The organism is Pedobacter folensis (genome assembly GCF_056490665.1).
On record NZ_JBWJIF010000004.1, the window covers coordinates 288,358 to 403,700 of the forward strand.

The 115,343-nt window shown below is 38.7% G+C and carries 81 protein-coding genes and 2 tRNA genes (1 of these 83 running past the window's edge); 22 read left to right on the forward strand and 61 right to left on the reverse strand.

The window, feature by feature from the left end:
* Window positions 1-675 carry the 3' portion of an SDR family oxidoreductase gene (locus AC04QZ_RS20950; protein ID WP_478359332.1) on the forward strand. It extends 108 nt beyond the left edge of the window, so only the last 675 of its 783 coding nucleotides appear in the window; its start codon lies beyond the left edge, outside the window; its stop codon occupies window positions 673-675.
* Between the two features lie 21 nt (window positions 676-696).
* Complete coding sequence (locus AC04QZ_RS20955; protein WP_478359333.1) at window positions 697-1,020, forward strand: nuclear transport factor 2 family protein; 324 nt, start codon at window positions 697-699, stop codon at window positions 1,018-1,020.
* A gap of 84 nt (window positions 1,021-1,104) precedes the next feature.
* Here the strand turns inward: AC04QZ_RS20955 and AC04QZ_RS20960 are convergent.
* From AC04QZ_RS20960 to recO, 3 genes are all read right to left on the reverse strand, one after another.
* Window positions 1,105-1,179, reverse strand: a tRNA-Val gene (locus AC04QZ_RS20960).
* A gap of 53 nt (window positions 1,180-1,232) precedes the next feature.
* Window positions 1,233-1,310 (reverse strand) — tRNA-Val (locus AC04QZ_RS20965).
* 93 nt (window positions 1,311-1,403) lie between these two features.
* Complete coding sequence (gene recO / locus AC04QZ_RS20970) at window positions 1,404-2,129, reverse strand: DNA repair protein RecO (protein WP_478359334.1); 726 nt, start codon at window positions 2,127-2,129, stop codon at window positions 1,404-1,406.
* A 122-nt stretch (window positions 2,130-2,251) separates the two neighbouring features.
* Here recO and AC04QZ_RS20975 point away from each other — a divergent pair, with 122 nt between their 5' ends.
* Entirely contained in the window at window positions 2,252-4,603 is a 2,352-nt protein-coding gene (locus AC04QZ_RS20975; RefSeq protein ID WP_478359335.1) for an efflux RND transporter permease subunit, read from the forward strand.
* 80 nt (window positions 4,604-4,683) lie between these two features.
* Here the strand turns inward: AC04QZ_RS20975 and AC04QZ_RS20980 are convergent, their stop codons facing one another.
* From AC04QZ_RS20980 to AC04QZ_RS21015, 8 genes are all read right to left on the reverse strand, one after another.
* On the reverse strand, window positions 4,684-6,540 hold the full coding sequence (locus AC04QZ_RS20980) for an STN and carboxypeptidase regulatory-like domain-containing protein (protein ID WP_478359336.1): 1,857 nt from the start codon (window positions 6,538-6,540) through the stop codon (window positions 4,684-4,686).
* A gap of 6 nt (window positions 6,541-6,546) precedes the next feature.
* Complete coding sequence (locus tag AC04QZ_RS20985) at window positions 6,547-7,497, reverse strand: FecR domain-containing protein (RefSeq protein WP_478359337.1); 951 nt, start codon at window positions 7,495-7,497, stop codon at window positions 6,547-6,549.
* A 4-nt stretch (window positions 7,498-7,501) separates the two neighbouring features.
* Window positions 7,502-8,068, reverse strand: coding sequence for an RNA polymerase sigma-70 factor (locus AC04QZ_RS20990; RefSeq protein WP_478359338.1), 567 nt, complete (start codon window positions 8,066-8,068; stop codon window positions 7,502-7,504).
* Window positions 8,069-8,116: 48 nt separating this feature from the next.
* A complete protein-coding gene (locus AC04QZ_RS20995; RefSeq protein WP_478359339.1) occupies window positions 8,117-8,908 on the reverse strand; it encodes an SDR family NAD(P)-dependent oxidoreductase in 792 nt (263 codons plus the stop codon).
* Window positions 8,909-9,068: 160 nt separating this feature from the next.
* The gene (locus AC04QZ_RS21000; protein WP_478359340.1) at window positions 9,069-10,073 is read right to left on the reverse strand and encodes an NAD-dependent epimerase/dehydratase family protein; all 1,005 of its coding nucleotides are present in this window, start codon (window positions 10,071-10,073) and stop codon (window positions 9,069-9,071) included.
* Window position 10,074: 1 nt separating this feature from the next.
* On the reverse strand, window positions 10,075-10,740 hold the full coding sequence (locus AC04QZ_RS21005; protein WP_478359341.1) for a DUF6134 family protein: 666 nt from the start codon (window positions 10,738-10,740) through the stop codon (window positions 10,075-10,077).
* A gap of 113 nt (window positions 10,741-10,853) precedes the next feature.
* Window positions 10,854-11,126 carry an isoleucyl-tRNA synthetase gene (locus tag AC04QZ_RS21010; protein ID WP_478359342.1) on the reverse strand — a complete coding sequence of 91 codons (273 nt, stop codon included), beginning with the start codon at window positions 11,124-11,126 and terminating at the stop codon, window positions 10,854-10,856.
* Complete coding sequence (locus AC04QZ_RS21015) at window positions 11,123-11,311, reverse strand: hypothetical protein (RefSeq protein WP_131031924.1); 189 nt, start codon at window positions 11,309-11,311, stop codon at window positions 11,123-11,125. The genes AC04QZ_RS21010 and AC04QZ_RS21015 overlap by 4 nt, the downstream gene beginning before the upstream one ends.
* An 83-nt stretch (window positions 11,312-11,394) precedes the next feature.
* On the opposite strand from AC04QZ_RS21015, the gene ileS reads away from it, so the two are divergent.
* The 5 genes from ileS (at window position 11,395) to AC04QZ_RS21040 (ending at window position 17,720) form a co-directional block, all read left to right on the forward strand.
* The gene (ileS, locus tag AC04QZ_RS21020) at window positions 11,395-14,796 is read left to right on the forward strand and encodes an isoleucine--tRNA ligase (RefSeq protein ID WP_478359343.1); all 3,402 of its coding nucleotides are present in this window, start codon (window positions 11,395-11,397) and stop codon (window positions 14,794-14,796) included.
* Window positions 14,797-14,826: 30 nt separating this feature from the next.
* Window positions 14,827-15,210, forward strand: coding sequence for a TraR/DksA family transcriptional regulator (locus tag AC04QZ_RS21025; protein ID WP_025144123.1), 384 nt, complete (start codon window positions 14,827-14,829; stop codon window positions 15,208-15,210).
* Window positions 15,210-15,884 (forward strand): lipoprotein signal peptidase, encoded by a 675-nt coding sequence (locus AC04QZ_RS21030; RefSeq protein ID WP_086547836.1) that lies wholly within the window; start codon window positions 15,210-15,212, stop codon window positions 15,882-15,884. The genes AC04QZ_RS21025 and AC04QZ_RS21030 overlap by 1 nt, the downstream gene beginning before the upstream one ends.
* Before the next feature lie 341 nt (window positions 15,885-16,225).
* A complete protein-coding gene (locus AC04QZ_RS21035) occupies window positions 16,226-16,744 on the forward strand; it encodes a DUF4269 domain-containing protein (protein WP_478359344.1) in 519 nt (172 codons plus the stop codon).
* A gap of 295 nt (window positions 16,745-17,039) precedes the next feature.
* Window positions 17,040-17,720: a 3-keto-disaccharide hydrolase gene (locus AC04QZ_RS21040; RefSeq protein WP_478359345.1), complete on the forward strand. Its 681-nt coding sequence runs from the start codon at window positions 17,040-17,042 to the stop codon at window positions 17,718-17,720.
* A 150-nt stretch (window positions 17,721-17,870) separates the two neighbouring features.
* Here the strand turns inward: AC04QZ_RS21040 and AC04QZ_RS21045 are convergent, their stop codons facing one another.
* From AC04QZ_RS21045 to AC04QZ_RS21060, 4 genes are all read right to left on the reverse strand, one after another.
* On the reverse strand, window positions 17,871-18,230 hold the full coding sequence (locus AC04QZ_RS21045) for a ribosomal maturation YjgA family protein (protein ID WP_478359346.1): 360 nt from the start codon (window positions 18,228-18,230) through the stop codon (window positions 17,871-17,873).
* Window positions 18,231-18,342: 112 nt separating this feature from the next.
* Window positions 18,343-19,584, reverse strand: a complete 1,242-nt coding sequence (gene odhB, locus AC04QZ_RS21050) for a 2-oxoglutarate dehydrogenase complex dihydrolipoyllysine-residue succinyltransferase (RefSeq protein ID WP_478359347.1) — start codon at window positions 19,582-19,584, stop codon at window positions 18,343-18,345.
* Window positions 19,585-19,673: 89 nt separating this feature from the next.
* A complete protein-coding gene (locus tag AC04QZ_RS21055) occupies window positions 19,674-22,469 on the reverse strand; it encodes a 2-oxoglutarate dehydrogenase E1 component (protein WP_478359348.1) in 2,796 nt (931 codons plus the stop codon).
* Between the two features lie 234 nt (window positions 22,470-22,703).
* Entirely contained in the window at window positions 22,704-23,978 is a 1,275-nt protein-coding gene (locus AC04QZ_RS21060; RefSeq protein ID WP_086547842.1) for a DASH family cryptochrome, read from the reverse strand.
* A gap of 170 nt (window positions 23,979-24,148) precedes the next feature.
* Between AC04QZ_RS21060 and AC04QZ_RS21065 the strand changes: the two genes are divergently transcribed.
* Both AC04QZ_RS21065 and AC04QZ_RS21070 read left to right on the forward strand, forming a co-directional pair.
* Window positions 24,149-25,051: a TIGR01777 family oxidoreductase gene (locus tag AC04QZ_RS21065; RefSeq protein WP_086547843.1), complete on the forward strand. Its 903-nt coding sequence runs from the start codon at window positions 24,149-24,151 to the stop codon at window positions 25,049-25,051.
* A 145-nt stretch (window positions 25,052-25,196) separates the two neighbouring features.
* Window positions 25,197-26,498: a cryptochrome/photolyase family protein gene (locus AC04QZ_RS21070; protein WP_478359349.1), complete on the forward strand. Its 1,302-nt coding sequence runs from the start codon at window positions 25,197-25,199 to the stop codon at window positions 26,496-26,498.
* Here the strand turns inward: AC04QZ_RS21070 and AC04QZ_RS21075 are convergent.
* The 8 genes from AC04QZ_RS21075 to AC04QZ_RS21110 form a co-directional block, all read right to left on the reverse strand.
* Window positions 26,488-27,357: an FKBP-type peptidyl-prolyl cis-trans isomerase gene (locus AC04QZ_RS21075; RefSeq protein ID WP_478359350.1), complete on the reverse strand. Its 870-nt coding sequence runs from the start codon at window positions 27,355-27,357 to the stop codon at window positions 26,488-26,490. The genes AC04QZ_RS21070 and AC04QZ_RS21075 overlap by 11 nt on opposite strands.
* Before the next feature lie 3 nt (window positions 27,358-27,360).
* Window positions 27,361-27,819, reverse strand: a complete 459-nt coding sequence (locus tag AC04QZ_RS21080) for an FKBP-type peptidyl-prolyl cis-trans isomerase (protein ID WP_478359351.1) — start codon at window positions 27,817-27,819, stop codon at window positions 27,361-27,363.
* Between the two features lie 164 nt (window positions 27,820-27,983).
* A complete protein-coding gene (locus tag AC04QZ_RS21085) occupies window positions 27,984-28,430 on the reverse strand; it encodes an FKBP-type peptidyl-prolyl cis-trans isomerase (protein WP_478359352.1) in 447 nt (148 codons plus the stop codon).
* A 298-nt stretch (window positions 28,431-28,728) separates the two neighbouring features.
* On the reverse strand, window positions 28,729-30,522 hold the full coding sequence (locus tag AC04QZ_RS21090; protein WP_478359353.1) for an acyl-CoA dehydrogenase family protein: 1,794 nt from the start codon (window positions 30,520-30,522) through the stop codon (window positions 28,729-28,731).
* A 177-nt stretch (window positions 30,523-30,699) separates the two neighbouring features.
* Window positions 30,700-31,056 carry a four helix bundle protein gene (locus tag AC04QZ_RS21095; protein ID WP_086547851.1) on the reverse strand — a complete coding sequence of 119 codons (357 nt, stop codon included), beginning with the start codon at window positions 31,054-31,056 and terminating at the stop codon, window positions 30,700-30,702.
* Between the two features lie 106 nt (window positions 31,057-31,162).
* Window positions 31,163-32,338: an acetyl-CoA C-acyltransferase gene (locus AC04QZ_RS21100; RefSeq protein ID WP_086547852.1), complete on the reverse strand. Its 1,176-nt coding sequence runs from the start codon at window positions 32,336-32,338 to the stop codon at window positions 31,163-31,165.
* Window positions 32,339-32,517: 179 nt separating this feature from the next.
* Window positions 32,518-34,923: a 3-hydroxyacyl-CoA dehydrogenase NAD-binding domain-containing protein gene (locus AC04QZ_RS21105; protein ID WP_478359354.1), complete on the reverse strand. Its 2,406-nt coding sequence runs from the start codon at window positions 34,921-34,923 to the stop codon at window positions 32,518-32,520.
* A 77-nt stretch (window positions 34,924-35,000) separates the two neighbouring features.
* Window positions 35,001-35,435: a MarR family winged helix-turn-helix transcriptional regulator gene (locus tag AC04QZ_RS21110; RefSeq protein ID WP_086547854.1), complete on the reverse strand. Its 435-nt coding sequence runs from the start codon at window positions 35,433-35,435 to the stop codon at window positions 35,001-35,003.
* A 122-nt stretch (window positions 35,436-35,557) separates the two neighbouring features.
* On the opposite strand from AC04QZ_RS21110, the gene AC04QZ_RS21115 reads away from it, so the two are divergent.
* The gene (locus AC04QZ_RS21115) at window positions 35,558-36,523 is read left to right on the forward strand and encodes a hypothetical protein (protein WP_478359355.1); all 966 of its coding nucleotides are present in this window, start codon (window positions 35,558-35,560) and stop codon (window positions 36,521-36,523) included.
* 63 nt (window positions 36,524-36,586) lie between these two features.
* Here AC04QZ_RS21115 and AC04QZ_RS21120 read toward each other — a convergent pair whose 3' ends face one another.
* The 6 genes from AC04QZ_RS21120 to AC04QZ_RS21145 form a co-directional block, all read right to left on the reverse strand.
* Window positions 36,587-37,909, reverse strand: coding sequence for a DUF6089 family protein (locus AC04QZ_RS21120; RefSeq protein ID WP_478359356.1), 1,323 nt, complete (start codon window positions 37,907-37,909; stop codon window positions 36,587-36,589).
* A 284-nt stretch (window positions 37,910-38,193) separates the two neighbouring features.
* Window positions 38,194-39,903: a DUF885 family protein gene (locus tag AC04QZ_RS21125; protein ID WP_478359357.1), complete on the reverse strand. Its 1,710-nt coding sequence runs from the start codon at window positions 39,901-39,903 to the stop codon at window positions 38,194-38,196.
* A gap of 418 nt (window positions 39,904-40,321) precedes the next feature.
* The gene (locus tag AC04QZ_RS21130; RefSeq protein WP_478359358.1) at window positions 40,322-42,658 is read right to left on the reverse strand and encodes a GAF domain-containing protein; all 2,337 of its coding nucleotides are present in this window, start codon (window positions 42,656-42,658) and stop codon (window positions 40,322-40,324) included.
* Window positions 42,659-42,739: 81 nt separating this feature from the next.
* On the reverse strand, window positions 42,740-44,461 hold the full coding sequence (gene ggt / locus AC04QZ_RS21135) for a gamma-glutamyltransferase (RefSeq protein WP_478359359.1): 1,722 nt from the start codon (window positions 44,459-44,461) through the stop codon (window positions 42,740-42,742).
* Between the two features lie 97 nt (window positions 44,462-44,558).
* Window positions 44,559-45,980, reverse strand: a complete 1,422-nt coding sequence (locus tag AC04QZ_RS21140; protein ID WP_478359360.1) for a TlpA family protein disulfide reductase — start codon at window positions 45,978-45,980, stop codon at window positions 44,559-44,561.
* A gap of 174 nt (window positions 45,981-46,154) precedes the next feature.
* Window positions 46,155-47,924 carry an AMP-dependent synthetase/ligase gene (locus tag AC04QZ_RS21145; protein WP_478359361.1) on the reverse strand — a complete coding sequence of 590 codons (1,770 nt, stop codon included), beginning with the start codon at window positions 47,922-47,924 and terminating at the stop codon, window positions 46,155-46,157.
* 253 nt (window positions 47,925-48,177) lie between these two features.
* Between AC04QZ_RS21145 and AC04QZ_RS21150 the strand changes: the two genes are divergently transcribed.
* Window positions 48,178-48,642, forward strand: a complete 465-nt coding sequence (locus tag AC04QZ_RS21150; protein WP_057933119.1) for a hypothetical protein — start codon at window positions 48,178-48,180, stop codon at window positions 48,640-48,642.
* A gap of 131 nt (window positions 48,643-48,773) precedes the next feature.
* Here the strand turns inward: AC04QZ_RS21150 and AC04QZ_RS21155 are convergent, their stop codons facing one another.
* Window positions 48,774-50,552, reverse strand: a complete 1,779-nt coding sequence (locus AC04QZ_RS21155; RefSeq protein WP_478359362.1) for a M61 family metallopeptidase — start codon at window positions 50,550-50,552, stop codon at window positions 48,774-48,776.
* Window positions 50,553-50,978: 426 nt separating this feature from the next.
* Here AC04QZ_RS21155 and AC04QZ_RS21160 point away from each other — a divergent pair, with 426 nt between their 5' ends.
* The 7 genes from AC04QZ_RS21160 to htpG all read left to right on the forward strand — a co-directional run bounded on the left by AC04QZ_RS21160 (window position 50,979) and on the right by htpG (window position 60,829).
* On the forward strand, window positions 50,979-52,076 hold the full coding sequence (locus AC04QZ_RS21160) for an efflux RND transporter periplasmic adaptor subunit (RefSeq protein WP_086547861.1): 1,098 nt from the start codon (window positions 50,979-50,981) through the stop codon (window positions 52,074-52,076).
* A gap of 2 nt (window positions 52,077-52,078) precedes the next feature.
* Window positions 52,079-55,189 (forward strand): efflux RND transporter permease subunit, encoded by a 3,111-nt coding sequence (locus AC04QZ_RS21165; RefSeq protein WP_086547862.1) that lies wholly within the window; start codon window positions 52,079-52,081, stop codon window positions 55,187-55,189.
* Between the two features lies 1 nt (window position 55,190).
* Complete coding sequence (locus AC04QZ_RS21170) at window positions 55,191-56,501, forward strand: TolC family protein (RefSeq protein WP_478359363.1); 1,311 nt, start codon at window positions 55,191-55,193, stop codon at window positions 56,499-56,501.
* 39 nt (window positions 56,502-56,540) lie between these two features.
* Complete coding sequence (locus tag AC04QZ_RS21175) at window positions 56,541-57,404, forward strand: N-acetylglucosamine kinase (RefSeq protein WP_478359364.1); 864 nt, start codon at window positions 56,541-56,543, stop codon at window positions 57,402-57,404.
* A 115-nt stretch (window positions 57,405-57,519) separates the two neighbouring features.
* The gene (locus tag AC04QZ_RS21180; protein WP_230144492.1) at window positions 57,520-57,912 is read left to right on the forward strand and encodes a response regulator; all 393 of its coding nucleotides are present in this window, start codon (window positions 57,520-57,522) and stop codon (window positions 57,910-57,912) included.
* 98 nt (window positions 57,913-58,010) lie between these two features.
* Entirely contained in the window at window positions 58,011-58,748 is a 738-nt protein-coding gene (locus tag AC04QZ_RS21185; protein WP_478359365.1) for a DUF4241 domain-containing protein, read from the forward strand.
* A gap of 194 nt (window positions 58,749-58,942) precedes the next feature.
* Window positions 58,943-60,829, forward strand: coding sequence for a molecular chaperone HtpG (htpG, locus tag AC04QZ_RS21190; RefSeq protein WP_478359366.1), 1,887 nt, complete (start codon window positions 58,943-58,945; stop codon window positions 60,827-60,829).
* 145 nt (window positions 60,830-60,974) lie between these two features.
* On the opposite strand, the gene AC04QZ_RS21195 is transcribed toward htpG, so the two are convergent.
* Both AC04QZ_RS21195 and AC04QZ_RS21200 read right to left on the reverse strand, forming a co-directional pair.
* Entirely contained in the window at window positions 60,975-61,466 is a 492-nt protein-coding gene (locus AC04QZ_RS21195; protein ID WP_086547866.1) for a type I restriction enzyme HsdR N-terminal domain-containing protein, read from the reverse strand.
* A 21-nt stretch (window positions 61,467-61,487) separates the two neighbouring features.
* A complete protein-coding gene (locus AC04QZ_RS21200; protein WP_086547867.1) occupies window positions 61,488-61,862 on the reverse strand; it encodes a hypothetical protein in 375 nt (124 codons plus the stop codon).
* A 381-nt stretch (window positions 61,863-62,243) separates the two neighbouring features.
* Between AC04QZ_RS21200 and AC04QZ_RS21205 the strand changes: the two genes are divergently transcribed.
* Together AC04QZ_RS21205 and AC04QZ_RS21210 are read left to right on the forward strand one after the other, a co-directional pair.
* Window positions 62,244-62,987 (forward strand): LytR/AlgR family response regulator transcription factor, encoded by a 744-nt coding sequence (locus tag AC04QZ_RS21205; protein ID WP_057933128.1) that lies wholly within the window; start codon window positions 62,244-62,246, stop codon window positions 62,985-62,987.
* A gap of 658 nt (window positions 62,988-63,645) precedes the next feature.
* A complete protein-coding gene (locus AC04QZ_RS21210) occupies window positions 63,646-64,395 on the forward strand; it encodes a sensor histidine kinase (protein ID WP_478359367.1) in 750 nt (249 codons plus the stop codon).
* Here AC04QZ_RS21210 and AC04QZ_RS21215 read toward each other — a convergent pair.
* The 4 genes from AC04QZ_RS21215 to AC04QZ_RS21230 all read right to left on the reverse strand — a co-directional run bounded on the left by AC04QZ_RS21215 (window position 64,392) and on the right by AC04QZ_RS21230 (window position 83,203).
* Window positions 64,392-67,190 carry a lantibiotic dehydratase gene (locus AC04QZ_RS21215; RefSeq protein WP_478359368.1) on the reverse strand — a complete coding sequence of 933 codons (2,799 nt, stop codon included), beginning with the start codon at window positions 67,188-67,190 and terminating at the stop codon, window positions 64,392-64,394. The two genes, AC04QZ_RS21210 and AC04QZ_RS21215, sit on opposite strands and share 4 nt — an antisense overlap.
* Window positions 67,191-67,498: 308 nt before the next feature.
* A complete protein-coding gene (locus AC04QZ_RS21220; protein ID WP_478359369.1) occupies window positions 67,499-69,499 on the reverse strand; it encodes an OmpA family protein in 2,001 nt (666 codons plus the stop codon).
* Window positions 69,500-69,510: 11 nt separating this feature from the next.
* Window positions 69,511-70,512 (reverse strand): PorP/SprF family type IX secretion system membrane protein, encoded by a 1,002-nt coding sequence (locus tag AC04QZ_RS21225; protein ID WP_086547871.1) that lies wholly within the window; start codon window positions 70,510-70,512, stop codon window positions 69,511-69,513.
* A 37-nt stretch (window positions 70,513-70,549) separates the two neighbouring features.
* Window positions 70,550-83,203 carry an Ig-like domain-containing protein gene (locus tag AC04QZ_RS21230; RefSeq protein WP_478359370.1) on the reverse strand — a complete coding sequence of 4,218 codons (12,654 nt, stop codon included), beginning with the start codon at window positions 83,201-83,203 and terminating at the stop codon, window positions 70,550-70,552.
* A 297-nt stretch (window positions 83,204-83,500) separates the two neighbouring features.
* On the opposite strand from AC04QZ_RS21230, the gene AC04QZ_RS21235 reads away from it, so the two are divergent.
* Window positions 83,501-86,035, forward strand: a complete 2,535-nt coding sequence (locus AC04QZ_RS21235; protein ID WP_478359371.1) for a hypothetical protein — start codon at window positions 83,501-83,503, stop codon at window positions 86,033-86,035.
* Between the two features lie 269 nt (window positions 86,036-86,304).
* On the opposite strand, the gene AC04QZ_RS21240 is transcribed toward AC04QZ_RS21235, so the two are convergent.
* The 25 genes from AC04QZ_RS21240 to AC04QZ_RS21360 all read right to left on the reverse strand — a co-directional run bounded on the left by AC04QZ_RS21240 (window position 86,305) and on the right by AC04QZ_RS21360 (window position 115,331).
* The gene (locus AC04QZ_RS21240; protein ID WP_478359372.1) at window positions 86,305-87,144 is read right to left on the reverse strand and encodes an OmpA/MotB family protein; all 840 of its coding nucleotides are present in this window, start codon (window positions 87,142-87,144) and stop codon (window positions 86,305-86,307) included.
* A 79-nt stretch (window positions 87,145-87,223) separates the two neighbouring features.
* Complete coding sequence (locus AC04QZ_RS21245; protein WP_478359373.1) at window positions 87,224-87,883, reverse strand: DUF2461 domain-containing protein; 660 nt, start codon at window positions 87,881-87,883, stop codon at window positions 87,224-87,226.
* A gap of 92 nt (window positions 87,884-87,975) precedes the next feature.
* A complete protein-coding gene (locus AC04QZ_RS21250) occupies window positions 87,976-88,374 on the reverse strand; it encodes a DUF983 domain-containing protein (RefSeq protein ID WP_478359374.1) in 399 nt (132 codons plus the stop codon).
* Between the two features lie 4 nt (window positions 88,375-88,378).
* Window positions 88,379-88,651 (reverse strand): hypothetical protein, encoded by a 273-nt coding sequence (locus tag AC04QZ_RS21255; protein WP_086547878.1) that lies wholly within the window; start codon window positions 88,649-88,651, stop codon window positions 88,379-88,381.
* Between the two features lie 117 nt (window positions 88,652-88,768).
* Entirely contained in the window at window positions 88,769-90,079 is a 1,311-nt protein-coding gene (locus tag AC04QZ_RS21260; RefSeq protein ID WP_478359375.1) for a DUF4302 domain-containing protein, read from the reverse strand.
* Between the two features lie 11 nt (window positions 90,080-90,090).
* On the reverse strand, window positions 90,091-91,419 hold the full coding sequence (locus AC04QZ_RS21265) for a zinc-binding metallopeptidase (protein ID WP_478359376.1): 1,329 nt from the start codon (window positions 91,417-91,419) through the stop codon (window positions 90,091-90,093).
* Between the two features lie 16 nt (window positions 91,420-91,435).
* On the reverse strand, window positions 91,436-92,890 hold the full coding sequence (locus AC04QZ_RS21270; protein WP_478359377.1) for a RagB/SusD family nutrient uptake outer membrane protein: 1,455 nt from the start codon (window positions 92,888-92,890) through the stop codon (window positions 91,436-91,438).
* Between the two features lie 11 nt (window positions 92,891-92,901).
* Complete coding sequence (locus tag AC04QZ_RS21275) at window positions 92,902-96,489, reverse strand: SusC/RagA family TonB-linked outer membrane protein (RefSeq protein WP_478359378.1); 3,588 nt, start codon at window positions 96,487-96,489, stop codon at window positions 92,902-92,904.
* A gap of 340 nt (window positions 96,490-96,829) precedes the next feature.
* Entirely contained in the window at window positions 96,830-97,990 is a 1,161-nt protein-coding gene (locus AC04QZ_RS21280; RefSeq protein ID WP_478359379.1) for a FecR family protein, read from the reverse strand.
* A 62-nt stretch (window positions 97,991-98,052) separates the two neighbouring features.
* Window positions 98,053-98,652 (reverse strand): RNA polymerase sigma-70 factor, encoded by a 600-nt coding sequence (locus AC04QZ_RS21285; RefSeq protein ID WP_478359380.1) that lies wholly within the window; start codon window positions 98,650-98,652, stop codon window positions 98,053-98,055.
* Window positions 98,653-98,834: 182 nt separating this feature from the next.
* Window positions 98,835-99,377: a DUF420 domain-containing protein gene (locus AC04QZ_RS21290; protein WP_478359381.1), complete on the reverse strand. Its 543-nt coding sequence runs from the start codon at window positions 99,375-99,377 to the stop codon at window positions 98,835-98,837.
* Between the two features lie 52 nt (window positions 99,378-99,429).
* Window positions 99,430-100,125 carry an SCO family protein gene (locus AC04QZ_RS21295; RefSeq protein WP_478359382.1) on the reverse strand — a complete coding sequence of 232 codons (696 nt, stop codon included), beginning with the start codon at window positions 100,123-100,125 and terminating at the stop codon, window positions 99,430-99,432.
* Complete coding sequence (locus tag AC04QZ_RS21300) at window positions 100,125-100,478, reverse strand: cytochrome C oxidase subunit IV family protein (RefSeq protein ID WP_478359383.1); 354 nt, start codon at window positions 100,476-100,478, stop codon at window positions 100,125-100,127. The genes AC04QZ_RS21295 and AC04QZ_RS21300 overlap by 1 nt, the downstream gene beginning before the upstream one ends.
* Before the next feature lie 25 nt (window positions 100,479-100,503).
* Window positions 100,504-101,217: a cytochrome c oxidase subunit 3 gene (locus tag AC04QZ_RS21305; protein ID WP_086547888.1), complete on the reverse strand. Its 714-nt coding sequence runs from the start codon at window positions 101,215-101,217 to the stop codon at window positions 100,504-100,506.
* Between the two features lie 31 nt (window positions 101,218-101,248).
* Window positions 101,249-101,815: a cytochrome c oxidase subunit 3 gene (locus AC04QZ_RS21310; protein ID WP_086547889.1), complete on the reverse strand. Its 567-nt coding sequence runs from the start codon at window positions 101,813-101,815 to the stop codon at window positions 101,249-101,251.
* 15 nt (window positions 101,816-101,830) lie between these two features.
* Window positions 101,831-102,739: a heme o synthase gene (gene cyoE, locus AC04QZ_RS21315; protein ID WP_478359384.1), complete on the reverse strand. Its 909-nt coding sequence runs from the start codon at window positions 102,737-102,739 to the stop codon at window positions 101,831-101,833.
* 12 nt (window positions 102,740-102,751) lie between these two features.
* Window positions 102,752-103,810: a COX15/CtaA family protein gene (locus AC04QZ_RS21320; protein WP_478359385.1), complete on the reverse strand. Its 1,059-nt coding sequence runs from the start codon at window positions 103,808-103,810 to the stop codon at window positions 102,752-102,754.
* Between the two features lie 82 nt (window positions 103,811-103,892).
* The gene (locus AC04QZ_RS21325) at window positions 103,893-105,773 is read right to left on the reverse strand and encodes a cytochrome c oxidase subunit I (protein ID WP_478359386.1); all 1,881 of its coding nucleotides are present in this window, start codon (window positions 105,771-105,773) and stop codon (window positions 103,893-103,895) included.
* Between the two features lie 23 nt (window positions 105,774-105,796).
* Window positions 105,797-107,029: a cytochrome c oxidase subunit II gene (locus tag AC04QZ_RS21330; RefSeq protein WP_478359387.1), complete on the reverse strand. Its 1,233-nt coding sequence runs from the start codon at window positions 107,027-107,029 to the stop codon at window positions 105,797-105,799.
* A 69-nt stretch (window positions 107,030-107,098) separates the two neighbouring features.
* Window positions 107,099-108,322 carry a quinol:cytochrome C oxidoreductase gene (locus AC04QZ_RS21335; RefSeq protein WP_478359388.1) on the reverse strand — a complete coding sequence of 408 codons (1,224 nt, stop codon included), beginning with the start codon at window positions 108,320-108,322 and terminating at the stop codon, window positions 107,099-107,101.
* 14 nt (window positions 108,323-108,336) lie between these two features.
* A complete protein-coding gene (locus AC04QZ_RS21340) occupies window positions 108,337-108,942 on the reverse strand; it encodes a c-type cytochrome (RefSeq protein ID WP_478359389.1) in 606 nt (201 codons plus the stop codon).
* Window positions 108,914-109,450: a DUF3341 domain-containing protein gene (locus AC04QZ_RS21345; RefSeq protein WP_029275887.1), complete on the reverse strand. Its 537-nt coding sequence runs from the start codon at window positions 109,448-109,450 to the stop codon at window positions 108,914-108,916. The genes AC04QZ_RS21340 and AC04QZ_RS21345 overlap by 29 nt, the downstream gene beginning before the upstream one ends.
* 2 nt (window positions 109,451-109,452) lie before the next feature.
* Window positions 109,453-110,925 carry an NrfD/PsrC family molybdoenzyme membrane anchor subunit gene (gene nrfD / locus AC04QZ_RS21350; RefSeq protein WP_478359390.1) on the reverse strand — a complete coding sequence of 491 codons (1,473 nt, stop codon included), beginning with the start codon at window positions 110,923-110,925 and terminating at the stop codon, window positions 109,453-109,455.
* Window positions 110,926-110,951: 26 nt separating this feature from the next.
* Window positions 110,952-113,984 (reverse strand): TAT-variant-translocated molybdopterin oxidoreductase, encoded by a 3,033-nt coding sequence (locus AC04QZ_RS21355; protein WP_478359391.1) that lies wholly within the window; start codon window positions 113,982-113,984, stop codon window positions 110,952-110,954.
* A 48-nt stretch (window positions 113,985-114,032) separates the two neighbouring features.
* A complete protein-coding gene (locus AC04QZ_RS21360; RefSeq protein WP_478359392.1) occupies window positions 114,033-115,331 on the reverse strand; it encodes a c-type cytochrome in 1,299 nt (432 codons plus the stop codon).
* Between the last annotated feature and the right edge of the window lie 12 nt (window positions 115,332-115,343).

Consider the following 115,343-nt stretch of genomic DNA (forward strand, 5'->3'; position numbering starts at 1 on the left):
ATTATTACTGCCAGAAACGCGGCAGAAAAAGAAAACAACAAACTGCATTTTATTCCTTCTGATTTAAGTACGGAAAAAGGAGCACAAAAAGTAGTCAGTGAAGTATTGTCTACTTACGGGAGACTAGACATTCTTGTGAACAACCTCGGTTCTTCAACAACACCAGCTGGTGGCTTCAGCGCGTTAACTGATGAAGACTGGGTATCAACCCTGCAGGCTAATCTGCTTGCTCCTGTTCGCTTAGACAGGGGATTCTTACCACAAATGATAGATCAAAAAAGCGGTATCATTATCCACATCGCTTCAATTCAAGGCAGATTGCCTTTGTATGATTCTACTTTGCCATATGCCGCTGCAAAAGCAGGATTAATAAATTATAGTAAAAGTTTATCAAATGAAGTCATACCTAAAGGTATTCGCGTACTAACTGTTTCGCCGGGATGGATAAATACAACAGCATCGAAAGCCTGGTTGGGCGAGATTGCAAGAAATGCAAATAGTACTGTAGAAGAAGCTCAACAAAGTGTTATGGATGCATTGGGTGGAATACCTTATGGCAGGCCTGCCGAACCGGAAGAAGTAGCTGAATTAGTTGGTTTCCTTGTTTCACCAAGAGCCAGTTATTTAACAGGAACAGAATTTGTAATCGATGGTGGCACAGTACCCACAATTTAATAATCTCTAAAAATAATAACAATGAACTTACCAAAAGTAATAATTGACCTGATAAAAGCACAGAACGAATTTGACAGTGTTGCCTATGCCAATTGTTTTTCAGAAACCGGAGTAATGCTTGATGAAGGTAAGCCCCATAAAGGAAGGGTTGAAATCCAGCATATGATAGAAGAGGCAAACAAAAAATACCAATCAGTGATGAAACCTCTTGAATATACTGAAAATGGTACGACGAGTATCTTATCTGCAGCGTGTTCGGGTACATTTCCCGGAAGCCCGATTACATTAAAATTTCATTTTGATATTATTGATGGACAAATTCAACATTTAAAAGTAACAGATTAAACCATAAAAGAGAGAGTGACTGTTTACTATAAATATTTTAAACGACAAAAGCCATTGGAATCCAATGGCTTTATTTGTCTTTTGTGGGAAATGAGGGGTTCGAACCCCCGACCCCCTCGGTGTAAACGAGGTGCTCTGAACCAGCTGAGCTAATTTCCCTTTTGGGTATTTCAAATTTTTATAAAAAAGCCTTCCAGTTGTACTGAAAGGCTTGGTGGGAAATGAGGGGTTCGAACCCCCGACCCCCTCGGTGTAAACGAGGTGCTCTGAACCAGCTGAGCTAATTTCCCTTTTTATATTTTCAAACTTAATGCCCCATCCTCCGTTTGGGAATGCAAATATAGCGCTATAAAACTGTTCTGCAAATCTTTTTTTCTTTTTTTTCAACTTAACAAAGTTTCGAGGATTTTATGCGATTGTACCACCCCGAACGACGCTGTATGTAAGGTATAGAAAACCAATATCTTATCTAACAAAAAACGCCGTTGTGTATTGCTCATTTTTATTTCAGAAATTTTTTCGAGCGGTGTATGAAAAAGCGAAATAAACCCAAGGGCATCTTCCAACTGGAGGTAATTGGAGTGAATAGGTAACCTGGAAGTAAATTCACCTTCTTGTAAATCGAAATAAATCTGGTCGTTTCTTCTTTTCTCGTTGGGCGAAAAACCTAAAAAACGGGTGAGTTTTAACAAAAATGACAAGTGGAAATTGGGATTAATCTCTTCAATTTCATCAAACCAGACAATCGAATTAAAAATATAATCGAACAAACTCTCATCGGCCGATTGTTGCCTGATGCTTTTATACAATACCTCATTTAAAAAAATAACGATACTGGTTTTAATCATATCATAAGGAATGCTTTTAAAAACCGGCGTTTGCCGAACTTCCGATACCCTTTGAATATTGGTATTTGTTTTATGATAAACCACCATATCCAGCAAATGGAGCGATTGCAGCATGTTCATTTTAATCTTTGCCTTTGGTTTTTTAACACCATTAATGAGGTAAGACTGCATGCCAAATTTATCGGTAAGCACCTGCACCACCACACTACTTTCACTGTAGTTTGTCGTCTTTAAAACAATGCCTCTAACTTTGTGCAACATGCGATTAAAACAATTTTTTCAAAAGTATGTTATTTGTGCAAATTTAATTGTGCAAAAAGTAATCACGTTTTACAAATAAGATTAGTTTTGCCGTTATATTATTATTAAAAACTAAGCTGCACATGTGGGTTAAGCTATCGAGATTTATTCTTCAGAACCGTATCGCAATCATCGTATTTTTCGTATTAGGAACAATTTTTATGGCTTATCAGGCCAAAAATGTAAAACTCTCCTACACCGGGAGCAAAATCCTGCCCGTTACCGATAGCGCATTTGTAAAATATAATGCTTTTAAAAAGACCTTCGGTGAAGATGGGAGTGTGATGGTGGTAGGTATACAATCGCCTGATATTTTTAAAAAAGAAGTGTACAACCAATGGGTTCAGCTTTCTAACGATATCCAGAAGTTAAAAGGCATTAAGCAGGTTTTATCATCAGGAAGGATTTTTCAACTGGAAAAAGATACGGTGAACCAAAAATTTGTTTTAAAGCCCTTACCTGGTGGTTTGGTTAAAACCGATGCCGAGATGGATTCAATCAAGAATACCATTTATAGCAATCCTTTTTTCGAAGGACTGGTTTACAACCGTCAGAATGCAACTTTAATGGCCATTACTTTCGACACGAAAATATTAAACACTGCCGAACGTAATCCTATCTTAAAAGAAATTGAGGCTAAGGCAAAAGCTTTTCAAACGGCAACAAAAATTCAGGTGCATATTTCAGGCCTGCCTTATATCCGCACCGCAGTAAGTAAACTGGTCAGTAACGAATTTGTACTGTTTTTAGGTTTATCGATCCTGGTTTCTGCACTAATTTTATTGTTTTTCTTCAAGAAATTTTACGCAGTGTTCTTCCCCATTTTAGTAGTGGTAATGGGTGTAATCTGGAGTATCGGCACACTGGTGTTATTTGGTTTTGAACTGACCATTTTAACAGGATTGATTCCACCGCTTATTGTAATTATTGGTATCCCTAACAGTATTTTATTGTTGAATAAATACCAGAATGAACTTAGAAAAGACGGCGATAAACAGCGTGCCTTAAGCGTAACCATAGAAAGAATTGCCATTACCACGCTAATTGCGAATATTACTGCAGCTATCGGATTTGGCGTGTTGTACTTTACCGGAAGTGAACTTTTGATGCAATTTGGCAGCGTGGCCTCCATTAATGTAATGGTTACCTGGTTAATGTGTTTATGTTTAATCCCGATTATCTTTAGCTACTTACCAGCACCAAAACTTAAAGCACAAACACATGTTGAGGAAGGATTTTTACACAAGTTACTGGTTAAAACCGATACACTTGTTCAACACAAAAGTGGCTTGATTTATATCGGAACAATTATTATCTCCATCATTGCCTTTATTGGGGTAATGAAAATTAATGTGAATGGCTACGTGGTTGATGACCTGCCTAAAAATTCAGAGATTTTAACAGATTTAAAATTCTTTGAGAAAAATTTTGAAGGCATTTTACCGCTGGAAGTTAGTGTTGATACCAAGAAAAAGAATGGTGTTTTCAATTTAACCAACCTGAAAAGAATGGAGAAACTGGAAAAAATGATTTCTTCCTATCCTGAATTTTCGCGTTCTATTTCGGTAAATATGGGTCTGAAATATGCTACACAGGCCTTCTACAATAATGACTCTACCTTTTTCCGTTTACCGGATAATTTAGAAAAGAATTTTATTCTGGCCTACATTGCCAACGGCGGCAAGGGAAATGCAAATCTGTTAACCAACTTCATCAGCAAAGGAAACCAGAGTACAAGGATCAGTTTTCAAATGGCTGATGTTGGCTCCAAACGTTTGGATGCAATTATGCTCGAGTTAAAACCGCGTATTGACAGCATTTTACCTCCATCTAAGTTTGATGTAGAACTGACCGGATCGAGCATTATTTTTTCTAAAGGAACCGATTATATGTTAAGGCATTTGGTGGAAAGTATTGCACTTGCCATCGTATTGATTTCTCTTTTAAGGCTTGCCCAATTTAAGAGTTTGGGTATTATGTTCATTTCGCTGTTGCCCAACATTGTTCCTTTAATTATTACCGCGGGGATTATGGGTTATTTTGGAATTTCCCTAAAACCTTCAACCATATTAATTTTCACCATTGCCTTTGGTTTAGCTTCCGATCAAACTATTTATTTCTTAACGCGTTATCAGCAGGAATTAAACCTGACCAATTTCAGCGTACCGAAAGTGATTACCGATACCATTACCGAAACAGGTGTGAGCATGACGCACATTGCTTTAATTTTATTCTTTGGCTTCGGAATTTTTACGGCTTCTACTTTCGGAGGAACGGTAGTACTAGGCTTACTCCTATCCATCACCTTATTGGTCGCCTTAATTTTCAATTTAACTTTATTGCCAGCACTGGTATTGTGGTTAGATAAAAAGAAGGTAAGGAAACTGGTATCTGATGAAGAATCAGCCAGGAATGCAGGTGAGTTTGACCATTAAACAGTTAGGAGTACTGACTGCCTAATCTAAAACAAAATAAATATCATTTAATAGCCTTGGGTTTAAACCCAAGGCTATTTTTATAAAATGACCAACCCAACATTCCACCCCAACCAACCGGTATATCTCGAATTGTTAAAAGAGAAATCTTGATGTTTTTCCTGCAATAAACCAAATCCACCGATCCTGGTGTTTTGTTTAGTGTAATAAATATTAACCGATGGACCGCCCTGTATGGCCAGCCATTTATTTAACCGGATGTTTATCGGCAGCTCAAATTTATTCAGCAAATTGAGGTAATCCCAACTGCCTTGATATACATATTGAGAACTTATTTCAGGATTTAGGGAAACACTTCCAAACAATCTGATTTCCTTGCCAAAACCCAAGCCGCCGGTATATGCTTTTTCAGCAGATTTTTTGTTAGTGCCAAACATCAGCATATTGTATAAACGATTACTTCCACCTTTATATGCCACATTATAAGTTGTGCTTTCATTGGTACTGAAACTAAATTTATGATAACCTTTTAATGCAACATTGATGAGTCCGATTGAATAGCCGTCATTTTCATTCGAAACATTTAGTATCCCAAGTTGAATGCCTTTTAAGTTTTTGGCATAATTAATCGCTCCAACCTGAAATCCGCTCGCAGTTTGTGAAGTAAAATTGGCGAGTACAGCAAGATTTAATCCACTGGTTTCATGGTTGATATTAGCAATACCGCCAATCTGTATTCCACTGGTTCTACCGTTTACAATGTTTCCTCCAACTCCTATTTGCACACCTTTTGTCTCTTTGTCAACCAGGTTAAAAGCGCCGACCTGAATACCTTTTAAAGTATCGCCTATGATATTAATCCCAGCAGAAAACTGTGCGCCATTAAAACTATTTTTAATCGAATTCCCAATGCCACCAACTTGAACCCCTCTAAAGTTTTTGCCGATACGGTTAAACCCAGTTGCAACTTGTAGCGCTTCGGCACCGCCCTTTACATCGTTAAATAAACCTGCAATCTGAACACCCTTAACGTTTCCACCAACTAAATTAAATGCTCCTCCAAACTGAAAATACCGTACATTACTTTTATTAATATTAAAAATAAAACCAATTTCACCTCCATCTACTCCTGCGCTATAAGCCCCTATAACATTAAGCGAAAATTTGTTCACCACCTGCCCACTCAACGAACCATGAGAGTTTAAACCTGGAATAAGTGAAAATTGAAAGGGAGCCTTTGAAATAAAACCACCGATATTGATTGACTGGATTTTTTGTTGAGCCGTAACCAGTGTATTACCCAACCATGTTTTTTCTACATCATCTAAATTTCCGCTGATAAATCTTTCTGCTGGATTTTCCTTTCTATTCGTAATATTCACCTCTGCCAGAAAATGGGTAACCGTAGATTTATAGTTCTCCTTGCTTACGGTTAATGATATGGGTTGCGTGATATTTTTTAACCGCATGGAAAAATAACCGTTTCCATCCGATATTTCAGAAACCAACAGGTTTCGTTCATAAATACTGGCGTCTTGAATAGGTTTATTGGTCCGTTTGTCTACTACCTGGCCTGTAATGGTATAAAGCTCGGGGCTACCCACTGATTCATTCACCAATAAAAGCAATTCGAGCGGTGCATACCTGATAATTACAAAATTACCCGATTGACGATATTCGAACCTATGGTTTAATATTTTGTCCAGTGTTTCGGCAATAGTCAGGTTATTTTCATGAATACTAATCAAACTGTCAACCGGCAATATATTGCTGTTATAAGAAAACCTGAAGCCGCCTTTCTTTTCTATCATTGCCAATACGGAACTTAATTTTTGTTGCTCGATATTGAGGCTGATGTTTCTGGATAAATTCGACTGGGCCCGTACTAATGAACAGAAAATAAAGAGAAAAAGAACAGTAATTTTGAGCGTACGCATTGGTTCTTATTTAAGTTTGATCACATCCTGCCCATACTCTACCCTTATTTTAAAAGTCTCGGCAATTACATTCAGGATTTCTTTAAGCGATTCGCTTTTAAAGGTTGTGCTGATTGGGAGTGCCTTTAATGCAGGATTTACGATAACAATATTGGATTTAAATTTTTCATTGAGCACTTCAACTAGATCGCGAAGCGGTGTTCCATCGCAAACCAGTTCGTTTGTATAATAGTAATTGTACAACTTGCCCTGATTTTCACCCTTTGATAGATGGGCTTGATTTTGACTCACTTCTACTTTTTCGCCGGCAGTTAAACGCACACTATCATTTCGGTTGTTTACCTTAACGATTCCACTTTCTACAATTACCACAACGGCTGTTCCATCACTTTTCACATTAAAGGCCGTGCCTACAACAGTGACCCGCACATCATTAACACTAATAATAAATGGTTTCGACTTATTGGCGCTGACTTTAAAAAAGGCTTCTCCCTTTAGTTTAACATTACGGGTTTTATTAAAAAATCCCCCTACAAAAGAAAGTTCAGATTGTTTATTCAGGATTGCTGTAGAACCGTCAGGAAATGTTTGTGTTAAAGTGCTTTCGCCGCTATTTACATTTATTTTATGGCCAATTAAATTATTGTAAAAGAATAAACCCGCACTCAAAACAATTGCGACAATGGCTACCCAACGTAAAACGAATTTATAGCTGAACGTTTTTTTCTCGTGCTGTAAACGAATATTCAACCTTTCTAAAGCCTGGTGTTCATCAATTTCGGGATCAATCTGCAGTTTACTTTTCTCCAGTATTGTCCTGAAATCTTCTAACTGTTTATAGTGATCAGGGTTTGATGCTGCCCATGCTTCAACCTGCTCACCTTCGGCCACAGTGGCCTCTCCAAGCAAGTATTTTGCCAGCAAATCATCGTTAATATGTGTATAGTTTTTATCCATAAGCTTATTTCAATAAAATAAAAATGAGGATCAGGAAATCGACCACCCTAAGGCGTAAAATTTTTAGCGCCTTTCCCATCTGGTTTTCTACCGTTTTGATCGAAATATTTAGTGCATCGGCAATTTCCTGATATTTCATCTGGTCGAACCTGCTCAACTGAAACACATTCCTGCATTTTTCGGGCAGCTCGTTTATTGCCGAATGGATATTCTTTTCCAGTTCTGTTGCCATGATCTCTGTATTTAAATTCCCTGTATCGTTTTTCACTGCATCGGCATAATGAATGTTAAAATTCGATCTCACTTTTTGATGTTTCAAGTAATTTAGGCTTTCGTTGTGTACTGAACGATAGAGAAATGATTTCAAAAACCCATCTGTTTTAAGTTGCTCTCTTTTTGTCCAGATGCGCACAAACACATTCTGAACAATTTCTTCTGCATCATCTTTTTCTTTAATTATGGTAAAAGCATAGGCATGCAAACTCTTGAAATGTTTTAAAAACACTTCGTCGAAAGCCTGCTTATTGCCGCTTTTAATTAATCCGATCAGATGGGTATCCTTACTTTCCATAAAGCTAAATCTGCAAAGTTTTAAAACCTCACAGATTCGGTTTAAAATCTAAGTTGTTAAAATCGATTTCAATTTACGCCTAATTATAATTTCTTTTAAAAAGCCTGGCATAATTTTATCCAACACCATTAAAAAGCGGTTGGCAAAACCTGGTATAATTTCTTTCTTCCCTTTCAGCATACCATCTATTGCTGTTTTGGCCACATAATCGGCCTCTAAAATAGTGGCTTTGGCAAAACCTTTCAACTCATTGTTCATCACCAATAATTCTGGCTTGGTGTTTATGCCTCCCGGACTAAGTAAACTGATATGCACATTTGTACCGCTTAATTCGAGCTGCAAACAACGGGTAAAATAACCGATAAAAGATTTGGTTGCGCCGTACACCTGCTTTTTCGGAACAATAAAATGCCCTCCTAAACTGCCCACATTTAAAATATAGCTGGCCATACTTTTATCAATATGATTTAAAAATAACCGTGTAAGCAACACCGTATTGGTAATGTTAAGGTCGATCTGTGTTCTATAAAAATCGACATTTTTATCTTCAAACCAACTCCAGTTCCCTAAACCCGCATTATTGATCAAAACATTAACCTCAATTTTATGCGCTTTTAGCTTCTCGAATATTTCGCTGGCGGAAGTACTTTTGGTTAAATCCATTTCAATACAGCATACCTTGCTGTTAAAGTTTACTCGAAGGTAATTCGCTAAATGTTCCAATCCACTATTCGGCAGCGAAACCAACACCAAACCTAGCCCGCGTTTGGCCGATTCGATGGCAAAAGATTTACCCAAACCTTCACTTGCACCCGTAATCAATACTGTTAATTGTTTCATTTTATATCCATTTATAGCGGTTATTTTTTTATTTTATATATCGTCCTCGTTTGTAACGAGGACGTACGTGAATGTCGATTGCATCGACTTTCGAGCCTTACCACCACATTACAAATGTGAACCTCTATCATCCTCGTTGCAAACGAGGACGATGGTTTAATTAATTACTTTGAAAATGGTTCACAGTCTTCCATAGTCCGATAGCAAAAGGCGTTATCCGGTAATTTAATTCGGCAATGGCTTTATTGCTTGAATATTGCTGGTTGCATTTCAACCTATCGGCAAACTCAGGCAGGAAAAATGGGCTAAGATTAAAAATCCTCGATTTTAAAGATTCCAGTACACTGTAAGCTTTAATGATGTTCACCGGAATTTTATACAGACTTCTTTTTTTGCCCGTGATTTGTCTTAAGGTACTGAAGAACCCGTTAAATGACACATCAACCCCACCCAAAATATACCGTTCGCCATTCCTGCCATGCTGCATGGCTGCAATATGCCCATCTACGACATCATCAACAAAAGCATAGTTGGCAATTGCTTTTCCATCACCCGGAATAAAATGCCAGGTACCCTTTAGATAACCCGTGACCATTTTACTCACTGTATTGCTATCGGTAATTGGTCCATCTCCATATACCCTTGATGGGTTTACAATCACCACTTCCAGCCCTTTTTTTACAAATTCCTTAACTTCTAATTCGGCCAGGTATTTTGTGCGTTCGTAACTGATCGGAAAGCCAACAGCCCTTGGGTCGTTCTCCGAAACCGGCAAATTTAATGTCGGCCCCCACACCCCACAGGTTGAAGTATGCACAACCTTTTCTACGCCCAGTTTTAATGCGCAATTGAGTACATTTCTAGTCCCGGTTACATTAATATCATAAAAATCCTGCTCGTTTCTGCACCACATTTTGGCCATCGCAGCAGTATGGTAAACCTGGTAACATTCTTTCATGGCATTTTCTAAACTTTCAGGATCTAAAACATCACCTCTAACAAACTGGATATTGCGGTGCCGGATAAGAAAAGGATGATTCACATCCCTACAGAGGGCCACTACATCGTAACCCATTTCTGCCAATGCAAAACTTAATTTCCGGCCGATAAAGCCTGATGCCCCTGTAACCAAAACCCTCAGGTATTTATTTGCTACTGTTTCCATATTAAACCCTTTCCATCCTAATGGTGTACAATGAATGATTTACCACAACCAGTTTGCATATTCCATTTTCGAAGTGGTAATCGTTATAATTTCCATCGGGAAGATTAATCCTGTACTGATGTGCGCCACTTTTTTGAATGGGGATAAAACATTGAAAATTATCAGAATATATTTCGGGAATATTTACAGGCTCTTTGATGTACAAAAGCATCATGTTATAACTGATTGGCTGGTTTATCGTGCTGATTTTATCACCTGTTCTGAGCTGATAAACATTATTGATCCAGCTTGTTTTCCTGGCCTCTTTGGCATTACCATTTACTACTCTGTTTACATTTGAAGTGAGTAACTTTCCATTTTTAAAATGCGCTACATCTTCCGTTTCTACATCGATTTTAAAAACGAAACGGGTCTGCACCTTTGAGGTGATTTTTAAATAAACATTATCACCCTCATCTTTTTGATGAAAATAAAGCTGACCAATTACTTCGCCATTGCGCTTGATATTAAATTTACGCTGCTGTGCAAACGCCGATGAAAACGAACAGATGAGAAAAAGCACCAAAGCAATGCTTTTTGGATTGATTGGACTTTTGGATGAGAAGGTTTTGTAGGTTTTTGGAGCAAGATATTTCTTGCAGAGCCAAATAATTAATGCAGGAATCATAGTATCTCTATTTGTTAATTTAGAGCTAATACAACTCATAAGAGATTTACCCCTACGTGGATTTTTATTTTTTATTGCCTTGGGTTTAAATCCAAGGCAATGAGGATGAGGTTTTATTCAGTTGCAGGTTTTTTCTCCTCCTCATCTACCGGAACCTCAACGGTTGGATCGGTAATGATTTCGGCATTGCCATCGTTATCTTTCTTGGCAAATAAAATCGGATATAACAGCCACAACGCACCAATAATGATGAGTACGCCCGCCAACATTTGAAAATAGATACTTCCTTTTACTTCGTAAGCATCTAAAATTTTATAGGCGACAAAAGAAAGTACGCCAGCGATGAGTACGAAAACGGCCTTCTGCAATTTTAAGAGCTTGATCATGGGTTCTTTCTTTTTAGTGTTACAATATGGATTAAAACAAAAATAAGCCCAATTAGTTCGAGCAAGCCACAGAAATAAAAAGCATAAAGTACAAAATCCCGGTCTGACGGATTTATTACCGCAACAATTGGCAAGGCAATTACGGCAACAATCATCAGTGTAAGCCCGATATTAAATAATTTCACGTTAAAAGTATTTACATCAAAACTACCAAAATTCAGTCAATTCTGTTAACTTTGCAACCTTAATTTTTTGAGGTACTTGATTGATGTATAGCGAATTTAAACAATTGGAACTTGCCAAAATAGGGCAAGAAATACTGGATTTTTGGAAAAAGGAAAATATCTTTGAAAAAAGTATTTCTTCCCGCCCTAAATCTAATCCGTTTACTTTTTACGAAGGACCACCGTCTGCCAATGGCATGCCGGGAATCCACCACGTAATGGCGCGTGCAATTAAGGATATTTTTTGCCGCTATAAAACTTTAAAGGGCTACCAGGTTAAACGTAAAGGTGGTTGGGATACACATGGTCTTCCGATTGAGCTTGCTGTTGAGAAAAAACTGGGTATTACCAAAGAAGATATCGGTAAAAAAATCAGTGTTGATGAATACAATGCAGCCTGCCGTACTGAAGTGATGCGTTATACGGATGTTTGGAACGACCTTACCGAGAAAATGGGTTATTGGGTTGATCTGGAAAATCCTTACATCACTTACGAAAACGAATACATCGAAACGCTGTGGTGGATCTTAAAACAACTTTACGACAAAGGATTTTTATATAAAGGTTATACGGTTCAACCCTATTCGCCTGCTGCAGGAACAGGTTTAAGCTCGCACGAGTTAAACCAGCCGGGCACCTATAAAGATGTAAGTGATACCACTATCGTTGCCCAGTTTAAAGCCATTAATGAAACTTTACCTGATGCCCTAAAAACATTTGGTACAGTTCACTTTTTAGCCTGGACGACTACCCCATGGACTTTGCCAAGTAATACGGCATTAACCGTAGGACCGAAAATCGATTACGTATTGGTTAAAACTTTTAATCAATATACTTTTGAGCCGATCCAGGTTATTTTAGCCAAAGCACTTGTAGGCAAACAGTTTGCAGGCAAATACTTTTTAGCGGAAAGTGATGAAGATTTAAACAATTTTAAAGCGGAAGACAAGAAAATCCCTTATACCATTTTAGGGGAGTTTGTTGGTGCAGACCTGGTTGGCATTAAGTATGAACAACTATTACCTTATGCACTTCCTTATCAAAACCCGGAGAATGCCTTTAGGGTAATATCGGGAGACTTTGTAACTACCGAGGATGGTACAGGGATCGTACACACTGCGCCAACTTTTGGTGCCGATGATGCAAGAGTGGCCAAATTGGCTACACCTGAAGTACCACCAATGCTGGTTTTGGATGATAAAGGAAATGCAGTTCCTTTGGTTGATTTACAGGGGAAATTTATCGCTTCTTTAGGTGGTAATTATGGTGGCAAATACGTTAAAAACGAATATTATAAAGATGGCGAAGCACCAGATAAATCTGTTGATGTTGAATTGGCCATCCAGTTAAAAGAAGAGAACAAGGCCTTTAAGGTTGAAAAATACGTACACACCTATCCACATTGCTGGAGAACAGACAAACCGGTTTTATATTATCCGTTAGACAGCTGGTTTATCAAAACTACTGCGGTTAAAGATAAAATGGTGGAATTGAATAAAACCATCAACTGGAAACCTGAATCGACAGGAATAGGCCGTTTTGGCAACTGGTTAGAGAACCTGGTGGATTGGAATTTATCGCGTTCACGCTACTGGGGAACTCCATTACCGATCTGGCGTACTGCCGATGGAACGGAAGAAAAATGTATCGGCTCTATCGCTGACCTGAATGCAGAGATTGCAAAATCGATCGAAGCAGGTTTTATGCCTGCAGGTTTCGAACTGAAAGACATGCACCGCCCTTATGTTGATGATGTGATTTTAACTTCATCAAAAGGTGAAAAAATGACCCGCGAAACCGATCTGATTGATGTTTGGTTTGATAGCGGTGCCATGCCTTATGCACAATGGCACTTCCCTTTTGAGAATAAAGAGGAGTTTGAAAATGCTTATGCTGCCGATTTTATTGCAGAAGGTGTTGATCAGACCCGTGGCTGGTTCTTTACCCTGCACGCTATCGCTGTGATGCTTAGTGAGGCCAGTGATGAAATTAAAGCGGTAAATGCTAAAGTGGGCAACCCTGGTGTAGCTTTTAAAAACGTAGTTTCGAACGGATTGGTATTGGATAAAAACGGCAACAAAATGTCTAAACGTTTAGGCAATGCAGTTGATCCTTTCAGCACCATCGAAACTTACAGTGCCGACGCTACCCGTTGGTACATGATCAGCAATGCATCGCCATGGGATAACCTTAAATTTAGTTTAGAGGGCTTAGATGAGGTGCGCCGTAAATTCTTCGGAACACTTTACAACACCTATGCTTTCTTTGCCCTGTATGCCAATATCGATAAATTCGAAATCGATAAAAATAATTTAAGCAAAGTTGAAGACAGAACGGAATTAGACCGCTGGATTTTATCGTTGTTGCAGAATTTAATCAGCGAAGTTGATGAAAGCTACAACACTTACGAGCCAACTAAAGCTACACGTGCCATCCAAACCTTTGTTGATGAGCATTTGAGTAACTGGTACATCAGGTTAAGTCGTCGCCGTTTCTGGAAAGGCGAAATGACTGATGATAAACGTGCCGCTTACGAAACACTTTATACCTGTTTAGAAAACTTGGCGCAATTGATGAGTCCGGTTGCACCTTTCTTTGCCGATTGGTTGTACAGAAACTTAACCGTAACGGATGCTTACGCAGAAGAATCGGTTCACTTAACCTTGTGGAAAGAAGCTGATCAAAGTTTAATCGACAATGCACTAAACGAAAGAATGGTTTATGCCCAGGATATCTCTTCAATGGTTTTATCGTTGCGTAAAAAATCGAGCATTAATGTACGTCAGCCTTTAGAAAAAATCTTAATCCCTTCTTTAAATCGCGATTTCGAACAAAAAATCTCAAAGGTTGCCGATTATATCCTTTCTGAAACGAATGTAAAACATATCGAATTCATTACCGATACACATGGCATCGTAAAGAAAAAACTGAAGCCGAACTTTAAATCGTTGGGTAAAAAAGTGGGCAAGGATATGAGCATCGTGAAAGAGGCTTTAGAGAACATGAATCAGGATGATATCCAGCGTTTAGAACTTGATGGTTACATTAATGTTTTCGGCAGCAACAACATTCAGCATGCGATCGATTTAAATGATGATGTAGAAGTTTTTGCTGAAGATATTCCGGGATGGCAGGTAACCAACCTGGGCAACTTAACCGTGGCTTTGGATGTTACCATATCTGAAGAGTTAAAGCAAGAAGGAATTTCGCGCGAACTGGTTAACCGCATCCAAAATTTACGAAAAGAATTAAACTTTGAGGTAACCGATAGGATTAAAGTTTCGTTACAAAATGATAACTTGGTGGCCAGCGCAGTTGCTAAAAACAAGGATTACATTTGCGCGGAAATATTAGCCGACGAATTTGAATTAACAGATACTGTAAATAATGCAAACAAAATCGTTATCGACGATGTTGAGTTAAGCATTTCAGTAACTAAAATATAAATCCATATATTAGAAAATTAGAAAACGAACATGGAAAACAGCAACAAAACACGCTACTCAGACAGTGAATTACAAGAATTTAAAGAATTAATTCAAGATAAATTACGCATGGCTAAAGAGGAACTTAACTCTTTAACCACTTCTTTGAGTAATCCAAACGCAAACGGAACAGAAGATACTTCAGGTGCTTACAAAACATTAGAAGACGGTTCTGCAACAATGGAAAAAGAGCAGATCAATCAATTGGCTGCACGTCAGAAAAAATTTATTGATAACCTGGAGAATGCATTGGTGCGTATCGAGAACAAAACTTATGGTATTTGCCGCGAAACCGGAAAATTAATCCAAAAAGAACGTTTACGTGCGGTACCGCATGCAACATTAAGCATGGAAGCTAAATTAAAGCAGAGTTAATGAAAGGCTATACCAAACCTCTAATTGTTATCTTTTTAGTTTTACTGGCCGACCAGGCACTTAAAATCTGGGTCAAAACCCATATGCAAATTGGCGATGAGATTCTGTTTTTTGGAAAATCAGGCCTGCATTTCACAGAAAACCCTGGAATGGCATTTGGAATGGAATTTGGCGGTGAGTTTGGTAAGCTGGCATTATCCTTATTTAGAATTATCGCCGTTGGTGGAATTGGTTATGGCTTACATTATCTGATCAAGAAAAAATACCACAGGGGATTAATACTAAACGTATCGCTAATTTTTGTTGGCGCATTGGGAAATATTATCGATTGTGTATTTTATGGTGCAATCTTCGATAAAGGGATGACTTATAATGCCTCTTTTAATGATTATACCCGATATGATGGTCTTGCCAAATTCTCTTCAAAAGGTTATGCTTCTTTTCTTCATGGAAATGTAGTAGATATGTTCTATTTTCCATTGGCACAAGGACATTTCCCTAGCTGGATTCCGATTTGGGGAGGCGAGGAATTTATTTTCTTCAGACCTGTTTTTAACCTCGCAGATGCAGCCATTTCAATTGGAGTGATCCTGATCCTCATCTTTCAGAAAAACTACTTTAAAGAAGATGTAAAGGACGAAGTGAGCATTAACAGTGAGATTGTAGAAGATTAATAAATAACTCGTCCTGCTGAAACTTGATTCAGCATCTTAAAACATTGAAATAAATACTAAAAGCCCATTTCTTAACTGAGATGGGCTTTTTTATCAATAAATCCTATTGGTTGGTGTCGCACCGACCAATAAGACAATACGTTAGATCATTTTGGAAAGCAAGTACAGAAATAGCTATTTAAATTCAGTCCCGCTATCCTTTCTGCCAATGCAGCCTGTGCTTTAACTCCCTTTCAGCAGATAATTAAGGCCGTACTAAAATGCATTGGCATTCATACTATCGGGTTTAGTAACTTTGGATACTGCACAAAACAAAGGTTAATAATTACAACCAAAAACAAATGATCAACTTCCTTGATATATCTTATTTGCAATCAGGTAACAAAAGGCAACAGAAGGCCTATCAGGTTTTAACTGATAAGCAGGTTTTAGAAAAACTTTCGCCCTATCATCCTATAGTGGTTGGTACCATTCCAATCAATATCGATATCGAAAACAGCGATCTGGATATTATTTGCCAGGTTTCCAATAAAGATGAATTTATTGTTCATGTAAATACGCTGTTTGGCAATGAAAAAGATTTTTCCATTTCCGAAAGCACTAATTTTGAAGCCCTTAAAGCAAATTTTATCATCGATGGATTAGAGATAGAGTTATTCGGGCAAAACACGCCTACAAAGCAGCAAAATGCCTACTGCCACATGCTTATCGAACACAAATTACTCTTAGAAAAAGGCGAAGAATTTAGGCAGGAAATTATTGCTTTAAAAAAACAAGGTTATAAAACCGAACCAGCTTTTGCAAAATTACTGGAGATTGAGGGAGATGCTTATGAGGCATTGCTGAAACTGGAGTATTAGCGAGATGCTAAGTCTAACCGTGAGAGAATTGGTCGTCATTGCTAGAAGGAACGATAGCCTGTCCCGACCTTTCGGGGAAGCAATCTTTCCTGCTAGCCACCCTTGCTACAAAGATTGCTTCGTCGGCTGAAAAAGCCTTCTCGCAATGACGATACTTTGAGGCAATTTATCTCCATTATTATTTCCTGTCATTTATATTGATTTTTATAAAATAAATTACTCCTCAGGAAGACAACCATCACTACGGTTTTCCAATTTTTTAAAATATATTTGGAATACAAAAACCAAATATATCATGAAACTCTACTCCGCCTTTTTACTGCTCCTGATCATGAGCAGTTCCGCATTTGCACAAAAAAGTCTTTTTAACGGAAAAAACCTAAATGGCTGGCATGTAGATGTACCTGCAATGGACAAAAAGCCAGATACCATTAATCCATTTATTGTACGCAATGGGATGCTGGTAAGTTTAGGTACACCAGGCGGACATTTAATAACCGATAAAATTTATAAAAATTATCAATTAACCGTACAATACCGTTTTGCCGGAAAACCAGGTAATTGTGGCGTTTTAGTCCATGCTTCAACGCCAAGGGCGCTATATGGTATGTTTCCAAAATCGCTTGAAGTACAGATGCAACATAATGATGCCGGCGATTTCTGGTGTATCGAAGAAGATATTACCGTACCAAATATGGTTACGAGGCGCGGACCTCAGGAAAACTGGGGCGTAAACGGCGATAAACTCCGCCGGATTAAAAATTTAACCGATGGCAGCGAAAAACCGCTTGGCGAATGGAATACCATGGTGATTCAATGTTTAAATAACGAAGTTAAAGTATGGGTAAACGACACTTTGGTAAACTATGGAACAAACTGCACGGTTAATAGCGGCCAGATTGCATTACAGGCAGAAGGTAGCGAAGTAGAATTTAAACAATTGGATTTAAAACCAATTAAAGCGCTGTCTAAATAAAAAGAAACTGTTAGTCGGGATTTGCAATCCCGACTTTCGGGCTAAGGATTTTTAATCCTTGGGAAATGGATTTCTTAACATAACAGTAAAACAGATTGTAAATCTAAAGAACGGTTGATCCGGGTTACAAACCCTGAACCACACATTAACTCAATCTTTAAACAACAAACAGATCAAATAACCGACAAAATAGGCCAGTAAATCATAATAACTAAAAGAAGTTCCTAAAACAATACGCATCAACTTATTATGCTCCAGCCCCAGCCAGGTAACATAATTTGCCTTTTGCAGGAACTCAATTGCGAAAGAAAAAATTAAGACGCCTAATGCCAACAACTTGTTGTTGGTTTTCAGAAAAACCCTAAAGAAGGTATAAATCAAAACCACAACCAATACGTCGCCGCCAAAAGGGCGTATAATGGCATCATCAAGGTATTTGCCAATTAAGATTTCCACGATGAAAATTGCCAGGAAAATCAGGAGAAACTTTAAGCTGAACGTTAATTTCATTTTTGAGTATAAAAAAAAGAAGTCAAGTTTTATAGCACACCGGCCATTAAAACTTGACTTCTTTATCTTGACTTTCTATAAAGATTTAAGTCCCCTTTGGGGGATTTAGGGGTTAGATGCCTAATAACAATCTAGCCGGATCTTCTAATAATTGTTTCACACGTACCAGGAAACCAACTGACTCACGTCCATCGATAATTCTGTGATCATAGGATAAAGCAACGTACATCATCGGACGGATTACCACCTCACCTTTTTCAGCTACCGGGCGCTCAACAATATTGTGCATACCTAAAATAGCCGATTGTGGAGCATTGATAATCGGGGTCGACATCATTGAACCAAATACACCACCATTAGTGATGGTAAATGTTCCACCAGTCATTTCTTCGATGGTTAATTTGCTATCACGTGCTTTTAAAGCCAATTCTAACACCGATTTTTCAATCTGCGCTAAAGTCATGCTTTCTGCATTACGGATTACCGGAACCACCAAACCTTTTGGAGCTGAAACCGCGATCGAAATATCAGCGAAATCGTTGTAAACCAACTCTTCACCTTCAATACGGCCATTAACCGCAGGGAAGTCTTTTAAAGCTTCGGTAACTGCTTTAGTGAAAAAGCTCATGAAACCTAAACCAACACCAAATTTTTCTTTAAACTGATCTTTATATTTTCCGCGTAAATCCATAATTGGTTTCATATTAACCTCGTTAAAAGTGGTTAACATTGCGGTTTCATTTTTCACAGCAACTAAACGTTTTGCAACGGTCCTACGCAGTGGAGACATTTTCTCACGACGCTCGCCGCGGCTACCTGCAGGGGCAGCAGCTACAACAGGAGCACTTGCTTTAGGCGCTTCAGGTTTTTTACCAGCTTCTGCTTTAACTGCATCATCTTTGGTAATACGGCCATCTACACCGGTACCTTTTACAGCGCTGGCTTCGATTCCTTTTTCTGCCAGAATTTTACCCGCCGCAGGAGAAGGAGTTCCTGTAGCGTAAGAGTCTTTAGTCGCAAGTCCTGAGTCTTGAGCCTTAGGTGCTTCAGCTACCGCAGCCGGAGCTTGTGCATCAGACTTCGGACTTTCGGCTTCGGGCTTCGGACTAGCAGCTGAACCACCATCTTCAATTTTACAAACTACTGCACCAATGGCTAGGGTATCGCCTTCGGCTGCTATGGTTTTTAAAGTTCCAGCTTGTTCTGCAGTTAATTCGAATGTAGCTTTATCCGATTCTAATTCGGCAATAACTTCATCCATTTCAACAACATCGCCATCGTTTTTTATCCATCTTGATAAAACAACTTCGGTTATCGATTCACCAACAGGTGGAACTTTTATCTCTAAACTCATAATGTAATATATATCTTATTATCTTCTAATGATCAAATTTCAATAATCAATTATCAAACGCTATGCTTCAAACGCTTAGCGCAATCCACCTAATCGATCTGCACTAATTTTTTGGTTGCTTTTTTGGCGATATCCTTTACATCTTCCGTTACCGAAATCTCTAAAGCTTTTGCTAAAATATAAGCCTGCTGGTTGGCATGTTGTTTTGCAAAACCTGTTGCAGTACTGCTACTCTCTCTTCTCGAAATTACATCGATACCTTTCAATGCTGTTTTGTATAACCTGCGGAATAAATATGGCCATGCGCCCATGTTTTCTGGCTCTTCTTGTACCCAGAAAATTTCTTTAGCATTTTTATATTTCTTCTGGATGGCTTCCATCTGATCAACCGGAGTTGGATACAATTGCTCCACACGAACCAGGGCTACGTGTTTCAATTTATCAGCCTGTTGTTTCTCCAATAATTCATAGTAAATTTTACCGCTACAGAAAACAATACGCGTAACATCTGCAACTTTAACATTTACATCGTCAATTACTTCTTTAAAACCACCTTCGGTAAATTCTTCTAATTTAGAAACACAAGCCGGGTGGCGCAATAAACTTTTTGGTGTAAATACAACCAATGGTTTACGGAAATCGCGTTTAAACTGACGGCGTAATACGTGGAAGAAGTTAGCCGGAGTGGTACAGTTGGTTACCTGCATGTTATAATCGGCACAAAGCTCCATAAAACGCTCAATACGTGCTGATGAATGCTCTGGTCCCTGCCCTTCGTAACCGTGAGGCAATAACATCACCAAACCGTTTTCGCGTTGCCATTTTGTTTCAGCACTTGCGATATATTGATCGACAACAATTTGCGCGCCGTTAAAGAAATCGCCAAACTGTGCTTCCCAGATGGTTAATGCATTTGGATTTGCCATGGCATAACCATATTCGAAACCTAAAACGCCATACTCTGATAAGTGCGAATTGTAAATATCAAAAGCAGCCTGTTGATCTGAAATATTTGCCAACGGTACATATTCTTCCTCACTATCCTCCAGGGTTAATACCGCATGACGGTGAGAGAATGTTCCTCTTTCTACATCCTGACCGCTTAAACGAACACGTTTACCTTCTGATAACAAAGTACCATAAGCCAGCTGCTCGCCCATTGCCCAGTCGAAAACATTGGTTTCGTTAACCATTTTGCCACGTTCAGCAAATAGTTTTTCGATTTTTTTGAAGAACTTTTTATTTGATGGTAAAGCCGTAATGCGTTTACCAATTTCCAGTAAAGTCGATTTTTTAACTGCAGTAACTGGCGAAGATTCAAAATCTTTAGGTGTAGCCATACGCAAATCTGCCCATGCACCGCCAAATTTAACTTCGGCATTACCCGCTACAAATTCTTTAGCTTCATTTAAACGCTCCTGCAAAATACCACGGAAATCTTTTTCCATTTCTTTTGCTAAACCCGCTTCCAGCTTACCTTCTTTGGTTAACTGATCGATATAAATTTCCCTTGGATTAGGGTGTTTTTCGATTGTTTTGTATAATAATGGCTGCGTGAATTTAGGCTCATCAGACTCATTGTGACCGAAACGACGGTAGCAAAGAATATCAATAAAAACATCGTTTTTATATTTCTGACGGTATTCCATGGCCAAGTTAATGGCATAAACCAAAGCCTCAGGATCATCACCATTGACGTGGAAAACCGGAGATAAGGTTACTTTAGCAATATCGGTACAATAGGTACTGGTACGGGCATCTTTATAATTGGTGGTAAAACCAATCTGGTTATTAATCACCAGGTGGATCGTTCCACCGGTTTTATAACCTTCAAGACCTGCCATCTGAATTACTTCGTAAACGATACCTTGTCCGGCAACCGATGCATCACCGTGGATCAAAATCGGTGCTAAACGGCTGTTATCGCCACCGTATTTGAAATCGATTTTCGAGCGGCTCATGCCTTCTACCACACCATCCACCGTTTCTAAGTGTGATGGGTTAGGACATAAACTTAAGTGAACACTTTTGCCCGAGACGGTAGTTACATCTGTAGAATAACCTAAGTGGTATTTTACATCGCCACCAAATGGGGTATCTGGATTGTAGCTTTTACCTTCAAACTCAGCAAAAATATCTTTGTATGTTTTTTGCATGATATTGGCCAGCACGTTCAAACGACCGCGGTGTGCCATACCAATTACAAATTCTTCAATGCCCAATTCAGCACCTTTTTCGATTACTGAATCTAAAGCAGGGATTAAAGCTTCTGCACCTTCTAATGAAAAACGTTTCTGGCCCAAGAATTTTGTGCCTAAGAAATTTTCGAAACTTACCGCTTCGTTTAATTTCCGGAGAATACGTTTTTTCTCATCGATGGAGAAATTAGGGGTATTACGTGCACTTTCCATTTTTTGCTGAATCCAGTTCAACACTTCAGGTGTACGTAAAAATTTATATTCTGCACCGATAGAGTGTGCGTAGGTTTGTTTTAAAAAGGCTACAATGTCTTTCAATTTTGCTGCACCGATACCAATCTCCACACCAGAGTTGAAAACGGTTTCTAAATCGGCATCCGACAATCCAAAATTTGCAAGATCTAATGTTGGCAAATGTTTACGTCTTTCGCGAACCGGATTGGTGTGCGTAAATAAGTGACCGCGGCTACGATAGCCATCAATCAGGTTTAAAACATTAACCTCTTTTAGAAATTGTTCAGGAGTTTCTGCGGTTACCGTAGGGGCTTCCGATCCTCTTCCAAAATCGAAACCTTCGAAAAATTTTTGCCAGCCAAATTCAACAGACTCAGGATCTTGTTGATATGATTGATATAAAGACTCTATATATTCGGCGTTTGCGCCATTAAGATAAGATAATTTATCCATTATTAACTGTTTACTATAAGCATTACAAAATTAGAATTTTACCTTATATAAATGGCAAAAATCTCGATTAAAATAAATGAGCGGATTTTAAATTGAAGAATGAGAGGATGGTACAACTTAACAGATAAAAAATGGGCAAACTTCGTTAAAATTTAATTACTTAAAACGCCGTCATCCAATCCTTCCAGACCAGCTCATTCAACACTCCATCATTCTACCATTCGATCCTTACAATTATGATGCCCAGGTTAGGGAATAATTGCCTTTCGGATCGAGGTTTTTGATATTTTTATCCAGGTCGAAAACACTTTTTGATTTCTGATCATTTCCTACACCGGCTACATTTGCCCAGTTCCCCCAATTACTTGCAGGGTTGTAATCAATCAGTTTTTCTTCAAAATATGCTGCACCAAAAATCCAGCTTACTTCCAAATTATTAATCAGGTATAAAGCGGCAGTTTGCCTGGCGATATTCGAGATGAAACCGGTTTGATTTAACTCCGTCATCACCGCATCTACAACAGCAAAACCTGTCTGCGCATTTTTCCATTTATTAAAATTATCCTGCTCATTCACTATGTCAATCAGTCCCTGGCTGCCAAATCCATCCGGACTAAAAAATGTATTGCCGTATTTCTTAAACATGAAACGGAAATAATCTCTCCAAAGCAGTCCCAATAAAATGTGATTAAACATGGCTTTGGTATTGGGCACACCTTCCATCTTTTTGATTTCCCAGTATACTTTTCGTGGTGATAAACTGCCCATGGCCAACCAGGCCGATAATTTTGAAGCCAGAATTAAATTCTTGGTTGTTGCAGCCTGTTGCATGGCTACAATCACTTTTTGGAGATGGGCCAAACCTTCGGCTTCGCCACCTACAAATTCAAAATCAGCACGCTGGTCTTTTTGCTGTGGCAAAAGATCAAGATCTGCTAACGATGGTAATATACCCCAATCAATCACTTCGGCAACGTTAATGCGGTCGGGCGCCAGGAAACAGGGCTTGATTATCGAATCGCGCTCAATTTTCTTTTTAAATTGGTTAAAAGCATCAGGAATATCCTTAATGGGAAAAGGTAAATCTTCCTTATTATATAGGGTATGACCGATAAAATGTTTAAGGTTGATGCGTAATTTCCAAAGCGCATTTTCTACCAAAGTTGAAACATGCGTTTCTTCCCTTGCCACTTCACGGTGATGGTAAACTTCGGTAATTTCATATTCCTGGGCAAGCTGAGGAATAATATCTTCGGGATTGCCTTCGGCGATAAGCAAATTACCACCAATTTGTTTTAAAGAATTGCGTAAACCTAAAACACTTTCTAAAATAAACTGTGCTCTAATATTACCTGTTTTTAACGTACCGTATTTGGTTTCGCCAAAAGAACGGCGATCGAGAATGTAAACAGGCAAAATCGAATCAGATTTAGCAATCGCCTCGACCAGCATTTCGTTATCATGCAAGCGAAGATCATTTCTAAACCAGACTAAAATTTTTTTGGACATCTTTTATCGAAAAGGGTGTAAGAACGCGTTTACAAATTTATCTTATTTTTCCTCTTCATCAAACCCCTAAATAATTCTTTACAAATAGGTAACAAAAGAATTAGAACGGAATTAATATCGTTTTAAATGATACCATAAAAACCCTTTTGTATCTTTAGTGTTTTAAAAAGATGGCAAAGAAGATTCTGATTACCGGGGCTACAGGACTTGTGGGTACTGAGCTGAAAAAGCATTTGCTAAGTAAGGGTTACGAGGTGAATACACTTTCGCGAAAGAAAGACAACAATCCGAATAATTTTGTGTGGGATGTTTACAAAGGAACTATTGATGCGGATTGTTTGAATGGTGTAGATGCCATTATCCATTTAGCCGGAGAACCCGTTGCCGATAAAAAATGGACCGATGAGCGCAAAAAACAGATCATTGATAGCCGCGTAAAATCGACAGAATTACTCTTTAAAACCATTAAATCTAAACCTGATCATCAGCTAAAATCGTTCATTTCTGCTTCAGCAGTTGGTTTTTATGGTGATTGTGGTGATGAAATTTTAACTGAAGAAAGTCCGAATGGTTACGGGTTTTTAGCTGAGTGCTGTAAACTTTGGGAAGATGCCGTAGACCAGGGCAAAAAACTCAGCCTCCGGATTGTAAAACTCCGCACCGGGATTGTTTTAAGTAATCACGGCGGGGCTTTACCACAGTTAGATAAACCGGTAAAGTTATTTACCGGAGCTGCTTTAGGCACGGGCAAACAATGGACGCCCTGGCTGCACATTGATGATATGGTAGAAATGTACATCGAGGCACTGGAGAATCTTAAAATGGAGAATTGTTATAATGCCTGTGCCCCTTTTCCGGTAACCAATAAAGCCTTAACCAAAGCTATTGCCAAACGGCTGCACCGCCCTTTTTGGCCAATCAAGGTCCCGAAAAAGGCATTGGAATTGTTATTGGGCGAGCGCGTTGAAGCTGTTCTAATGAGTAACAATACCTCCGCACAAAAAATTCTGGATGCAGGATTCAAATTCAAATTCACGCATCTGGGCCATGCCTTAAAGGATTTGTACAAGTAGGTAAATATCGTCATCCTGAACTGAGCCTTAGCGAGCTCACCGAAGGTAATTTATTTCAGGGTCTTTTTATATCATTATAACTGTACCAAAAGATGCTGAAACAAGTTCAGCATGACGTAATTAATTAATTTTCTAATTCCCATCAATGACTTCAATCTCAATCCTTTGGTTTCGCCGCGATTTACGTTTAACAGATAATGCTGCTTTATATCATGCCCTTAAAAGCGACTATCCTGTTCTTCCGCTTTTCATTTTTGACCAGCATATCTTAGATAAACTTCCAAAAGATGATGCCCGTGTAACCTTTATTCACCAAACCATTGAGGATTTAAAAGAAGCGCTTCGGCTGCATGGATCAGATTTATTGGTAAAATATGGAAAGCCCGAAAAAATATGGCCTGAAATTTTAAAGGAATATGATGTTAAGGGCGTATACACTAATCATGATTACGAGCCTTATGCCCGCGAACGTGATGATAACATGGCCGAATTTTTAACCAGCGAAAAAATAGCCTTCAAAACATATAAGGACCAGGTTATCTTTGAAAAAAACGAAATCCTAAAAGCTGACCACACCCCTTATACTGTTTTTACACCTTTCTACAAACAATGGCATGCAAAGCTGAACGATTTTTATGTGAAAGCCTACCCAACTAAAAAATACTTCAAAAACTTATTACAAAGCAAACACTTGCCTTGTCCAGGTTTAAACGAAATGGGCTTTGAAAAGAGTAAGCTGGATTTTCCGAAAATCAGTTATAAAAGCAAACTCGATGATTATGCAAAAGAACGCGATTTCCCTGCTCTTGATGGCACCACACATATCGGCCTGCATTTACGTTTCGGAACCTTAAGCATTCGTAAAGCAGTTAAAGATGCTTTGGAAGCAAAATCGAATGTCTGGCTTTCTGAATTGGCCTGGCGAGAATTTTATATGACCATACTTTGGCATTTTCCCTACTCGGCTTTCGATTCGTTTAAAAAACAGTATGATAAAATTAAATGGCGCAATAATGAAGATGAGTTTAAGGCCTGGTGCGAGGGCAATACAGGTTATCCTATTGTAGATGCCGGTATGAGGCAACTTAATCAAACCGGCTGGATGCACAACCGCGTACGCATGATTGTGGGTAGTTTTTTAACCAAGCATTTATTAATAGACTGGCGCTGGGGAGAAACGTATTTTGCCGAAAAATTACTGGATTACGAAATGGCAAGCAATGTGGGCGGCTGGCAATGGGCCGCAGGATCGGGAAATGATGCGGCGCCTTACTTCAGGGTATTTAATCCAGAACTTCAAACTAAAAAATTCGACCCTAAATTCGAATACATTAAAAAGTGGGTACCAGAATTTGGGACAAAAAAATATGCCCAACCAATAGTTGAGCATACATTTGCAAGAGAAAGGGTTTTAAAAGCTTTTAAAGAAGCTTTGTCTAATTCGTAACCTTTACAATTTCAATATCAAAATCTAAAGGAGAAACTCCATTAGCTAAATCAGAAGGGATAATCAAACGGAGTTTTCCACCAGCAGTTACTTTTCCTGGCAATATTAACTGCCAGCCTTTGTATAAATTACTCAACACATCGGTAAAAGTTCCATCGGTACTCGTTTGCAAAACTGTTCCATCTAAATAACGAACGGTGTAGTTTGCAACGATTGTGGAGTTTACATTAATTACATCAGTTCCTGTTCCGGGAGTTGTAATGCTATAACGCGCTCTGGAAGGATCTTTAATCAAGGTTAGATTATTATTGGTAATGAATTTATTGATCTCAAATTCGTCTATTTCATGTCTTTTCGATTCAGGATAAATCCCCAAATCAACCAGGATATTTTCATTTGATCCAATATTCAAAAAACTTACTCCGTTCCTGCCAAAAGCCATGCTTGAAGGCATAATTAAAGTAGCTTTACCGCCTCTTTTTAATTTGGTTAACACTTCTCTGATTGGTGTAAATACATACGATACGCTATTAATGGTAAACCGGTCAGTATAACCCAGAAAAGTACCAGGAATCATTAAATCAGATGTTTGATTTAACACCTGTCCAGACAAGGTTTTAAATGTATAAGAATAATAAACCGAATCCTGGTTTTTAACCGCATCACCAGTACCAGGTGTAGTCACTTTATAATAATAGCCTTTTGTGTCTTTATCAAAGCTAAGGTTATTCTTTTTAAGGTAAGCCTGGATAGCAGCATCATCTACACTTTCAATAGACTCATATTCTTTTTTACATGAGCTGAAGATTGTAGTAGCCAGTAAAAGTGCGAATAGGCTAAGTTTAGTAAATTTGTTCATTTATTATTGTACGTCAGTAAGTGTTATAGTAAAATCGAGTATTGAGTTTGACGGAACCAAAGATGATGGAGATTGTGTTCCATAAGCGTAATAAGAAGGTATAATCAATCTGATTTTACCACCTTTTTGTATTTTTTGAATCCCAAATTGCCATCCTACAATAACATTTCCGAGTAGAAACGAGGCTGGGGTTCCCTTGGTACCATCGAAAACAGTTCCGTTTAACAACTTACCTTCATATTCAGAGGTAATTCTTGTAGATGCTGTGTATACTACACTTCCCGTTCCAGGCTCTATTACCTGATAAAATATACCACTGGCATCTTTTGTCGCCTGGATATTATTTGTCTTAACAAAAGCGCTTATTGCAGCAGTGTCTGCCTTAAACTGTGGCGTAGGATCGTAATCGTCTAACGGCACATTTTTTTTACAGGCCGCTAAGCATCCTGCAAGGCATATCATGAGTATAAAATATTTAAACTTAACCATCATTCGCAAAAATAAGCTTTTAATACGGATGCTACAATTTTTAACCTATTTTAACAATTTAAAGACGCTTAAAGATAAAAGCAGAAAGACTAAAGAAGCATCGAAAAGTCTTGCTCTTTCAGCTTTAGTCTTTACAGTTATTGTGCATTTGAAAGCTGAATGGTAAAATCCAACACAGAGTTGCCAGGAATAGGGCCTACCGCTCCACTTCCATAACCCAAAGCCGGCGGAACAATTAATCTTATTTCTCCACCCTTTTGAATTTTGGGTATACCAATTCTCCAACCCGATATAAGTTCGGCAAGGTTAAAAGTCTGCTCCTTAGCCCCACCGTTATCAAATACATTTCCGTTTAATAACCTTCCTTCATATTTAATGGTTATTTTGGTGTTATTTGGATAAGTAAACGAACCTGAACCCGGTTTAATCACTTGATAATATAAACCAGAGTCGTCTCTAATGGCATTAATATTATTTTTTTTAATAAAATCTGTAATCTGTTTTTCAGCATCCTCATCTTTTTTACAAGATGAAACCACAGCCACACATAAAAGAAGTATCGTAAGAAATCTAAATTTAAACATGTGCGAAAATAGGATTTTAATGGCACAAGCCTAAAAACTGAGCTCATTTTTCAAATGTGATGAAGCGCAAAGCCAGACTTTCATCGGTTACAGCAGACCTGCTTTACACTATATCTTTTTTGTGAATATTTATTGTGAGAAGAAAATTGCGATTATCCAAAAAAGGATAACGTTTCAATCAGGGCTAATATTCAGTTGCCGTGGTGCTGTTAACCTGAAAACCTCATTTCACAAAAAAAGGTTTAGGACTCGGGTAATGCACCCAGGCCCTAAACCTTAAATTCTACAACGTAACCCCTTAAAAAATATATTTATTCGCCTCAATAATCTGTTGTGCAACTCTTTGACGGGCATCTTTAACGTTAAATGGCTCTACTTTTGTAAAACGGCGTAAACCAACCAACATCATCCGTTGCTCATCACCCTCGGCAAAAGCCCATAGTGCTTCCTTACCTGCTTTGGCTATACCATCAACCGCTTCTACCAGATAAATTCTTAATAGATCTAATTGGCCGGCGATGGCTTCTTCACCGCGGGTGCTTGCTAATTTTTCTGTTCTCAACAATGCCGATTCGAGCACATAAACATAACTTGCCATATCGGCAATATTCATTAAAATTTCCTGCTCTTTACTTAAAGTCATCATCAATTTTTGAACGGCAGCACCAGCCACCATTAAAGTTGCCTTCTTCAAATTCGATAATACCTTTTTCTCTGCAGCAAACAGGGTGGTATCTTCTTCACCAAAATCAGGAATGCTCATCAGTTCGGCTGCAACTGCTGTAGCTGGCGTCATTAAATCCAGTTCACCTTTCATGGCGCGTTTCAGCATCATATCAACCGTTAACAAACGGTTAATTTCGTTTGTACCTTCAAAAATCCGGTTAATCCGTGCATCACGGTACGCCCTGTCCATTGGTGCATCGGCACTAAAGCCCATACCACCATAAATCTGCACCCCTTCATCTACGGTATAATCTAATGCCTCTGAGCCCCATACTTTTAAAATGGCACACTCTACTGCAAATTGCTCAACAGATTTCAGTCTTGCTTTACCAGATTCCATTCCACCGGCAACCAGCTGATCGTAAGTATCATCGATATTCTGTCCCGCACGATAATTCGCAGCATCAACAGCATATAACTTTGAAGCAATTTCTGCAATTTTAAAACGGATAGCCCCGTATTTAGAAATCGGGCGGCCAAACTGGATCCGCTCATTCGAATAATTAATTGCTGTATTTAATGTTGCTTTTGAAGCCCCAATAGCTGCCGCTGATAATTTGATACGGCCGATATTTAAAATGTTAACCGCGATTTTGAAACCGTTTTCTCTATCGCTCAACATATTCTCAACCGGTACAGGGCAATCGTTAAAGAAAACCTGACGGGTTGAAGAACCTTTAATACCCATTTTATGCTCTTCGGGATTCATGGTGATGCCACCGAAATCTTTCTCCACAATAAATGCAGTTAAGTTTTTATCATCGTCAATTTTGGCGAAAACAATAAAAATATCGGCAAAACCACCATTGGTAATCCACATTTTCTGTCCGGTGATGATATAGTGTTTACCATCTTCGCTTAACGTGGCTTTGGTTTTACCAGAGTTTGCATCCGAACCTGAGTTTGGCTCGGTTAAACAATAAGCAGCCTTCCATTCGCCCGAGCCTAGTTTAGGAATATATTTTGCTTTTTGTGCTTCATTACCATAATACAAAATCGGCAGTGTACCAATTCCGGTATGTGCAGAAAGTGCTACAGCAAAAGAATGCCCCGCACCTACCACATCTGCAACCAGCATGGAAGTATTAAAGTTTTTTCCGAAACCGCCGTACTCTTCTGGTACCGAAACACCTAAAATACCCAGTTCACCAGCTTTGGTTAAAAGCGTTGGCATAAGCTCAGGATCTTCCTGTTTGTCAATTTTATCTAAATTGGGATAAACCTCAGCAGCCAAAAAATCGCGACAGGTTTGCGCAATCATCTGCTGCTCTTCATCAAATTCTTCAGGGATAAATACTTCCTGATAAGTGGTATCCTTAATTAAGAATTCACCGCCTTTAATTGTCTTTTTTTCAGTTGTTTCCATTTTAATAGTATCTAGTAGCGAGTTTCAAGTATCGAGACTAAGCTCACACCGTAAATCGCCATTGTTTCTTGTTTGTATTAAGTAGCGGATATCAAGTATCAAGAGAGCTCAAACCAGAATCGCTATTTTTTTTCCTTGGATAATCGATCCTGACACCCATATCTTAGTTCTAGCCATCTAACTTTTGATTAATCTTCTTTCAAGCGCATAAATCATTTTTTGTACTTCAGTAGTTTTCTCAATCAGTCTTGCGGCGAGGGTGTTATCCAACAATCCAAGTTGATTCGAAATAATTAACTGTGTTTCCAATTCAAAAGCTGAGCCTTGACTAATAGTTAAAAAATACTTGAACTGGGCACTACTTCCTCTCCCAGAGCCCTCAGCAATATTTGAGGGAATTGAAACTGAACATCTTTTCATTTGCGAAATCAGCCCGAACTTTTCATCACTAGGCAAAAACGATGTAGCTTTGTATACTTCAACCGCTAGTTCAATAGATTTCTGCCAAACCTTTAATTCTTTAAAATTGTGCATATGTTTTAGTATTAAATTATGAATACAAATATGTTTGGGATGATTTTACTGGTTTATGTCCTGCTATCAATCTCGATACTTGATACTCATATCTTGATACTATATCCTACAGCAACTCAAATATCCCCGCGGCACCTTGCCCGGTTCCTACGCACATGGTTACCATTCCGTATTTTTTGTTCTGCCTTTTTAACTCGTTCATTATTTGCACGGTAAGTTTTGCACCGGTACAGCCTAGCGGATGTCCTAATGCAATTGCACCACCGTTAACGTTAATCACATCGGGATTTAAATCTAATGTTCTGATTACAGCCAAGGATTGGGAGGCAAAAGCTTCGTTCAGTTCAATTAAATCGATATCTTCTTTTTTCAAACCTGCTTGTTTCAGTGCTTTTGGAATTGCCTCAATTGGGCCAATCCCCATAATACGTGGCGGAACACCAGCAATGCCATAACTCACTAACCTGGCAATCGGCTCGGCATTCAATTCTTTCATTTTCTTTTCCGATACCACCAGAACAAAAGCAGCACCATCTGATGTTTGCGAAGAATTACCTGCGGTTACACTTCCAACAGCATCAAAAACGGGTTTCAATTTAGCCAGCTTATCTAAAGTCGTATCTGCACGTGGACCTTCATCGGTATCAACCACGTAAGAACGTGTTTTCTTTTTCAGGTTGGCGTCCAGGTAATTTTCGTTTACGGTGATTGGCAGAATACCATCTTTTAAATGACCGTTTTTAATCGCGTGAATAGCTTTTTCATGAGATTTTAATGAAAAGGCATCCTGATCTTCACGGCTAACATTATATTCTTTAGCTACCGCTTCGGCCGTTAAGCCCATACCCCAATACCAGTCTGGATTATTTTTTGCAACTTCTGCATTCGGCACCAGTTTCCATCCACCAAAAGGCATTCCACTCATTACCTCTACACCACCGGCGATGATACAATCGGCCATACCTGCTTTAATTTTGGCAACTGCTGTGGCAATGGTATCTAAACCCGATGCACAATAACGGTTTACGGTAACCCCCGGAACTTTATCGGTATCCAAACCCATAAGCGAAATCATACGACCAATATTTAAGCCTTGTTCTGCTTCTGGTGTAGCGTTACCTACAATTACATCATCAATCTGTTCGTTATCTAAATTCGGAACCGATGCCACCAAAGCCCTGATTACTTCTGCGGCTAAATCATCAGCTCTTGTAAAACGGAATACGCCACGGGGTGCTTTGCCCACTGCTGTACGGTATCCGGCTATAATATATGCTTCCATTGTTTTTAGTATTTTTATGGCAATAGCCAATATTATCTTTTTAATTTTTCCCGTTCGTCATGCTGAACTTGTTTCAGCATCTATCCTGGGATGACCCTGAAATAAATTACCTTCGGTGAGCTCGCTAAGGCTCAGTTCAGGGTGACGTCGCAGAAACCCCATAGAATTCTATGTATCCATTAATTCCTCAACGGTTTTCCCTTCGTAATAATACTCTGAATCCGTTCTAACGATTTACGCTCACCGGCAAGTGATAAAAATGCTTCTCTTTCCAGATCCAATAAATATTGTTCGGTTACTTCTGTCGGAGCGGATAAATCGCCGCCACACATTACATAACCTAATTTTTCGGAGATTTTTTTATCATGTTCGGAAATGAAATGCCCCGCATACATGCTATTTGCACCTGCATAAACAATTCCTAAACCTTGCTTTCCTAATACTTTAATATCGTTTCGTTGCACGGGTTTGGTATAGCCCGCATCAGCCAGTTCTATTGCTTTCGCTTTTGCATCGGCCAATAAACGGTTCCGGTTCATCGAGATCGCGAATTTATCCTTTTGCAGATAACCCAGTTCGTAAGCCTCATAACCCGAAGTCGAAACTTTTGCCATTCCGATTGTTAAGAAACGGTCTTTCAATGCATTCTGAACAATCTGATCATCTTTATATTCATCCGAAGCACGCAAAGCAAATTCTTTAGTTCCGCCACCACCAGGGATTACGCCGACACCAAACTCAACCAAACCCATATACGTTTCGGCAGAAAGCTGAACGTGATCGGCATGTAAACTAAACTCGCAGCCACCGCCCAGGGTTAAATTATGCGGGGCAACCACAACCGGAATAGAAGAATAACGGATGCGCATCGAAGTATTCTGGAACATCCTGATCGCCATGTTCAATTCATCCCACTCCTGCTCTACCGCCATCATAAAAATCATACCCACATTTGCACCTGCAGAGAAGTTTGCACCATCATTACCGATAACCAAACCGCGGTAATCTTTCTCGGCCATATCAATCGCTTTGTTGATTCCCGAAATGACATCACCGCCAATGGTATTCATTTTAGTGTGGAATTCTACATTCAAAATGCCATCACCCAGATCGATAATCGAAACACCTGAATTTTTCCACAGTGTTTTATTTTCGCGAAGGTTATCTAAGATGATAAATTCATCTGTTCCTGGTAAAGCTTTATAACTTTTAGAAGGGATATCATAATATTTTTTAACGCCGTTTTCTACTTTATAAAATGAAATATTTCCGGCATCGAGCATTTCATGCACCCAGGCCGCAGCTTTATTGCCATATTGCTCCATCCCCTCAATGGCTTCTTTTACGCCAACGGCATCCCAGAGTTCGAAGGGACCAAGTTCCCAACCAAAACCTGCACGCATGGCATCGTCAATACGGTACAATTCGTCAGAAATTTCAGGGATTCTATCCGATACATATTCAAATAAACCAAAAGAAGAATGGCGGAACAATTCGCCGGCCTTATCTTTTCCTTTCGCAAAAATCTTCATGCGCTCACGCAGATTTTCAATCGGTTTGGTCATTTCTAAGGTAGCCGATTTTACTTTTTGCTGAGGCTTATATTCCAGGGTTTTTAAATCCAGCGCAAGGATTTCGGTTTTACCATCGGCAGATTTCGTTTTTTTATAGAAACCTTGCTGGGTTTTATCACCAAGCCATTTGTTCTCTTCCATTTTTTGCACATATGCAGGAAGTTTAAACAAATCATGCGCTTTATCATCCGGACAGTTATCGTAAAGCCCTTTCGCCACTTTGATCATGGTATCTAAACCAACCACATCCGAAGTACGGAAAGTAGCCGATTTTGGTCGGCCCAATGCCGGTCCCGTAAATTTATCAACCTCCTCTACCGTTAAATCTAATTTTTCGACCAAATGCAAAAGTGCCATAATCGAATAAACACCTACGCGGTTAGCAATAAAAGCCGGAGTATCTTTACATAAAACGGTTGTTTTTCCTAAAAATTTATCGCCATAATGCATCAGGAAATCAACAATTTCTGGTTGTGTATGTGGCGTTGGAATTATCTCCAATAATTTTAAATAACGCGGCGGATTAAAAAAGTGTGTTCCACAGAAATGCGCTTTAAAATCTTCGCTTCTTCCCTCAGCCATTAAATGGATCGGAATACCTGAAGTGTTCGAGGTAATCAATGTACCTGGCTTGCGGAACTGTTCTACCTGCTCGAAAACCTTTTTCTTGATATCAAGATTTTCGACTACAACCTCAATTACCCAATCGTAACCGGCAATTTTCGACATGTCATCATCGAAATTCCCAGTTTTGATCTTATTTAATGCTTTTTTGGTATAAACTGGCGATGGATTTGTTTTTACAGCCGTTTGCAAGGCTGTATTTACGATCCGGTTTTTTACAGCCAGATTATCCAGTGTTAAGCCTTTTGCCTGCTCTTCGGGACTTAGCTCTTTCGGGGCGATATCCAACAACAAAACCTCTACCCCAATATTGGCGAAGTGGCATGCAATACGCGACCCCATAATACCCGAACCTAAAACTGCAACTTTATTAATGCTTCGTTTCATTATCTATTTGCTTTTCATTAGTCTGATAGCACCATTTTATGTAGCAACCTACCAAACAGATTTGATTATTATATTCGTTAATCAACAGTATAGGCTACTGTGATATCATTTAGTTTGATCAACAGATTAATAAAGGTCTCCTTTTCCTTTTTAGAGAAATGCTCATCGAGATATTCATTAAATTTTCGAACAACACCTTTAGCCAGTTGTTTTTTCTCTTTACCAAAATCAGTCAGAAAAACCTTTACCGAACGTTTATCACCTGCAGATGTTTCACGATAAATGAGATTGGCCTCTTCCATATTGTTTAACATACGGGATAAACTAGTTGCTTTAACCCCAAGCAAGCCAGCTAAATTTGAAACGGCTGTGCCCTCTACGTCGTCTATATTAATAAGCATGTAACCAATGGCCTGGGTAATCCCAAAACTGGATGCCATTTGATTGTACTTATTAAACATATTTTGCCAGGCAAACTTAACGTGGTAATCTATGGTTTGTTGTTGTTTCATTTTTGTTAATTTATTATGCTTGCATAACAAAGCTAGCGAATGTATTTTGTTAATGCAAGTAGAAAATTGAAAATAATTGTCAAAATTTTCCTATTATAGATGCACACAAAATGAAAATGTCTATGATGTTGAAAGCAAAGAGTATCCTCCTCTTCAGCCTGTTTATTTTATGGGCTGTAGTTGGTAAAAGTCAGGTCTCTTATTTCGGTGAAAACCTGTTAAACAGTGAAAAATTAGCAGCTTTTAAAAAAACAACAACCTTGTTTACTTTACAGTATGCTGATTATGCGGAGCTGGACAAATTTGATCAGGCCATTAAAAAAAACTGGACCATTACCCCTTACAAAATTATTAAACCCGAAGAGCTTGCCCGTTATGATACACTTTCAAACTATTCGTTTTTCTATTTTGATGGATACGCCAATAAGCTGGATAGTACCACAAATGTAAACGTCGTTTATGCATTAAAGCTGGTTAGCCCATCTAAAAAACCTAAATCAAAGGAAGAAAGTGTACTTGCAACGGTTACCCTTTTTGCTGATCGGGCGACCAATCTTCAAATAGAAATCCAGGACCTCTATACCGGTTCAAAAAGAACCATCAGAAATAGCCTGATATCAACCCTTTACAACAAGTCGAATTTCCTCAACTGGTCGCCAGGATTTTTAACCGGTTATTTAAAACAGATTAATGATGGATTACTCGCAAACGAGAATTGCAATTTGGATTTTCAGTTTTACAATAAAGTACGTTTACCAGCACTAGCCAAAGAAACGCTTTACCTACCTGAATATATTAAGCAGGTATTTTCATCCAAATTGACTCTTTTGCCAACATCAGGGATAATAGCAGAACCCTATAATTACAAACTCAAATTTGTAACGTATAAGGAGTTGGATAATTTAATTTTGGGCAATGAATTCAATGTTAAGTATTTAATTTACACACAACGTTCTAACGATAAAATCATCAGTGTTTACGATAGCAAAGATGATAAAATCATCTATCAGCGCTTCTATCCTCAATCGCCTAATTTTGAAATGAATGATTTAAGTGAGATTAAAAAAGTAATTACGTCGATAAAATAAAAATCTTTAAAACAAAAAAGTCCCGATTTGCATCGGGACTTTTTAATGTTAGTTAAAAACAGGCTAGTAAAGTGTAAACTCTACACGACGGTTTTGTTGGCGACCAGCTGCTGTTTTATTGGTAGCAATTGGTTGGCCCATACCATAACCTGTAGCCTCAATACGTGATGCATTTGCACCTTGAGAAACTAAATAAGCTTTTACCGATTCTGCTCTATCTTTTGATAAACGCAAGTTTAATTCTTTTGAACCAGTATTATCTGTATGACCAGCTAATTTTAAACTGAAGTTTTTCTGAATCAATAATGCTGCAACTCTGTTTAGTGAAGCATAAGATTTAGAACGAATAGTGGCTTTGCCTAAATCGAACTCTAAGTTTTTAATCGCTTCGTTAACAACTTTACGATCTTCTTCGGTTACGATTACTTTTTCAACCACTTTTTCAGGAGTTTTTAACGGGCAACCAGCACCATCAACCACAGTACCTGCTGGTGTATCAGGACATTTATCTAATTTATCGGCAACACCATCACCATCTGTATCTTTTAAGATGTCGCTCATTTCTGAACGTAGTTTTGCATTTTCAGCTTTTTGAGCATTTAAATCAGATTTTAAACCTTCAGCAGTTTGTTTTGCTTTTAAAGCTTCATCATAAGTTAAAGCTACCGGATTGTGGAAAGCCAATTGTTTTCCGCTACCTAAAGCAAACTCTAAACCAGCATAAGCGTAGTTATATTTATCGTTTCCGTTTTTGTAGTAACCATCTAGGTTGTCACCATCAACAAAGTTGATTGTCCAGCCTAAATCTAAATTTACAGCATCAGAAATTTTAAATTTAGCACCTAAACCTACCGGAATAATTAATTCGTTGATGTTATCGCCACCATTAAGTGTCGAAGTTCCAGCTGCCGTAGTAATAGTGGGCTTGTAAGCCGCAATACCCGCACCAGCAGAAGCGTAAAGCTGCAAAGTATTTTCTTTTTTAAACATATCGATATTAAACATGTTTACCACAGCATTTAAACTTCCTGAATAAGATAATTCCGTATCGAAAGCTTTTACCGGTGAGTTGTTTACCAAACCACTTTCATAAGGTTCGGTATTATCGCCTTTTAATTTACCACGAACTCCATCTAAACGAAGAGAGAAATAAGGTGTAAATTGTTTTTTAATGTATAGGCCATAACCTAAACTTGATTTGTTATTACTGAAATCATTTTTCCCACCCAATGGTGATAATGGCGTAAGTACACCAGCGTTTACACCAATAGACCATGTTCTAAACGTTGTTGTCGAAGTTGCAGGGCTTTCCTGAGCTGAAGCAGCCGATCCGATAAGTAAACCAGCAAGTGCAACCGGTAGTGTTTTAAATAGTTGTAATTTCATAAATTTTCTATTAACGTTGAATAAGCGTTTGCACTTGTATTACAATAGCCATACCAAAAATACAGGCATGTAAAAATACTTATCAACTTTTTAACACTTATCACCTGTGCCATAGACCTGGAAGAACTAAAAAGTGCGTTATAACATAAGAGCTTCAGGCACTTTTAATTTCCTTAAAGCTTAGAGATTTTCTAAAATCAAAATGTTCGCTTTTGAGCTTTAATGTCCTGTTTTCGTGTCGATAATTCCCAAATGGCTGTTAAGGGCAATATCCACTTGTTAAACTATTTAATATCGCCGGCAAATTTCCATTGGGTACTGAAATTTTCGGGTAATTGCTGATTGGTTAATAAGGCCCTTACCATTTCGACCGGCATATTATTTTCGTGCAATATGCGATTATGAAACTGGATATTGGTCATTTTGCCACTTTGTACCAGCTCTTTGTGCAGTGCCCTAAATTGTAATCCACCTAACATATACCCAATCTGGTATAACGGTCCGTAGCCCCCGGTAAACGATCGACGTACCTCGGCTTCTGCATTGGCACGCTCAAAACCTACCCGATCTACCAAAAAGTCGATACACTGCTTAGGCGTCCATTTACCCAAATGGTAGTTCATCGAAAAAATAATACGTGCACAGCGGTGCATGCGCCAAAAAAGCATTCCAATTTTATCTTCCGGAGATTTCGCGAAATTCTGGTCCCACAGCAACATCTCCCAATACAACGACCATCCTTCCGTCCAGAAAGGCGTACCAAATACCTTACGGTAAGGTTTGTAGCGGCTTTGCATAAAATATTGAAGATTGTGCCCCGGAATAAGTTCATGAAAAACTACCGCTCTGGAAAAGTGCCGGTTGTTGCCCCGCAGGGTCATCATTTTGGCATCTTCACTCATATCTTCGGTTGGATAGGCAATTAATACCGATTCTCCACCGAGAAAAAACGGCGCAAACAATTGTTCCTGCGGACTTAACATGCGCATGCGCCAGCCTTCTTTGGCCAGGGCCGGAATAGCGATGAGTTTATTTTTCTCTACAAAGTTTATGGCTTCATTAGCCAGTTCATAAACCAGTTCAGGTTGTTTTCCCAGTTCAGGATAATCGGTTTTCACTTTTTCCAGTGCTTTCTTCCAATCATTACCAAAGCCCATTTGTTGCGAAGCTTTGAGCATTTCGGCGTCACACCAGGCAAATTCCCTCATCGCAATCGCCTCAATCTGTTCAGGCGTATAGGCAATCATCTCATCTTTTAGGCTACTCAACAATGCTGTTCTCCCTATCGGATTGCCAATAATGCCACTTCCATCATCTTTGGCATCTGATGGTTTGGCTATTTTACCCAATACAGCGGCATAATCCTTTAATACCTCTACTACTTTGGGATAAACTGCTTTGGTGGCTTTGGTAAACTGCGGATCGTAACCATCGTAAAATTTATAGGCTTCGGTAAATACGGTTAGGTATTGATTAATGGTTTGCTGTGCCCAGGATGCCTGAACTGGTGTAACGGCCAGGTCTTTGTTTTCTACAGCTTTTGAAGTTTTCCCGATATCTTCTTTCAGTTGTTCGAATTGCGCTTGTGTGGTTTTACCATCTTGTTGCTGGCCAATCCTTCGTTTTGCCTCAAAATCCAATATTGCTTTGGCAAAAGGCAAAGTAAAAATATTGCTTTTAAACTCGGCATAGTGCTGTTGCAAATTTGCCGAGTCTGATCGGATATCGCGTTTAAGTAAAATATAATCTACCCTTTCATTTACACTTAGTTTGTTAAAGGGCAATGCTTTTAGTTGTTTTTGCCAGGCTGTATAAAAGCGCTGCATCCGCGTAAAGTACTCCTCAGATTGCTTGAGCGTATATTTACGGTTAAGCATGGTCTCATCTGACTGATATTGATTAATCAGCGGACTGACCAGACTGGCTTCATTGGTTTGAGCTTGTAATTGTAGGGAAACTGTTAAAAACAAAAACAGAGCGAATAGTTTAGGCATGGCGATTGGTGCAATTTTGATTAGCTGATGCAATATAAGTAAAACGAGATTATTCGCTGTAAGGTGAGTGTGTAACTTATTCGTTTGTTGTGTCCCCACCAACAAGCTTTCACAGTCTCCTGGCGAAAGTGCCAATGCGCGTTATCATTACCTATTCATTATTTTTTTTGAAGCGCACTGTCTGTGCTACAAATTCAGGTGAGTCCAGCTTTTCACTGTATCTTTTTTGCCTTTGGCAGGCAAAAAAGGATGTCGCTTCAATCTGGGCTAGTTTACTTAGGCCTTTAGCAGAAAGCAGGACTAACCATCAAATGAAATATGGTCTTTGCTTTTCAAGAAGCCGCGATATCGTTATAAGCCAAATCGGGAACTGCTACAATGTTCGGCAATTTGTTAACTGGATGCCCACAACTGAAATTTATAAAATAGTTAGGCGCAATGCCTTTAATCCGCTTAGTCCCTGTAAATCTTCCAGATCAAGATCTTCCGTTTCGGGCTTCAATACCCCGGTTTCCTGCAGGTATTTTACAAAAGGCAGGTAATCTTCAATATCTCTCTTGTTGAAATAAATCAATGCCAGCTTATCGGGCTGGGTAAGACGCTCCTGCGAATTGCGAATGAGTATCTTGTCAATCCTTTTTTTGATCATCTGATACCTGATGTTGTAAGCACCTTCTACATCAAACTTCCGCTCGTCGATCCTAAAACTAATGTCTATAGGATGATTATGAATAAAGATGAGTTGCGTGGTGGTCAGTTTAACGGGCATATCGGGCTGGAGCAGTTGCACCATTCTGGCAATCTCAGCCATTGATGATAGTTGCCATAACCTTAGGTTTTTAAGGTGGAAATGATTAAAAATCCGATCGGGCGCAATTGACTGCCCGATATAAATGTCGTACTCAACTCCATCTGTCCTGAACTTTTCGAAATAGCAGGGATAAGAATCTTGCAATTTTTCGCGTTCGGTTTCAAAATAATTGTTAATGGCTGTATTAATCAGCTGCATAGATGTTTCCAAAGCATGGCGGTGTTTATATACCTCACCATGAGGTGTAGAAATGCGATCAAGATATTTACCGATTACCTTTTGGGTATCAGGGTGCGATTGGGAAATGAGCCTTAGGTAATCGCTGGTTTCTTCTTTAAGGAAAATATTGAGGCTGTTCTCATCGGTTGTATTCAGCTCATCGCCCTGCAAAATATCACTCCACTTATTGCAGTTAAAAATGATTTCGACCAGCAAAGCATCGCTGTAAGTTTTGCTCAGCTGATCGAGCGTTTCACGAAACAGACTGAGGTGCAGGCTTAGATCGGCTTTACTGGCTGCATTGCGTTCGGTCGTAGAATTTCTAATGTCTATTGCACCATAAAAAGGGTAAACGTCTGCAAAACTAATATCCTCATTATGCTGGGGCAAGTTCTTTTTCTTATTGTAGAGGTGATGCCAGGCCGCTTCATTAAACTTCCACTGCACAGCTGGCTGTATAGAGGTATATTTTTCTTTGATGATGTTTTCAATCTCGAGGTTAAACTCGTCAATATAAACCTGTAAGAGTTGGGCAATCGGTGCTAAAACGGGGTCCAGTAAGGTAATTTTCTTTTCATCGAAAGTTTCTCCCACCCAGGTATGCATACCCAATACCCCTACCAGAATCTGGTTGTGAAATACGGGGATGAGCGCCATTGATTTTACATTCAGTTCCCTAAACCTGTCTAACCAGGGAAACATCTCTTTGCTTTCTGCCCAAATATCGGGTGAGTAAAAAGAATTCGGATTTGCAGCATAACCTTCAGCAATCTGTCGAAAAGCTTCAGGACTTAAAGTTTCCTCACCCCATACCGAAAACAACAAACCACTCCCTCCTTTTACCCACCCATAAACCATTTTGTTGTTTACTCTAACGAAAGGGAAAAGATCGAATTGAATATTGGCATTTTGCACCAGTACTTTAAGTGATTGTATCACTTCTCCGTAAGCAACGCTTTCGCTGCCGGGCACACGACTTAACCTTACACTTTTAATATTTTCTACAGCTTGTTTGGCCGTAACATCTGAAATGGTAAGCACAGAAATGCCTCTCAGCTCAAAAAGATCCAAAGGCAACACTTGTTGCAATTTATCCAATCCAGCTTCTTCACTCAAATATTGTTGCAGTTCACGATAACTGAGATCGGGCAAAGGTTGTTTCGCCTTAACTTCAATAAAACTGGCATTCAGGCCAATATGAAAATAACCTGGCAAACCGGTATCAGCGTTGATAGCCGAATGGTATTTTTCCTTTATCGGCGAATGGAATGCGTAGAGCTCGCCAAAGATGAAGGAATAGATGTAATGCAACCGATCATGTTGATGCTGTTCGAGTGTTTTTGATCCCGCAAAACTGTTTTGGTCTTTCTCCTGGTGTTCGAGCAATTCGTACATCAGCTCTGTTCCATAAAAAGTAATGGGCTGCATGGGTGCACAAAGCCCCCAGGCCTGATGGTCTTCTGTTAAAAGTGCCGGTGAAAGGCAGGCATACATGTGTTCCAGTAACAGTTCATGTTGATCAATATCTTCAAGGGCGATCACCTGGTCGTTAATCCCCTGTTTTTTAAATTCTTTCAGGGCATTGCTATAAAGGACGGACTTTACCGTCTGCTCTTCTTCAATTTTCCTTTGCAGGTATTTGATAAAAGGGCCAAAAGAGATCGACGAATCTACCTCAGGCAAATCGGCATAGTTTTGAACAATGTTAAATATGCGCTTCCTCATCTCTTTAAACTTTAAATCAGCAACTATTTGACTTGCAAAAAATTGACCAATGCTAAGATAAAAAATAGATGTGAGAAATTGCTACCAGCCAATGGCCTTATCATCTCCCCTCGGGTCGGCACCACCCTGATAATTGCCCCATTTGGTTTTTAAGATGGCATCAACCCTGCCAATCGGGCCCCTGGGTACAATTTTATAGCCTTTTGCTTTTAATTTTTCTACTGACAAACTATCGATAGCATCCTTTTCTACATACACCTCATCTGGCAACCATTGGTGATGAAACTTTTTAGCCGCTACAGCCGACTGCATAGACATATCAAAATCGATGACATTTATAATGGTTTGAAACACAGATGTGATGATGGTTGAACCGCCTGGTGTACCTACCACCATAAATAATTTCCCGTCTTTCTCTACAATACTCGGTGTCATAGAGCTTAACATGCGTTTATTTGGCGCAATTGCATTGGCTTCGCCACCAACTAAGCCATACATATTAGGTGCTCCGGGTTTAACAGAAAAGTCGTCCATTTCGTTATTTAATAGAAATCCAGCGCCTTTTACCGCCACTAACGAACCGTAAGAGCCATTTAAGGTCGTGGTGATCGAAACGGCATTTCCATCCCGGTCTACAATAGAGAAATGTGTCGTTTCTTCGTGCTCTGCACCTTTAATCTCCCCAGCCAAAACAGCACTGCTTGGCGTTGCTGCTGCCCAGTTAAAGTTTGCCATGCGGTTTTTATTATATTCGGTACTCAACATTTGCTGCTGTGGAACAGCATAAAAATCGGGGTCGCCTAAATGTGTTGCCCGGTCGGCATATACTCTTCTTTCGGCTTCTACGATAACCTGAACTGTGGAATCTGCATTATGACCCCACTTTTTTAGGGGAAAATTTTCTACACTTTGTAGCAATTGAATCAGCGCAATACCCCCACTCGAAGTTGGCGGCATGGTAATAATTTTGTAACCTCTGTAATTACCCGTTATTGGTTTGCGCCAGGTTGCGTGATAGTTTTTTAAATCTTCTTTGGTAATAAGTCCTTTGCCGCGCTGCATTTCGGCCACAACCGAATCGGCCACAGCACCTTCATAAAAACCGGCCCTGCCTTTTTCCTGGATGAGTTTTAGGGTATTGGCCAGTTCTTTTTGAACCAAAAGGTCATTTTCCTGCCAGGTACTTTCTAAATTTACGAAGGCCGTTCCATCCGGATTAAAATCCATAAACTTTCTATGCAAACCATTCAATTCACCAGCTTGCCGCTTGGTAATTTTGAAACCATTTTGCGCTAAATTTATTGCTGGTTCTAATACCTGCGCCCAGGAAAGCTTTCCATATTTTTTGTGTGCCTCTACCATACCATCTACTGATCCTGGTACGCCTGCCGCTAAATGGCCGTAAAGGCTTTTATCCACAATCGGATTCCCCGATGAATCGAGGTACATATCTCTGCTGGCTGCCGCAGCTGCCTTTTCTCTAAAATCTAGGGCATTTATTTCGCCGTTTGTCCCGCGGTATACCATGAAACCACCCCCGCCAATATTCCCCGCGTTTGGATAAACCACGGCAAGTGCAAACTGAACCGCAACGGCCGCATCAACAGCATTCCCACCTTTTTTTAAAATAGCTATACCCACCTGCGATGCTTCAGGATGGGCAGAAACCACCATTCCATTTTTATATTCGCCACTGTTATTTTTACCCAGCTGACCAGTTACGCAACCAGTTAATAACACCACCACACTGAGGTATATTAACGATTTTTTAATATTATTGAGGGGCCTTATAGTTTTCTGCATCTTTATATATTTTTTTCGATTACCGCATTATTTTTTCCCGGTAATTACTTTTCTTTTTAAGCTTAATTTTCAGATAGAAAATACTTGTTTCTAAGGATTATAAATATTTACTAATCTGCGCATATAATTTTTCTTTATCACTTGGCCTTAAAGCATCGGCAACAACTAATTTACCGTTTTTAATGATTAAATAACGCGGTATTCCATAACTCCCGTCCTTTCCTAATTTATCACTCAAATCTTTTCTCAAGGCTTGATTAGTCCGAACATGATTGCCAGAAAGTTTAAAATATTTTATCATCTCTTTCCATTGCTGCGCTGCATCATCTTTATCTATGGAAATAAAAAGCATCTCAACCTGTTTTGCTTTGAGAAATTGCTCCAGGTCTTTACTATATTCAAATTCTTGTTTACATGGCCCACACCAGGTTGCCCAAATATCAACAAATACCGTTTTGTCTTTAAATTGGCCAATTAAACTATCCAGGGTGTTAAATTTATCGTAGTTGGCCAATATTTTTTGCCCGGGTTCAAAATCGTTTTTTACCTTATTATGGTAGGTTATAATTTCATTGACCGTTGGTTGCAAATATGGCGCAAAATTACTTTTAGGATAACTGGCTTTAAATGAATCGAACAAATCGACCAGTACTTTCTGATACCTGGTCTGTAACATTTCCTCATATAGAAAAGTAGCCAGCAAAAACTCTTTCATTTTGCCCGTATAATTATCTTCGAAGGTTTTATATATACTTTTAAGCCAAATGTCCTCATCCCTTTTAGGCAATTGAGTTCCTTTTTTTAGCGGGAGGTAATAATTGAGGTAAGTACTTACGTAATATTTGGCATGGTAATAAAAATCCGGGTAAAAAGCATCACTAAGATTGTTCATGGAATACTTTTTATAGGCATCTGCCCACATTTTATCCAAATCGTTATTTATCTTTTGCTTTGCACTAAAAACGACCATGGGGATGGCGGCTTGCAAAATGATCTGTTCGGTTGAAAAGTATCTTTTTATTTCGTTATAAAAGTTTGCCGAAATCTTGTGTTTCGAGAACAGTTCTGTATAAGGTTTTAGTGCTTCATTCTGATCATTTTCGAGCAATTGATACAAACCGGCTGCAGTGCTATCCTTTTTATAATAATTTCTAGCCCTGTATTGATAAAACTCCACATTCCTTTTATTAAAAAGCAACATTCCTTCCTTATTTTTATCGCTCTGCACCAAAAGCCCCTTATCAAAAACTAAATGTGTAGTACCTGGCTCTATCAATACGGTATTATTGTTAATTCTTAACCAGGCCAGTTTATTAATCTTTAAAGCATAGTTTACCGTGCTATCATCGCCAAATTTAAGCTCTTTTTTGGCTGGATAAAACCATGTATCATCTACAGGGATTTGGATAATTACCGTATTATTTTTAGCACGTAAATTTTTGATACTAAGTTTCGCTTCTTGTGCAAAAGAATTTATTGCCGCAGTAAACAATAAAATGAAGAGGGTTATTTTTTTCATAGTGTTTTAAGCTGAAACACAAATATTGAAGATATTTTAGAAACTGTTTAAAAATGAATTATTTTTTTACTCATTGAAAAAGGCGGGTGAAGACACCCGCCTCTGATTAATATTAATTAGTATGCCACCAATAAAGATGTAGTGCATTTAAAATCAGGAAATTTAATCCGCTTCTTATTGCTTATAACTTTCTGCATCTTTATATATTTTTTCGATTACCGCATTATTTTTCTCGGTAATTACTTTTCGCTTCAAACTTAATTTCGGGGTAAGTTCGCCACCATCAATACTCCATTCTTTAGGTAAGAGTGCAAATCTTTTTACCTGCTCCCATTTCCCAAAACCCCCATTTGCAGCTTCGATAACCTCATTATATTTAGTGAGTACCTGCTCGTTTTTAATCATCTCTTCGTTCGAAGTAAAAGTAATGCCTTTTCTTCCAGCCCATGTTTTTAGGGTTTCGAAATTCGGAACGATCAAGGCAGAAGGGAATTTTCTATTTTCACCCAAAACCATAATCTGTTCGATAAAAATCGATTCCTTATATTTGTTTTCCAGCATTTGCGGCGCAACGTATTTACCACCTGCTGTTTTAAACATCTCCTTTTTACGGTCGGTAATTTTTAAAAAGCGACCATCAACCAGTTCTCCTATATCCCCGGTATGGAACCATCCCTCTTTATCTATTGCCTCATCGGTTAAATCAGGTCGGTTGTAATAACCTTTCATTACCTGGTGTCCACGGGTTAATACTTCGCCATCTGCTGCTATTTTAACTTCCACACCTTTAATTACTTCACCAACGGTACCAAACATGGTTCCACCAAAATGATTAACGGTAATTACCGGCGAGGTTTCAGTTAATCCATACCCCTCAAAAACAGGCATACCCGCTGCCCAAAAGATCCTGGCCAAACGCGGATTTAGTGCCGCTCCGCCCGACACAATCACGACGATTTCACCGCCTAAAGCTTCCTGCCACTTTTTGAAAACCAGTTTACGGGCAATCCCCAGTTGAAAGTTATACCAGGCACCCGCATCAATTGTGTATTTTTCGGCCAAAGCTACCGACCAGAAGAAAATCCCTTTTTTAATGCCCGTTAATGCTTTCCCTTTTTCCATGATCTTATCGTACACTTTTTCGAGAAGCCTTGGAACGGTAGAAAATACATTGGGTTTTACATGCTGAATATCGGCTACAATGGTTTCCATACTTTCGGCATAATAAATTCCCGTATAATTAAACAGGTATAAATAAATGATCATCCGCTCAAAAATATGCGAAAGTGGCAAAAAGCTTAACCCTTTTTTAACGCCTTCAGGTATCACCACAGCCGAGTTAACAAAATTTGCAACCAGGTTATGATGCGTTAACATTACACCTTTTGGCGTACCCGTAGTACCCGATGTGTAAATCAGGGTTAATACATCTTCGGGTGCAACTTTAGCGAGGTATTCTTCCAAATCAATATCTGTGCTTGCTTTGCCCAGTTCAATCAGCGTATTCCAGTTTTCGGCTTCTTTAATTTCATTAAAACTATAAATCTTAATGGCTGGGTTTATGGCATCGGCACAAGGCTTAATTTTTTTATACAAATCTTCATCGGCTACAAAAATAATGGCGATTTCTGCGTCTTTTAAGATAAACTGGATGTCGTGCTCGGCCAGTGTTGGATATAAGGGAATCTGATAGGCACCAATCTGGTTGGCTGCAAAATCGGCAATGTTCCACTCTGGTCGGTTATGCGACATCACAGCAACCCTGCCCCCTTTGCCGATACCTTGTTTAATTAATCCGCGACTTAGGTTATCTACAGCAGCACAAAAATCGGCTGTACTATAATTTATCCATTTTCCATTAATTTTTCCGCTGATGAATTCTTGCTTAGGATTTTCGAGGCTATATTTCAAAAGATCAAAAACCCGTTTAATTTCTGCCGCCATATGAATTGTATATTATTTGGTTAAGTTAAAAAATCAAACATAAAGATTAACATCTATATGCCTTTTTAATAAAAATAATACCTCGTAGTTAATAAAACGCCGTATTTACTTTTTCTAAAAAATATTTAAATAAACTTAGTGATTACAAAATTACTATGCAAGCATTGTTTTTTATCCTGATGGATTTTTACCCAAAAAACAGAAACGGCATTAAAGTTGTTAGGCTGATAATTATTTACAAAACATTTAAATTATGAAAAAGTTATTTACAATTTTAGGATGCATTGCATTGTTTGCCCTTACTACAACAAACGTTAAAGCCCAAAACTATAAAACCGGACTTGGTTTAGGTATCGACTTTGGAGACGGTGCTACATTGGTTGGCCCCTCAGTTAGGCATCATTTCAGTCCTAAAGCTGCACTTCAAGGTGAAGTTTTATTTGGTGGAAACTCGACTATTATCCAGGGTTTTCTTCAATACAATTCATCTATCCCAGGTGCTAAAGGTTTAGACTGGTATTTAGGTGGTGGTCCGTCTATTCAATTGTATGACGGAGGTTCTAGTTTTTACCTGGTTCCGATGGTTGGTTTAGATTATAAATTCTCTGGCGCACCATTGGCATTAGCTTTAGACTGGAGACCAAGACTTTACATAGGCGATAACGATAGCGATTTTAACGCTGGAAGATTCGGCTTAGGTTTTAGATATACCTTCTAGGCAAAGCGCATGGCGCTGAGCGAGAAGCGTAAATTAAAAGACATAAAAAATCCCGTAAGAAATTAATCTTACGGGATTTTTTATGGGTTTTTAAGTTAACTGCAAATTGAAAACTTTTAACTGCAAACTGACTAAACTCCTGTCCATTTTTTTAACACTGCTTTTTGCGCTGGTGTTGCATTTTCATTTACAGTTGCTTTTAAGCGTACACTTGGATTTTCTTTTAAGCTCAAAGAAATTTCCTTTTCAAGTCCATCGCGGATTACTTTAACCGTTAACAAATCGCCTATTTTTTTATCGGTAATGATGGGTAAAATATCTAAGGAAAATTTAGGTTCCTTTAATTTCACATTTTTCAACACATCGCTCAATGAAGAGCCACCAATCTCGATAATAATATCGTTTACATTTAAGCCACTTATCCATGCTGCCGTGTTTCTGGTAACCGAGGTTACTTCTAAACCTTTAGTAGCCAATTGAACAGCTGCACCAGTAACTGGTTTACCAGGCGTTGCATTTTCTGTAGAGACATCAACACCTGCATAACCCAGGTATTTTACATATTCTACATCATCTACCCCGTTAACATATTTTGCCCAAAAACTGGTAAAACTTATTCCGGAGATTTTTTCAACCATGGCTTTAAATTCTGCATCTGTATAACCACGTTTTAAAGTTTTGCATTGCAAATACATGGCTTTCATTACATCATCCAAACTTTTGGCACCTTTGGTGGCATTAATGATTTCGAGATCCATTAAAATACCGATCACTTCTCCTTTATTGTAGTAAGAGATGGAATTGTTTTTTGAGTTTTCATTCGGACGGTAACCGATAATCCACGCATCGTAACTGGATGAAGCAGCCGACTGGTATTTAGCACCAGGTGTATTTAACACCGTACCTATACCGCTTGCCAGATCTTTCAAAAATTCATTTACATCAGTAAAACCAGCTCTGTGTAAGTATTTATTTTCGTAATACGAGGTAAATCCTTCAGCTACCCAAAGGTTGGTCGTGTAATTTTCGTTATCATAATCAAAAGGGCCTAACGCTACCGGACGTAGACGCTTAACATTCCAAAGGTGATGGTACTCGTGGGCAACCAGACCTAAAAAGCCTTTATAACCTTCGGCCGTATTGTAAGCATTTCTGGTCGCGCCTAAAGTGGTAGAGTTTAAGTGCTCTAAACCGCCGCCACCTTTTAAGAAATTATGAACAATAAAAAGGTAGTATTTATTAGGATTTTCGCCATAAACTGCAGTTTCTTTTTCTACAATTTTAGCCATATCAACTTTTAGTTTCTCTTTATCGTAATTACCACCGCCATACATAGCTACTTCGTGGCGAACGCCAGCAGCTGTAAATTCGAAAATATCCTGATTACCCACTTCAATAGGGCTATCGTAAAGAATATCAAAATCAGTAGCTTTATAGGTAAACTGCTCACCCGCAACAGGAGTTAAACCAGTAGAAACTTTACTCCAGGTATTAAAAGGAACAATTTTTACCGTACTTGGCGATTTGATCATACCATCAGGATGCATAAAAATCCCTGTTGGAGATAAGAAAGCGTGAGATTCGTCGATAAAAGGGGTGCGCACAGAAATTTCAAATGCATAAACACGATAACTGATCTGGATATTGGCAGCCTTCGCTGAAAAAATCCTCCAGGTGTTTTTTCTTACTTTTTCAACTTTTACAGCTTTGCCCCCTGCAGTAGCCTTAAATTCTTCTACGCTTTTTTCAAACTCGCGAACCAAATAAGAACCTGGTGTCCAAACGGGCATTTTTACATCTACATAATCTTTTGCCAAGCCAGAAATATTCATCTGAACTTCAGCATAGTGTGCCTGTGGTTCTTTAAAAGAAACCTCAAAGCCTATTTTTACCTGCGCCTTCGCTGCCATAATACACGTTAGTAGTAAAACTAAACTTAAAATTGATTTTTTGTTAAACATATTGATATTGACTGTGTTTTGTTGCAAATTTAGATTTATTGATGGGGTTTTGGAACAAAATAGCTAAATGTGGTGTAAAATAGTTGTTTCGGTCGTCCAGCGTTTGGTGATTAGCGGTTTGCGGGAAGTAAAGCGCGCTTTAGGCACTGGAGCCCTATCAAACATCAATTTGTTGATTATTGTAGCAATAATAATTGGTTTAGACTTGTTATTTTGCATCCAGACTTTAGACTTCCGACTCCAAACTTCGGGCTAAAATCGGTAACATCCTTAATACAACAAATTTAGGACTAAACTATTTGAATATTTTTACACTCTAATTCTAAACATTAATTTCATTTTAATGTTGGAATACGCACAACACAAATAAAAAACATGAAGAAAAGGTATATCATCTATGCTGTTTTAGCTATAGGCTTAGCTTATTTAGTCTATTACAGAATTAATGCAAATAAAAAACTCGAAGGGAAAGGCGGCGCATCTGCCGGTGCAGGCAAAGGCAAAGAGGGCGGAAAAGGAGGCTCTTCTGCACCATTGGTAGTCGACGGGATTGTGGTAAAACCAGTATCGTTTGATAATGATTTAGAGGTAACCGGTGCTATTGATGCAAACGAATCGGTTGTATTAAAAAGTGAAGTTTCGGGCCTCGTAACCGGAATTTACTTTCAGGAAGGTACAACAGTATCGAAAGGAAGTGTACTGGTAAAAGTAAACGACAGAGATATACAGGCACAATTACAGGATGCCCTAACCAAGCAAAAACTTTCGGGAACTAATGAAAACCGTGCAAAACAGCTTTTGGCGAAAGGGGCAATTAGCCAGGAAGAATACGATACCGCTTTAGCAGATTTAAAATCGCTACAGGCACAAGCACAATTAATCAGGGCACAACTGGCAAAAACCACTATCCGTGCACCTTTTACAGGTAGAGTGGGTTTGCGTAGCATTTCTGCTGGAACCTATTTAACACCCGCAACGGTAATTGCCAACCTGGTCAGCACCAATCCGGTTAAAGTTACTTTTTCCGTTCCGGAGAAATATGCAGGGCAGATTAAAATGAATTCAGAAATCATTTTCACTACTGATGGTTCATCTAAAGAAAATAAAGGAAAAGTTTATGCGATAGAGCCCGGGATTAATGCCGCAACCCGAACATTACAAATTCGGGCTTTAGCGCCTAATGCAGATAATGCCTTATTACCAGGCTCTTTTGCCAAAATTAAACTGGCTTTAAATACGGTACAAAACGCCATACTAATTCCTAATGAAGCTGTAATACCTGTGTTGAAAGGTAAAATTGTTTACATACAAAAAGACGGAAAAGCACAGGAAGTTAAAGTGGAGGCGGGTACACGCACAGATGAAAACATTGTGATTACTTCGGGATTAAAAGCCGGCGACACGGTTTTAACTACCGGATCGATGGCCTTAAAAAAAGATGCTCCAGTAAAAGTTCATTTGGTTAAACAATAATTATGAGTATCTCCACCACGAGTATAAAACGGCCGGTTCTGGCTATTGTGATGAACTTACTGATTGTCTTATTCGGGATAATCGGTTATACCTTTTTGGGTGTTCGCGAGTATCCATCTATTGATCCAACCGTCGTTTCAGTAAGAACCTCTTATCCGGGGGCCAACTCCGATATTATCGAATCGCAGATTACCGAACCTTTAGAAAAATCGATCAACTCCATTGATGGGATCAGGAATATTTCTTCATCAAGTAATCAGGGAACAAGTAACATCACCATAGAGTTTAACCTCGATAAAAATATCGAAGAGGCCGCAAACGATGTGCGTGATAAAGTATCGCAGGCCGCCAGAACTTTACCTAAAGATATCGACGGTTTACCCGTTGTAAGTAAGGCTGATGCCAACTCGGATCCGATTTTATCGATGACCATTCAGAGTGACAAACGTAATACACTGGAATTAAGCGATTTCGCCGAAAACGTAATTGCCGACCGTATCCAAACCATTCCGGGCGTAAGTAGCGTCCAAATCCAGGGGCAAAGGAAATATGCCATGCGCATCTGGATGGATCCGAATAAACTGAGCGCTTATGGTTTAACTTCGCAGGATATTGTTACTGCCTTAGACAATGAAAACGTAGAGCTGCCATCAGGAAAAATTACCGGAGCGACTACTGAACTCACCGTTAAAACCTTAGGAAAACTAACCAACGAAAGTCAGTTTAACAACTTAATCTTAAAAGCCGACAGCAATCAGGTAGTTAAATTAAAAGATGTAGGTTATGCCGTTTTAGGGCCAGAAAATGAAGAAACCGTTCTACGCGAATCGGGTAGGCCGATGGTGGCCATTGCCATTATCCCTCAGCCTGGCGCCAATTATCTCGATATCAGTAAAGAGTTTTACAATCGTTTCGATAAGTTAAAAGCCGATATCCCAAAAGATATTAAACTGAAAGTTGCATTAGATAATACCCTTTTCATCAAACGTTCGGTAACCGAAGTGGCAGAAACCATTGGTTTATCGCTGGTACTGGTAATTTTGATTATTTACCTTTTCTTTAGGGATTGGGCAATCGCTTTCAGACCATTAATCGATATCCCGGTATCGCTGGTTTTCACTTTCTTTATTATGTATGCCTTTGGCTTCTCCATTAATGTGTTGAGTTTGTTGGCTATTGTGCTGGCCACCGGATTGGTGGTAGATGACGGGATTGTGGTTACCGAAAACATCTTTAAAAAGGTTGAAGAAGGTATGTCGCCATTTGAGGCAGCCATTAAAGGATCAAATGAAATCTTTTTTGCTGTAATTTCGATTTCCATTACCCTTGCAGCCGTATTCTTACCGGTAATTTTCTTACAGGGATTTGTTGGCCGCTTATTTAGGGAATTCGGTGTGGTAATCGGTGCAGCGGTACTGGTTTCCGCCTTTGTATCACTAACCTTAACGCCGATGTTAAATGCCTATCTGATGAAAAAAGGTGGACATAAACCATCCAGGTTTTACAACTGGACAGAACCGTATTTTGTGAAGTTAAATGATGCCTACGAATCGAACCTGAATAAGTTTTTGGATAAAAGATGGCTTTCTGTTCCGATTATTTTGGTTTGTATGGGCTTAATTTTCTTATTCTGGAAGATTTTACCAAAAGAAACCGCTCCTTATGATGATCGAAGTGCGATAAACATTAATGCAACTACCCCTGAGGGTGCATCATTTACCTATACCGATCAGTTTATTATGAAACTGAACCAACTGGTTCTTGATTCTGTGCCCGAGAAAAACGTAAACATTACCATTACCTCACCAGGTTTTGGTGGATCAGGCTCGGTAAACTCGGGTTTTGTAAGAATGGGGCTGGTAGATCCTGAAGATCGTAAACGTTCGCAAAAAGACATTGCGGATATGCTTACCCGCGTCACAAAAAAATATACAGAAGGTAAAACCATTGTGAACCAACAGCCCACTATTTCCGTTGGCCGTCGAGGTGGTTTGCCCATCAGTTATATCATCCAGGCACAAAATTTCGAAAAACTAAGAGAGAAAATTCCTTTGTTTATGGATGCGGTATCGAAAGATCCAACATTCACCGTTTCGGATGTCAACCTGAAATTTAATAAACCTGAAATCAACTTAACCATCGACAGAGATAAGGCAAAAAATTTAGGTGTTTCCATATCTGCTATTGCCCAAACCTTAAATTTAGGTTTAAGTGGTCAAAGATTTTCGTATTTCTTCATGAATGGAAAACAATACCAGGTAATTGGCCAGTTTGATCGCGGCGACCGGAAAGACCCACTAGACTTGAGTTCGGTTTATGTGCGTAATGATAAGGGCGAATTGGTTCAGCTCGATAACGTAGTTACAGCGAAAGAAGAAAGTAGTCCGCCACAGCTCTACAGGAACAACCGTTTTATCGCGGCAACTGTTTCGGCGGGTTTAGCACCTGGTAAAAGCATTGGTGAAGGTATAGATGCCATGGATGCCATTTCTAAAAAAGTGTTGGATGAAACTTTCTCTACCGATTTAAGTGGAGAATCGCGTGATTTTAAAGAAAGTTCTTCAAATACCTTTTTTGCGTTCGGCCTGGCCCTTCTGTTGGTTTATTTAATTCTTTCGGCGCAGTTTGAGAGTTTTAAAGACCCGATCATAATCATTTTAACTGTACCGATGGCCGTTGCAGGTGCGTTTTTATCGCTTTGGTTATGCGGTCAAAGCTGGAATATCTTCAGTCAGATCGGTACCATCATGCTTATTGGTCTGGTAACTAAAAATGGTATTTTAATTGTTGAATTTGCCAACCAGCTAAAAGAAAAAGGCATTCCAATCCCCGAAGCTATACGCGAAGCGGCTGTTTCGCGTTTGCGCCCAATTTTAATGACCAGTTTGGCCATTGCCATTGGTGCACTACCTATTGCGCTGGCTTTAGGTGCCGCGGCAAAAAGCAGAATGAGTATGGGAACCGTAATTGTTGGTGGTACGTTATTCTCATTGGTTTTAACCTTATTTGTAATACCAGCCATTTACTCTTACTGGGCTAAACCATACAAACCGAATAAAGAATTAAAAGAAGCCCATCGTTTTGAACAAGAAGCTTTACATACAGAAGAATAAGATGAGCAAGAAATTAAAAATATTTATCCTACTGTTAAGCTTATCCCTTTCGGGTTTTGCACAAGAACAGCTGAGCTTGCAGGAAGCCATTACCATTGCTTTACAGAACAATTACGATATCAAAATCAGTAAAAACCAGATCGACATAGCAAAGAACAATGCCAATATCGGCAATGCGGGTATGTTACCTAACTTAACCGGAAGTTATACCAATGGCGGAAGTATCCAGAACACCAGACAAACGCCTGCCACTGGTCCTGACCGGGTAATTACAGGCGCAAAAAGTACCAATAACAGTTATGGTGCCGATTTAAACTGGACTATTTTTGATGGTTTTAGCATGTTCGCCAATTACGATCGCTTAAAAGAATTGCAAAAGCAGGGCGAGTTAAACGCCCGCTTAACCATTTTAACTACTGTTGCAGATGTAATTACGGCCTATTATGATATTGTTAGGCAGCAGCAATTGGTAATAGCAGCAGATAGTGCGATGGATGTTTCAGTATTGCGTACCAGTATTGCCAAAACAAAATTACAGCTTGGCCGTGGTTCTAAACTGGATGTATTAACCGCACAGGTTGATTATAATACCGATACTTCAAATTACCTGCAAACCAAAAATGCCCTACAGGTAGCTAAAGTTCGTTTAAATCAATTAATGGTTAGAGATATTGGCACCTCCTTTTCTGTTGCAAATAATATCGATGTAGATAAAGGCATTTTATTTAGCAAAATGGCCGAGATGGCTGAACAACAGAATCCGAATGTTCAGAATGCTTTTATTAATCAACGTATTGCTTCATTAAATCTAAAATCTATCCGTGGCGCACGGTACCCATCTGTTAGCCTAAACTCTGGTTATAGCCGGGCGAACAGTACCAGCCCTACGGGCTTTAACCAAAAATTTGCAGCAAATGGATTTACCTATGGCGTTACTGCGAGTATAAATTTATTTAATGGTTTTTTACAGCGTCAGCAAGAACGTAATGCAAAGATTGAGATCGATAATTCAGCCTTAACCTTAAACAAAACCAAACTCGATGTAAATTCGCAGTTGCTTACCGCCTATCAAAATTATAGCACTTATCTCGATTTGATTAAGTTAGAACAACGAAATGTAGATATTGCAAAAGAAAACTTAGATATTACCCTGGCAAAATACCGTTTAGGCAGTATTGCGCCTTTAGAATTAAGAGAAGCACAGCGTAATGCTATTGATGCCAAAAACCGTTTCATTGAAATGCAATATCAAGCTAAAATAGCCGAAACTACACTGAAAGAAATCAGTGGAAATATAAATTTATCTAATTAATCTTTATATTTAAACCCATGATATTTTATATTTAGTCCCATGATACTTGTTGCAGATAGTGGCTCATCAAAAACCGATTGGATGGGCTATCATAATGGCGAGACCATTAAGTTTAGCACTCCTGGAATAAACCCTTATTTCTTAAGTGAGCAAGAAATTACCAAGCTGATTTCTAAAAATGAATCCTTATTACAATATGCTGATGAGGTAAAAGAAATCTACTTCTTTGGAGCCGGTTGTTCTTCACCCGACAAACATGAAGTAGTCTCAAATGGCCTGTCGGCCGTTTTTGGTAATGCCTTTATTTCAGTAGACCACGATCTTTTGGGTTCGGTATATGCGACCTGCGGAAATGCTGAAGGCTTAAACTGTATTTTAGGTACCGGATCGAATATCTGTTATTTCGATGGAAAGAAAATCCACGATGGCCACCACGGTTTAGGTTATGTGCTTGGCGATGAAGGTTCTGGTACTTTCTTTGGAAAAAAAGTACTTTTAAGCTATTTATACAATAAAATGCCATCCAACTTAGCGGCAGAATTTAAAAAATCTTTCCCCTCAGAAAAGGAACAGATTATTACCAATGTATATCAAAAACCTTTTCCTAACATCTATTTAGCAGGTTTTAGCCGTTTTATGGCCAGCCATAAAGACCATCCATTTATTCAGGATATTTTAAGAACCGGCTTTCAGGAGTTTGTAGATACGAACGTTAAAGATTATCCTAAACATAAAAATGTTCCCTGCCATTTTGTAGGTTCAATCGCCTATTATTATCAGGAAACATTAATTTCGGTGTTATTAGAAAATGGCATTGAACCTGGGAAAATACTACAGAAACCCATTGAAGAGCTGTTTAATTTTATTTTAAATAAAGAAGGAATAGTACAACAGGCAAGTTAAAATCGAAGTCTATTTTTTAGCTATTATAAATTTATTGTTAAAATATTCTTAAGATTGTAAACATAACAACATAAACTTTTGTTATATTTTTAACGGCATATAAATGCTAACACATATGAAGAGAATACTGGTAGTAGACGATGATATTGAGGTTTTAGAAACCATACAATTAATACTGGAAATCGGGGGATTTAAAGTTTCGGCACTAAATGATGGCGAAGAAATTTTTAACAGAATTGAAAAATTTAGTCCCGATTTAATCTTACTGGATATTTCTCTAGGGCATATCGATGGGCGTGTGTTGTGCGAGCAGCTAAAATCCATTGAAAGCACCTCTAAAATTCCAATTTTACTGATTTCAGGTTTATACGATCCAAAAGATTTTACAACCTTAAACTACGGTCAGGACGATTTCTTATCAAAACCATTCCAAATGGATGTACTGCTTAAAAAGATCTCTAAAATTCTTTCACTGGAAGAAGATAAACCAAGTTTTCTTTTAAATTAAGTTAGTGCAGCATTAAAATATTTAGCCAAGAGGATCTTAAGTTTCTCTTGGCTTTTTTATTTTTATAAAAAAAACACCTTCCTATAAATTTAATGATCATGATACCAAGCAATGAATGGTTAACAACCTGGAACGAGAAACGTGCTTTATTAGCCTGCCCTAACAATTTGAATGATTATTTTGAAGAAACAGCAGTTGCTGGTAAAAAAATAGATCACCTTGAACTGGGAAGCGTTTCTATTCCAACAGGAGAAATTCTGGTGCGTGATCCACTTGTTTATATCCAGAAAGATGCTGAACCATATTTAATTAAAGTACCAAAAGGCGAATTCCCGGTAACGGCAGCCGCAGTGGTCCCTGACGGTGAAGATTGTGCCAGATATGCTGCCGTTAAGGTACAATTTACAGCTTATGATGCAATACGCTTTGAAGAGGCATTAATCGGAACAGAAGACCTTATTGATTTTAACGAAGGAGAATTTTTTGGTTTTAATGTAGATGCAGGCTTAGCTTGTGTGCTGGATAAGGAAACGTTAAAACATTTCTGTGCCTTTCAAGACAAGTTTAACAGAGAGAACCCTGGTAAAAACCTGTACGATGATTACTTCGCGGCACTTTTTGCAGGTAATTATGCCGAAAACCCTATTCATCAGCGTGAAGGTGGCGATTGGATCAACTGGAAAATCCCAGGGACTGATTATCATATTCCATTTTTTCAAAGTGGTTTTGGCGATGGCACCTACCCCGTTTATTATGGTTTTGATATTGAAGGTAATATTTGCTCGCTGATTATTCAGTTTATTGATATTGAACTGGCTTATGGTGAAGGAGCGTAAATTTCAATTTATAATAATGAGGCTTTGCTTTGCAAATCATGATTAAACTGTAATAATAAAAGCAACTGCTGGTCTCTGAGACACAGACCACGGAACCAGCAATGATGGATTTATGGATGCTGTCATTTTGGCAAATAAATTCTTTTGGAACAAGCCTTGTTATGCAGGATGTAGATTAAACAATTTATTTACATATGAGCATACAGGAAAAAGGAAATATCTCGATACACACTGAGAATATTTTCCCGATAATTAAGAAGTTTTTATACTCTGATAACGAAATTTTTCTTCGTGAGTTGGTTTCTAACGCAGTAGATGCGGTTCAGAAAATTAAAAGACTAGGTTCATTAGGTCAGTTTAATGGCGAAGTTGGTCAGCCATTGGTGCAAGTTGCAGTTGATAAAGATGCAAAAACCATTACCATTAGCGATAACGGTTTGGGAATGACTGCCGAAGAGATTAAAAAATACATTAACCAGGTTGCATTTTCTGGCGCAAGTGAGTTTGTAGAGAAATTTAAGGATGCTAAAGATGCCAATGAAATCATCGGTAAATTCGGTTTAGGTTTCTACTCGGCCTTTATGGTTGCAGATTTAGTTGAGATTCAAACTTTATCATACCAGGATGGCGCTGAACCTGCACGTTGGGTTTGCGATGGCAGTACAGAATTTGAAATTACTGAAGGTACTAAAACCACTCGCGGTACCGATATTATCCTGCATGTAAACAAAGATTCGGAAGAATTTTTAGCAGAAAGTAAACTGCAGGAAATCCTGGATAAATACGCTAAATTTTTACCTGTGCCCATTAAGTTTGGCACTAAAACAGAATCGGTTGAAGATGGCGTAGATGAGGAAGGTAAAGCTAAGTATAACGACGTTGAAGTTGATAACATAATCAACACCACCAACCCGATCTGGACAAAAGCTCCTGCAGATTTGTCAGACGAGGATTATTTAAACTTTTACCGCGAATTATATCCATTTAGTGAAGAACCATTATTCTGGATCCACTTAAATGTTGATTACCCTTTTAATTTAACCGGCGTATTGTATTTCCCTAAGTTGAAAAACGATTTCGAAATGCAGCGCAACAAAATCAAATTATATTCACGCCAGGTGTTTATTACCGATGAGGTTAAAGATATTGTACCTGAGTTTTTGATGTTATTACACGGCGTAATCGATTCTCCTGATATTCCGTTAAATGTATCACGCAGTTTCTTACAGGCCGACAGCAACGTTAAAAAGATCAACAACTACATTACTAAAAAGGTTGCTGATAAATTAGGTGAGTTATTTGCGAAAGACCGTAAAGCTTATGAAGATAAATGGAAAGACATTGGTCTTTTTGTAAAATACGGTATGATCAGTGAAGAGAAGTTTTACGATAAAGCAAAAGATTTTGCTTTAGTTGGAAACACTAAAAATGAGCTTTTCACACTTCCTGAGTATAAAGAGAAAGTAAGCGCCTTACAAACAGATAAAAATGGCACCGTGGTTTATTTATACACCAACGATGCGGCTAAACAAGATGCTTTTATCCAATCGGCGAATAAAAAAGATTATGATGTTTTAGTATTAGACTCACCAATCGATAATCACTTTATTAATCAGTTGGAGCAAAAGTTAGAGAAAACATCAATTAAACGTGTTGACTCCAGCGTTGCGGATAAATTAATTGAGAAAGACGAACAAAACGAGCATATTTTAACTGAAGATCAGGTAAAAGAAGTAACCACTATTTTTGAAAAAGCCATTACCAAACCAGGTATGCATGTAGAAATTGTGGCTTTACACCCTGAAGAATTACCAGTTACCATTACCATGGATGAATTTATGCGCCGGATGAAAGATATGGCTGCTATGGGTGGCGGAATGGGCTTTTACGGCCAAATGCCCGACAATTACAAAGTTGCAATTAACGGAAACCATAAATTGGTCAGTAAAATTTTAAAGGCTGAGGGAGAAGAGCAAAGCAACCTGGCTAAACAAGCGGTAGATTTAGCGCTTTTAGCACAAGGTATGTTAACTGGTGCAGAATTAACCGCTTTTGTAAGCAGAAGCGTAGAATTAATTTAATCAGGAAAACCTGTTAAAGTTTAAAGGGAGAGACCGAATCGGTTTCTCCCTTTTTCTTTGGTGAATGGGCATAAAAAAAGTCCTGATCAGATCAAGACTTTTAGGCAAGAATTTTCGGGAACTCTTAGATTAAAATTAATATTGTTTAGCTTGCAACGTTCGCTTTTTGATCTACATTAAAGTAATCTTTATGATCTTCGATCATTTTAGCAATGGTAGCGGCTTTAGTATCGGTTATTTTAAATTCGAATAATGGCTCTTGATTTTTCTTAGATCTCACCATTTTTTCTGTGTAAAAGCGGTACACTAAACCATTGGTTAATAAACCATATTTAGCTTTTGTTTTACGGAAATATTTAGATAGACGTGAATCGTGAATATCTAAATTATCGTTGTGGTGTTTACATTCAACCAGAATGGTTGGTTCGCCATCTTTCATAATGGTGTAATCCACTTTTTTACTTTTTTTAACCCCGAAGTCTAGAACGGCTTCAGATTGAACCTCTGAGGGATCAAATCCTAAGATTTGGATAAAAGGCATAACTAACGCGTTCCTTGTTAAATCCTCAGATTGAACTTGTGGAAGCATTTTCTTAATTCTTACGGCAAACTGCCCGATTTCGTCTTTCAATTCCATGTTGTTATCTATTATAGGTAGTTAGTTTTTTAAATTGTATTGATTAAATACCGAATTTGCAGTGATAATAATTTGATCTAAACTTTGTTTATCAAAAAAGTTTCTGTTCAACATATCAACCATGTAAGTTAATTTATTGATATCAGTTGCCCGCATGGTAAACTGAAAACTTTTCATGCCATCTTTTATGGCTTGCTGAACGTAATTACGTACAACTAAAAAAGATTTTCTGAATGCGTATTCGCCATCTAACTTGCCTTTAACAGGCTTCTGTCCGTCAAGATTGCTATACTCATTTTGCATTCTCTGGTACATATCTGCGTTGATTCCTTGATTTTTTAGAATCCCCTTGTAGTAGATTTTATTAAGTAAATACTCGTATTCGTTGTGTTTCATGTGGAGGCTTGGTAGATGTAGGGGGAATATTTCTTTGCTTTTCGGTAATTTATCTTTTTTAGTTTTTAATAATCTTTAACCCAGTATTGTATGGCCTGTTTTTAATTTTATTATCTACAGGCTACACAAGATTGGGCAGGCAGATGTTTTTCACAACTAGTAGTTTTCACTGCTAACTGTTTTTGTTTTTGGCAAACAGTATAAAGATTATAAAAAGAAGGGGTTCGGATAATTTTTTTACATCAACTACCCAGAATATTACACGAAACCCAGGTTTTTTTTAGACGAAACCCTGGATAAGTTTTTTTAGTGCTATTGTTAATTCAATTCATTTTTATTTAACTTGCATTCAAATCAAATAAAACAAACATATTTATACTCATGAATCTAAAATGCGTTGTTATAGACGACGAGCAACATGCAATTGAAGTATTAACTGACCACATTGCGGAAATGCCTGGTTTAACAGTTTTTAAAACCTTTACCAGCCCTGTCCAGGCACTTACAGAGATAAGTATCGAGGACGAAATTGATTTATTGTTTATGGATATTGATATGCCAGGGATCAATGGATTGGAGCTGGCTAAAAATATCAGAGAAAAAGCAAAATATTTGATTTTTACTACTGCGCATCCTGATTATGCCTTGCAAGCATTTGATGTACAATCAGATCAGTACTTATTAAAACCTATTTCCTTTGCAAAATTTGCATTAGGTATTGACAGGATTTTAAAAAAGGAAGCAAATAATACCAAAGTGAGCACGAAAGAAGCTGATCAGGTAGCGGCACTTTATATTAAAGGCGACCATAAATATGCTTTTTCTAACATCGCTATTGATGAAATACTTTACATCAAAGCGCTACAGAATTATATACAGATTATTACTAAATCTGAAACCCACACTACCTACCTTACCCTGAAGGAAATTGAAAAGGCCTTAGAAAACCACGCATTTATCCGTGTTAATAAATCGAACATTGTTGCTAAAGCGGCAATTAAAAAAGTAGATGGAAATATAATCCGTTTGGTAAATAACGAGATGATCCAAATTGGCGAAGGTTATAAAGAAGCTTTCTTCGCCTATGTACAGAGCAGTTTGTTAAAATCTAATCGAAATCAATAAACTACTAAAGGTCTACGATCCAGCTAGTCATTACTACTGTGTGGCTTTGGTCACCTGTAGGTGTAGTTGAATAATTATTTTGAGCTTTGATGTTTTTATAAACGAAAACAGTTTTTTTAGCTAGTTTAGTTGTGTTTTGAGCTTTCATGATATTTATATTTTAATGTGATTATTTATTGTTGTTATTAATTTCTGTAAAGATGCGGCGCAAAATTAACCTCAACTACTTTTTTACACAAAACCCCAATTTTAGGAGATAAAAACCCTATTTCAATAGATTTAAAGCGAAAAAATGACTTTTTCAATCCTCAAAACATTATATAAAAAATACAAACTCCACCTACTTATCTGGAGTATTTACATCATATATGAAGTATTTATTTTAGGTTATGCATCTAAACAGTTCAAACCACCAGGCATTTATCTTCTTATATATTTAACTAATATTTCTACTTTTTATCTTCATACATTTTTGCTCAAGAAAGTATTAAGTAAAAAAAATACCACACTCAGAATTGTAAACATTCTATTACTAATTGCTGCTATGTTAGTAACCTACATCGCAGCAAGTTATGTACTCCTTTTATTATTTCAAAAAATCGGGGTCATAGAATTCAACATGGCGAATTTTGTCCCTCGTGATTTCATACTTTCCTGCATGTATAGATCCTTATACTTTATCGGCTTTGCAACGGGTTATGTTTATCTAATCAAATCATTTCAAGATCAGAAGAAAGTAGAAGCTTTAGAACGACAAAACCTGGTTACCCAGATAGAGAAACAGGCTTTAGAGAATGATCTGGTTCAATCGCAAAACAATTATCTCCGCAGTCAGATCAACCCACACTTTCTTTTTAATACTTTAAACTTTATTTATAACGACGCCCGCAAAAAGGCACCCATGGCGGCAGATGCAATTATGAATCTGGCCGAAATGATGCGTTATGCACTAAAACGTCCTGAAGCATCAGAGATGGTTCCACTAAGTGAAGAAATTGAGCAAATTGAACACCTGATCAATCTCCATAAACTCCGAACGGCAAACACCATTAACCTGGAACTTGAAGTAACGGGCGATATGTTCGGATTAAGGTTTCCACCACTGATCTTATTAACTTTGGTAGAAAACATCTTTAAGCACGGAAATGTTTCGCACTCTACTCAACCTGCCCTGATTAAAATTGCTTACGAAAAAGATAGTCTAAATATCAGCACCATCAACATGATTAATGATAATAAAGGCAAACAGACCGAAAGCCATCATGTTGGAATTGACAATATTGGCAAGCGACTGAGTAATTTTTATGGCAATGATTATATCTTCAGGTATTACAAAGATCCCCTTAACCGTTATATTACCGAAATAGAGGTAACTGTAGTCAACCCGCTGGCCAGGTTAAACCGTTAAACTTTCATTGCATTTTGACGCTGAATATCTTTTAGCAGAAAATAGTACATGACCATTTCATGTGTTCGCTGGTCTTTGCTGAAAAGTCTGTTTACGTGCATATGCATTAAATCGGTTAATAGCTTTAGTGCATTTTCGGGCGCACATTGTTTAAGAATGCTGATAAACGAATCTGAAAATATGCCAAAGCCCTGCTCCTGCTCTGCTGTTAATGCTGTCCATTCTGTTTTACGAAACTCCTGATAGTGGTTGTTTAACTGCTTAAAATCAGCGGCATCTAACCGGTGTTCCTCATTAAAGTTATCAGACATTAACTTCACTATTTTCTGGATAGCCGGCTTATCCAGAATGTTGGATTCGATAATCTTTGAGACCAAAAGGCTACACCCTTTATATTTGTTAAAATCAACAGCCTGGGTTGCTAAAAGTGATAATACAAATTCGCTGTCCAGCTCAAAATGCTGCTCAACATCTTCAATCATATTATGACCATAACGCTCTAACTCACGCTTATAGGTTTTAATCTGCACATCGGATACCAGTCCTGAATTTATGAACAATTCCAGATCATCCATAAATTTTGAGGTTAACAGCTGCCCATCCATAGGATCGTTTAGCTGAACCCTAAACCTGATGTGGTTTCCATTTTCATTATAGCGGATAAAAAACCACGACTTGATCTGATCTGTATGATGGCTGAGGAAAGGTGCAATTACTTCTGTTAAAATCTGATCACTGCGCTGCTGGTGGCAATAAATTTCGAAATACAGCCATTCTTTGCCTGGCAGGAAAAATCGCGTTACCCCTGCGTTTGCAGCAGTTTTAGTTAAACCACGATAAACCTGTTCGCCATGCCCTATACTTAAAACAAACTGAGCAAAATAGGGTTTGGCTGCTTCATCAACCACGATACTGTTTTGAGGCAGTAAAGTTTCTTCAATGTAAGTACCGCCATGTTTTTGCACATATTGCAAAAAAGCATTTAAATCATCGTCGTTTTGCAAAGCAAAGCATAAAGTTTGATCGGATATACCCGCTTTAAAATATTCACTAACACCTAAACTGCACAGGTATGCTCTACAATCGGTAATGGATAGCCACTTTTGATCTGGTCCTAAGAGGGCTTCTTTTTTAATTTTCCATTTATTACTGCTTAAAACTATATTTTGATATTGTAACCTTGGATAATAATCCAGATCAGGGAAAATAGTATCAAGTGGGAAGGAAAGGTTTGTTTGTAAACCCTGATGTTGCAAATCGCACAGTAACCTAAATACAGAAAGATCTGAACGGGTGTAGTTATAGGCCGAAGCCATTCTCGGCACCAACCGTTTATTTAAATGTTTAGAGCGAAGAATAATCTCTGTGCCCCGAACTGAAATCTGTATATCATTTAAGGCAAGTGGCGATGCTGAGGTATCGAAATTTAAGATTGATAATTGATGTCCATAAATCAGTTTGCGCCGGTTTACATTATCTACATTGGCTTCTACCATGTAGGCCACATCAAAAAATAGTACTTCGGGGTTTGCCTGTTGTTCTGCAGCTGCAATATTTTCAGCATACTGTGCTACCTCATCGGCAGCCATTGTAAACCTTCCGCTTAAGGCATTTGATGTTGCTCCACCGATCTGTTCGATAAAAATCAAATCGTCGTGAACAGCCATTACCATGCTGAATGAATTGGGTAGCGATACTAATTTATCATTCGGCTTTAAGGCCAGTTTGTTCAGATAAACAGTTTTATCTTTTTCGAAGTTCTGCGCGGTCAGGTAAGTTTTTAATGCCGTTTTAATATTTTCGCTTTCCGCTTTTTTTGGCGGCTTATTATTGAAACGTGTGATAAACCCGCTGTTTTCACCGGCCTGTTCCAGCTCATCATAACCTACCCCCATTTCGGGATCTAGTGCCAATAAAAGCGGTACTTCCTGATCTTCGAATTTCTTTTTAAACCTGAGCTGAAACTGGCTCAGCGCATCACGATCTTTCGCAGGCATTATATCATGAAGCATATTGATCAGACCTGGAATAGCCTGAAATAAACGATCATTAATACCACCCGACAAAACGTTACGCTGTGCGATAAGATATTTTGGCAAGTCGGCTGTAGCGGTGAGGCCTAAACGTTCAAAATAATCATCACCTATAATATTGGGATCGTAGTTGGTAAAAACAAGCTGTAAATCGTGCATATCCTGCAGCAAAGCAAATAGGTTTTCGGTTTCAGCCTCATTTAAATTTAATTGTTTTACCAGATCGTTAAGCCTAACCGGTGTTAAGCAGGCCGCTAATATTTGTATTACAAAGTCGTCCTGATCTAACTCGGCCAGTTCGAAAACACCATCAGTACAGGCGATATAACGAATACTATTAGGCGTTAAATAATAACTAGTATTACTAAACAGGAGACAGTTTTTTTGCAGCAGTTCTGCAAATGGCAATTGAATATTATTCTTATATGGCCAATCAACCAGTTCGCGGAGCTTTTGGGTTTCTTCAATTACTATTCTGCTTTCAGATGGCTTAATGGCATCGTTTAATAAACTAAAACCAGCAAAAGTGCCGTAAGGGGTTGACCGGAATTTCGCACGGTTAAAATATTTCCAGATGGTAAAATAAACCTTAGGTGGAAGATCTTTAAGTTCGTTTGCTTTTACTTCTTTTATGGTTTCGTAAAAAGCTGCCGAAGATATGGATATGGCCAGTTTTAATTCCTCCCAACAATCTACCAGTTCGGATTGATATGAAAATTTAGGTGTTCTAAAAATTACAGTTGGTTGGATATTAAGCTTCATTGAATTTAAATGTCAGGGGAAAATTACAAAGATTAATTTAGATTATCAGTTTTCAGTTGGCAGTTTTCAGTTCACAAATCAGTTTCCGGTTCTGTGTTTACCATCTAAAATCAGCGGGATTACAAATCCGAACCTGCAATGATTAATTTAGATTATCAGTTTTCAGTTGGCAGTTTTCAGTTCACAAATAAGTTTCCGGTTCTGCGTTTATCATCTAATCAGTGGGAATACAAATCCGGACCAGCTTAATTAAAACAAAAAAGCCATCTTCTTTTTAGGAAGATGGCTCACCGGGATGTGATTATATTTTATTTTTTGGTTACTTTAAATTCTGTTCTTCTGTTTTTCGCCCTTCCTTCCGGATTATCTTTTTTCTTGCGTTTCACTACGATTTCATTAGGTGCAATCGGCATCGATTCTCCATAACCTTTTGAGGTCATTCTGGCCGCAGCAATCCCTTTACTTTCTAAATAATCGGTACAAGATTTTGCTCTTCTGTTCGATAGATCTAAATTATACTCATCTGTTCCGATGTTATCGGTATGAGAACCTAATTCAATTTCCATTTCAGGGTTATCTTCCATAATCGGGATCAGGAAGTCTAACACTTTTTTAGAAGGTTCGGTCAGTTCGGCACTGTTAAACTCGTAATAAACATTATCCAAAGCCATCGGAATACCCAATTTGAAAGGGCTTAAGCAGTAATCTTTATAAATCAAGGTATCTGCTTTTGCCAGTTCTTCGTAAGGATAGTTTTTAGTTACTGCGAAATAATTATCTTTTGCAAAAAGCAATTTAATTGGTCTTTTTGAATCTACTTTAAACCTGTAAATACCATCGCTACCAGTTGTTATTTTCTGTGGTCCTTCGGCATTGGTTAAAGTTACATCGGCACCTGCTAAAGGCAATTTAGTTTTACAATCGGTTAAAAGGCCTGCGATAGAAAGGAATTCTTTTTTCACTTCAAACAATTCTAAACAGCAGGATGATTCGCGATCGGAACTGATATAACCTTTTGTTCCTTTATCATCAGTTGCGGTAAAGTAAAGATCATCTTTTGATGAGTTGAATGGATAACCCAGGTTTTTAGGATTAGACCAGTTTACCAGATCGCCTTCTGATTCAAAGAAATCAAGACCACCGAAACCAACCCGTCCATCGGTACTAAACAATAACTTCTTGGTTAATGGATTGTAGTATGGTGCACGTTCGTCATCTTCGGTATTAATGGTTGGACCAAAATTTACCGCCTGACCTAATGAACCGTCTTCGCGCACGGCACAATACCAAAGATCGAATTTACCATAACCACCACTTCTATCTGATGAGAAAAGAAGGAACTTACCATCGCTGGTTACAAAAGGTTGTGATGAATTAAAATCTTTACTGTTTACCTGTAATCCAACCGGTAGCGGATCTGACCATTTATCGCCCGTTTTTTTAGCGCTATAAATCGCATATTTTTCTTTTTCTCTCCAGGTGGTAAAATACACAGTATTTCCGTCTGGTGTAAAGCTGGCCGCTGCAATCTCTACATTTTTAGGAAAATTAATATCAATCTTTTTTACAGCCACATCAGCAGCAGTTAATTCGCCTTTAGCTGAATAAAGGTTATTAATAAAAGGATTGGTTTTAGTGGATACCTGAACTTCTCCGGCATCAGTTTTAACCATATCTTTTTTACTTCCTACGGCAACAGGGCGCGATGAGGTGAAATAAAATTCGTTATTAATTTTAACAGGCGCATAATTAGATCCTAGGCCATTGACGTTAGCTGGCATTTTTTTGACTTGAACCATACGTGGAAAACGCATTTCTTCGATCGCAAATTTGCACGATTCGATTTCTTTTTGGGCATCTTTTACCAAAACATCACCAGGATTTTTTTGGATAAACTGCTGAAAGGCATCAATAGCCAGGTTAAATTTTTTGTTTGCCCTTAAGCTTTCGGCATAATAAAACAAGGCTTTTCTAAAACGTGTATTGGTAAAGGTTATCGCTACCCCATAATATTTTTCGGCCTCAGTAAATTCTCTGTATAACCTGCTAGATTCGGCCAGGTTATAAATCGATCCTTCATAATCTTCTATCACTTTATCATCAGTTGCCGATTTTCTTTCCTTACCATATGGCAAAATAACCTGGCTGCTATCGCCGGTAATTTTTAAGGCTTTTTTATAAAAAGTAGATGCCGCATAATAATCCTTATTTTCAAAATAAGTATCTGCAACCTTTTTATAATTTACCACATACTGAGCGTTTGCAAAACTGCCAAATGCCACTAACAAAAAGAGTAATATTTTTTTCATTTGGATTTCTATTATAAACGTGGACAAAAGAAGTTTGGACCAATAATTCCGTTACGGCCAATAAGTGATATGGAAAGTTCTAAACCACCATTACTGTTTGATGCACGATTGAAAGTAGAGGTATTAACATCATAACTTAATCCGAACACCATGTTTTTTAACTGAAGGCCCACAAAGGCAATTGCAGCATCTTTATTACGGTAGTTACCACCAAACAAAATGTTTGCTGATGGATTAACGTTAAGTTGTGCATAAGCCCCTAACGAAACTTCGTTTGTATTACCCTGATACATAAACAATGCGTTGGGTACGATATCCAATAACTCCGAAGCCTTGATCCGCGCACCGCCATGAGCCGTAAAACGAACAGGGATACGTGAGTTTGAACCAGAGAAACGATCGGTTGGGCGTGTTAAATGTGCTGCACTTGCGCCTAAGAAAACGTTAACACTTTTATTCGGGTTACCATCAAAGAACATGATCCCTGCATTAACATCCGGAACCAATGAAGACTGTGATGAAAGTGTTTCACCACTCATCATTCCACCATCATAACCCGAAATCGGATTAAACTGGTTGCCGAACCTGGCTTGAGAGAAATCGAAACTACGGTTAATAATCCCCGCCTGTAATCCAAAACTAATCATCTGTAAACCTTCGGCCCCAAACCTCAAACGGTACGAACCGGATACCAATGCCGACAGGTAGTTAAAATCTAACTCCCCTGCCCTTTGGTTTAAAATGGTTGCACCAAATGCGAAGTTCTTTTTTGGTGCCATGTCGAAGGAGGCACCACCTGTTAAGAAAGAACTGTTCAGTGCACTCCATTGTTGTTTAAAGTTTACCGTTGCACGGTAATCGCCGTCTATCACCCCGGTTAAGGCCGGGTTAAGGTATAACGGATTTGCATAATATTGTGAAAAATGCGGATCAGTTTGTGCAAAGGATTTAGCTGTACACAGCAGCAATCCTAGCACTGCAACATATATTTTTAAAGCCGATAGTATTTTCATGGTCTTTGATTTTATCTGTTTATTATTAATCCTCTTCTTATCTAATCAGCGTTACTGTACCTTTTCTCAACGATGTTGTTCCATTGGTGAAGGTGATATCAACCATATACACATACACACCAATTGGTTGATTTACACCTTTAAAAGTTCCATCCCATCCATTTGCTACATTGTCTGATTGGAATATCAACTGACCCCATTGTGTGTAAATACTCATTTTGGCGCTTGATATGGTGTTACCGTAGATTAAGAAGGTATCATTCTTACCGTCGTTATTCGGCGTAAATGCATTTGGTATGTAAACCTGATCTCCAAAAGGATTAGCAGCTTTACCAGTTACCGGAGTAGAATTTGCGCTGGTTTGGCACTCAAGCTGACCTCTGGCCCTTACAATAATGGTTACACTTTGATCTGGTTTCAAGCCTGTAGCTAAATAGGTTGTTCCTGTTGATCCACTTGTTGGATTGATCCAGGTTAAACCATTATCTAACGAAACTTCGTATGCCGTAGCACCTGCAACCGCAGCCCATGCAAAGGTTACACTGTTTGGTGTTGTGCTTTGTACCACTACTACTGGTTTTTCTAATACCGGCAATACATTCACCGTAACACCCGTTCTTGTTGGACTTGCACAACCACCCACTGCTACTGCTTCTACGTAATAGATTGTGGTAGCCGTTAAGTTTGGTGTAGTAAAGGTTATACCTTCTGCTAATACAGGTCCGCCAGAGCTTGCTGCATACCATCTGTAAACTAATCCTGTTACCGGATTATTAACCGTTAATATGGTTGAACTACCTGAGCAAAGTGTTCCGTTTGCTGCTGTTACCGATGCTGGTGCAACTGGTACTGGTAGTGCAATTACATTTACTGGCGTTCTAGATGATGAAATACAAGTTCCGTTTGCACCTTCAACATAATAAGTGATGTTTGCGTTAACTGCAGGTGTTGTAAAGTTTACGCCTGTTCCTGCTAACGTTCCGCCTATTGCTGCGGTGTACCAATTGTAGGTTACCCCAGTTTGAGGGTTGGTAACCGTTAATACAGCCGGACTTCCTGTACAAACACTAACAGATGTTGCTGCCACTGTTGGTACCGTAGGTTTCGCATTTACAGTTACCGTTACTTTAACACGGCCACCGTTGTTGTTACAACCTCCCGTACCGATTGCTAAAATGTAGTAATCTGTTGTGGCACTTAAAGCGGTAGTATTAAATGTTGTACCGGTGAATAATAAATTACCCGCAACTGCTGCATTGTACCATTCGTAGGTTACTCCTGCTTGTGCATTTGTTACGGTTAGTGTTGCTCCATCGCCTGCACAAACACCACCATTCGGACCAGATACCACTGGATTGTTAGGTAATGCATTTACGGTAATGGCTACAGCCCTTGCTGTTGCAGCGGTATTTTCACATTTGTTATCACCTTTAACTGTCACATAGTATGTGGCGTTTGCTGTTAATACCGGAGTAGTAAACACTGAGCCGGTAAATACCACTGTATTTAAGGTAGCATCGCTATACCAGGTAAATATTGGATTAGTCACCGTTGTGCTGCTTGCTGCTAATGTTGCTGCCGTGCTTGCACAAACTGAAGTTGATCCGTTTACGGTAATATCTGTTGCCACCGCATTTGGATTAACAGTAACAGTTACTGTTTTCGCGTTCGCCGCAGTGTTTTCACATTTATTGCTTCCTTTAACCGTTACATAATAAGTTTTAGTAGCTGTTAATACAGGAGTGGTAAATATTGGTCCGGTAAAGGCCACACTGGTTAACGAAGCATCGTTATACCACGTAAATACCGGATTGGTTACAGTTGTTGAACTTGCATTGATTACCGCTGTTCCGGAACCACATATTCTAGCCGGAGTTGATAAGGTAATATCCGCAGCTGTTGCACCTTGATTAACATTAACCGTTACCACTTTAGCCGTAATACCTGAGTTTTCACACTTGTTATCACCTTTAACTGTAACATAATATTTAGTTGTTGCAGTTAATACAGGGGTAACGAATGATGTACCTACGTAAGCTACCGAAGTTAAGGCCGCATCGTTGTACCAGGTAAATGTTGGATTGGTTACGGTAGTTGTACTGGCTACTAACGTCGTTCCAGATCCTGAGCAGATTGTGGCATCAGTTGCTGTTATATCGGCAGCAGTAGCAACCGGATTAACGGTTATCGTAATTACCCTGGCTGTACCCGGTGCATTTTCACATTTATTATCGCCTTTAACCGTTACATAATAAGTGGTAGTGCTGTTTAAAGCAGGTGTAGTATAGGTTGCGCCAATGAAACTTACATTGGTTAAAGCGGCATCACTATACCAGGTAAATACCGGATTAGTTACTGTTGGTGATGTTGCACTTAATACGGCCGATGATCCTGCGCAAGCAGATGTGCTTCCGTTTAGAATAATATCGGTAGTTGTTGCCAATGGATTAACCGTCACGGTTACTGCTTTAGCATCAGCTGCAGTGTTTTCACATTTATTGGCACCTTTAACGCTTACATAATAAGTAGTGGTGGCCGTTAATCCGGTTACGGTAAACGTTGGACCCGTAAATACTACACTGGTTAATGAAGCATCGCTATACCATGTAAATACTGGCTGGGTTACTGTTGTACTCGAAGCCATTAACATTACAGTAGAACCTGAACAGATTTTAGCATTGCTTACTGCAATATCTGCAGCTGTTGCAAATTCTTTAACGGTTACGGTAACTACCTTAGCATTTGCCGCTAAATTCTCACATTTATTATCACCTCTTACGGTTACATAGTAAGTAGTGGTGGCACTAAGTGCAGGTGTAGTAAAGCTGGCACCTACATGAGCTACAGTGGTTAATGCTGCATTGCTATACCAGGTAAATACCGGATTAATTACTGTTGTTGTTGAAGCAGACAGTGCGGCTGTTGATCCTTTACAGATCGTTGTTATACCATTGATGGCAATATCTGAATCAGTAGCTGCCGGATTAACAGTGATGGTAATCGATTTTGCAGTAGCTGCTGTATTCTCACATTTATTATCGCCTTTAACTGTTACATAATAAGTGGTGGTTGCATTAAGTGCAGGTGTAATAAAGTTAGCACCTGTAAACGCTACAGTAGTTAAAGCCGCATCACTATACCAGGTAAATATCGGGTTGGTTACTGTGGTGCTGGTTGCATTTAAAGTAACAGAAGAGCCACCGCAAATGGTGCTTGTTCCTGCTAAGTTAATATCAGTAGGACCAGCAACTGGGTTAACCGTTACGGTTACCTCTTTTGCATTACCTGCTGTATTTGCACATTTATTTGTGCCACTAACGGTAACATAATATTTAGTCGTTACAGTAATGGCTGGTGTATTAAATACGGCACCTACAAAAGCTACCTGTGTTAAGGCGGCATCGCTGTACCAGGTAAACACCGGACTGGTTACTGTTGTACTGCTTGCAGTAAGCACTGCTGTTCCAGAAGCACATAATGATGTTGTTCCGGTTACTGTTACATCGGCAGCAACTGCTGCTGGATTAACTGTAATAGAAACCTTGGTACGTGTTGAGTTTGAACAACCCGCTCCACTTACGGCTTCCACATAGTAATCATGTGGTCCTACTGCAAGCGATGCAGGTGTAGTAAAGCTACTGTTGTTGGTTACCAACATGTTGCCGCCTGTAGCCGCATCGTACCAGTTATAAGTAATACCTGCCACTGCCTGTACACTTAAGGTAGCAGATGAGCCGATACAAGTTGTGGCTGGGTTGGTAGTAGAGGGAATCGGTGCTACTGCCGGAGGTAAGATAGTTACCACTACTTTGGTTCCTAAAGTCTCGCAACCATTAGCTGTTGCCGTTACCGAATACGTATAAGTACCTGCAGTTAAAGTTGGATCTGTTGTGAAAGTTGTTCCGTCTTTTCCTGCCTGATAAGTTGAGCCCAAGTACCATTTGTACACTACACCTGCTTGTGGATTCTGCACGCTCAATGTTGCAGATGAACCTTGACAAGCACTTGCTGTAGCTGCGCTAACGGTAGGTGTGGTGATTACGCGCTGTGCATAATCTAAATTAACAGATGTTAATGCGCCTAATAAGCCCGAGCTTAACCTCAATTCTGCTCCATCAAATTTACTGGTTGGAACGAAGGTTAATATAGCAGATGTACCGCCTGATAATAATTTTAAACTGATTAATGGGTTCGATATTGAAACCGCATCGTTATTGCTGGTTGTACCCTGGAAAGTAGTTACCGTTAAGTTGTTTAACACCCCTACCGAAAGCAATGCACCCGGCGTAGTAATTTTCACTCTTAAAGTATCGCCTACATTTGATAATCCGGTAAAGCCAACCTGGTGATAAACAGATGCACCAAGTAATCCCACTGGTATAACTAAACTAGATCCGGTATTGATATCGTTATCAACCGCAAAAGTTGGATTGAAAACACCAGCCAGTAAAGCTACGCCCGTTACACCGCTTGCAACTGTTGTGGTAGCCGCTCCACAAGGTGTGGTTACTGGTGTACCATTAGGAATTACGGTAACCGTTACCGTTGCCCTGCTTGTTGCAGTACATCCACCTGGAACAGTAGCTTCTACGTAATAAGTTGTAGTTGCGGTTAATTGTGGCGTTACATAAGTTTCACCAGTATATACCGGAACCAGTCCGTTTGCAGTAGTGTACCAGTTAATGGTTGCACCTGCAGTACTCGAAGTTGCTTTTAATACGGCAACAGAACCTTCACTGATGGTAATTGATGGCGGCGTAATTACCGGAACATCTATAGTACCCAATATAATTTTAGCCTCAGTTCTTGTTGACGAGCTACCGCAGCCATTTACCGCTGCTACGAAATAACTTCTGTTGGCTGCAATTAATGGTGTTGTAAAGTTATCACCTGTAAACAATACGGTTGTAGATACTGCTGTATCGTACCAGTTATAGGTTGTGCCTACAATTGGATTTTTAACCTGGAAAGTAACCGATGTATTCGGACAAGTATTAACAGATGCTGATAATAAATCTGGTGTTACCGGTGCCGGGTTGGTGGTCACGTTAACTACTGTTTTATAACTTACGCAACCTGTTGCAGAAACTGCGGCAACATAGAATTTAGTATCGCCTGTTAATACTGGTGTGGTAAATATGATACCGTCTTTACCAGTTAGGTAAGTGCCTGTGGCATCGTACCACCTGTAAGTTAAACTTGCTGATGGGTTGCTTACCTCAAGCTGAGCGGTTTGGCCCACACAAGCCGTAACATTTGCTGATGCTACTGTTGGTGCCACTAAAATACGTTGTGCGTAATTTAAGTTGATTGATGTTAAAGCACCTAATAAACCAGAGTTTAACCTTACTTCTACTCCATCGAAAACATTCGTTGGTACAAAAGTGATCAAGGCCTGGGTATTACCGCTTAGCAATTGAATATTGATTAAGTTATCATTTAACAATCTCGAATCACCATTGCTGTTGGTTCCAACATAAGTGGTAATAGAAGCGTTTCCTAATAACGAAAGTGATAATAGTTTTCCTGGTGATGATACCAGAACACGTACGGTATCGCCAACTTTAGATAACGAACCGAAACCAACTCTTTGATAAACTGATGCACCAAGTGCACCAACCGGCATAACCAGTGAAGATGCGGTCTGTGTATCGTTATCAATCGCTAATGTTGGGTTAAACACGCCTGATAATAAAGCTACACCTGTAACGCCACCAACTTGTGTGGTTGCCGCCTCGCATGGTACCGGATTTGGAGATCCGTTTCCATCAACGGTGATGGTTACCTGAACGCGACTTGCAGAAGTACAACCATTGGTAGAAACAGATTCTACATAATAGGTTGTAGTAGCCAATAATGGAGGAGTAACATAAGTAGCGCCTACATAAACTGGTGTAGTTGAAGTATTAGAAGTATACCAATTGAAAGTATTGGTTGGATCTGCCGAGCTGGCTGTTAAAATTGCAGTTTGCCCTGCACTTACTGTTGATGAACTTGCAGTTACTACAGGTAAAACCGGACGAGGATTTACGGACACAGCCGCCGCAGCACGTGCAGCACTTGTACAGTTTCCTTGAGCGGCTTCAACATAATAGGTAGTAGCTGCCGTTAATGCTGGTGTTGGGAACACTGCGCCTGTGAAAACCAGGTTTCCACCTACTGCAGCATCGTACCATTTATAAGTTACCGCAGCATCTGGATTAGCAACCGATAAAGTTGCTGATGATCCTTCACAAACATTAGCAATTGTGGCCAATACTGGTGTTGGTAATGCTGGTGTAACCGTTACCGTTACCGGAACTCTTGTTACGTTCGGACAACCACCTTTGCTTACCTGAATATAATAAGTGGTCGTAGCGGTTAAAGCTGGTGTAGTAAATGTTTCGCCAGTGGCCAATTGTGTACCACCGGTTGCGGCATCGTACCAGGCTAATGTTGTACCACCGTTTGCTGTTGCAGTTAAAGTTGCAGTGCTTCCGGCACAGATGGTTTGAGCACCTGCGGTTACCGTTGGGTTAGGATAAATTACCGTTGCACCATAAACATCTAAACTGGTTAAAGCTGTAACTAATGCGCCGAAGCTTACCTGTACCCTATCATAAGCACCGCCTGCTAATATGGTTGCAGTGAAACGGTTACCTGATAACAGCTGGAGATTTAATAATCCGCCGTTTAATTGTACTGTTTTTACAACGGTAGTACCATTTAATACGGTAACCGTTACGTTGTTTAATAAACCAACATCAGCTAAACCGGTTGGTAATGCTAAGTCTAAACGAAGACTATCTGTAGCAGTTCCAGCGTTAGGGAAAATTAATTGTTGGTAACCTGAGCCACCTACACCTACAGAAAGAGATATTCTGGTAAAGTTAGCAGGATCAGCATCAGTAGAATTTCCTGCGCCGGTTATACCGCACAATAAACAAATTCCGTTTATACCTGAATTTTGTGAATTAGCAGCGTTACATGCAGTACCACCACCGTTATTTAATACGGTAACGGTTACTGGTACACGGCTTGCACTTTTACAACCACTGGCATTGGTAGTTTCTACATAATAAGTAGTAGTAGCCGATAATGTTGGTGTAGTAAATGAAGTTCCTGCGCCTACCTGTGTTCCACCTGTAGCAGCATCGTACCATTGAATGGTATTTCCGGCATCAGCCGTTGCCAATAAAGTAGTCGACTGTCCGGCGTTAATTACCTGGCTGTTGGTGGTTACTGTTGCCGCAGTTGCTGGTGGGTTAACCGAAACATTAACTGCAGTTCTTGAACTTACAGCTGTTCCTGATACCGCCTCTACATAAAATACTGTTGGAGCAGTTACTGCAGGTGTTACAAAAACACCTGTATTATTGGTCACCAAAGGTGTACTTCCGGTAGAAGCATACCAGTTATAGGTAACACCAGCTTGCAAATTGCTAACGCTTAAGGTAGCAGGGCTTCCGGCACACACTGTAGCTGCTGCAACCACTGGTGCATCAACCGTTACGGTTAAGCTATAGGCTGTTGTTGCTTTGTTTCCGTTGGCATCTGTTGCGGTTAAAGAGATGGTAAACGTTCCACCTAAAGTTGGTGTTCCTGTAATTTCTCTTGTTGCCGTATTAAAACTTAATCCCGGAGGAAGGTTTGTTGCTAAATAAGTATATGGCGCTGTTCCACCGGTTACCGCTGGCAAAGTTTGCGTTGGGTATGGTGTACCTACAATACCGTTTGGTAAAGTTGCACCAGGTAATGATAATACACCTATTACTTTAAGTGCATAAGTATTACTTGCGGTTCTGCCTTCACTATCGGTAGCCGTTACGCCAATTGAATAATTTCCGGCTTGTGTAGGTGTACCCGAAACTTCTCTTGTTGCAGGGTTAAAAGTTAATCCCGCTGGAAGATTAGTTGCTACATAAGTATATGGACCAACACCACCAGTTGCCGAAGGCAGAGTTTGTGTAGCATATACTGTTCCTTCAGTTCCATCAGGCAAAGTTGCTGCTGGTAACACTAGAGGATTAACAACCGTAATGCTATAATTATTGGTTGCTGTTTTTCCGTCAGCATCGGTCACCGTTACCGGTACAGTGAATGTACCTGCTTGTGTTGGCGTTCCTGAAATTGCTCTTGTAGCCGGATCAAAAGTTAATCCCGGAGGAAGACCAGTTGCCGCATAAGTATAAGGTGTCGTTCCACCTGTTGCAGATGGAATAGTTTGTGTAGGGTAAACAGTTCCTGTGGTTCCGTTGGCTAAAGTTGCCGCTGGTAATACCAAAGGATCGGTTACTTTAAGCGTATAGTTTGATGTAATGGTATTGCCATTGGCATCTGTTACGGTTACCGGAATCGTAAATGTTCCGATTTGAGTTGGCGTACCTGTAATTTCTCTTGTTGCCGGATTAAAGGTTAATCCTGGAGGAACACCAGTAGCCGAATAAGTATAAGGACCTGTTCCGCCTGTTGCAGCCGGAATTCCGTTTGTAGTATATGGCGTACCGGTTACGCCGTTAGGCAATGCTCCCGGAGCCAACGCTAATGCTGGTGTTACCGTTAAGGTAAAAGTAGCAGTTGTGCTACAGCCTTTGGTATCGGTGGCCACAACATCGAATGTTGGGTTACCCGTTGCAGTTGGTGTTCCACTTACCAAACCACTTGGCGATAATGTTAAACCAGCTGGTAAAGTACTGCCGGCAGCTAAGGCATAAGTATAACCTGGTGTACCGCCGGTAGCAACCGGAAGTTGTTTGCTGTAAGGAGATGCAATGGTTGCATTGGTTAAAGTAATACCTGCGAATACAATTGCCGGATTAACCGTAATTGTTACCGGAACCCTTGTTGTATTTGAACAGGTTCCTTTAGTTACCTGAACATAATAAGTAGTAGTGGTGGTTAAAGCAGGAGTAGTGAAGTTGGCTCCTGTTCCCACTTGCGTTCCACCTGTTGGTGCGTCGAACCAGGTTAAGGTTGTGCCACCATTTGCAGTTGCACTTAAGGTTGCTGTACTGCCCGAACAAATAGATTGTGCACCAGCAATAAATGTTGGATTAGGATAAACTACGGTTGCACCATAAATATCTAAGCTGGTTAAAGCCGAAACTAATGCACCAAAGCTTACCTGAACCCTATCATACGCACCACCTGCCAAAACAGTTGCTGCAAAACGATTGCCAGATAAAAGTTGAAGGTTTAATAATCCACCGTTTAATTGTACTGTTCTTACCACGGTAGCACCGTTTAATACAGTTACCGTTACGTTGTTTAAAAGCCCCACATCAGCTAAACCGGTTGGTAAAGCTAAATCTAAACGGATGCTATCAGTAGCCACACCTGTAGATGGGAAAATTAATTGCTGGTAACCTGTAGCGGCAACACCTACAGCAAGAGAAATCCTGGTGAAGTTGTTGGCATCAGCATCAGTTGAATTACCTGCGCCATTTACCGCACATAATAAACAGATCCCATTAATACCTGTATTCTGACCATTAGCGGCATTACAAGCTGTAGCACCACCGCCGTTAATTACGGTTACTGTTACCGGAACGCGGCTTGCGCTTTTACAGCCATTGCTGCTTGTGGTTTCTATATAATAAATTTTGGTTGCAGTTAAAGCTGGGGTTGTGAACGAAGTTCCTGTTCCAACCTGTGTTCCTGCTGATGGTGCATCAAACCAGGCGATGGTATTTCCAGCGTCGGCAGTTGCCGTTAATGTTGTAGTTTGTCCGGAGTTGATCACTTGGTTATTCGTCGTAACCGTCGCTAAAGTTGCAGGCGGATTAACCGAAACACTAACCGATGTTCTTGAACTGATTGCTGTTCCGGAAACGGCCTCAGCATAAAACACAGTTGCCGAATTTACAACAGGTGTTACAAAAGTACCGTTGTTACCGGTTACCAATGGGGTGCTTCCGGTAGAAGCATACCAGTTATAAGTTACGCCTGGTTGCAGGTTACTAACCGTTAAAGTTGCAGTACTACCTGTACATACCGTAGCAGAAGCTACAACCGGAGCATTTACTGTTACGGTTATGGCATAAGTGGTTGTTGCTTTATTGTTATTTGCATCAGTTGCTGTTAAAGAAATATTATAGTTACCTCCTTGTGTTGGCGTTCCGGTAATTTCTCTAGTAGCCGGGTTGAACGATAATCCCGGAGGAAGGTTCGTAGCTACATAAGTATATGGCGAAGTACCACCTGTTACCGCAGGTAAAGTTTGTGGTAAGTATGAAGTACCTACAATTCCGTTAGGTAAAGTTTTTGTCGGCAAGGTTAACGTTCCAATTACTTTAACTGGATAGGTGTTGCTTGCTGTTTTACCTTGACTGTCGGTAACGGTAACATTTATTGCATAATTACCTGCCTGGGTTGGCGTACCTGTAACTTCTCTTGTTGCCGGATTAAATGTTAAGCCTGCAGGAAGATCAGTAGCGACATAAGTATAAGGGCCAACACCACCTGTTGCAGCTGGAAGAACTTGTGTAGCATAAGCCACATTTTCTGTTCCATCTGGTAAAGTTGCCGATGGTAATACCAATGGACTGTTTATCGTAATGCTGTAATTTGTCGTTGCCGTTTTTCCGTCAGCATCTGTTACCGTAACGGGTACGGTATAAGTTCCCGGTGTTGTTGGTGTACCGGTAATGGCTTTAGTTGACGGGTTAAAAGTTAATCCCGGAGGAAGGCCTGTTGCCGAATAAGTATAAGGCGTTGATCCACCAGTTGCACTTGGAATAATCTGCGTAGGATAAACTGTTCCTGTTGTACCGTCAGCTAAAGTGGCTGCAGGTAGTAACAATGGATCGGTAATTTTGATCGTATAGTTCGAAATAATGGTGTTTCCGTTCGCATCAACAACCGTAACCGGAATCGAATATGTTCCAGGTTGCGTTGGTGTTCCGGTAATTTCTCTGGTTGCCGGATTAAATGTTAAGCCCGGAGGCACACCTGTCGCACTATATGTATATGGCCCTGTTCCGCCAGTAGCTGCCGGCAGAGTTTGTGTTGGATAAACCGTTCCGGTTACACCATCAGGCAAGGTACCTGGCGCAAATACCAACGAAGCTGTTACTGTTAAACTGTAAGTTGCAGTTGCTTTACAGCCTTTACTATCTGTTGCAACTACATCAAATGTTGAATTACCCGCTACAGTTGGTGTTCCTGTAATTGCACCAGTTGGCGACAGGGTTAAGCCAGCTGGCAAGGCACTGCCTGCAGCCAAAGCATAAGTATAACCTGCTGTTCCGCCTGTAGCTGCTGTTAATTGTTTAGAATAAGCAAAGCCTGGTGTCGCATTGGTTAATGTTGCCCCATTAAAAATAATTTGTGGGTTTACTGTAATTACAACAGGAATCCTTGTCGATTCTGCTGTACAGCCTAATCTTCTGGCGGCAACATAATAAGTTTTAGAAGCAGTTAATGCAGGTGTTGTGAAAGTACCATTAAAAGCAACTGTTTGTAAAGCTGTTCCCCCTTCAATGGCGTCATACCATCTCAGTTCATTGGTATTTGGCGTAGTGGCGTTTAAATCTACAGTAGTATTATAACATGCAGCAATGGCCGTGCTCGCCGGCGTTGGTCTACCTGCAGAGCGAATTACACCATAAACATTAAGGGTTTGCGTCAGGTTTAAGGTAACCACTGAACCCAGTGTTACTTTCACCCTGTCGTATACCACATTTGCACCTGGAGAAAACGGTATCGACACCGGTTGACCACTATTTAATAAACCCAGTAAATCCAGATTTAAGGTAGTTGGAACTGATCCGGTATATACCTGGGTACCGCCGTTATATGCTGTAATTGAAATATTTTGTAAAAGTCCTGCTGTTAGTAAAGCAGGGGTAGAACTAAACCGAAGGTTAATATCGTCGCCAGGATTTGATGGCGTTGCAAAATAAAAATTTTGGCTAATGGATGAGCCCACGCCAAGTATACCTAAACTAAGTTGAGAAAAATTATTTGGGTCGGTATCAATGGCCCTTTCGCTATTGGTTACCCCTGAGCTGCCCAATTGCAAGGCATCGAGTGTAATACCGGTACCTTCATATCCTGTAGTAAATGCCTGCGCACAAGGATCATTTCCTGAAGTATAAAATGAGTAATAAACCTTTGTATTATTAGCTACTGAAAGCAAAAGTGCATTGGTTACATCTTTTATAAACACCCTATCATAAGCCTGTGTAGGAGTTACTGCAATATAAAAGAAACCATTTGCATCTTTTACCAGTCGTAAATTATCTGAAGAAAATCCGTCTACACTATTCCCTGCCGGGGGTACTGCCGAAGCACCGTTTCTGGCTCCTACCTGGAATGAATGGTTTCCAAGAACTACGGTTCCGCCCACATTGGCCAGTAAGGTACCTAAACTACCGCCTAATAACCTGTTCAGGATGTCGCCATCAAAATCTATTCTGATATAAGATGTAACTCCTGCAGCTACCAAAGCCGGATATTTTAATTCCAGTTCGCCACTATACGACCCTATACCAACAGCAATTCCGCCATACGAATTTACCGTAGCGAAGTTATTGTTGTTTAATGTTGCATTTGTTGCATTGTCTACATGATCTGATTTGGTAGCCGTATTTGCAAAAATTTTAGTTTGCGAATACGATTTCGAGGAAAAGAGCGTTAATAGAATGATGATTGCAACACAAGTATTGCGAATTATCCCTGTTCGGGACGAGAAAGTATAAGTTTTCATCATGTCAGGCGTTATTTTAGGAGACTTACTATGTGCTAATGCTGCTGTTTGGTAAATGATTTTCAGGCATTATATAATTATGACAAATCTAAATCTAGAATAGCATCCTATCCTATCCATTGCTATTCATTTTTATGCAATCCATTTCATTCATTTTATTCATACAGGACTTTCTTCATGAATAGATTTCCTCAATTGTGAAATTATGATGACATTAGCGGTAGTCATCCCATCTGTTAATTAATGAATGCTAACGATCTCCTTATCGAACTCAGGAAGTTTGTCCTTATAAAATCTGGTTTGAGAAATATCGACCCAGCTCATTGTAAGATTATTTCTGAGTATGTATTTCAAGAAACCAAAAATTATGTAAGTGAAACAACGATCAAGCGATTCTTTGGCTTCGCAAACACCTTACATAAATTCTCTTTATTTACTCTAAATAGCTTATCACAATATATTGGCTATAACGATTGGGATTCGTTTTGTAAAGACAAGGAAAATCAAACCACCTCTGTTCAAAGTATCTGGCAGGATTTAAAGCTAAAAGCACATGCCATTACAGAAATCTCGTTAATTGCGAATAAAAATAATTCGGGCGTTCCGTTTAATGCTACCGCCAACAGAAGTTTTTTTTACCCTGATTTTGATTACTTCTTAAAAAACAACTACCAGTTTACCACCGTAAGTGCTCAGCCGGGTCAGGGGAAATCGATATTGCTAGCACACATGGTAGAGTATTTTTTCTTATCAGAAAATGCCCTCTACAAAAACGATATCGTATTATTGGTTAACTCTACAAGTATTAATACCATTATCCAGAATGGAAATACTTTAAAAGACTGGTTTTTAAAAGAATTTAAATTCGGGAGCCTGACGGAGTTAATCAGTTTTTTCAAAAAAAATCCCGAAAAGAGAGAAGGCCGTTTCATTATTATTGTTGATGGTATTGATGAACATTTAGCCAGAAGCAATTATTTTAAAACGTTTATCGACTTTTTATATAGTATAGAAGAAAACAACTTTGTTAAACTCATATTTGGCCTGCGAACAAATAGCTGGATTAATCTCCAACCCGCTATTTACGGTTCTGCATCTTTAACTAAAGCCTGGTATACGGGCTTATTTTATGATGAGGATACCTTAAGCAATGTACCATCGCTAAATGTTGATGAGGTACTCTATACCCTAAGCCATATAGAAAATAAAATCATCAATCGGGCAGATGTAAGCGCTCCCCTATTAGCACAGTTTAAAACACCATTCTGGTTACAGGTTTATTTCAAGCTCAAAGATGAGAACCACCATCTGGAGTTGAATAACCCCTTATTATGTTATGAATTAATTAATTATTTTCTAGAAAAACGCGTATTTCTTGCAAAGAAAAGCACTGAAAAAATATTTCTCCTCAAAAAAATAAGCGATTGCATTTCAGAAGGAAATAAAAAATTAAGAGTTGCTAAAGAAAAAATCCTGAGTTATATCAATTGTTATCCCGATGCATATGAAGAACTTTTACATGCCGGGATTATCATTGAAGAAAAAAGATTAAGTACAACCATTCCGACAGAAATTGTCCGTTTTTTAAACGACGATATTTATACCTATTTCCTGTTTATACAGATCACCGATAAATTTGAATATAAACCTTGTAAATCATTTTTCGAGCATATCTTAAACAGTTTCCCTGGTCAAACCTCCCGAAGAGATCATATACTGAACTGGGCCATCAGATTCTGTATCAACCGGAACGAAATTGCCGCTTTAAAAAGCATTTTCAGGCTGCCATTTACCAACAGCGAAAAAAACAGTGCTTTCGATTTTATCTGTTATGTATCTAAATACGAACTCGGTAAACCCAATTCTAACTTCAATAAGTTAAGCATAGGTATCGATTTTATCGACATTATGGCTACCGGGCGAACCATGAGTAACCTGTATAAGGAAACCATCAAAACCATTTCGGAGAATGTACTGAATGAAGACGTTCAGATTATGCTGCATGTAATAGAATGTAACGTTAACCTTATCGATGTAGATAAAGTGGCTTTGGCCAATACCATGCAGCTGTTAAAGCGAAATTATAAAAGGTTAAACGAGCTTTTCCCGATTAACCCTTATGATTTAATTCTTTATTTCTACAATAACCTGGTTAACAAACCTAATGAGAGCAAAACGCTCGAAGATAAAATCATAAAACTTTGCCAGGAGATAGATCAGAGTAAACCACTTAAAAATGAAGAGATTACCTCTGCCGAAATACTTTCTTACCGGCTGGTATTGATTACCTTATTCTCTCAAAAAAGTTATGCAGAATGCCACCGTTTTATTATGGCCATATTGAGTAAGTATCCCAATATATTTTACGTAAGACATTCGGTTTTCTCCCCTTTTTTATTGCTTCATTTGGGTCAAACCTATATCAAGCTCAACTATTTTAAAAAAGCGCAGCGCATTATACAGTTCGTTGATAAAATCATCAGCAGCGATTATACCTATTATACCAATTTTATATCGGCCAGCTTTAGTGTTTTTAAAGCCAATTTTTACAGCGCTACACATAATTACGAGCAAGCGCTTATTGAAACGAATATTGGCCTGGAGATTACCAGGAAGAATGATTTTAAGATGTTCGAGATTGCCCTGTTATTAAGCAAAATCGATACCTTAAAACATACGGAAGAATCGGAAGAAGTATCGAACGTAATTAAAGAACTGCTAAACTTTTTAACGGTACATAAACTCTCTATGCCCGATTATTCTAACTTGAGCAGTCATGAGTTCGAACATACCTTTAAGATTTTAAAATCTTACCGCCGGCATCAGAACCTATAGAAAAAAGCCCGGCGAATGGCAAGGCTTTCTGTGATAAGGACAAGTTATTTCTGTTATTCATTTTTGGGTTGCTGGGTGCAAAAACCCTTGTTGCTAAACCCGATAAAGCGAACATCCCGATTGTTCATCGGGATAAAGCGATAGCGGGGCTGTAGTTGCCAAGAACTACAAGCCGCCCATTTCCTAATCATAAAAAACATGATGATGCTGATGGGCGCTCCTTCATTTCGGTTGGTGAGACACCAACCGATAGAATTATTCGTTAAGATTTATTTAATCAAATTATAAAGCTCATCCAGCTTAGGCGAAAGCACAATCTCTATCCTTCTGTTTTTGCTTCTTCCATCGGCATTGGCGTTGGTACCCAGCGGCTGAAACTCGCCTTTACCTGTAGCCGTCATCCTCACGCTTTCTACCTTTCCGTTCTCCGTTAAATAACGTACCACAGAGGTAGCCCTCAACACACTTAAATCCCAGTTATCTTTAATCTGCCCCAGGTTGTTTATTTTCTGATTATCGGTATGGCCTTCTACCGCAATGTTGATTTCAGGTTGTTGTTTTAATACATTGGCCAATTGGGTAAGGGCCTGTTTTCCTTTTTCATCAATAATAATACTTCCCGAAGGGAACAACAGTTTATCGGTTAGCGAAACATAAACTTTACCATTTTTAATCTCTACGGTTAAACCACTTTTGGTGAAACCCAATAAAGCCTGCTGAAGTTTTTCTTTCAGGGCATTGGTTGCCTCATCGCGTTTACGCAAAACTTCTTCAACTTCTTTTAACCGTTTTTCGCGGGCAGCTAAATCGCCAGATAGTTTGGTGATTTCTGATGAGGAATTATTTTTCAGCTTTTTATAACTCGCATCCATTGCATTGTAGTTGTTCTGCAAATCGCGAAGTTCTTCAGCCATTAAAGTTGTATCCTTTTTAAGCTTGCTTACTTCTTTTTCTAAATTTTCAATCTTAATTAAGCCCTCGTTAAAAGCAGTATACAATGAATCTTTAGTACCCAATAAAGCTTTATACTTTTTAGGCGATAAAATAACACACGAGCTTATGGAAGAGATAAACAAGAGAAGCGCAAATGCAAGAAAGGTATTTTTCATTATTTTATTTGGGGGTTAACTGGTTAATCGGTTAACTGTTTAATCGTGGCGGTATAACCAATTTATACGATTTATACAATTAACCATCTATTGCATTCCGTAAAAATGCAACTAAAGGTTGTACTATTTTAAAAGAACTTATCAACTTATTAACGAGGTTTGGTTTTAAAAATTCTGCATCGTCGATTTTTGTGGTGGCCTCGAAGCTTTTCAACTTTAAAAATTCGATGTTTGGATCTGCGGGATCATAACCCTTAGGTGCATTTTTAAGGGCATTATCAACACCCAGTTTAAAGTTTTTCTTAAAGGCTGCGTTATTTATAATTTCTTTAAAATCGCCAATATTATAATCGATCTCTTGCCTGATTAATTTTAAATGCGGCGCATCAGGCATCCAGTATCCACCGGCTATGAAACTTTTTCCAGGTTGAATGTGCAGGTAATAACCAGGGTCATTACCTCCTTTTTTGGTAGAGAACCATACGCCGAAGTTATTTTTATAAGGGTCTTTGTTTTTGCTGAAGCGTACATCACGATAAATGCGTAAAAGGCACTTCTTTGGGTCCATCTCTGCCGGAAGCATGGGGTCTGCTTTGGCCAGCTCTGGAATAATACTCGCTACAAGTTCGAGTACATCAGCCTTTGCATTTTCATAAACTTCTTTATTATCGGCAAACCATTCGCGGTTGTTATTTTCCGCTACATCTTTTATAAAACTAAGGGTCTCTTTTTTTAACATACAGCATTGGGTTAACTGGTTAATCGGTTAATTGTTTAATCGCTGAATGTCACAATTAACCAGTCTAAACGATTTAAACGATTAACCAATAATTACTTATCGTAATACGGTTTGTATTTTATATTAGGCGATAAAACATGGAGCAGTATCATTCTAGAATAGCGATAGTTAAACGGATACAGGATAAAACAACCTGCAAAAATAACAATCAGATAGGGCCAGAAGGTTTCATCGGTAAGCGGGCCAAAAATTAAATAGGTGATCAAACTGGCAAAAAGCATCTCCATTACGTTCATGGCATAACTTACGTACATGGCGGCATAGAAATAACCGGGTTCAATTTCTATGCGTTGTGCACAATGCCCGCAGATTTCTTTGGTATGCTGAATGTTCCAGCCATACATACTGCCGGTAAAAATATCTCCCCTGCGGCAATGCGGACACTTACAATGTACAATGGCGTAAAGCTTTGAGGTTGTTTGATCAGACATGCTTTTAATTTAAATTAAAAGGTTCCTTTTTCATATTAAGGTGCACATTCTTTTTGCGGTATTTTTTATACCACACCACACCAACAATAACAGCCATTAAATAGGGAAGAGATAAAAGATACAGTACACCTGTGTTTAAACCTGCGGTTTGTGTATTCCCGTTTTTAACACCTTGTTCGGCATTAATGGTACACATAGAGCATTGGGCATTAACATTGGGACTTACCGCAAATGTACATACCAGTACAAACAGGATAAAAATTACTTTCTTCTTCATTCGGTACAAATATAAGCATAAACGCTTAGAGGGGTTTAAAAATTATGTCATAAAAAAACCCTTGCTTTTTAGGGCAAGGGTTACGGGAGAGAAAGATTAAAATTAGATTTTAATTATTTATAGCGTTCCGTATATAAAAGAACTTAAATCTGCAGTACGGTATAAGCCTCCTAATAAAGGACTATTAACATTGGTACTGCTTACCCAATCAATTTTAAACGGACCGGTTAGCATATAGTCAGATAAAGGCTTAATTTGAGCAGCCCTGGTGGTCCAGTTTCCGTTAGGCACAGGGTTGTTATCAAGTGTTATTACATCTCCAACTCTGGTATACTTATAGGTTGCCGAAGCGACAAATGGACTTGTTCCAGATAAGTAATTAATCTCTACCAAGAAATCAGTGTTACTAATTAAACTAAAACTTGTAGAGCTTACGGTTCTACCAGTAGCTACAAAACTGCTTAAAAAGGCATTGTATACAGCCGTAAATCCAGAAGTAACGCCTGTTGGTACATTTCCAGTTATGGTGATCTTTCTATAAGCAAAAGCAGATGGGAAACCAAATTGCAATGATAGTGGTACAATTGGAACGGTAGAATTTTGTACATTAATCCTGGTCGTACCAGCCATAACATAATAAGTCTTGCTTGCCGAATCGTAAAACAGTTCATTAAAATAAACACTTCCGTAATTTAAATAAGCACTTAGTGAGAGTTTATTGATGCCATAAGCAAAAGTTACACTTTTGGATTGGACAACTCCTTTGCTATCTAAATAGGTTAGCTTTAAAGTTTTTGAAGTTGGATCAATAGATAAAGCTCCTTTTGTTCCATCCGCAAATTGCAAATACGGGTTTTTATTCGCTGCAATATATGCTGTATTGGCGTCGGTCATGGTTTTTAAACCGCCGGCCAATATACTTTGGCTTTCTGCAGCAGATAAAGTTACTATCGACATTTTATTTCCGTAAAACGTTCCCTCAAATTTAAGGGTATCGCCTGCAACGCCTGCAAAAGCAAATTCAAAGTCAGATTTTAAACCACTCGCATTTGCGCCACCACTGATACTTGCATCAGGATCGGCTATTAAATGGATGTAGTTATACGTATCAAAAATTAAAGTTGGTCTTTGCAAAGCTTTTAACCGGTAAGTGCTAGTTTGTGGTGCTGTAGAAGACGCGTTGTTCACATCGCCCATCATATCTACCTTTCCGTCAGCCAAAAACTTAAAGTAAAAAGAAAAACCTTTTCCTCCCGAAGGGTAAATGGTAGCTTTCCATCCATTTGGTGCAGCTATTAACTTAGCTTGGTTGGCAGCCAGTTCTGCTGTTAATCTAGTATCAGGATCGTCCAAAATAGGATCTGAATCCCTTTTACAACTCGCCATTAACAAGACAACAAGTGCTATATATAAAATTTTATTTTTCATGTTTTATAAAATTAATTTCCTAAAACGCCATAAGTGAATGATGCAGCATTGGTAGTTTTTCTAAAGCCACCATATTCTATCCTCATATCCGGAGTATAAAAATAATTTAACAATAAAGGACTTTGTACAAAATAGCCCGTTAGCGGGGCAACAGCTGTAGCAATTACATTTGCATTTGCATCTCTGGTGGTAGCCGTAAACGTAACCTGGTTTCCAGTCGCAGCGTAAGTATGGGTAAATAAGCCAGTATAAGCTGTTCCAATCGCTGTTCCTGCAGTAGCATGAAAATTAACCTTCATCTGCATCTCTGTTGCACTGGTAAATGTAATGGTCATATTATCCAGTTCATATTTTGCAGTGGTATTTAAAGCTAAAAGTGCAGTTTTAGCATTATTATAAGCTGTTGTAAACTCATCCGATAAACCTGTAGTGGTTGCGGGATTAATATTCACGGAGCTAAACGCTTTACCAAAACCTAAATAGCCTGATAAACTTATCGGCGATAAATCATTGAAAGATTTTTGAACCCGGGTTTGTAATCCGTAAAAATCTATTCCCCAGGTTTGCTTAAAGTATGCTACAACCAGTGCTTCTTTTGCCCTGATGGAGGCTACAGCAGTAGCAGAAGTATTGGCTTTTAGCAATGCTTCGTAACCCGACTTCCCTTCGGTTAACATAATAGAAACCATTTCTGCATAATCTTCGCCTGGTGCAGCCTGTGCATACTGACTAATGAAACCATTAGCTGCAAAACCTGTACTATTGTTCCAATCGGCAGTATAACCAGCCGGCGTAATCAGCGGAAATTCTTTTTGATAAGTAATCGTCTGGTTTAAAATATGGGTAAATTCATGGTGAATGGTTTTTAAAACTCTTTTCGCTACTGAGCGTTCAGATTTATCGAAGTTGTTAACGTTAAACAAAGTTACCTTCACTCCGCCTTCAGCTTCTCCCAGCGTAACAGTACCGCCGGAGTTATATTGAAGACTTCCAACTAAAACATATTGTTTAGGAGAGTATTTCTTTATAAAATCTGCACCAGCCTCAGCAGTGTAAGGATCAATCCATGAACCTTTTACCACTTCCATTAATGGTTGTACCTTATCGTATTTTACAGGGGTAAGGGTTTTACTATTGTCGTACTCTGTACCGTCCCATCTGTATTTTACATACAGATTGTAGGGTTGGGTAAAGTTGGTGTACAGCCATTTATCAAGGGTAGTTTCTTCCCATTTATCGCCACCTAGCCCAACAATTTCGCGGTTAAGGTTTTCGTCTTCTTTTTTACAACCAGAACCCGCAACTAAGAGCGCCAGCATTAAAATATATAATTTTTTCATGTTGATAAATTTTAGGTTATCTAGGATTTTGTTGCATTCCTGCTAAGGTTACTTCACTTGGCAACTGCCAAACTCTTCTCAAATCATCAGCAGCTAACTCTACGGTATTTCCATCCGGATCAAGATGGCTAACAGGTAACTTATACCTTAAAATATCCATCCAACGCATTCCTTCTTCTACAAACTCTGCCCTTTTCAAATCCAATAAAGCAAAAATATAGGCCTGTTTGGCATCAGAGGTTCTTGAAGCATAAAAGCTTTTAATTTTTGCATCGGTAAAATTGTGGGTAGATGCTACATAACCAGTAACTCTTTGGCTAATTAATGTATTCATATCCACCAAAGCATCACTAAGCCTGTCTCTCATAATATAGGCTTCAGCCCTATTTAACAATACCTCTTCTGATGTTAATAATGTTTGCATCACATATCCAACCCCTGTACTTGCATTTATACTGGTACGTACAAAATGCTCGTAGTGTTTAGGTATAAAATAAAAGGTTGAAGAGAAAGAGTATCGTTGATATGCCGTTAAACTTATACCTAATGGGGCAATAATAGTGTTCAATCTATTCTGACTTTGAGAATAAATGGCTCTTGCATAATTTCTAGCGCACCAAGATGCAGTTTCTGCTAACAATAAATTACCAGGATTTGCTGCGCTCGACATGTTTTGAGCAATTTCAGTTGAACCACCGGTTGGCGCTGAATAAGCAAACCATGGTCTTACATTTGTAGCAAAGTTGTTAGAAGGAAAAGCCAGATTAGCATAGGTAATTACCTTCTCATAATCTTTCTTAAATAAATAAAAACGTGTGGCAAAAGCATATGATGCTTTACGTGTAAAGTGATAAGCCGGTACCCTGTAAAGTTCATCTTTTATTAATGGAATACCTTCAAGCAAATCTTTTTCTATCTGTTCGTAAACATAAGCCACTGTTTTGCGATCGTAGTTTCTCAGTACCACTGTTTCTGGTGTGGTAACATATGGAATACCTAAATCGGAAGCTGCTGTTGCACTGTCGTAACACTTCGAAAAGAAAGTAACCAACATAAAGTGCGCATAGGCTCTTGCTACTAATGCTTCTCCTCTTTGATGCGTATAATTCTGAGGATCTGGTGCTTTATCAATGGCATCTAAGGCCTGGTTTGCAGCAGCAATCGCTTCGTAACAGTTATTCCAATAGTTATTGGGCGTATCCTGACCGGTACCCTGCACATCTTTCCAATAATAAGCATCTCTGTTTTCAGGTTTATCAAGTCCTGTTAAACTTACAAAAGATGGGTTATCAGACATGGCTTCTGCTACCATCACATAACTTCCGCCAGGATAAGCAGTAACTAATAATTCTGAAACTTTCTCAGGCGTGTTTAATTTGGTACGCTGATCTGGCGATACCTCTAAATATTTCTTACAGCCAGAACCAAATGCTGCAAGCGTGATGAACGAATAAATTATATATTTCTTCATTTTAATTCTTATTAAATACCAACTTTTAGGGATAAAGTAATTTGTCTAGGTATTGGTAGTGCTACACCACCAGATCCAAAGAACTCAGGATCCTGCCCTTTCAGTTTTTTATCCGCATAGATTAACCAAATGTTATTTCCTTGCAGCTTTAACGATAACGAGTTTAAACCGATCGATTTCGCATATTTTGTAGATAGGTTGTATGCTAACGAAACTTGTTTCAATCGTACAAAAGAACCATCGGCAACGCGATCTGAAGAATAATTGTATGCCGTATAAGGATAAGTTCCGGTTAAAGACTTTCTTAATAAATAATCGGCAATTGATGGTACATTGGTAATGGTTTCATCACCAGGTAAAGTCCATCTATCTAAAAATTCTCTTGGCATTGCATCACTATCATCGTAGTTAGTTGCAAAAACATTTGTTAACCTGATTTTATTTCCAGCTTGATAAGAAACAAAAACGTTTAGGGCGAAATTTTTATAATTGAAAGTATTGTTCAAACCACCAGTATAAAGCGGATCAACAGAACCTTCGTATTTAAGGTAATCTGTGGTTGTACTTTGTACGTATACATTACTGCTGGCTACACCACTTTCGTTTGTAAATACCGGTACGCCCAGGTTATTTAGTTTTTGAAAGTCGATAGAATATAATCCTCTTACCGCACCACCCTCTTTAGGGCCACCTTCCGGGATAATTAAATCGTAAATACGTGGTTTACTTTTTAAATTGGTAATGGTGTTTTTATTGTATCCAAATGTAAAGGTGGTATTCCATTTAAAATCAGTCGTTTTAATAGGCATACCGCTCAGGTTGACTTCAAATCCATGTGAATTCATATCAGCATAATTGGCCGATTTTGTAAATTCACCACCAATACCAGAAGTTCTAAAGTTGCCGATCAGGTCGAAACCTTTTCTATTGTAATAATCTAATGATACATTTAAGCGGCTTTGGAACAAACCTAAGTCTACCCCAATGTTAGCCTCATATTGTTTTTCCCAGGTAAGTTCCGAATTCTCTAATCCATTTAAAGTAATTCGTGGCTCTACTTCAGATAACCTTGGTCTTAATGTGGTGCTATTGGCTAAAACTACAGATGAGTTAGTGGCACTACCCATACTTGCTGTTAAACCGTAACCACCTCTTACCTTTAAGTAACTGATTTGCGAAATATTTTTAATAAATTCTTCCTGATCTACATTCCAGGCTGCACTTAAGGTCCAGGTTGGAAGCCATCTTGCCACAGCACTTTCGCCCAAACGGTTACTTCCGTCGTACCTGAATGTTCCGTTAAATACATATTTAGAATCGTAAGAATAACTACCGTTTAAGAAAAAGGCCGCATATCTATCAAAAAATCTATCCATGCCATAGTAATTGTAATTACCTTCCAATAGCATTTTAATAATTCTGTAATCAATAAATGGCTCACCTCCTTTATCGTATTGATAACCATAACCGTTATTGAAACTGTTTTGGCGGTTTGCAAATTTGATCTCCTGTCCGATAAAAGCGCCAAGTGCATGTTTACCAAAGTCCTGTTTCCAATCAATTTGATTTCTTACATTGAAATTTAACAGATAATCGTCGTTTCTATTGTAAAATCCACCTTGAGGGAGTACACTTTCCTTATCGATAATTTCCGGACGGTCCGGATCATCGTATAAGAAAATATTAGCATTGGCAATAGTAGAATTTGGTGCATAACGATAAGCAGTTGCCATATTCGAATATTCTGTAATTTTATGCTCGCGGGTTGTTTTTACATAACGCATTGCACCTACAGACCTGAATTCAAAGTTTTTAATAAACTTATAGTTAAATTCCCCCTGCATTTTCATATCCAACATATCTAAATCGATGTAGTTGTTTTGCGTTTCGTTAAGGATATTAAATGGCGCATAATTTCTGGTAAAATATTCCAGATTACCATTGTCATCATAAGCCCTTATTGTACGGCTAGTATTTAATGCATAGCTAAAAGGGTTAATATCAAAATCGCGCGTATAGGTTCCTTCTACCACATTACTGGTTCTGCCCAATGTACCCGGAGCCCTTTGTTGCCTGTATGCTCCTGTAGCCAATAAGCCAATATTGATTTTAGGAGAAAGGGTATAATTTCCACGAAGGTTCATGGTATATCGCTTCACATTATCTGCAATAGACCATCCGTTATCATTATAATAACCAACTGAGAAATAGTGCTGTGATTTTTCAGATCCCGAAGAAATACTGATTGAATGTTCCTGCACAAAAGAATTTTTGAAAAGCACATCAAACCAATCGGTATTAGCGGTTGCGTATTTTTGCAAAAATGCCGCTCTTCCTTCTGGTGTATTCACAACACCAAATTGACCGGTGCTGCTATTATACTTATTAATTTCCTGGTACATTTTTGCAAATACACCTCCATTCATCCCATTTACAATATTTGGCGATAATCCACCTTTACGATAAACCTCTGCATATAACGACATCTGATCTGCAGAATTCATGATGTTATAGGAATCGTAATTTGGTTTTAAGAAAGAAGAAAAGTTACCGCTATAATTAATAGTTGTATTACCGATCTTTCCTTTTTTGGTTGTAATTACAACTACCCCGTTCATGGCTCTTGCACCATAAAGTGCAGTTGCCGAAGCATCCTTTAAAATGTTAAAGCTTTCTATGTCATCGGCATTTATTCCTGCTACCGATGATCCGATTAGCGTTAAAGCATCTCCGCTGGATAACTGATCATTAGAAATGTTAACGATATCTTCCAATACAATTCCATCAACTACCCAAAGTGGTTTATTCTCTCCCGAAATTGACGTAGCACCACGAACGCGGATTTTTGGTGCAGTACCAAAAGTACCCGAAACATTCTGTACCGAAACCCCTGCAACGCGGCCTTCTAACATCCGGCTAACATCTACAACACCATCTTGTTTTACATCACTACCTTTAACGGTTGTTGCAGATCCCGTAAATAATTTTTTCTGTATATTTTGATATCCTGTTGATACTACATCAACTGTTTTTAGATCATTAACATTTTCTTTCAAACTCACGTTAATTCTCGTGCGGTTGTTAACCTCCAATTCAATCGTGTTATAACCTACATAACTAAAAACAAGCGTACCGGCATCACTTACCCTAATTGTATATTCACCATTAGCATTGGTTGTGGTAGAATTAGTGGTTCCTTTTTCACGGATACTGGCACCCGGGATTCCACTTCCATTATCATCCGATACTTTCCCTTTTACCTCAATAACAGCAAAATAGTTAACAATTTTATCGAAAATACTCTTTTCTTTAGGTTTAATTAAGATGGTTTTATCTTCAATAGTATAGGTTAAATCCCGTCCTGAAATAATTTTAGCCATTACTTCTTCAATGGTAGCATTATTAAAGTTCGCATTTAAAGTAGCCGTACTTTTAATGGTATTGGTTGATAATAATACATCATAACCAGATTGCTGTCTGATTTCCCTAAACATTTTCTCTAATGTTACATTCTTTTCCTTTAATGTAACCAGCTGGCCAAATGAAGCTGCACTTACCTGCATTAACGAGGCAAGCAATATGACCGTAACTAACTTCATAATTAATAGCAATTTAGGTATGTAGCGTTGATGCGTACATAAAATTCTAATATAAATTTTGTACATTTAATAGTCTGTTTTGTGCGAAGCGCAATAAAGTTTAGACGCCAAAAAGCGTTTCGCGGTTATCCAAGAAATAATTGATTTTTAATCGATTCCGGCTTACGGAATAGCTAAACAGATAATAAAGGGGGGTGTTGCAAGCACTCCTTTTTTATTTATTCAACATTTGAATCGTCAGGAGTTTTGTCGAAGTTTATTCATCATTTGTTAGGTTAAGGGTTGATTAATTAGTTTATTTTTAGAGATAAAGGTTAGTTACTCCTTCATCTTTTCTCGTTTATTCTTTATAGACAATTACTTTATTGCCTTTAATATCGAAACGCACTTCTCCGGTCTGCTCAAATTTTCTTAATACTTTCGAAATTTTCTCAAAGCGACTTACTGTTCCGTAGTACATCACCTCTTTTGCAGCAGGATCGGCATATTCTATTTCTACATTATACCAACGGGCAACTTTGCGTAAAATGCTTTCCTGCCTCTCGTTATTAAACATGAAATAGCCATTTTTCCACGCTATTGCTTCATCAACATTTACTTCTCTCACATCCATGCCAGAAACGGATACCAAAGATTGCTCTCCAGGTTTAAGCACCTCACTCTCATTAGTCGTATTGTGCGAAACACGTACGCTTCCTTCCAATAAGGTGGTTTTAGTTAGCCTTTCATCTCTATAGCTATTAATATTGAAGTGTGTACCCAATACTTCAACAGCTTGTTTATCAGTTTCCACAATAAAAGGATGTGCAGCATTTTTAGCTACTTCAAAATAAGCTTCACCATCCAGTTTTACTCTACGCTGTTTCGCTGTTCCGATATTTAATGAATATTGAATAGAAGATGCTGCGTTTAGCCAAACCGTAGAACCATCGGGTAACTGGATTTGCCATTCGCCACCATTTGGGGTCGAAATGGTGTTCAATCTGGTATCGTTTACATTTTCTGATCCTGCTACATTATACACCAACCGGCCATCAGCAGTTTTAGTGATCGAGAAACCAGCTTCTTTGGCAATATCACCTTTCATCGCGTCTGAAAGTGAAATTTTCTTTCCATCAGCCAGGGTGAGAATAGCTTTATTTTTTCCCGGTGCTACATCAGTAGCAAAAACATGTTCCTTCTTTTTCTGTAGAGAAATGTAAGCAGTTAACGAAAACACAATAAAAACAACCGCTGCTGCAGCCCATTTTAAGCTATTCATTAAAATCCGCTTAGGCGAACGGCTTGGTTTGTCTACCGCCAGAATTTTATTTAAAACCGGATTCCATTTTTCTTCAACAACATTAACTGCATGTTCTTCTTCTGTGATAATCATTTTCACGATTTCGTCAGAAAGCAATGAGGTGCTGTTTTCTGCTAAAACTAAAAGTTCTTCCCTTTCGGACTGGCTTAAGGTCTTAGCTGTAAACTGTTGTAAGAGATAATGTATACGTTCTTCCATAAAGATTCTGATACTAAGAAGCAGCAAAAGAAGATTAGGACTATCGGGATATTAATTTTTTCCTATTTTATTTTCAAAAAGAAAAAAACAATCGGGAAAAGGAACACTATCCCATGCTGATCGAGGTGTATCCGTATCGATTTTAAGGCAGTTACAAGGGCGTTTTTTACCGTATTGGGCGAGATATTGAGTATTTCTGCGATTTCAGGTATGGTTTTACCATCGCGCCTACTCAATTGGTATATATTTTTGCGTTGATCGGGTAATTTTTCGACGGCAATAGCAATAATTTTAGTTACCTCGTTTAAATTAATTGTTTCAACTGTACTATTATGGCTATTTTGTTGTTTGGCAGTAAAGGCATCAACAACCCTATCCTCTTTTAATTTTTTTCGCAGGTAGCTTAAACATTCGTTAGAAACATATTTATACAGATAGGCCTTTACATTATCTACTTCTGCTAATTTATCGCGATTTAGCCAAACCCTTAAAAATGAATCCTGGATAATTTCTTCTGCCGCATCATCAGATTTGGTGAACTTTGTGGCAAAAATCTGGAGTACAGGAAGGTATTTGAAGAAAAGAACAGAAAAAGCCTGCTCATCTCCTCCGACGATTTTTTCTATAAGCTTACGTTCATCTTCTATCCTTCCTGGAGCCATAAATTAGTCGATCTGCCTGCTCACTTACAAATTTATAAGTGTTCTGTTGTGTGATGTAATATACATAAAAGTGAAAAAAAATTTGGGTTAAAACAAATATCATGTACCGCTTTAAATCACATTAACTAAAAAAGCCTTACTTGTTAGGTAAGGCTTCAGTCTTTTTTTAAAAGCGAAAAACGCTAATATTGATAATATGGTGAAATCATCAGGTAAACCACGACACCTGTTATGGCTACATAAAGCCATAGTGGGAAAGTAATCCTGGCGATTTTTCTATGACGATCGAAACGCTCTGCTAAGGCCCTTACATAAGTAACCAATACCAAAGGAATAATGGCTATCGACAATAGGATATGGGTTAACAAGATAAAGAAGTATGCATATTTAATGGCGCCTTCACCTCCAAATTTGGTCGATGGCGTAGTCATATGATAAGCGATGTACATAATCAAAAACAATAGCGAACAGCCAATAGCGGTTTTCATCAGGTTTTGGTGTAATTGTATTTTACCATTTTTTATGGCCCATACTGCAACAACCAGCAGTACAGCAGTTATTCCGTTAATGGTAGCGTATATTGGTGGTAAGAAAGGTAAAGCTGGTGCATCAATTCCCAGATCCTTTAACTTCACTACGAATAAAAAGGCTACAGCTACGGGTATAAAAATGGAAAGTATAATGATCCACTTGCTATATTTTTTCTCGATCGGACTATTTTCCATGAGTTTTTAAATCTCTTTTATATTATTATTTTTTGTATCGACTTCAGACTAACTACCTGCCGTCTTTAACGTTCCTTAAATACTCAGCGATAAGTACTTTTATTTCATCTTCTAACCTGGCATTTGCGCCCGCATCGTCGGCCTCATAAATACCGCGTATACGGTGCAGGTTATCGATCAGTACAATTTTATTACTAAAAATAAAATTGATTTTCTCTTTCGTTTCATCCGCAATTACGTCGAGTAATAAACCCTTTCTAATGAGTGGATAGGTTTGAATGGTATCGCCAACCAGAAAATCCCATTTTCCTGCTTTCGCTTTAAACTGCTCAGCAAAATCTTTTATCCTGGTTCCATCCAGCGGATCAACAGAAAGGCTTAAAAATTTAACCAAAGGTTTCTGCGCATAACCCTCAGCTAATTCTTTAATGTACTTACTTGTTCCCTGATTGTTTGCGCTGGTATAAAACATATTCAACACCACAATCTTATTCTCTAGCGACTTCCAGGTAACCGTATCATTATGCTGGTTTACGAGTTTAAAATCAGGAACAAGATGGTAAATGGTATCTGGTATTTTTTTCCCTTTTACACTGTGAAAGGTTGATGCAACAACCTTCTCACCAAAAATGGGTAAGCTCTTATACCTGTTCTTGGCAAACTGTGGCAATAAGTAAAAAAACAAAAATCCCGGTATAGCTAAAATGCTTACCAGGATTATTACCTTTTTTATAGGACTTCTTTTCATTAATGGTTCATCATGTGGATGTTTAAAAACCCACCTTCTATTAGCATTAAAACAATAAAGTAAATAATGAAAATGAATGAAACCGTTAATGCAAGTTGTAAGCCTAGCTTTTCATATTTTAAGTGCATAAAATAAGCTACAATATAAAATGCTTTTAACAGGGTTAATGCAATATAAATGTAATTACCGATGTGCTGGGTCATATATCCTTTCGGGATTAATACCAGCGCGATAATAAATTCAATTACGGTGATTAACAAAAGGATACCAAAAACTTTCCAGATTTTACCTTTTGATAAACCTGCATGTTCATCGTGGCCGTGGCCTTCTGTGCTATGTGCGTGCTCTGACATAAAAATATTTTTATAATATGATAAATTAAACCAAATAGAAGAATGTAAATACGAACACCCAAACTAAATCAACAAAGTGCCAGTATAAACCCACTTTCTCTACCATTAAATAATGTCCTCTCTTCTCGAAAGTTCCATTAATCGTCATGATTAAGATGATTATGTTAATGATTACCCCACTAAATACGTGGAAACCGTGGAAACCAGTAATGGTAAAAAATAAGTTTGCAAACTGTTGCGACGCCACAAGTGATACATCTTCTGGTTTAAGGAAGAAGTGTTTTAACTCTTCTGCAGAAGGAATATGTCCCCACCAGAAACCATCGTGGTGTAAGTGAGTCCACTCAATTGCCTGACAGCCTAAGAACATGAAACCACCAATGATGGTTGCAATCATCCAGCCGATAACTTCTTTTTTAGAACGTCTGTGACCTGCCTCTACAGCTAAAACCATGGTTACCGAACTCATGATCAGGATAAAGGTCATGATACCTACGAAAACTAATGGAGCGCCATGTTCTGCAATACCTGGGATAGATTGGAAAACCTTATCTGGAGCTGGCCATGTTAATTTAGAAAAACGCTGAGCGCCGTAGTAGATCAATAAAGATGAAAAGGTAAAAGCATCTGACAAAAGGAAAAACCACATCATGATTTTACCATATTCTACCGACCACGGAGAACGACCACCATTCCATGGTCCGGTTTTAACTTGATCTAATTGTGATACTGCATTCATTTGGAAATAGTATAATAGTTTGTTAACAAATTTAACGGTTCAAAAGTAAAAAAACATACAGATATATCCATAATATATCTATAAAATGCCAAAAAATAGAAGCAATTTCCATTCTGTACTGGACTTTCGCAATAGGAAGGCTTTTATAACTTCCTGCTAAAGCATTAATAATAAGGCCAACACCTGCAATAATGTGTAATAAGTGCATGCCCGATACCACATATATAAATGATATGGCGGCATTATTTCCTACCAGGGTTGCTCCGGTTCTAACCATGCTTCCCCATGCATTAAACTGCATTACACCAAAAGCAATAGCTAATATTACCGTAATCCACAGCATATTGCGCTGTAAGCTAAAGTTTAGTTTCTTTAAAGCTTTGGAGGCAAGCACCAAAGTGATACTGCTGGCAATAATTACCAAACTAGAGTAAATAAAAGCGTCAGGTAAAACTAAACCATGCCCCTTACCCTTCGAAGCAGCAAATACCAGGTAATAACTGGTAAAACCACCAAACATAATTGTTGATGATACGACAAATAACCAAACAATAAATTTCCTTGGTTTAGGGTCAAACGTATCCTGCATCTTTTCCATTGTTAGCACCATAAATTATTTTGCTATAAAATTTAATAATAAGCCCAGCTGTACTGCCGGGATGTAAAAAAACGAACAGAACATTACTTTCTTGGCATCAGCCATTTCCCTGTTCATTAAAAGTTTAAAAGCCAACCAGCTAAATATAAGCCCGGCAATTAAAGATAAACCTGCAATATAATAACCACCAAACCCGTAAATGGTTGGTAATAAACTTACCGGAATTAAAACCAGCGTGCTTAAAAAGGTCAGCAATGCTGAAGTTTTGTCTCTTTTCTTGGTTGGTAATAACCTAAAACCAGCTTTCTTATAATCATCGTCCAAAACCCAGGCAATTGCCCAGAAATGTGGAAACTGCCATACAAACTGGATTAAAAACAAAATGCCAGCAATGTAATAATCAATTTCGTGAAACATTTCGGCTTTTAAACTACCAAATGCGGCTAAATACCCAATTAGCGGAGGTAAAGCGCCTGGAATGGCCCCCACAAAAACAGCTATTGGCGATTTTCTTTTCAACGGTGTATAAGCAAAAGCATATAACAGGATTGAAAATACAGAAAGCAGACCTGTTTCCAGGTTTAATTTACCCAGTAACCAGGTCCCTAAAAAGGCCATGAATACCCCTAAAATCAATCCCTGTCCGGTAGTCATTCTACCCGCGGGCATAGGGCGATCTTTAGTTCTCGACATTAATTTATCGAGGTCCTTCTCAATAATTTCGTTAAAACAGTTTGCAGCAGCGGTAACTAAAAAACCACCAGCAATCAGTATCAACCAGTTGCCCCAATCAATACTAGGGATATGGCCTCTACCCACCTGCATTTTCTGTCCGATCAAAAAAGAGATCGACGCCGAAAACACCACCGTAAACGATAGCCTGAATTTGATAAGCTTAGAAAAATCTGAAAGATATTGCTTCAATTTTCTTAAATATTATTGTTTATATGTACTTGTTCGGTAAACCAATAAGTACAGGTAAAACTGTAAACTAAATAACAGCGTAGAGAACAAAATATGCAATGCCTGCGCTGCTGGTGGGAAAGCTATATATGCTAATGCAAAACCACTTAATAACTGTACGAGAAGCGTGATTAACATAAACCTAGCCGTTAACAACGGGGCAGCTTTACCACTAAAACGGTCGATCACCATTTTATACACTACTGCATTGGCAATTACCACCAGTATAGCTAAATCGCGGTGATAGGAAAATACTTCCCCTACCTTCGAAATCCAGGTATTTTTGTTTCCATAAGAGAGCGATTTTGCAATCACATCTATGGCCTCTCTAACCTCGGTTCCTAAAACAATCTGAACGATACTAATGAACAGGGTAAAGAACAAAAATCCTTTTAACCAGGCTATGCGGTACATAATTACAGAAGGCGCTTTATTCAATTGCTTCGCGTAATTGTAGGTATAAATAGATATCGCCAAAATAACCAATGCCAGTAACATGTGTACGGTTACCACCCATTGTGTCAGATTGGTAGAAACCACTATCGAACCTAACCAGCCCTGGTATCCTACTACAAAAAGATTCAGGATACTGAGTACAATAATGCGTTTAGCGGTTTTGCGGTAGGTAAAAGAATAAACTACTGTTAAAAACAGGAATATCCCTGCAGCTACCCCAGCCAATCTGTTTAAGTATTCTGTCCAGGTTTTAGTTGGATTAAATTCCTCTGGTATCGTTATACTCTTATCATGCCTGATACTATCAGCTAAGGCTACTTTGCCCATGCTTTCCAGATACTTGGCAAATTTCTCATTCTTCTTTAATCTACCTGCTACATACTTTTCTTTATAATTGGCAGGCAGTTGCGATACATCAGTTGGCGGAATATAACGATCGAAACATTTTGGCCAATCCGGACAGCCCATGCCCGATCCGGTACTGCGTACAATACCTCCGGCAAGTATAACCAATAGCGTAACTATAATGGTTATAAGATTAATGCTAATGAAACGTTGTTTTGATCTGCTGACCATATATCTATTAAGATGAAAAGGGTATCCGGATAAGCAGAAACTTAATCAGATACCCCTTTTAAAATTTTATTTGAAGCTTAAACTAGCCCTTGTTTTCTGCAACAGGGTTAGCTAATTCCCAGTCTTGCTGTATTTTTTCTGCTTCTGCATTTCCTTCAAAATCGTGAGGCAAGTTAGAGCTCATGGTTTGAGAGAAAGGAACAGTTTGAGGAATAAAATCTGCATCATGTCCTGGTTTACTATAATCATATGGCCATCTGTAAACCGTAGGAATTTCTCCTGGCCAGTTACCATGTAAGTGTTCTACCGGAGCAGTCCACTCTAATGTATTAGATTCCCAAGGGTTTTGAGGAGATACTTTTCCTTTAAAGATGGAGTAGAAGAAGTTAAACAAAAACGCTACCTGAGCCAGTGCTGCCATAATAGCTGCCCATGTTACAAATACGTTAACAGTTAACCATTTCTTCATAAATTCAAACTCGGTAAATGCATAGTAACGACGAGGTACACCATCTAAACCTAAGAAGTGAAGTGGGAAGAATACCAGGTAAGCTGCAATGAAAGTTAACCAGAAGTGTAAATATCCTAATTTGGCATTCATCATTTTACCGAACATTTTAGGGAACCAGTGATACACACCTGCAAGCATACCAAAGATTGCTGCAGATCCCATCACCAGGTGGAAGTGGGCAACAACAAAATAAGTATCGTGTAAGTTAATATCTAATGAAGCGTTTCCTAAGAAGATACCGGTTAAACCACCAGAGATAAAAAATGAAACTAAACCAATAGCAAATAACATTGCCGGCGTAAAACGGATGTTACCACGCCATAATGTAGCTAAATAATTAAAGGTTTTTACTGCCGATGGTACTGCAATGATCAAGGTGGTAATCATAAACACACCACCCAATAATGGGTTCATACCGGTTACAAACATATGGTGACCCCATACGATGAATGACAATACAGTAATACCAATTAACGAGTAAACCATTGCATGGTAACCAAAGATTGGTTTACGTGAGTTTACCGAGATTACTTCAGATGAAATACCTAAAGCCGGCATAATTACGATATATACCTCAGGGTGACCTAAGAACCAGAATAAGTGTTGCCATAAAATTGGAGAACCACCTTCATTTGGTAAAATATCGGTACCCATTACGATATCAGACAGGTAGAAACTTGTTCCGAAACTACGGTCGAATACCATTAACACTACCCCGGCTACAAGAACAGGGAATGATAAGATACCTAAAATAGCGGTTAAGAAGAAAGCCCAGATGGTTAATGGCATTTTCCAAAGGTCCATACCTTTAGTACGCATGTTTAAGATTGTACTTACATAGTTAATACCACCCATTAAAGATGATGCCACGAAAAGTACCATACTGATTAACCATAAAGTCATACCTAAACCAGAACCCGGCATTGCTTTAGCAACAACCGATAATGGCGGATAAACTGTCCAACCACCAGATGCAGGACCTGTTTGGATAAAGAATGATGACATCATGATCACACAGGCCATAAAGAAGAACCAGTATGAAAGCATGTTTAAGAATGGCGAAGCCATATCTCTTGCTCCAAGTTGAAGCGGAATAAGTAAGTTACTAAATGTACCACTCAATCCGGCAGTTAGTACAAAGAATACCATGATGGTACCGTGAATGGTTACTAAAGCCAGATAAAAGTCGGACTTAATACGACCACCTTCAGCCCATTTACCTAAAAATGTTTCTAAGAACGGGAAGTTTTTATCTGGCCATGCCAATTGAATACGGAATAAAATGGATAAGCCCATTGCTATAACCGCCATAATAATACCGGTAATTAAAAACTGCTTAGCAATCATTTTATGATCCATACTAAAGATGTACTTTGAAATCAAAGTCTCTTTATGATGCCCATGATCAGCGTGATCGTGATTGTGTTCGTCGTGTAATGCTATTGTTGACATAATTCGTTCGCTCCTGCTTAATATTATTTATTTAAAGCCATTTGGTTAGTTTTCACAGCTGCTGAATCTTTAGCTGCTGAATCTGCTACTGATTTTACAGGCGCAGGTGCCACTGGCAAATTAAATTGTTTCCTTAAATCGTCGTTTAAGTATGTTTTCTGTTCTGCAATCCAGGTTTTGTATTCAGCCTCAGAAACTACACGTACTACTTTTTGCATGTTCCAGTGACCTGATCCACAAATTTTAGCACATAAGAATAAGTACTTAAAGTTCGGGTCGTTGGTTTCTTGCTGCATTTCTGCAGTCGTTTTTGTTGGTGTAAACTCAAATATCGTTCTCATACCCGGTACTGTATTTAACTGTACTCTGAAGTGTGGCATATAAAAACTGTGAATTACGTCTTTACTGGTTAAAATCAGTTTAACTGGTTTGCCAACAGGAAGCACCATCTCATCAGCCATTTCATCATCGCGGGAGTTGATATCTTTAAAATCAATACCCAATGTGTTGGTAGCCGTAGTTAGTTTGTAATTTTTGTTACCTACTATTCCATCAGCTCCAGGATAACGGATAGACCATTTAAACTGCTCAGAAGTAACTTCGATCTGTAATGGTTTGTTATTTGGATCTTCAACTTTAAAGAAAATAGATCTCCAGGTTAAGAAACCCATTAATACCAAAACGGTTAATACTAAAGCCGGAATGATTGTCCAGATTTTTTCGATGGTATTATTGTGAGGGTAGTAGTAAGCTTTTCTTTTAGCTGAGTATTTATAGATGTAAGAAAATCCGAATAATAAGATGTGTGTAACTACAAATACAATAGTGGTAATGATTAATGTTAAATTAAACATCTCATCAATTTTCTTTCCGTGCTCAGATGCCGCATCAGGAAGTAACATTGCCCCATGTACTGTATATTCCCAATATACACCATATAAACCGATCACTAAAAACAGCGCAAATAAACTTGCGTGTACCCTGTTCCAGTTAATACCAACAGGTTTACCTTGTGCTTCGCGGCTTAATTCATATACTTTTATGGCTTTACCAATAATTGCAATGAATAAGCATACGGCAAGGAAAACCAGAATATAAAATATTACCGATTTATAAACCTCGCCCATATCAACCTTCGGTGCCGCGGCAGCACCTGCTGCTGCATCTTGCGCAAATACGCTAGTGTTTGCAAAAACAGTAATCAATACTGCTAAAGCTGCGGTCGTTTTATTCGTTATAAACTTTCTTAAACTCATTTTCTTAAAAGTAGTACGCTGTACTGCTAATTATAATAATAATTAAATATTTGCTTTATCTTATCACCACTACAATTGATGATGCAAACTTTCTTGTAATAATGGGTGATTCTTTGCAATTAAAGGCTTCTTGCTTAATGATGTTAAAACCGTAAAGGTAAACAATCCTACGAAACCTATTGCAGTACCAATTTCAATGATACCGAAACCATTATGTCCTTCTTCTACCGCTCCTGGCATAATCATTTGGTAGTAATCTACCCAGTGACCTAAAAGTACCACGATAGAAACGAATAATAATTTCGCATCTGTTCTTTTGTTATCTCTATCCATTAATAATAATACTGGGGCTAAGAAGTTCATGGCCAGGTTTAAGAAAAACCAGAACTTGTAATATTCAAAGCGTTTGTAGAAATATACAGTCTCTTCAGGCATGTTTGCATAGTAGATCAATAAGAACTGAGCAAACCATACATAAGTCCAGAAGATAGAGAAACCGAAGATAAACTGACCTAAATTGTGCAAATGGCTATTGTTAACCCATTGCATATAACCTGCTCTTCTTAATAAGATAAGAATAATGGCGATAGTAGCTAAACTGCTTACCCACATAGCGGCGAAGTTATACCAGCCGAACATGGTTGAGAACCAGTGTGCTTCTAATGACATTACCGTATCGAAAGCAAAAATCGGCGTTGTAAAACCGTAAATTACCAGGAAGATACAAGCATTTTTAAAGCTTTTTCTGTAAGAATTTAAACCACCTGCTAAATCTTCATTGTAAGAAAACTTAACAAACATGATCGAAAATATACTATAGATACCTAAGAACACCACCTGGCGACCTAAGAAAAAAGGTACATTTAAGAATACCGATTTACCAGCAATGATAGAATCATAATTAGCACTGTTTGGATCCGTTAATCCATCTGCATGCCAGTGGTGGTATAAGTTGTGTGTGTACAAACCTGCCGAAATTACGACAACCAGTATTACAGCTGCAATAGGCAATGTTTTTGCCATAGCCTGCGGTACACGTAAAATTGATGCAGACCAACCTGCCTGAGCTACATATTGAACAGCCAGGAAAAATGTACCCGACATACAAACGCATGCAAAGTAATATGCCATAAGCAACAGGTTAGCAAAAGTACGCTCGTGCATTACTTTATCACCAGCGAAAAAACCATAACCAACAGCAGCAACACCTAAAATGATACCAACGATGCTTAATGTTTTTACTTTACCTGTAAACTCAAACTGTTCACTAAAATTAATATTGTGAGTTCCCATTTATATTTGCTTTACTATTGTCCTTTTTGTAATTGTTGAACATACATCACCACTTTCCAACGATCTGTTGGTGAGATTTGCGAAGCATGCGAGCCCATGTTATTTACACCGTAAGTAATGGTATGATAAATTTTACCTGCGGTAAGATCAACCATATTACCACCTCTAGATGATGCGCCTGTTTGATAAGCAGGTACACCATTAAATTTCTCAATTTTAACTAAGTGTCCTTGTCCATCGCCTTTTTCACCGTGGCAAGGGCTACAGAAAACGGTAAATAAATGTTTACCCTGAGCTAAATTAACAGTATCTACTGGTAAAGGGTTAACCATGCTCACACCTGCTGCTTCATATCCTTCTTTTGTATTAGGATACTCATCATATTCAGTAAAACCTACTGGTTTAGTATGTGCAGGTGGCAACTGGGCTGTTTTACCATCTTTAAAATTTTTGTTTGGCTGATCCGGATTGTAAGCAATCGGATCATACATGTTTCTGGCATATTCTAAGCCAGTACTGCGTTTATCTTTACAAGCAGAAAAGGTAGCTGCAAAAGCGATAGCTAAAAACGCCGTGTAAACAAATTTATTCTTATTCATAGCTAATGTACTTCCTTTCATTATACTTTATTTCTAAAGCACCTGCATCTTTTAATAATCCATCAATTACAGTATGTTCCACATTGTCTTTTGCATCAACTGCAATAACAAAACGATCATCAGTAGCACGTAAATCCATCACTCTTGGTGCTCTTCCCGGGAATAAGTGAGTAGATGCATAATAAGTTAACACCATACCGAAAGCACAGAATAATACTGTAAGCTCGAACATTATCGGAATAAAATCCGGCAATGCGAATGATGGTTTACCACCTATGTTTACTCTCCAATCGATTACTGCGCAGAAATAAATCAAAGCGAACGCACAGCAAGTACCGGTAATACCAAAGCAAAATGCTGCGATATCGATTCTAGATCTTTTAATTCCTAATTTGGCTTCTATTCCGTGTATAGGCATCGGTGTATATACATCATGAATGCTGATGTTATTTTCCTGAAGCTTTTCGATGCCGTGCATCATTTCGTCAGGATCGCCAAAGCTGCCTAAAATATATTTGATATCACTCATTGTTATATTTTTGCGTAATCTTCTTGTTTAACACTATCAAATTTCTCTAAAGACTCTACGTATTCTGCAACGTATTCTTTATTCTCATGCCCCTCTTTAATCTGTTTCAATTTAGCTTGCTCACTTGCAGTTTTTAATAATAATTTAACCTCTGCTATAGCGATTGATGGCAATACTCTTAAGAATAATAAGAATAAAGTAAAGAACAAACCAATTGAACCTACGAATACACTGATATCAACCCATGTTGGATAGAACATTGCCCAACTTGATGGAATATAATCACGGTGTAATGAAGTAACGATAATTACGAAACGCTCGAACCACATACCCACGTTTACTACGATTGATAAAATCCAGGTCGCTTTAATGCTTAAACGGATCTTTTTGAACCATAACAACTGTGGAGAGATTACGTTACAGGTCATCATCATCCAGTACGACCACCAGTAAGGACCAGTAGACCTGTTGATAAATGCATACTGCTCGTATTCCGAACCTGAATACCATGCAATGAAGAACTCAGTTAAATAAGCCACACCTACGATTGATCCGGTTAAGATGATGATTTTATTCATCGACTCGATGTGGAACATGGTGATGTAGTTTTCCAAACCCAATACTTTACGTGCAACCAATAATAAGGTTAATACCATCGCAAATCCTGAGAAGATCGCCCCTGCTACGAAGTATGGAGGGAAGATGGTGGTGTGCCATCCCGGAATTACCGATGTTGCAAAGTCCATTGATACAATCGTGTGTACCGAAAGTACAAGTGGTGTAGAGATACCTGCTAAGATTAAAGACACCGCTTCGAAACGTTGCCAGGTTTTAACACTTCCACTCCATCCAAAAGAGAATATAGAATAGATTTTTCTACGTGTACCCACTGCACGGTCGCGGATGGTAGCGATATCTGGCAATAAACCTGTGTACCAGAATAATAATGATACAGAGAAGTAAGTCGAGATCGCAAACATATCCCACACCAATGGTGAGTTAAAGTTTACCCAAAGTGATCCGAACTGATTCGGTAAAGGTAAAACCCAATAAGCTAACCAAGGGCGGCCCATGTGCGATACAACATAAGTTGCGGCACAGATTACGGCGAAAATGGTCATCGCCTCTGCCGAACGGTTGATGGAGTTACGCCAGTTCTGACGGAAGAGTAATAGTACTGCTGAAATTAGTGTTCCAGCGTGACCGATACCTACCCACCATACGAAACCGGTGATATCCCAAGCCCAACCAACTGTTTTATTTAAACCCCATGCACCGATACCATTCCAGAAAGTGTAGCTTACTGCTACTACCCAAAGTAAAGCACCTAATGAGGCAACGATGAAACCAATCCACCAAGCCTTGTTCGGCTTGTTCTCTACCGGGCTTAAAATATCATCCGTAATTTTTGCATACGTGATGTTATCTCCGGTAATTAATGGTTCTCTAAGTATTGATTCGTTATGTCCTGACATAATTTGTATTTTCTTTATACTAAAGCTTACGCTTGTACTGTTGTATCTGTATTTCTAATTTTTGTCATGTAGCCGATACCCGGTTTCACATTGATCTCTTCCAATACGTAGTAAATACGCTCAGAACGTAATGCTTTTGAAACCTCTGAATTTGGATCGTTTGCATCACCAAATACAATCGCATTTGCTGAACAAGCTTCCTGACAAGCCATTTTAATATCGCCATCTTTTAATGGACGTTTCTCCAGTTTAGCTTGTAATTTGCCACCTTGTATACGTTGAATACACATAGAGCATTTTTCCATTACCCCTCTCGAACGTGTAGTTACATCAGGGTTTAAAACTAATTGGGTAAACTCGTTATTTAAATAGTTATCGAAACGTGAATCGTTCCAGTAGTTAAACCAGTTGAAACGACGTACTTTGTACGGACAGTTATTTGCACAGTAACGTGTACCTACGCAACGGTTGTAAGCCATGTGGTTTAAACCATCACTTGAGTGTACCGTTGCCAATACCGGACAAACGGTTTCGCAAGGTGCGTGATCACAGTGCTGACATAACATTGGCTGGTGAACCACAGAAACGTGATCTAAGTCTTCTAACTTAGCAATTTCTTTTTCTCTGGTTACGTCACCGTCTTTAGTTTCGTAGCTGTAATAACGATCGATACGGATCCAGTGCATTTCACGACGACGGCGAACCTCATCACGGCCTACAACAGGAATGTTATTTTCAACGTTACAAGCAACAATACAAGAACCACAACCTGTACAAGCATTCAAATCGATTGCCATAACCCAGTTGTTACCTGGTTTTTCGTATTGATCCCAAAGATCGTAATCTTTATGCTCGCCTTTTTCGTTGCCCGCACCAGGATTTTTCAAGTACTCTTTAAAAGTAGCTTCTTTAATCACTGCACGACCTTCGAAAGAGTGGTGAGTTTGTGTTTGAGCTAACTCATAGTAACCGCCTGTTGGGGTAATGGTTACTGTAGTGGCATATTGGAAAGTTCCGTTTATAAAAGAAACAAAAGGGAAAGCATTTTTACCCACATCGTTACCGGCTTTACCTACTTTGGTACGGCCATAACCTAATGCAATAGATGCAGTTTGTTGTGCTTGTCCTGGCTGAATCAATACCGGAAGGTCTACTGAATATCCGTTGCTGGCTTTCACCGTTACCACATCAAATTCTTTAACCTTTAATTTCTCAGCAAATTTTGGTGCAAGGGCAACATAGTTATCCCAGGTTACTTTAGAAACCGGATCAGGTAATTCCTGTAAGAATGCATTGTTTGCATTTTTACCATCACGCATCGGGATATTTTCGTAAACCTGTAACTGAATATCTTTATCTAAAGCTTTGCTGCTGCTAACAATTGAAGTAGCAACTTGCGCTAAAGATTGTGTGAATGAATAAACTCCGGCAGTTTTTGCTGTTGCCGTAACCACTCCTTTTTCTAAAACTTCGTCCCATTTCAAACCAACAGCTGGTAACATTCTAGCTTCCCAGTTGCTGCGTACAAACTGATAGTAATCTTTAACCGGAGCATCAGCCCAGGTTAATAAACTCTCTTCAGCCTGGCGGCTATTGAAAACCGGGTTAATGGTTGGCTGAACGATAGAATAATAGCCTTCGTAAGCGTTTGCATCACCCCACGATTCTAAATAGTTATGGTTAATTGCAATAGCATCACAAGCAGTTGCAGTTTCATCAGCACGATCAGAGAATGAAATTTTAGCCGGAACCTTAGCCAATGCATCAGTAAACGCTTTTGCATTTGCTGCATCGTAAACCGGGTTACTGTTTAAGAATAAAACAGCACCAACTTCGCCCCGGCTCATTTCAGCAACTAAGCCATTAAATTCGGCATCGTTACCTGCATATAAATAACAAGGGTTATCTAAATCGATCGTAGTGCCATAACTTCCGATAGCGGCGTTAATGGCATTTACTAAAATCTGCGTAGAAACATCGTTCGAACCACAAACTACAAGGCCTTTACCTTTAGCCTGTACTAATTCTTTCGCTACCAGTTTAATTACTTTATCGGCAGTGGTATTGTTACCTAACGTTCCGCCAGGTAAAGCGCTACCGGTAATGGCATTGTATAAAGCAATTAAAGCAGGACCTTCTTCCGATAATTTAACCGGAACACGGGTATCTGCATTGGTACCTGTTAAGCTCATTCCACTTTCGAACTGAATGTGGCGGCTCATTTTTTTATTTTCTAACGATTTGTAGTTACGATTAGCGGTATATTGAGCAGTAAACTCTTCTCCGCTAATCCAGGTACCTAAGAAATCGGCACTGAAACTTACAATTAAATCGGCTTTATCAAAGTTGTATTTTGGTAAAACGGCTTTACCGAAACTGTTTTGGTTGGCCTGGATAATACCAGTATAAGAAACCGCATCGTACTGAACCAATTTAGCAGCAGGATATTTTGCAATAAACTGTGCAATAACCGCATTAGTTGACGGGCTGTTTACTGTTGAAGATACAATACGGATTTTCTTTCCACCCGCCTGTGCTTTTGCCAACTCGCCTTTTACAAAGCTGTCGATTTTTGCCCAGGTGGTTTCTTCCACTTTTCCGTCTTTCACTAAAGCTGGTGCTTTTAGTTTAGATACATCATATAAATCTAAAACCGAAGCTTGGGCTCTCGCATCTGTACCACAGTTAAATTGACCCGCATTTGGATTTGGTTCAATTTTAATCGGGCGTCCCTCTCTTGTTTTAACTAAAATACTCTGGCCATTAAAGCTCGAAGTATAATAGTTAGGAATACCCGGAGTAACCTCTTCAGGTTTTACCAGGTAAGGAATAGATTTATGAACAGGGGCAGTTTGACAGGCTGCCAAAGTTACTGCACCTAAACCAAAACCTAACGCCTTTAAAAAGTCGCGGCGTGGGGTAACGGTACTTAACCCTGCTTCATTTAAAACATCTTCTATTGGAAGTGGCTCGGCGAATTCGTTTTTGTTATTCTTAACAAAATCGGGTGTATTGTTATACTCCTCTAAGCCTTTCCAGTATTTTTTGTTGCTTTCCATTTAAGCTATATTACTGTTTATTCGAACGTTCTTACTAAACTCTATCTATTAATAGTGGCATTTACCACACTCTAAACCACCCAATAACGCTGGTGTAATTTTCTCGCCTTTTTTAATCTTTTCGTGCGCTTCGATCACCTTAGCGTAGAAAGCATTATTTTTCTGACCAGAAATATCTGTTTCCTTATGGCAGTTAATACACCATTTCATGGTTAATGGAGAATATTGATAAATTTCTTCCATGGTATTAACTGGACCGTGACAAGCGAAACATACAGGTTCTGTTGGTTGTAATCCTTTTGCTTTACGGATTGCATCTTCTGCAACAACTACGTGCTGAGAGTGATTGAAGTAAGCAAAATCAGGAAGGTTGTGTACACGTACCCACTCCATTGGTTTAGCTTTACCTTCATCGTATTTCTGTGTTTCAGGATCGTAACCTAAAGCATTATAGATTTTTTTGATCTCAGGAGAAATCTCTCCATCATATTTATCTCTTGCCTGAACAGCTTTGTGGCAGTTCATACAAACGTTTAATGATGGGATAGTTGCATTTTTAGATTTAAATGCACCGTTGTGGCAATACTGACAATCGATCTGATTGATACCTGCGTGCAACTCGTGAGAGAATTTAATTGGCTGTACTGGCTGGTAACCGGTATGAACACCCGTATTCCACATACCCATCCAACCGAACGAACCTAAACAGATTATTAAACACAAGATAAAGAACATCACAAATTTCTTGTTTTTGAACATCTTGCGCACACCAACCTTTAATGGCACGTCTTCCTCAATCTCGATACCTTGTTTTTGTAAAATCAGGCGCTCTAACAATTTAGAAGCACGACCTAAGATTACTAAAATCACAATCGCCAATACCACGATAGCAACGATACCTGCAATTGATAAACCTGAAGTACCGCTTTCCGCAGCACCAGCCTTAGGCGCATTTGGATCAACAGCTGCTTTTGGCTCACCTTCTTTAATGTATGCTAAGATATCTTTTACCTTTGCTTCATCTAACTCAGGGAAGGTAGTCATAGCTACTTTGCCATTTTCGTTAAACAATTTAACAGCTGCAGGATCACCGGCTGCAATCAAAGCCGCATTGTTTGGAATCCACTTTAACAGGAACGCTTCAGGGTGACGATCGCTAACCCCGGTTAGGGCTGGTCCTACCATTTTCTGATCTAATGCATGGCAAGAAGCACATTTTGCTTTGAAAAGCGTTCTTCCTTCTTTAGCATCCTGCGCACTTACGGTAGAAACCGCTATTACGGAAATTGCTGAAAATACGAATAACGACTTCCAAACGCTTTTTAAAATCATCGAGATATCTCTCATAATGAACACTTT

Bases quoted from the DNA above. Each gene is read 5' to 3' on its own strand.
- AC04QZ_RS20955 (WP_478359333.1), top strand. From the start codon at position 697: ATGAACTTACCAAAAGTAATAATTGACCTGATAAAAGCACAGAACGAA.
- recO (WP_478359334.1), bottom strand. From the start codon at position 2,129: ATGTTGCACAAAGTTAGAGGCATTGTTTTAAAGACGACAAACTACAGT.
- AC04QZ_RS20975 (WP_478359335.1), top strand. From the start codon at position 2,252: ATGTGGGTTAAGCTATCGAGATTTATTCTTCAGAACCGTATCGCAATC.
- AC04QZ_RS20980 (WP_478359336.1), bottom strand. From the start codon at position 6,540: ATGCGTACGCTCAAAATTACTGTTCTTTTTCTCTTTATTTTCTGTTCA.
- AC04QZ_RS20985 (WP_478359337.1), bottom strand. From the start codon at position 7,497: ATGGATAAAAACTATACACATATTAACGATGATTTGCTGGCAAAATAC.
- AC04QZ_RS20990 (WP_478359338.1), bottom strand. From the start codon at position 8,068: ATGGAAAGTAAGGATACCCATCTGATCGGATTAATTAAAAGCGGCAAT.
- AC04QZ_RS20995 (WP_478359339.1), bottom strand. From the start codon at position 8,908: ATGAAACAATTAACAGTATTGATTACGGGTGCAAGTGAAGGTTTGGGT.
- AC04QZ_RS21000 (WP_478359340.1), bottom strand. From the start codon at position 10,073: ATGGAAACAGTAGCAAATAAATACCTGAGGGTTTTGGTTACAGGGGCA.
- AC04QZ_RS21005 (WP_478359341.1), bottom strand. From the start codon at position 10,740: ATGATTCCTGCATTAATTATTTGGCTCTGCAAGAAATATCTTGCTCCA.
- AC04QZ_RS21010 (WP_478359342.1), bottom strand. From the start codon at position 11,126: ATGATCAAGCTCTTAAAATTGCAGAAGGCCGTTTTCGTACTCATCGCT.
- ileS (WP_478359343.1), top strand. From the start codon at position 11,395: ATGTATAGCGAATTTAAACAATTGGAACTTGCCAAAATAGGGCAAGAA.
- AC04QZ_RS21025 (WP_025144123.1), top strand. From the start codon at position 14,827: ATGGAAAACAGCAACAAAACACGCTACTCAGACAGTGAATTACAAGAA.
- AC04QZ_RS21030 (WP_086547836.1), top strand. From the start codon at position 15,210: ATGAAAGGCTATACCAAACCTCTAATTGTTATCTTTTTAGTTTTACTG.
- AC04QZ_RS21035 (WP_478359344.1), top strand. From the start codon at position 16,226: ATGATCAACTTCCTTGATATATCTTATTTGCAATCAGGTAACAAAAGG.
- AC04QZ_RS21040 (WP_478359345.1), top strand. From the start codon at position 17,040: ATGAAACTCTACTCCGCCTTTTTACTGCTCCTGATCATGAGCAGTTCC.
- AC04QZ_RS21045 (WP_478359346.1), bottom strand. From the start codon at position 18,230: ATGAAATTAACGTTCAGCTTAAAGTTTCTCCTGATTTTCCTGGCAATT.
- odhB (WP_478359347.1), bottom strand. From the start codon at position 19,584: ATGAGTTTAGAGATAAAAGTTCCACCTGTTGGTGAATCGATAACCGAA.
- AC04QZ_RS21055 (WP_478359348.1), bottom strand. From the start codon at position 22,469: ATGGATAAATTATCTTATCTTAATGGCGCAAACGCCGAATATATAGAG.
- AC04QZ_RS21060 (WP_086547842.1), bottom strand. From the start codon at position 23,978: ATGTCCAAAAAAATTTTAGTCTGGTTTAGAAATGATCTTCGCTTGCAT.
- AC04QZ_RS21065 (WP_086547843.1), top strand. From the start codon at position 24,149: ATGGCAAAGAAGATTCTGATTACCGGGGCTACAGGACTTGTGGGTACT.
- AC04QZ_RS21070 (WP_478359349.1), top strand. From the start codon at position 25,197: ATGACTTCAATCTCAATCCTTTGGTTTCGCCGCGATTTACGTTTAACA.
- AC04QZ_RS21075 (WP_478359350.1), bottom strand. From the start codon at position 27,357: ATGAACAAATTTACTAAACTTAGCCTATTCGCACTTTTACTGGCTACT.
- AC04QZ_RS21080 (WP_478359351.1), bottom strand. From the start codon at position 27,819: ATGATATGCCTTGCAGGATGCTTAGCGGCCTGTAAAAAAAATGTGCCG.
- AC04QZ_RS21085 (WP_478359352.1), bottom strand. From the start codon at position 28,430: ATGTTTAAATTTAGATTTCTTACGATACTTCTTTTATGTGTGGCTGTG.
- AC04QZ_RS21090 (WP_478359353.1), bottom strand. From the start codon at position 30,522: ATGGAAACAACTGAAAAAAAGACAATTAAAGGCGGTGAATTCTTAATT.
- AC04QZ_RS21095 (WP_086547851.1), bottom strand. From the start codon at position 31,056: ATGCACAATTTTAAAGAATTAAAGGTTTGGCAGAAATCTATTGAACTA.
- AC04QZ_RS21100 (WP_086547852.1), bottom strand. From the start codon at position 32,338: ATGGAAGCATATATTATAGCCGGATACCGTACAGCAGTGGGCAAAGCA.
- AC04QZ_RS21105 (WP_478359354.1), bottom strand. From the start codon at position 34,923: ATGAAACGAAGCATTAATAAAGTTGCAGTTTTAGGTTCGGGTATTATG.
- AC04QZ_RS21110 (WP_086547854.1), bottom strand. From the start codon at position 35,435: ATGAAACAACAACAAACCATAGATTACCACGTTAAGTTTGCCTGGCAA.
- AC04QZ_RS21115 (WP_478359355.1), top strand. From the start codon at position 35,558: ATGATGTTGAAAGCAAAGAGTATCCTCCTCTTCAGCCTGTTTATTTTA.
- AC04QZ_RS21120 (WP_478359356.1), bottom strand. From the start codon at position 37,909: ATGAAATTACAACTATTTAAAACACTACCGGTTGCACTTGCTGGTTTA.
- AC04QZ_RS21125 (WP_478359357.1), bottom strand. From the start codon at position 39,903: ATGCCTAAACTATTCGCTCTGTTTTTGTTTTTAACAGTTTCCCTACAA.
- AC04QZ_RS21130 (WP_478359358.1), bottom strand. From the start codon at position 42,658: ATGAGGAAGCGCATATTTAACATTGTTCAAAACTATGCCGATTTGCCT.
- ggt (WP_478359359.1), bottom strand. From the start codon at position 44,461: ATGCAGAAAACTATAAGGCCCCTCAATAATATTAAAAAATCGTTAATA.
- AC04QZ_RS21140 (WP_478359360.1), bottom strand. From the start codon at position 45,980: ATGAAAAAAATAACCCTCTTCATTTTATTGTTTACTGCGGCAATAAAT.
- AC04QZ_RS21145 (WP_478359361.1), bottom strand. From the start codon at position 47,924: ATGGCGGCAGAAATTAAACGGGTTTTTGATCTTTTGAAATATAGCCTC.
- AC04QZ_RS21150 (WP_057933119.1), top strand. From the start codon at position 48,178: ATGAAAAAGTTATTTACAATTTTAGGATGCATTGCATTGTTTGCCCTT.
- AC04QZ_RS21155 (WP_478359362.1), bottom strand. From the start codon at position 50,552: ATGGCAGCGAAGGCGCAGGTAAAAATAGGCTTTGAGGTTTCTTTTAAA.
- AC04QZ_RS21160 (WP_086547861.1), top strand. From the start codon at position 50,979: ATGAAGAAAAGGTATATCATCTATGCTGTTTTAGCTATAGGCTTAGCT.
- AC04QZ_RS21165 (WP_086547862.1), top strand. From the start codon at position 52,079: ATGAGTATCTCCACCACGAGTATAAAACGGCCGGTTCTGGCTATTGTG.
- AC04QZ_RS21170 (WP_478359363.1), top strand. From the start codon at position 55,191: ATGAGCAAGAAATTAAAAATATTTATCCTACTGTTAAGCTTATCCCTT.
- AC04QZ_RS21175 (WP_478359364.1), top strand. From the start codon at position 56,541: ATGATACTTGTTGCAGATAGTGGCTCATCAAAAACCGATTGGATGGGC.
- AC04QZ_RS21180 (WP_230144492.1), top strand. From the start codon at position 57,520: ATGAAGAGAATACTGGTAGTAGACGATGATATTGAGGTTTTAGAAACC.
- AC04QZ_RS21185 (WP_478359365.1), top strand. From the start codon at position 58,011: ATGATACCAAGCAATGAATGGTTAACAACCTGGAACGAGAAACGTGCT.
- htpG (WP_478359366.1), top strand. From the start codon at position 58,943: ATGAGCATACAGGAAAAAGGAAATATCTCGATACACACTGAGAATATT.
- AC04QZ_RS21195 (WP_086547866.1), bottom strand. From the start codon at position 61,466: ATGGAATTGAAAGACGAAATCGGGCAGTTTGCCGTAAGAATTAAGAAA.
- AC04QZ_RS21200 (WP_086547867.1), bottom strand. From the start codon at position 61,862: ATGAAACACAACGAATACGAGTATTTACTTAATAAAATCTACTACAAG.
- AC04QZ_RS21205 (WP_057933128.1), top strand. From the start codon at position 62,244: ATGAATCTAAAATGCGTTGTTATAGACGACGAGCAACATGCAATTGAA.
- AC04QZ_RS21210 (WP_478359367.1), top strand. From the start codon at position 63,646: ATGTATAGATCCTTATACTTTATCGGCTTTGCAACGGGTTATGTTTAT.
- AC04QZ_RS21215 (WP_478359368.1), bottom strand. From the start codon at position 67,190: ATGAAGCTTAATATCCAACCAACTGTAATTTTTAGAACACCTAAATTT.
- AC04QZ_RS21220 (WP_478359369.1), bottom strand. From the start codon at position 69,499: ATGAAAAAAATATTACTCTTTTTGTTAGTGGCATTTGGCAGTTTTGCA.
- AC04QZ_RS21225 (WP_086547871.1), bottom strand. From the start codon at position 70,512: ATGAAAATACTATCGGCTTTAAAAATATATGTTGCAGTGCTAGGATTG.
- AC04QZ_RS21230 (WP_478359370.1), bottom strand. From the start codon at position 83,203: ATGATGAAAACTTATACTTTCTCGTCCCGAACAGGGATAATTCGCAAT.
- AC04QZ_RS21240 (WP_478359372.1), bottom strand. From the start codon at position 87,144: ATGAAAAATACCTTTCTTGCATTTGCGCTTCTCTTGTTTATCTCTTCC.
- AC04QZ_RS21245 (WP_478359373.1), bottom strand. From the start codon at position 87,883: ATGTTAAAAAAAGAGACCCTTAGTTTTATAAAAGATGTAGCGGAAAAT.
- AC04QZ_RS21250 (WP_478359374.1), bottom strand. From the start codon at position 88,374: ATGTCTGATCAAACAACCTCAAAGCTTTACGCCATTGTACATTGTAAG.
- AC04QZ_RS21255 (WP_086547878.1), bottom strand. From the start codon at position 88,651: ATGAAGAAGAAAGTAATTTTTATCCTGTTTGTACTGGTATGTACATTT.
- AC04QZ_RS21260 (WP_478359375.1), bottom strand. From the start codon at position 90,079: ATGAAAAATAAAATTTTATATATAGCACTTGTTGTCTTGTTAATGGCG.
- AC04QZ_RS21265 (WP_478359376.1), bottom strand. From the start codon at position 91,419: ATGAAAAAATTATATATTTTAATGCTGGCGCTCTTAGTTGCGGGTTCT.
- AC04QZ_RS21270 (WP_478359377.1), bottom strand. From the start codon at position 92,890: ATGAAGAAATATATAATTTATTCGTTCATCACGCTTGCAGCATTTGGT.
- AC04QZ_RS21275 (WP_478359378.1), bottom strand. From the start codon at position 96,489: ATGAAGTTAGTTACGGTCATATTGCTTGCCTCGTTAATGCAGGTAAGT.
- AC04QZ_RS21280 (WP_478359379.1), bottom strand. From the start codon at position 97,990: ATGGAAGAACGTATACATTATCTCTTACAACAGTTTACAGCTAAGACC.
- AC04QZ_RS21285 (WP_478359380.1), bottom strand. From the start codon at position 98,652: ATGGCTCCAGGAAGGATAGAAGATGAACGTAAGCTTATAGAAAAAATC.
- AC04QZ_RS21290 (WP_478359381.1), bottom strand. From the start codon at position 99,377: ATGGAAAATAGTCCGATCGAGAAAAAATATAGCAAGTGGATCATTATA.
- AC04QZ_RS21295 (WP_478359382.1), bottom strand. From the start codon at position 100,125: ATGAAAAGAAGTCCTATAAAAAAGGTAATAATCCTGGTAAGCATTTTA.
- AC04QZ_RS21300 (WP_478359383.1), bottom strand. From the start codon at position 100,478: ATGTCAGAGCACGCACATAGCACAGAAGGCCACGGCCACGATGAACAT.
- AC04QZ_RS21305 (WP_086547888.1), bottom strand. From the start codon at position 101,217: ATGAATGCAGTATCACAATTAGATCAAGTTAAAACCGGACCATGGAAT.
- AC04QZ_RS21310 (WP_086547889.1), bottom strand. From the start codon at position 101,815: ATGGAAAAGATGCAGGATACGTTTGACCCTAAACCAAGGAAATTTATT.
- AC04QZ_RS21320 (WP_478359385.1), bottom strand. From the start codon at position 103,810: ATGGTCAGCAGATCAAAACAACGTTTCATTAGCATTAATCTTATAACC.
- AC04QZ_RS21325 (WP_478359386.1), bottom strand. From the start codon at position 105,773: ATGTCAACAATAGCATTACACGACGAACACAATCACGATCACGCTGAT.
- AC04QZ_RS21330 (WP_478359387.1), bottom strand. From the start codon at position 107,029: ATGAGTTTAAGAAAGTTTATAACGAATAAAACGACCGCAGCTTTAGCA.
- AC04QZ_RS21335 (WP_478359388.1), bottom strand. From the start codon at position 108,322: ATGGGAACTCACAATATTAATTTTAGTGAACAGTTTGAGTTTACAGGT.
- AC04QZ_RS21340 (WP_478359389.1), bottom strand. From the start codon at position 108,942: ATGAAAGGAAGTACATTAGCTATGAATAAGAATAAATTTGTTTACACG.
- AC04QZ_RS21345 (WP_029275887.1), bottom strand. From the start codon at position 109,450: ATGAGTGATATCAAATATATTTTAGGCAGCTTTGGCGATCCTGACGAA.
- nrfD (WP_478359390.1), bottom strand. From the start codon at position 110,925: ATGTCAGGACATAACGAATCAATACTTAGAGAACCATTAATTACCGGA.
- AC04QZ_RS21355 (WP_478359391.1), bottom strand. From the start codon at position 113,984: ATGGAAAGCAACAAAAAATACTGGAAAGGCTTAGAGGAGTATAACAAT.
- AC04QZ_RS21360 (WP_478359392.1), bottom strand. From the start codon at position 115,331: ATGAGAGATATCTCGATGATTTTAAAAAGCGTTTGGAAGTCGTTATTC.